The organism is Sphingobacterium sp. NGMCC 1.201703 (genome assembly GCF_047784615.1).
Taxonomy (GTDB): Bacteria; Bacteroidota; Bacteroidia; order Sphingobacteriales; family Sphingobacteriaceae; genus Sphingobacterium.
The window spans coordinates 1-115,343 of the sequence record NZ_JBLOHD010000001.1 but is presented as its reverse complement, the minus strand read 5'-3'; the positions used below and the strand labels follow the sequence as shown (position 1 = coordinate 115,343).

Genomic DNA, 115,343 nt, shown 5'->3' with positions numbered 1-115,343 from the left:
AATAGATGGACAGGCTTACCTACAAAAACAAATATGAGCGTGGAAATTAATATAAAAGCAATAATAATCCAATTTTCATTTTTAGCAATCTGTGTATTGAATGTTTTTATAAAGGAGACGGAGGTATACGCCGAACCGATAATCGAGGTAATCGAAGCCGCGAACATCACTAGGCCAAACAGGCGATAGCCAAAATTGCCCGCGGCAAGCTGGAAAACTGATGCCGTCGGATTAGCGTCGTCGATCATTAAGCCCTGGCTCAGCACACCAAGCGCAGCCAAAAATAGACAGCCCCTAACCAGCGAAGCAACAGAGATCCCCATGACAGCACTTCTATTCACGGTAGGCAGCGCATCAAATCCTTTTACTCCAGCATCAATCAGACGATGTCCGCCGGCAAAAGTGATGTACCCCCCAACCGTACCACCTACCAATGTTATGATCGATACAAAATCAATCTTTACTGGGGCGACCGTCCGCAGCGCGGCCTCCCCCATTGGTGGCGAAGAGGTCCATGTAATGTAGATAAATGCTAAAATCATGATTGCTCCCATGAGTTGCGTAAAACGGTCCATGGCTTTACCGATCTGTCTGTTTATAAAAACAGCAATGGCGATTAAAGCTGAAATACAAGCCCCAGTCACAACATTCATCCCAAAGAGTGCCTCCAACCCCAGTCCTGCTCCAGCGACATTACCGATATTGAACGCCAGACCGCCGAGAATAATAAGTAGCGAGATAAAACCGCCTAGACCGGGCAACAGTTTATTGGCAATATCCTGCGCCCTCATTTCGGAGACAGCGATCACGCGCCAGATATTTAACTGCACACCTATATCAATCAGGATGGATACGAGAATAACGAATCCAAAGCTAGCTCCCAGCGACTTTGTAAAAAATGTTGTTTGAGTCAGGAAGCCTGGGCCAATTGCCGATGTGGCCATTAACAAGGCCGCGCCAAACAGGGCTGATGTATTTTTTTGTTTCATCGGATCAGTATATCGTGATCTTTTAATATTTGATGGATTGTCCTCGCAAACTGTACAGCTTCGGGATTATCTCCATGTAGACAAACGCTATCGGCTTGGATGTCCACTTCCGCACCTTGCAGGGAAATCACTTTTCCGGTTTTGATCATATGTAAGACCTGTTTGGCAGCCTGTTCAGCGTTATGGATATGTGCATTTTTATCCGACCTTGCTGTCAATGTGCCATCCTGTTGGTAAGTGCGGTCGGCAAAGACCTCACTATATACCTTCAACCCCTTATTCCTACCTGCTTTGATCAGTTCGCTTCCCGAAAGACCATATAGGATGAGGTTTGGATCGATCGCGTAGACCGCTGCCGCGATGGCATCGGCCAATTCAGGTTTGCGCGCCGCCATATTATAGAGCGCTCCATGCGGCTTCACATGTTGCAATCTTGTCTGTTGTACCTGGGCACATGCTGCAAGTGCACCAACCTGATAGACGACCAGTTCATAAACTTCCCGAGCTGTAGCCTGAATCTCCCGTCTTCCAAAACCTGCCAGATCCTGAAAACCGGGATGAGCGCCTATTTTGACATTATATTTTAGAGCTAGCTGAATGGTTTTCATCATTGTCGAAGGATCTCCGGCGTGAAAACCACAGGCAATATTGACAGCGGAAACATGAGGCATTATCGCCTCATCATTGCCCATTGTCCAAGCGCCAAAGCTCTCGCCCATATCACAATTTAAATCTATCGTCAGTTGCTTATTCATATTTCAATGCGATTGCTCTTTTTAGTTTAATTAATTGTATGTATCGCTGTTTCAATAAGTTTTGGGCTTCATCCAGTTCGATCCGTTCAAAACGGATGCTTTCCTCGGGTCCCTTTTGCGCCAAGAGCGGAAGGTCTACGGTAGCCACCTGTGCAATGACGGGATACCCGCCTGTCGTCGGATGGTCGGCCATTAGGATAATCGGGTTGCCATCGGGAGGTACCTGTATACTACCAAAGGTGACGGCCGTTGACAACAATTCTTTTCGTTTGCTTAGCTGCAGTGGCCTTAACTGTAAGCGATATCCCATGCGGTCCGAGTTTTTGCTAATGGTAAATACATCCGCAAAGAAACTTTGCAATGAGTCGCTTTCAAACTGATCCCACTGTGGGCCATTCATCACCCGGATAACTTTTGTGGACAGATCGGGATACAAGCTCGGATCCATGCTCCAGAAGAACGCCTCTGCTCCCCCGTTATAGTCGTGGTTGAAAGCAATCCGATCCTGTTCTTTGAGCGGGCGACCTTGCCAGCCACCTATCTGTCCTTTGCTATAAGTCGATCTGCTGCCCAGTACTTCGGGGATATCAAGCCCGCCGCGGAAACAGATATAAGCCCGACAGCCCGAATTTGGTCGCCCGAAGGAGAGCAAGGAGCCAGCCTCAATCAGGACAGGTTTCCACATCGGTAAGGGCTGACCGTCAAGCTTGGGCGACAGGTCTGCTCCCGTCACTGCGATAAGCTGTGCCTGCTCGAAATAAATTGTTGGGCCAAGGAATGTACATTCTATTGCGGCTTCGTTGTCTGCATTTCCCAGGATACTATTGCCCAGAAGCAAAGCATAGCTATCCATGGCTCCACTGACTGCCATACCGTAACGCTGTAGACCGTAACGTCCTAAGTCCTGTATCGTGCTCAACAAACCCGTCTTGATGATTTTAATACCCATTGGCTTCTGTTTTTAGTTGCATAAACTCCTCATAACCAATAGGCGCAAAGCATACAAGATCCCCTACATCGAGTAATGAGGGATTTTCACGGTTGAGGTTAAACAATTGTAGTGGTGTATGACCAATAATCTGCCAGCCTCCTGGGGTTGACATGGGATATACCCCAGTCTGCTGACCAGCAATCCCCACCGCACCGGCTTCGATCCTCAAACGAGGAACTTCTTTACGTGGTGTCGCGATCCGGCTGTCCATACCGCCCAAATACGGAAATCCAGGGACAAAACCGATCATGTACACCCGATATTCCCGAGCACAATGTATGCGGATAACTTCCTCCTCAGTCAAACCATTGTATTGAGCGACATAAGCGAGGTCATCTCCATTGTAATAAACCGGGATTTCTTTTTTCGCACTTCTATAGTTAAAATCATCCGATATATCTTGTAAGGTTATTTGAAGAGCAGCTAATAGTTCCTGATAGGTAATCACTAGCGGATCATAATAAATCGTGATTGTCGTGTAGGCGGGGACATATTCGATTACACCGGCCTGCGACCAGTTTTCAAGACAGGTTATGACCTTGCGAATCTGTATATGAATAGCTTCGGAAATTACGTCACCAAAAGAAAGGACAATTGCCTGATCTCCCAGGGGATAGTGCCGTATGGAATTGGGCAAGTCTATACCTAAAAACTGCTTGTGGGAACCTCCCATAATTTGTATGTTATAATCTATACAAAGATTATAAATACCTAACGATAATCAAATAACAGAATTTAAAAAGCAAGTTCCCGTAATCGCTCAGTATTTTTTTGCAAAAACACGAAGAAAACTACGGGAAGCTTACACTTGCTCTAACCACTCTGTCTGCCTTAATCAGAGTAGAGAGAGTCAATCATTGTCCATAATAACCTGGACAATTCTATATATTAATAAGTCTCGAGTAAATTTACCCCTATCAATCGGAATTTGAAAGAAAAATAAATTGCTAATTTCAACTATAATGTTGCTATTTTCGATTCAAATGCACTAATTTTTCTGTAACAAAACATGCCGTAGTTGGTCCGCTATCAAATTAAATGGAGACCATTGATTAAAATATAGTGACGTATTGTCTACTACTAAAATAAAACAGGAAAGGTCAAGTGATAATCTTGACCTTTTCTGGCATTGATCTTAAATAGAATTACGACCTATTGACTTATCCAATTATCTAACTTTTAATATCAATGGGATTTGCCTTTATTTTAAATGACTTAACTATTTTAGTTCGAGAGGAGCCATTATTGGGCACCACATCAAAGCTTATCCGAAGAAAAAATCCAGTCATTAATTGTTCATTTGAATCCCAAGGACTCGGACTTGCAGGTTGGGGTATATATCCTCCATTTCCGTCCCAACCAATATTACCAACGGTAATTCTATAATGGCTCGAAAATTCATAATTAATCGGAAAAACATTAATTAAATTGCCATCTTTTTCTCGCTGAACAAGCTCTTGCTTTAGGTTCTCAACTCTTGCTCCATCAGGACTAGTATTTATTATATCTGGGTTAAACAGGATATTATAGGAATTCTGGACCAGTCTATAGTCTGACGGATTGTAAATAGAAAACCTCTCGTCACGGTCGCCTGGCATACCTCTTTCAGTATACCATTCTTCCTTCGCTGTTGCATTCACAATTGGCGTTTTATCTAAAGTGAAAACGCCGAGCACTTTGTTGTAAAGTGGCAAAATACCCAATGAGTTGCTGGAATTACTGGCACCTGGAGGAACTAACACTGGCGCAGCAATCAAATAGCTATCATTAACAGATCCCGAAAGCTTATAACTTGTTGTACTTTTCAAATTAATTACTTGGCTGGTTGTAGTGGACGAGCCTCCAAAAATTGCACTTAATACTTTCCCGGCGGCGGCGGCATAACCTCCAGAAGCAAGAGAAGAAGCAAAGTTGAGCAAATATTCTGATTTTATTAATTTATTTTCGTTTATCTCTTTGAGCATACTGTCTCCTAAATGTTTACCATACAACATAACAGTTCCTTTTAATGAGCTGTTTAAAATGTTCTCGGGCCCCGCAACGCTTTGTGTCATTGTTCCTTTAATTGTTCCTTCTGAAGTTCCATTAATGGTAATTTGCGAGATGTTAGTAGAGTTAACGTCCCATTGTAACAAACTACCTTGCGCGGGCATATTGCGAATTGCTGGTGTATAATTGATTTCAAATTCCGCAGCATACCAACAGCCTGTAGCACTAGTTCGATAGGGCTGAACCTGAGAAATTTCTTTTGCATTTTTAACTAATGAAGCTATCTCATCTGAGCCATAGTTTAAAACGGGTATGGATGCATTATCCTTCAATTTTAAACTATGTGTGACATAGGTACTAGGAATTGGGCTTATAGGATCTAGATAAAAAAAAGCCCTTAGTAAACCTCTAAATTTATTGTAAATTATAAAAAATTTAGGATTAACAGTTTCGGTAGTGCTAAAAGAATTGTAAACTAATTCCCAACCATTTGATTTAAACCTATCCTCAATAAAAAATGCAGGAAAGGCAATATTTGCTCCCGATGACCAGGGTGATAAAATTGTTGGGTGATTAATTGGAACCGGCATTCTCTCCACGTTTTCCCAGTTGAAAGTAGTAGAAGCCACTGCCATTGACTTCAATTTAATGTTTTTTTCTTCGTTTATAGTTTGTAACTCGTTTTTGTTGCAAGATACGAGAATCAAAGAAATTGAAGCAGTTAATAACGACAGTCTAAATATTTTCATAATTCATCTTATTTATTTATATAAAAATAATTTAAATAATCCAAAATAAAAACTAGCTCATATAAAATTAATAAAAATTTAAAATAGCGTTAATTAGCCTCTATTTTACATAAAAAATAAACCACGAGAAATATTCAATTCTTTTATAATTTAAATAATGAACGTAGATCGCTTGGGAAAAACAGCTATTCTTGTGTATTTTCAAATTCCCCATTCATATTTTCGATCACATTCACCTACTACACGCTTTGTTCTTGCTTTTCGTTGCTAATATGGTCGTCGATTTTCCTAAAGCATCTGCAATATTGCTCGTACTTTCAATTCGAAAAAAACGATTACCGTTCTAAACTATCCCTAAAATTCTTAATAGCTTTCTTGGTTAATCGTAAGCTATAAATCAAGAAACTATAGGAATTAAAAAAAAAAATGCGAAGTTCTTTTCGAGCTCCGCATTCCTATAACCTACACACTAGATGTGAAAGTGTTTTAATTGAAGATATAACGAATACCTAATTGCATTTGATATCTAGAATCTATACCTGTATTATTTCTAAATGTCTTCTCTTTAAGATTCTGGCTCACAGTATACGTAGGTTTATTATCAACTACACCTTGATATTGCATAAAGTTGGTAATATTAGGAGTTTTTGTATCCCCCATTTGCTACTCAATAGGTTACCAACGTTGGTAATATCAAAAGAAACTTGCAATCTGTGATTATCTTTTGTTTTCAATACTTTAGATAATTATATTGAATATAATTCAGGCCTTTATGGTACCGATCCTTACACATGGGCTGAAGGGTTGATGGCAATACACTAAAAACAAACAATTTACAGATCAACCCAGCAATTGGTTTAACACTTAAATCCATCAGAATCAAGGCAAGCTCTTCGCCAGGAGGCGGAGATGGTTACGGTTATTTTGTACCGTTAACAAACACTTTTCAATATAACGATTCTACAAGAGAGGGATTTATGATGGGTAATAGCGAAAACTTTAAAATTGGATTGGAACTAATTTTCAAAAGAAATGACGATCCGGATCCATCAAAAGATTTAATTTTCATGAAGGATTTCGAAACGGCGACTGACATTTATGTGGATTACATTTATTACAACTAGACATCGCTAATCGATTTTTGTTAAGTAATAAATCAAAAAGACCGTCCTAAAATTCAGGACGGTCTTTTTAAGATATATTCTTCAGATTAGTTGAAGATATAGCGAATACCAATTTGTGCAGACCATCTTGATGGAATATCCGAGACAAAATAAGGATTATTTTTGTTTAGGTCCCCTAATTTGTATTGAGGAATTTTAGTATCCTTAACAAAACTATCAAACGCTATTGCACGGAAGGAATTGTCCCAGAAACTTCCCCCTCCTGAATATTGTTCTCCCCATTTTTTATTTATTAAAGCACCAACATTCATAATATCCAATGAAATTTGAATTTTATTTTTTGTATTACCAATGTTGGTAAATACATCTTGTAATATTTTCAAATCGAATCTATGAGAGAACGGTGCTTTATCGCCATTTCTTTCAGCGTATTTACCTCTCCTATTTTTTAAATAAGGATTAGCTTCAATAAATTGATTAAAAGCATTCCATTGATCATCGGGTGTTTGATCCCCATTTTGAACAAATCGGATTTCGCTCTTATCACGAGGAATATACATCAATGAAAATTGATCACTAGCACTTCCCGCTGAGTACCTTCCTGGATCACCAGTAATTAAATATGAAAATCTCGCGCCGGATTGACCATTATAAACCAATGATAAAGTAGTTCCTAAGTGACCTAAATATTCTTTTGTGTAAGATGCAAAACCGATAATTCTACTTCCAGTACTAAATGGATTATGTCCTAAAGTGACACTATTTGACCCATTTACTGTCGCCGTTCTAAAGAAATTTGATTGATTTTGGGAAGAAGAGCCTGAAAACAAATCTTTCGATTCAGTATAAGTGTAGGCTAATGAACCGAAAAATCCGCTTGCAAATGATTTCGATAATTGGGCTGTTGCCGACCAAGAATATCCTTGATTAACATTATTAATATAAATAACCTGAGTATAATTTGGCAAAACACGTTTTTCTGCGTTTGTCGCCCCATACAACAATCTATTATCAGCACCTTCCAATTGGCCAATAGGATCTTTCATGTTCAAATCTGTAAATTTAAAAGAACTTAAATTTTTAGAATACATAAACTCAGCTGTTCCCTGAATATCCCAAGGTAGTCTATAATCAAATCCTAGGGAAGTTCTAGCAATTTGAGGTAACCTTAGGTTTTTATCTAATACGGATATATTTCCCGAAGGCTTAACTTCTTGATTACTTTTAGGTTGGGCATTTGGATCTGCAATAAACTTAATATTTGGCGCGTTTCCAGAACCAGCATTTAATTGGTTCCCTCCTAACAATGCACCACTTTGTGTATAAGCACCTGCTGACCAAACAAATGGGAATCTTGAAGTAAAGATACCAAGTCCCCCTCGTAGAATAGCAGATCTATCGCCTCTGATATCCCAATTAAAACCGAGTCGAGGAGACCACATGAATGTAGTTTGTGGCATTCTATTGGTCATAACGTCATAACGCTTTGCCAAGATTGAGTTGTTAAAGTCTGTATTCTCCATTGGATCTGTCAAATACATTGGAATATCTACTCGAATACCACCTGTTAATTTAAAATTAGTTGCTAGCTGGTAATCATCTTGAATATAAAAACCTAACTGCATTGCTTTAAAATCAGCCCCTTGTCTTGGATCATCTGTATTACTATAATTATACTGAAAACTACTTGCCAAACCACGGTCAAAGTTCTCGATAGCAGTATAAGATTTTCCAGTGGCTGGATTTATATCAGTCGCGGGAGAATTACTAAAAGTATAATTTCCAAAGGCACTTCCAATAAATCCGTTGTACATTTTGTAAAACTCATTATGAGTACCAAAAGTAAATCTATGATTACCCTTATATACAGTCAGATTATCGGTAAGTGTAAACACATCTTGATCCAATTGATTTACTGTTGAGAATGGTTCCGTGCCTAAATTTACATTTCTATCACCTAGCTGCAAAGTTACCCGAGGGAAAGGGTTACCAGGAGCCGACCTTGGTTCACTTACTTTTGTGTAGCCAATAACTAAATTATTAGATAATGTGTTAGAAAAACGGCTATTTAACTCCAATACTGCTGAATTTGTAGTACTTTCTCTTAAAATGGCACCATTCGAAAAAGTCAATGCCGTTTGCGAACGGCTTAAATCTGTTGCAGTTCCTTTAACGTAACTATATCGAGCCGATAGTTTGTGCTTTTCATTGATATTATAATCGAACCTAGTAAAGATTTTGTCAGATTTATTGCTACTTTCTTGATCTAAAAAACTACCAGCATCATATCCTAAAGCCTTAGCACGATTAGCTATTTGTTCTAGCTCAGCTACTGTAAATTTCGAACCATCAACACCCGGAGCAAATCCTAGAGGGGTATTATTCTCTGTTTTTTCATAGTTCAGGAAAAAAAACAATTTATCCTTAATAATTGGTCCTCCAACACGAACGCCATATTGCTTTTCGCTGAAATTATCTAACTTCTTTCTCTCTTGGTCTCCAGAAATCAAAGAATAAGGAGTTTTACCCGTAAGATTTTGGTTTCTGGTAAAATAATAAACTGAAGCTTGTGGTTTGTTAGTACCAGAACGCGTTACAGCTGAGATTCCTCCACCAGCAAAACCGCCAGCTCGAACATCAAATGGGGCAATCTGTACAGTCATCTCCTCTATTGCATCCAAAGAAATTGGAGAAACACCTGTACTCGCGCCATTAGTACCACCACTACTCAAACCGAAGACATCATTACTAACAGCTCCATCAATAGTTAATTGGTTAAATCTATTATTCATACCACCAATGGATAAAGCATCTCCTTTAATATCTGCCTGAGGAGTTAAGCGTGTAAAATCATTTAGTCCTCTTGAAATAGTCGGTAAAGTTTGCAATTGACGGTTTGAAATGCTTGTGGAAGCACCAGTTTTAAGGTTTTGTCCCTTTTTTGTTCTAGTGACTGTAACCTCATCAATAACAGTTGCACTTTCTCCAAATACTGGATTTAGTTCTAAATCGCGGCCCAATTGCAAATAAACATTCTCATAAACAACTGGATTCTGTCCAACATAAGTTACCTCAACTCGATAGGGCCCTCCTACACGCATACCTGGCAAACTGAACCTGCCGGCTTCATTTGACGAACTTGAATATACAGTCCCTGAAGGTACGTGCACTGCTTTAATAGTTGCACCAGTTGTTTTTATACCATTAGTTTGAGTTACTACCCCCGTCATGCTACTTGTCGTAACCTGAGCTTGTACAGCACCGTAACTGGCCATGACAAGAGCGAAAAAGAGTAAAGATCTTTTCATATAATGTGATTTGTTAAAAAATGTTAAGCAAAATTACTAAGAGATTTTAAATAACAAAGGACTTAATATAAACTTAACATACTACAGCACATTCACTTCCTATCCCACCCACCAAAATAACTATGTTAGAACACAATTTTTTTTATAATAAAACGTTATAACATCTTTTAAACCACCATTCCCAGTAAACTCTTTATATACAAAATAGTTTTCCACAGTCAACAGATTCAATGGATTTGTAACAACATTCTTCCATTCCGATCTTAAACTTTTTAAAAAAAATTCATTAACTTTCTTCCAACCGAGCGTTTTATTAATCAACTCGTTTCTGTAGCCATTGCGCTACGCGCCTTATATTTATTTAAAAACTGTAAACTATTGTCTTTGCGAACTGGTTTTCTTTAAAAATCTGCTTTTAAAAACGGAGAACTTTTTAGAAATTCGCACACCTTTATAACTCATTTTTCATGGAAGTCGGTATTCAAAATTCTTCTTTTCAGGAGCCCGAAGACATTAAATTGTCTCCAGCAGGGCTTTCTTTCTTAGCTTCAGCTGCTAAATGGGCCAATTTTTTGGCTATTATCTGTTTTATTTTTATCGGACTGTCGGCTATAACCATGATCAGCCTGATCTTTGGAGCAAGTGCCTTATCCTTAGGTCAGGGCGAATATGTTTCAGCAGGTACCATATCAACCTTCGGTATACTTTACCTGCTAATGATGGCTTTCGCCTGTCTCCCGATCTATTTCCTCTATAATTTTGGATCAAAAGCAAAAAAAGCTATCGAAAACCGCGATAGCATCCAGCTTGAACTCTGCCTCGAAGCCCTAAAAAAACATTATAAGTTTATCGGAATAATAGTCATTATTACCATCGGATTTAATTTTATGGGTCTGCTCATAGGAATTGTATTAGGTATTCACGACGCGTTTGCTGCTGTATAAGCCAGACACGCTGAAAATCCCTTAGTCAACACATCCAAAGACTGCAACGGAGTAGCACTGCTATTCCGTTGCCTATCGATATCCTCCTCTTCTCTCTCCTTTCTACACAAACCCTAACATTTCGGTCCCAGAAACAATCACTTTTGAAGTATTATGTACTGAAATACGCCCTAATTCCACTTCTTGATCAAGTAATTATTTTGAAAAACAATAAAAACAAACCGCAAATAATTAAACAGCAGAAAACTAAACTTCCAACAACAAATATATTTTTCATTTAATTTAATTTTTTCCAAACAATATCCTGCTTAAATCGTTATAGCAATAGTGAAAGGAAAAATAAGATCGACAGTTTTTTCGCTTTCACTTGAAAACAACCGATTTGTATAATCTAAAACCTAACCTTTATGCAAAAACAAAGAATTCATTGACTGTTGTTCCTGGCTCCTGCAAGAAGACCATGAGGGAAATAGGTAGTCAGGGCGATACCGAAAATCTGAATAGGGAGAAATAACCAAATTATTTAAAAACCAACTTAAACCATTTATTTTTTAGGGCAACTCCTGTATTGGGGGCTCCTTGTCTTTAAAAAGGAAGAATTGATAAATCATGCCTACTCTTCCCAAAGTAAATCAACCAATTAATTTATCTAATTACCTATCAATTATGCAAAAACGAAAAGAAAAACTGTTTCTTTTCCTATTGCTCTTTACCTTACCCATGCTGTCTTTTGCGCAAAAGCAGCTAACAGGTATTGTGAAAGACGCATCAAATGGAGAGAAAATTGAAGGCGTTACCATCCTCAAAAATAGGGTTCCGGTAACGAAGTCCGATGCTAATGGAGAGTTTCAGCTCTCCGGCGTTCTAGGCGACAGCCTGCTCTTTAAATTTGTTGGAAAGAAAGATGAAACGCGTGTCATCGGTCCACAAAACATTATTGAAGTATTAATGTATGACGATGGAAAGAGCCTGGATGAAGTTACTGTAGTCGCTTTCGGAACACAGAAAAAGGCAACCGTAGTCGGCGCTATCACCACCGTAAAAGCCTCGGACCTAAAAATTCCGGCTACCAACCTGACCAGTGCCTTTGCGGGACGTATACCTGGTGTAATTTCCTTTCAGAACTCAGGCGAACCTGGTGCCGACAATGCCCAGTTCTTCGTCCGCGGCGTGACAACATTCGGCTATCAGGCTTCCCCACTGATACTGATTGACGGTTTTGAATCCACCACAGACAACCTTGCCCGGATACAGCCCGACGATATCGAAAGCTTTTCGATATTAAAAGATGCCTCAGCAACCGTGCTCTACGGTGCGCGCGGCGCCAATGGTATTATCATGGTCACCACCAAAGCGGGACGAGAAGGTCCCGTTGCATTGAATGCCCGTGTGGATGTCAATACCGCATCTCCAACCCGAATAATCAAAATGGTCGATGGCATTGAATATATGAAACTCTATAATGAGGCCCGTATGACCAGGTTTCCTATTCTCGGCCCTTATTATTCCCAGCAGAAAATACAGTCGACAATGGATAACGAAAATCCGATGATCTTCCCAAATATTGACTGGTATAACACCCTGCTCAAAAACTATACGGTCAATACAAAAGCCAATGTCAACCTGAGTGGCGGTGGACAGGTGGCAACATACTATGTATCGGGCGGTTTTGACAAAGAGTCTGGTCTACTGAAAGTAGATGACCGAAACAATTTCAATAACAACATCAATATCAACCGCTTTTTCATTCGCTCAAATGTCATCTTTAAGCTGACAAAAACAACCACCTTAGACACCCGGATCCAAGGTCGGTTTGAACGTTATAACGGGCCATTCAAATCGGCAAGCGATATCTTCCGGATGGTGATGAACAGCAATCCTGTTGATTTTCCGGCAGTATTTTCTCCTGACGCCAAAAACGAATTCACCCAGCATACCTTATTTGGAAATACCTTTGTCACAGGGTCGCTAAAAGATAATCCCTACGCGGAGATGGTGCGCGGCTATGAAGACCGCAATGAAAATACCATCACCGCACAGGCCACTTTGATGCAAGATCTGGATTTTCTGACACCGGGCTTGAAAGTTCAGGGTCGGGCTTCGGTAACAACCTGGAGCAAATATGCCGGCGTCAGGAGCTATGATCCATTTTACTACGATTTGGAGAATTACAATCAGATTACAGGCGAGTACAGTCTGTACGCGCTCAACCCGACAACAGGTCGGGCTACGCTCGGCGATGTGGATCCAAAAAGGGATGCCAGCTCCAATTATTATTTCGAAGCCAGGTTTAACTGGAACCGTAGTTTCGGCAGCCACAACTTAGGCGCTATGACCGTGGGGATGATTGAGGAAAAATTACTGACATCCGGAAATAGCAACTCCATCTACGAAACCCTACCCGAACGAAATATGGGCAACTCGGGACGCCTGACCTATGATTTCGACAATAAATACTTTGCAGAATTTGCCTATGGTTTAAATGGTTCAGAAAAATTCATGGGGCAAAAACGGTTTGGTTTCTTCCCCTCTTTGGGTGGGGGCTGGATGATTTCGAGTGAACGCTTTTTCGAACCTCTTAAATCCGTTGTCAGTACATTAAAACTGCGCGGTACCTGGGGACGTGTCGGAAATGACGCTATTGCCGAACGAAGAGATCGCTTCTTTTACCTATCGGATATTTCAAGAGGTAGTGAGGCGATGTATCGTTGGGGAACCGATTTTATGAATGCTTATAATGGATTTAATGTAAACCGCTACGCTAATCCAGATATCACCTGGGAAGAGTCCGAAAAATGGAATGTTGGTGTGGAAGCGAATTTCTTTAATGAGTCGCTTAAATTGCAGGGTGACTTTTTTAAAGATGTGCGGAGCAAAATCTATATGCGACGGGAAAACTTCCCCGCCTCTGCTGGATTGGAGGCCGCCATCAGTGGTAATGTGGGCAAAGTCAGTTCACAGGGATTTGATGGCTCATTGACCTATCAAAAATTCTTCGAAACAGATCTCTGGCTTTCGGCCCGTGCCAATTTCACCTATGCGACCAATAAATATCTTGCACTGGACGAGAAAAACTATTCAGATACCTACCTCAAAAAACTTGGACATAATTTGAGGCAAGAATGGGGATTGCTTGCCGAACGGCTATTTGTCGATCAGTATGAAATTGATAATTCACCAAAGCAGGATTTCGGGGAATATATGGCTGGCGATATCAAATATAAGGATATCAATGGTGATGGCATTATCAATGATAACGACAGGATCCCAATGGGCTATCCTACTGTTCCGGAGATCCAATATGGTTTTGGTATGTCTGCTGGTTATAAAGCTTTTGATTTTTCCTTCTTCTTTCAGGGGAATAAAAATGTCTCTTTCTTTATTAACTCTACTGCTGAATCCAACCCAAATACCGGATCTTATGGAATAGCTCCCTTCGCTAACCGAAGAAACGCTTTGGCTATTATTGCTGAAGATTATTGGAGCGAGACCAATCCAAATACGCACGCATTCTGGCCACGACTTTCCACAGACCCCATTAATAATAATATACAACAATCTTCCTGGTGGTTGCGCGATGGTTCCTTTATCCGGTTAAAATCACTTGAAATCGGTTACAGCCCGCGGAATTTAGAACGTTTTGGCTTTGGCAAAGGCAGCCGCATCTATATCAGTGGTGAAAACCTGGCTGTATTCAGCCCTTTTAAACTCTGGGATCCCGAAACAGGACGAAATGGACTTGGTTATCCGCCAAACCGCCGGTTTAATGTCGGTATTCAATTATCATTTTAACACATAACGGACTTATACATGAAAACAATAAAATATATCGCAATTGCAACAGCTTTCTTTTTGGGTTCCTGCTCCAAGTACCTTGATGTGGTACCCGATAATACCCTAAAATTGGAGGATATATTCAACATCAAAGTTGAGGCTTACAATGCACTGGCAAAAGTATACAGTTACCTGCCCAATGATGATCAAACGCATGCAACCTCCTGGTCGCTGGGGGACGAATGGCTCGGCCGGTTAGATCTAAACCCCAATACGGGCAATCTGCGGGCAATCCGTATTATGCGGGGTTTACAATCGCAGACCTCGCCACAACTCGGACTTTGGTCTGGCACCGAAGGTGGTAAGCCGCTCTATCAGGGTATACGTCAATGTGAGGTTTTTCTCGCTAATATTGATAAAGTACGTGACATGACCGAAGGAGAGAAAGCAGAGTGGAAAGCGCAAGTCAAATTTCTAAAAGGTTATTTTGCTTTTCTCCTGATTCAGCGTTATGGTCCCATCGTCCTACCTACAGGTCTTGCATCGCCAACATCCACACCGGAGGAATTGTTTTTGAGCCGTTCTAAAGTAGAGGACTGCTTTAATTATGTATTAAACCTCATGAACGAGGCTATTCCAAACCTGACTGAACGTGTATCATCAAACAACCTCGGACAGATTGACCAAGTGGCGGCCAAAGCAATCAAAGCAAGGGTACTACTGTTCAGAGCAAGCCCATTTTTCAACGGCAACCGAGAATATTTTGGCGATTTTATGGACAGCGACGGGCAGCCTTTCTTTCCGCAGGCGGAGGATAAAGAGAAATGGAAGGCAGCCATTGATGCCCTTAACGAATCAATTGCATTGTGTGAGGCAAATGGGTTGGGTCTCTATCATTTTGCCAAAGAACCTTTTATTTACGATCGTCCTGCGTTCACGGCCAATCCCGAAAGGATGCAAACACTATATGACCTACGAATGCTTATCGTGGATCCATGGAATAAAGAACTGGTTTGGGGCAATTCAAACCTCAATTACTATAACCAAGGTGAATTGGCTCATTCCTCCAATATACGCTTGCCTGAAGGCTATGGCGACGGGGTTGTGAACGAACCTTCGTATTCTTGGCAATGGATGGGTGCTACTTACCAAATGGCTGAACGTTACTACACCGAAAATGGATTGCCTATTGATGAGGATCTGACCTATGATTTCACCAACAAATATGAAATCATCAAGACACCAGCGTCCAGTGAAAGCAGCTATACACACTGGAATGGTTACATGCAGCCCAATACCGAAACTATTAAATTATACATGAACCGAGAACCTCGATTCTATGCCAACTTGGGTATTACAGCAGGTTATTGGCGGGCACATACCGTTCGTATCAATACCATGTTTTATGGAAATTCACATGGAGGCTATAACTCCTCGCAGCATACCACAGACTTTTTTGCGACAGGTATCGGCACACAGAAAATGGTTCACCCGGAGTCACAGTCCGGCGCCTGGCAGCGTACGATAAAATTCCCTTATCCCATTATCCGAATGGCTGATCTGTACCTGATGAAAGCGGAAGCTTTAAATGAATATTCGGGGCCATCAGCGGAAGTTTATGCCCTCCTGGACCGTGTTCGTGACCGTGCCGGAATCCCTTCTGTGGAAAAAGCCTGGTCTGATGCTTCTCTTGCCAAGACCGTCAATAAGCACAGGACAAAAGAAGGCTTACGTGATATTATTCTACAGGAACGCAGTATTGAGTTTGCATTTGAAGGCATCCACTTTTGGGATATGATGCGTCACAAACGAGCGACATCGGCATTTTCAATGCCCATATGGGGCTGGAATCATACCGGTACTTCAGGCTCTTCATTCTTTGTGCTTGATGTCAAACAGGAACGACGCTTCACCATCCGGGACTGCTTGTGGCCAATTGATCTCAATGAGATGAATACAAATGGTAAACTTATCCAGAATCCAGGCTGGTAATGCTAAATTCTTATGATAACAATTAATAAAAGAATAACATGATCAAATTAAATTTCAAATATATCTATATCGCATTTAGTCTCCTGTTGCTTTTTATTGCCTGTAAAGAGATTGAGCGATTTTCTCCGGCTGCGGACGATAGTACGCCCCCCGGAAAGGTAGAACTGCGCCGCTATACGCCGCTATATGGTGGAGCACGTTTTTTTTACAATATACCAAAAGATGAAGACCTCATGAGTATCGATGCCGTTTATACCAATCCCAATGGCAAGTCCTTTACCTTCTCCGCATCCTATTTTGTGGATTCCCTGGATGTGTATGGATTACCCAGCACAGATGAATATACCATAAAACTATATGCTGTGGACCGTACAGGCAACAGATCCGAACCACTGGATGTCAAGGTGCAGTCATTGGAACCTGCTTTTACCCGGGTGGCCAGCTCCATTCAGGTCAAACCCGGTTTCAGCTCCTTCTTCCTTGATTGGGAGAATGAACTCAAACAGGACGTTAATGTGTATGTCGACTTTACTTTTAACCAAAATGGCACCAGCCGTAGCCTCACCTCGGTCTTTTCCTCCAATCTGCCGACCGACCGCAGGTTTATCAATGATCTCGTGCTCCCTCCGACAGAAAAAGTAAGTGTAAAAGTCCGCGTCGAGGATAGCTACGGAAATACCACAGCGACTATCGACAAAGGAAATATATCCCTGCTCGAAGACACGAAAATATCCAAAAAGGACTGGGTGTTACCCAAAGCAGCCGATTCTATTGGTGGTATACCCATGGCCTTTGGCGACGGACTAGAGGGGCGATCACGTTATGTAATAGACGATATCATCGACCGCGGCGACAACCTCAACTTTATGCATACGCACGGAAGAGGACGGACGGGAAAAACAGCAGATGGCAATATGCCGTGGAACTTTATCATTGACCTGGGTGCTTATTATGAGCTGAGCCGGATTATTACCGTACAACGGCACTCGGGAGGATTAGCCAATATTTCTAGAGGGCAATACTATCGCAGCGAAAATGTCGGAAGGTTCAAAATGTATATCTGGGATGATGATAAACGGGATTGGGAACCTGTTTCAGAGCACTTTATTCCGGTACCTTTTGGGATCAGTGAACTGGAATATGTAAAAAAAGGGGAAGCTGGCGATATGGCTTATATGTATCCCGATAATCCGAAGTATACCAAAAAGACAAGATGGTTTAGGTATGAAGCTTTAAAGGGTTTCACATCTGATTACACGTTAGAGGATGCGAACTGTCTTTCCGAAATCACGCTTTACGGACGCAAAAGCAATTAAACTGGAACAATAAAGACATAAAGTATGAAAACGAAAAATAAGTTCAGAAAAATAGCTGGTTTTTTAGTTGTCTTGACATTAATTGCTTTTAGCTTTTCCTGCAAGAAAATGTACGATAATATAAAACCTTACGCGGAGGAAACCGTGTATCCCCAACGCTATGACACTATTGCTGCCAAAATCGGTTATGAACGGGTGGAAATTGATCTGATAAAGGCCGGACGGATTCCCTCCAGTCAGATCCGGATGGGAAAATCCAAAAAAACGATTGTTGAATATGACAATCAGAAAATTGTCATTGATTCATTGGTTTCCTGGTTGAATATCAAAGGCCTCAAGCAGTCCAAACTGTACCGGTTCAAAGTCTATACCATAGACGAATTTGAAAATAAATCGGTGCCACAGCAAATCGCTGTCATCCCATTTACCGAAAGTGACGTGAAAAATCTGGTCATCGCTTCCCCTCGGATTATGGCCTCGCCCAATGCGATGGTTATTGACTGGACGAGCTCGTTATCTTCGATCCTATTGACTTATAAAAGTCTTTCTTTTGAATATAAAGATAAGACCGGAAAAGTAATTACAGGCACCCGAGGGGCCTCACCGCGTATTTTTGCAGCAAATCTCAACCCCGGATCAACCGTAGCAATGAAACTAGCCTATAACGTCGTCCCCAAAATAGGTGGACAGGAAATAGCTGACTCCATTACTTATACACAGACGCTCGACATTACGCTGCCAACCGGAGAGACAACCTTCAATCCGACAGAACGGGATATTCTCGTCGCTAACGGAATTACCACCTTCAATGCGAATGTCGCTGCGGGGATTAAGAAATTGACCTTTCCAATTCACACCAACAGTTTACAGGATTTATTCTATTTTTCCAATGTAACCGAGTTGGATCTGACCGGCGGTGAGCTGTTTAATCTTAAAACCCTTGATTACAACAGAAATGGTGTAGTCAAAACGATCGGTGGTGGCAAGTTTCAACCTTTTATACGTCATGTGTCAGCCATATCAAATGCGAATGCACAAGCGATGTTAGATCTTCTGGATCTGGGGATAATCAAAAAAATTAAATATATCCCCAATTCACTAGGAATAGATGAGTTACTGAAACGCTATGAGGACAAAAACATTGTCGAATGGGTAACACCTCCAGATGAAAGTTTAATTCCGATGAATTTCTTCCTAGACGGAAAGATTCAGGACAATGCCTGGGCAACGGATATTGTCAATCCGGCGACCGACTATCCGGCAGGAGCAAATATTTTAAATCCTCTAAAAGTCACGCTAAAAGCCTCAAGTGCTTCCTTTGTATTTACGCTTCCGAAGGAATACCGATTTAACATCGCAACCTACAAGTATCTTAAATTTAAAGTCTATGCGCCCGACAAATCTAAATTTACCGGCAGTTATAGCGCATTTCAAAAATTGTGGCCTAGATTTATGAACTATATGTGGGCATTTTCCAGTGAAAGTACTTTTGGTCAGGAATACTGGGATCTGGACAGAAATGCTACCCCGATTCCAGACAGCGATCTAATGAAATGGAAGGATGTGACCATTGATTTGTCTTCGGCAAAAGATAAACACAATAGAGTAATTGTTATTAACATCGGTGGCGAACCCGGTGGAACTTTCAGTCCTCCGGCAGATATCGTATACTACTTTGCTAATTTCAGATTTTCGAAATAATGCAAAGAAATATTCCCTCAAAAAGCCTCCTTGCTCGGAATAATTGAAAGAGGCGTTAAAAAAATGAAATAAAAACGGGAGTGTCCAAAGGTGGACACTCCCGTTTTTGTTCGATATGAGCATATAAGCTATGCTTGTATTTTTTTGCTATTTTTTATAATACCGCATCGCATTCGGAATCTGCTTCTCGATATCAGCAATACGTCTTGCATCACTTGGGTGGGTACTCAAGAATTCTGGTTGCCCTTTTTGACTGCCTGAGGCCATACGTTTCCAAAAACCAATGGCTTCGTTTGGATCATAGCCAGCCAATGCCATAATGATCAATCCAGCCGCATCTGCCGAGGATTCATCGCTGCGCGAGAATTTCAACTGCGCCAAACTACCACCTAAGCCATACAGGTTGTTAAAAATCCCTAGGGAAGTACTCCCTGTCATACCTGCTGCTGAGCCCAATATCTGTCCCCCCATTTGTAGGGCCATCTGATTGGAAGCCTGTGCCACCGAATGCTCCTCGATAGCGTGGGCAATTTCATGGCCCATTACTGTTGCCATACCAGCTTCTGTACGTGTTACCGGTAGGATTCCTGTATATACAGCGACCTTACCACCAGGCATACACCAAGCGTTCACATCATCACTCTTGACAAGGTTAAATTCCCAGTTGAAATTATATTTATTGGCTATCCCCTTGCTCTGCAGGTACTGGTTGACCGCTGTCGCCAATCGGTTACCCACACGTTTCACCATCGCCGCATCTGCCGTACCGGTAATTACTTTTGCACTATTTTTAGACAAAAAATCCTTATAAGCTAATGCTGCTTGCTGGTTGACCTGGTCTGCACTAACCAGCTTCAAATATTTTTTCCCGGTAACAGCTGAAGTCGCACAACCTGACAACCCCGATGCCAGTGCAACACAGGCCATTACCATTGCCGAATACTTAAACATCCCTTTCATATGTATTTTATTATTCATCTGTGTTAATTTCAATTGCATTTACGAGCGCGTCGGCCCATTTATTTTTTTAATGGTGATATGCAACATCCAGATTATCCTCAGCAGGGTGCCTGCTTCAGAATGGATATTTTAACATAATCTATTAAATACTTTGTTAAGATGCAATTATTGTGCCTATTCCTTTGCCTTCGCTTTTTTCTTGAATAGATAAATCTTGGATTCATGTCCTTTCAGCAAACGCTCAATATTTTTTTGATGGGTAATTAACAACAGCGCACAGATGGCAATGCCATAAAGTAATACCGAGGGAATCGTGGTTTTAAAAATAAATGCCAAGCTAAATGGAAAGGCAAATCCAGCAGATATCGAACTTAAAGACACGTAGTGAGTAGTCAATAGGATAATCACAAATACAGATACACAGACCAATGCTGCGGGTGTATGTATGGCTAGGATCATCCCGCACAGGGTTGCCACCCCTTTTCCACCCCGGAAGCCCGCAAAAACAGGGAATAGGTGTCCAATTACGGCAATCACCCCCAAAGCTAACTGAAAATTAACAAACTGAACGTCACTCGTATTCTGTCCCAATTCGATCAGATAGGCGAGATTTGTCGCGGTCCAGCCCTTGAAAATATCCACAAACATCACAATGGAACCCGCCCGCGGTCCTAATACGCGAAAAGTGTTAGTCGCTCCAGCATTACCACTCCCATACTCCCGAACATCTACGCCATAAAATGCCTGACCCAACCAAACTGCCGTAGGTATTGAACCAAACAAATAAGCTAGTAATACTGCAATTACTAAATAAATCGATATCATTAAATTAAATCAGTTCTTATAATAATTTGGCTTTCAGACTAAGATCCAAACTCTTGACACTGTGTGTCAAAGCGCCCACCGAGATATAGTCTACTCCAGCCTCTGCGTAGGCCCGAATGGTTTCAAATGTTATTCCCCCAGAGGCTTCTGTCTTAAATCGATGATCGATAATTTGAACAGCTTTGGCCACCTCCGCAGGTGAAAAATTATCCAACATGATTCGGTCCACTTCGCCAAAGTTAAGAACTTCGTCAAGTTCCGCAAAATTTCGGACCTCAATTTCTATTTCTATTGGTTTATTTAATTTCTTTCGATAGTCGTTTGCGCGAGTCAAGGCCGGTATAATGCCACCGCTATAATCCACATGATTGTCCTTAATCAAAATCATGTCGAACAATCCAAAACGATGATTGCTGCCCCCACCGATTTTAACGGCTTCCTTTTCCAACACACGTAGTAAAGGCGTTGTTTTACGGGTATCCAATATCTTTGTATCCGTACCTTTTAATAATTCCACATATTTTCGGGTTGTCGTCGCTATGCCACTCATACGTTGCATCACATTCAACACCAAACGCTCTGCCAATAGGATACTCTGGATATTTCCGCGAACGTAAAAAGCAATATCACCAACTTTTACCTGACTCCCATCTTGGATAAACACCTCACAGGTCAAGGTTTCGTCAACGTAACTCATAATCGCCTGGGCAACTTCTACACCGGCCAAAATGCCATCGTCCTTCACAATTAGTTTCGCCTCTCCCTGCGCCCCTGTCGCTATCGTGGACAACGAAGTATGATCGCCATCGCCAAGATCCTCTGCAACAGATTGTTTTACAAATTGCGCCAAATAATCCTTGATTTCCTTCTCCATAAATACAATTTATTGGGCTAAGATGTGGAATAATTTTTTAATCGAAAAATAGAATGATAAAAAAGTACGGACTGGCCTAACTTTTATCGATCCGGAGTTCTTCTATTGTCTGGTTATTGGATCCGGCTCCGATCTTGATAAATACACGATAATTAGCCTGTTCGCTAGCTAATGAAAAGGTGAAATATTGATAACCATTGTTCGCATTGCTGGCCTGGGTCAGCTTGACGGTCTTGGGCTTATGCTGGTTAAAAAAAGAACCCAGCATAATCTCAGACTGATATTTGGTATACACGCCGTTTTCACCCAAGAGGGATAAGGTCAGATTGGAACCAAAATATTTGGCTATATTCTTTGCATTCCCTTCCCGTAGATAGGTTTTAAGTTCTTCGGAAATACTTCCCAAGGACATGATCTCAACCTGTATACCAGGTTGTGATGATTCGCTTAAATCTTTTGAAATATGCCCCGCGGCGTTAGTATGTATAAAAAGACTACAAACAAATACAAGTACGCAATAGCTTAAAAGTTTCATATAGCTCAATATAAGATAGAACAGTTTCCACAATAGATGTATCAATCATTAGGTAGCATAGTTTACACCAAACATAAACTATGCCACAAACCTATAAAATTATTGCGGATAAACAAGGGAAGATTTTAAAGATACATTGATAGATTCTAAAATTAAGGTTATCTTTGTTATACGATGAATAAGAAAAAAGTTGCACTCCTTATCCTGGACGGACTAGGATATGGAAAACATGATAAATCAAATGCAGTTGAAGCTGCAAATACCCCATTTTTAGATCACTTATTGGACACATACCCAAATTCAACGCTGGAAGCTTCGGGCGAAGCTGTAGGCCTTCCAGAGGGACAGATGGGAAATTCTGAAGTTGGTCACATGAATCTTGGTGCCGGAAGAATTGTCTATCAAGAATTAGGACGTATTCACAAAGCTGTAAATGACGGTGTATTCAATACAGATATCGTTATCCAGGATGCCTTTAAATATGCACTTGAAAACCATAAAAAAGTACACTTTATCGGCTTACTTTCCGATGGTGGCGTACATGCACATACCAAACACCTGAAAGGCCTTTGTGATGCCGCAAAACATGCCGGGTTAAACAGTGACCAGGTATTTATCCATGCCTTCCTAGACGGTCGTGATACAGACCCCAATTCAGGCATCGGCTATGTCAAAGATCTACAGGAATATCTAAAAACTACCTCAGGCACCTTCGCTTCGGCCATCGGCAGATATTATGCAATGGACCGGGACAACAGATGGGAACGCGTTAAGTTAGCTTACGACCTATTGGTGAAAGCCGAAGGTGAAAAATCCAGTGACCTCGTTGCTGCTATCCAGAAATCATACGATGAGGGCGTGACGGACGAATTTGTTAAACCAATTGCATTAGTTGATGCTGAGGGTAAAGCTGTAGCGACCATTCAGGACGGTGATGTTGTGTTCTGCTATAATTTCAGGACGGACCGTGGCCGTGAAATTACCATTGCACTGACTCAAAAAGCTTTCCCTGAGTATGATCTTGCTCCATTAAATCTATACTATGTCACCATGACAGCGTATGATGAAACCTTCAAAAATGTACGTGTTGTTTTCCAAAAAGATAATCTAACAAATACACTCGGTGAAGTTTTGGAAGCAAATCATAAAACGCAGACCCGTATTGCCGAAACAGAAAAGTATCCGCACGTGACATTCTTCTTTTCAGGTGGCCGTGAGCAACAATTCGAAGGTGAAAACCGACTTTTGGTGCCTTCACCAAAGGTAGCAACTTACGATCTTCAACCAGAGATGTCGGCCAACGGAATTACCGAAGCGATCGTCAATGATATGGAAACGCTGCAACCTGACTTTATCTGTCTCAATTTCGCCAATCCAGATATGGTAGGCCATACCGGTGTATTTGAGGCTGTCGTAAAAGCAGTAGAGACAGTGGATCAATGCACAAAAACTGTAGTGGAAACAGGATTGAAAAATGGCTACTCCTTTATCATTTTGGCCGATCACGGTAATTCAGAATTTATGATCAACGAGGATGGCTCACCAAATACAGCACATACAACAAATTTGGTTCCCTGCATCTTGATTGATGAGCAGTACAAAAAAATAGCAGATGGTAAATTGGGAGATATTGCCCCAACCGTCCTCAAACTTTTGGGCGTAGATATCCCCGTTGAAATGACAGGAAATGTATTGGTATCAGAATAAGAATTTATATAAAACATTAGGCAGCGCACTTCCCCTATTAGTGGGTGGTGCGCTACTTTTTTGGAGCTGCAGTTCCCCCTCAGGCCCAAAAAAAGCTAAAAAGACGACGGATATCTTTTCGGTAGACTCTTTTTTCAGCGCCGAAGCACAACGCCTGCAGCAGATCAACCCCTTGGTGTTAAAATCTGTCAACAAAGACGGCGAAAAGGAACAACGTGAACTCAAGATCGAAAACTGGCAAAATGAACTTTCGGCTTTCCAGTCCGCGGATATCAGCAAGAATTTTGATCCCACGCTTTATGAGGTCAAAGCCATAGATTGCGTAACGGAATTTACCGCCAAAAAGAAAGAATTGCAGATACAGAAACTCCGCATCGAGTTTGATCGTAAAAATGAGCGCGTGAAACATATACATATCGATAAAAAAATAGCGAACTCCCTTTATGATAGCAATGAAAAACTGGATTATTATATCGATTCATTGTACAGTATCATAAAACTCCAAGACGTACAAGGGCTTGACGCCAATCAATATGAAATTATTGGACGATTTGTACAGTCCAAAAAATAATACTGAAACCAAAAAAGTTTCAATAAAAAAGGACCAATCCCAAAATGCTGTCCCTAAAACCGTCTAGCTTTTTGGGGCTGCTACAGCACGGCTTTTGGTTCTTTTTTTAATAATAGATGCAACATGATTGCTTTATTTATAATTTTCCTTATATTTGCGGTATTGATTGTCTGCAGAGACATCGTATAAGAAGAATAAGGTGCGCGGTATTCCATTGAACAAATTAGCAGCGTTTACGCTTTTGATGGCCTTTTTAATCGGTCAGTTCATTGTCTATACCCATTCCCACGAGCCGATAGCCTTGAGTACGGTGGACTGTAGCGCGAAAAAACATCATGCAGACCATCCAAAATGTTCCATTTGTGATCAGAATGCACACCCACAGTTGCTCTTTCAGTTTAGCCAAAATGAAATTCTGCTTCCCGAACTGGAAATAGCATTTGGCTTCTTTGTACCAAACGACCAGATGATCAACGCGCTGCTATCTGGTAATCGCGGCCCTCCTCATTGTTAAATTTCATCCAATATGCTACGACAAAGTTATCCATGAAAACTTTGTTCACTATGATTACAATACACTTCAAGCCAGACTTTCTAGCAATTGCTGCGGACGTAATCATAATGGATTTCCCTTAATTTAACAATCAGCGATTCATTTGATGAATCCATCCCTATTGACAGCTATTTTCATAACTGATGGAAATACAGATCCAATAAGGTCGGTTATCAGGTGAATAGGCGCCATCTACTGATGGTATAAACTAGTTACAGATGAAACTCAAAATCAAAGGCAGCATATGTTTGCTTGTCTTCTATTTCTTGCTATTTTCTGTTCAGGCCGCGACCATTTCGGGCAAAGTGACGGATTCAAAAACAAATCAACCAATAGCGGGGGCAACCATATCTTTGCTCCAGCTGCGCTCAAGTACCTCTTCGGACCAACAGGGTCATTACACATTCAAATCACTTCCTTCACGCGGACGTTATCTCGTTGAAGTGCGTTTTATTGGTTACCAATCACTGATCAAAACAATAGAGCTGACATCGGAGGACGTCTCAGTAGACTTTTCGTTGACTGAAAGTATTATCGAGACAAACGAAGTGGTAGTAACGGGCACACTCGTTACAGCGCAAAGCCGTCGAAATAGCACTTCGGTTTCCGTTGTATCCAAAGAAGAACTACAAGGTGCTGGGACAAATCTCATTGACGCACTAGCTCGCCAGGTTCCTGGACTGAGCCAGGTAACAACGGGACAGGGCATTTCCAAACCAGTCATCCGCGGCCTTGGCTACAACCGGGTTGTCACTGTCAACGATGGGGTAAAACAAATGGGCCAGCAATGGGGAGACGAACATGGTATTGAGATCGACCAAAATCAACCCGACCGAGTAGAAGTTCTGCGGGGAGCAGCTTCACTGATGTATGGCTCAGATGCCATCGGTGGTGTCATCAATATCCTCGAACCAAGTGTCCCTACTGCGGGGGAAATAAAAGGAGAACTGCTGTCCAGCTATTCGACCAACAATGGCCTGACCAATACTTCATTGATGCTTACAGGAAACGAAAATGGCTTCGTATGGCGGGGACGTGGATCTTATCAGAATGCCCATGCCTACAATACACCTGCTGGACACTATATCAATAGTGGTTTTAATAACACCAACCTTAGTGGAATGCTGGGGTTAAATAAACAATGGGGATATTCACATCTAAATTTCTCTTACCTCAAAAATAACATCGGTTTTTATGATGCCGAGCCTGGAGATCCTCTATACAACAACTCCAAAAGCCGTACCCTGGATTTTCCGAAACAGGATATCCGTCATTATAAACTCGCACTCAATAATAATTTTGTGATCGGCTCGGGAAATTTAAAACTGGATTTGGGCTTCCAAAAAAATCAGCGTCGCGAACTTGAAAGCGCAAGTCCTTCCTTATTTTTTGATTTAAACACCTACTCGCTTGATGCGAAGTATCACCTGGCTGAAAGGAATGGCTGGCAGCATGTCTTTGGTATCAGTGCTAGTCAGGAACATAGCATCAACAAGGGAGTCGAATTTTTGATCCCTGCTTATGATCAGATCGAGCTAGGAGCTTTTGCTTACGCCAAGAAAACCTGGGGAGAGAATACCTTCAACATGGGACTTCGTTATGATTACGTCAATAGCAAGGGCAAACAGCTTTTTGTTGAAGATGAGGAGCAATTTCCAGGATTTAAAAACAGGTTCAGCAATCTTAGCGGTGCCCTTGGGTATACACATAGCTTCAGTGAAGATTTCAATTTCAAAGCCAATGCAGGGTCAGCCTTTAGGGCACCTAATCCTGCGGAACTTGGCTCAAACGGTGTGCACGAAGGAACTTCCCGCTACGAAATCGGGAACGAGAACCTGAAAGCGGAGCGTAGTTTTCAGGCAGACGCAACCCTTGAATTTGGACATAGTATAGTAACGGGCAGCATCGGTATTTATGAAAATTATATTCATAATTTTATCTATGCCTCAGCAAAAAAAGGCGATACGAAAACAATCCTCGATGAGGATAATAATGAACAGACCTATGATGTCTATCGTTATGGCCAAGTAAATGCCAATCTTTTTGGTTTCGAAGGGAGCCTAAACTTCCATCCGCTCAACTGGGTACATCTAGATAACACATTTACCTATACCCATGCGCAAAACAAGACCTTCGACAGGCCGCTGGCATTGATTCCTGCAGGTGTCTTACATAATACCCTGCGCCTCGAACCCAAGATAAATGGCCTACATGCGTTTTACGTATCCGTAGGTTTAGACAATTATTTTAAACAAAACCGTATTGACGAAACTTTCGAAACGGCTGCAGATTCATATTCATTGATCAATGCCGGAATAGGTACTACCTTACATTTAGGAAAACAACCAGTGAAGGTATATGCAACTGCATCTAACCTTACCAACAAACGCTATTATGACGCCCTGAGCAGGTTACGCCCAGGAAGGTTATCGCAGGAGGACCCAAGCTACGGGGTTTACAATATGGGAAGGAATATTACTTTCGGCGTCTACCTCCCACTCAGCATAAAAAAATAAAACGCCCTATAAAAAATCAGGGATCCAAAAGGATCCCTGATTTCTTTTGAGGCCTATCCCCGTCCATTCAAATGATCCAAGAGTAGGCTACTTGACATTATTTGGGGTCATCGGCCGTTGCCTCACGGGCCAAAGGCACATCGTCGGGCATCCGCTCTAAGGACGAATCCAATGCAAAAAGCGACTCATCCGAAGCCCGGTCCCCGCCCGCTATCTTCAATTTATCAATTAATTCAAGAGCAAGTTTTTCCTCTTCGATCTGTTCTTTGACAAACCATTGGGCAAAGTTCCATGTCGCCCAGTCTTTCTGTTCCATAGCGAGATTGACAATACGATAAATAGCTTCGGTGTTGTCCACCTCGTGTTTAAATACCCGTTGGAAACATTCAGTTAGGCTTTGGGGATCAGCCGGTGGGGCAGCAATGGCCTGAATTCGGGGACGCCCGCCGCGCTCGAGGATGTAACCCATAATTTTTGTCATATGATTGCGTTCCTCCTGCGCATGCCGATATAGAAAATTGGCAATTCCACCGTAGCCCTGATCATCGGCCCATACACCCAACGCCAAATAAATTTGCGCTGCTTCAGCTTCTTTTGTCATCTGACTGATTAAAATGTCCTGCATTTCTGCTGACAATCGATTCGTTTCCATATACTAAATTCCTGTTGATTCAAGTATAGAACAGAATTTCCCTACTTTTCGTTTGTAAATTTATCAAATGCAACATACAGCAGCTGGATCAGATCGAAGATACAGAGGGCAGAATTGACTGCGAGAATAACTGGGAAATATCTGAGTCAATTGAGCAAATAAAAAGGGGAACTCAATGAGCTCCCCTTTTTATGCTATAGATTGATAAGCTTATTTCAAGTTATCTCTATACACTTTTGCTTTTTTGACTTCTGTTTGGATATCTTTTTTAGAAGAATCAAAACTCAATACTTTTTCGTAATCCTTGATCGCATTATTATAAGCATCGGTCGCCATTGCTTTGTTGTAATTAGGTGTACCCGCTGTTCCAATCAAAATACCCAAATCGCGGTTTGCGATCGCTCTATTTTGATAGAATTTGGAATCCGTAGGGGTGATTTGAATTGCTTTTGAATAATCTTCAATTGCTACGCGTAATAACTGCTCTTTGTTAGCTGCAGACACTTTGTTTGACTGAACAGCAAGAGTGTTGTTCGCTTTCGCTTTGAAGTACAATGCATTTGCATTTTTAGGACTCAATGCAACAACCTTTCCGAAAGTTTCAGCTGACTTTTTATAATCACCATTTTGAAATTGGGAGTAACCCAACATATACAAGACATCCGGATCTTTGCCCTCCTGAGGTAAAGCTTTTGTCAAGTATGACTCTGCATTTTTGAAGTCACCATCCAAAAGAGCTTTTTGCCCCATTCTCACATTGGCATTGCTATGCTCAGCTTGTTTTTGTTGTGCATTGGCACTAAGTGCGACCAAAGCAAAAACTCCTGTGAACAAACCTAATTTAAGTGATTTTAAGTTCATATCTAAATAGTTACGTTGTTTCTATGTACGTTATTAATGATCATTACTGACCGTTTATTATCCTAAGAAAAAATAGCCCTATTGCTTTATCTCTTGCAAGAATCTGCCATCGTCTATTCTTTCACATTCCAATATTACAATTATTATGCCTATTTATCCAACAAATGGCAGATAAATTTTATTTAACCTGCCTTTTTTGCATATTCTAGAAAATAGATTTGTAATTTTGCTACCTTTTAGCAATTGGCACTTCCCTTGCAATATAGGGGAAACAACATTTGAAGTTTAAAATTTGAACGTCGATTGACAACATGTCAGCGACTGCCAAATACACAAAATAAACACTATGAGCAAATTCGAAACTTTTGATTTCAGTCAGGCTATTCCAATCGTAACGGAAGATACAGAATTCTTCCCCCTTTTGACACAGCAGGATGAAGACGATATGGCAAATGCTGAAATTCCAGAAGCATTATCTATTTTGCCTTTGCGCAATACCGTTTTATTTCCCGGTGTTGTCATTCCGATTACTGTAGGGCGGGATAAATCTATCAAATTGGTAAAAGAAGCCTATAAAGGGAACAAAACAATTGGTGTAGTCTCGCAAAAGGATATGACCGTCGAGGACCCTGGCTTTGAAGAACTGAATAAAGTGGGTACGGTTGCTCACATTATCAAAGTGCTCCAGATGCCGGACGGAAACACGACGGTTATCATTCAGGGAAAGCAACGTTTTAACCTGGTAGAGATTGTAGAAACCGAACCTTACCTAAAGGCACGCGTCGAAAAATTCAATGAGGCAAAACCAAAGATGACCAAACATTTTAAGGCGACAATCTCCACCTTGAAAGAAATGGCATTGCAGATCATTCAGCTTTCACCGAATCTTCCCAGCGAAGCCGGTATAGCGATCAAAAATATCGAAAGCCCCTCTTTTCTGATCAACTTTATTTCGTCCAACATCAATGTCGAAATGATCAAAAAACAAGAGCTACTTCAAATCCCAAAAGTTGAAAACCGTGCAAAACTTTTGTTGGAACTGTTGACCACCGAAATCCAGATGCTGGAACTGAAACATCAGATCCAGAATAAGGTTCGTGTAGACCTGGACAAGCAACAACGGGATTATTTCCTCAACCAACAATTGAAAACCATTCAAGAGGAACTCGGTGGAAATACACCTGATCTTGAACTCGAAGAACTCAAAAAACGCGGTAAGACAAAAAAATGGAGTCTCGATGTCGAAAAGCATTTCAACAAGGAGCTCGAAAAGCTTTCACGTATCAATCCGGCGGCAGCAGATTATTCTGTGCAACTAAATTATCTTGAACTGCTTCTTGATTTGCCTTGGAATGAAACAACCAAAGACAATTTTGACTTGAATAAAGCACAAAAAGTGCTGGACAAGGATCACTATGGATTGGAAAAAGTCAAAAAACGTATCATTGAGTACCTTGCTGTATTAAAATTAAAAAATGATATGAAAGCCCCGATCCTCTGTTTGATAGGCCCTCCTGGAGTCGGGAAAACCTCTTTAGGACGATCTATCGCTAAAGCATTGGGACGTAAATATACCCGCATGGCGCTGGGTGGTGTACGTGACGAAGCTGAAATCAGAGGCCACCGTAAAACGTACATCGGTGCAATGCCAGGCCGTATTATCCAATCGCTGAAAAAAGCAGGTGCTGCCAATCCGGTCTTTATCCTGGATGAGATCGATAAAATGAGTGCAGATTTCAAAGGTGATCCTTCTTCTGCCCTACTTGAGGTATTGGATCCGGAGCAAAACACACATTTCTACGATCATTATGTGGAAATGGAGTTTGACCTGTCCAAAGTGATGTTTATTGCAACCGCCAATTCGCTAAGTGCCATCCAGCCCGCTTTACTGGACCGTATGGAGATTATCGAAGTCAACGGATATACCATTGAGGAAAAGATTGAGATTGCGAAAAAACACCTGCTTCCGAAACAACGTGAAATGCACGGTATGGCATCCAAAGACGTTGCCCTGAAAGGTAAAATCATTGAAAAAATCATCGAAGACTATACCCGCGAATCAGGCGTACGTGGACTGGAGAAGAAAATTGGTTCTATCGTCCGTGGTATTGCGACACGTATTGTCATGGAAAAGGATTATAATCCAAGTATCAACGATCAGGATGTTGTGGATATCCTAGGCGCTCCGATCTTTGATAAAGATATCTACGAAAACAACAATGTTGCCGGTGTAGTGACAGGCCTGGCCTGGACTTCCGTAGGCGGTGATATTCTGTTTATCGAATCATCCCTAAGCCCCGGTAAAGGGCGCTTGAGCCTGACAGGTAATCTTGGTGATGTCATGAAAGAATCTGCCTCTATTGCATTGGCCTACTTAAAAGCTCATGCGGCTGATTTCGGTATTGACTATCGAGTATTCGACCATTGGGATATTCATATCCACGTTCCTGCAGGTGCCATTCCTAAGGATGGTCCATCCGCCGGAGTAACGATGTTAACGGCACTGACTTCTTTATTTACACAACATAAGGTCAAAGAGAAACTGGCTATGACCGGGGAAATTACGCTGCGCGGAAAAGTATTACCGGTAGGTGGTATCAAAGAAAAGATCCTTGCGGCCAAACGTGCAAATATCAAAGAGATTATCCTTTGCAAATCCAACGAAAAAGATATCCTTGAAATCAAGGAAGACTATATTAAAGATATGCAGTTCCATTATGTCACCGAGATGGCACAAGTAATCAAACTTGCACTTCTTAAAGAAAAAGTAGCTGGTGCTTTGGATCTAACCCAAGGTATTGAAAACCCGAAAAAAGAAGCTTAATTTCTTATTGAGGGATCAGACAAAATTATTCAGAAAACGGGGCGTCCAAAAAGCATTGGCGCCCCGTTTTTTTATGCTATTTGTATCCTGTACTGTTTTTAGGTTAACCTTTCCATTATCCTCACTATCTTGCTTCAACTCGTCAATGCAAAAACAGCTCTGATCTTTCGTTTTGAACTAACCATTCCTGTAAAAACAGGTACCATTGGGTAGAATGATCAAGCTAACCTCCGTGTTCATCTGAGGCAGTATCAGCCAAGTTTCTCCTGGAGCACTTCCTCGTCCAAGCTATTTTCGTATTTGGAAATCACGAGTGTTGCAGCCGAATTGCCAATCAGATTGGTGATGGCGCGCGCTTCACTCATAAACCGGTCCACTCCAAATACCAATGCCACAGACTCCACAGGCACATGCCCGACAACTGGTAAGGTCAGCGCCAAAGTCACAAAACCACTTCCTGTGACACCCGCAGCCCCCTTGGAAGTTAGCAATAGGACCAACAACAGGGTAATTTCCTGCTGTAAGCTCAGGTGCATATTCAGTGCCTGCGAAATAAACACCGCTGCCATCGTTAGGTAGATACTCGTTCCGTCGAGATTAAAAGAATACCCGGTTGGGATCACCAATCCAACGACAGACTTCGCACAACCCGCATCCTCCATTTTTTGCATAATGCCCGGCAATGCGGACTCCGAAGAAGATGTTCCCAATACAATCAGAATCTCGTCTTTGATGTATTTCAGAAATTTGAAAATATTAACCTTAAGATAGAAATATAATACCGCGCCGATGACAATGACAATAAAGATAAAACAGGTCAGATAGAAACTTAACATTAACATACCCAGTTTGGTCAAAGCCTGAATTCCAAACTTACCTATGGTAAATCCCATCGCTCCCATGGCCCCCAATGGCGCCAGGTACATCACCATTTTAATAATGGAGAAAAGTACCTTTAGAAAAGACTGCAACACATTGATAACGGGTTCAGCGGCTTTGTGGCCGATCTTGGTCATCCCTATGCCAAAGAGCACCGCAAAAACCAATACCTGCAATATATTGTCTGACGCAACTGATGCAATAACATTCTCCGGAATAATATCCATGATAAAATCCATGAAACTATGGGGTTTCTTGGACTCGGCGATATAATGTGATACAGAAGAGATATCTAGACTTGCCAGATCAGCATTCATACCCTTACCGGGCTGAATTACATTCACAAAAACCAAACCGATGATCAAGGCAATGGTAGTCATCACTTCAAAATAGATTATCGACGTCAGTCCGATCTTGCCTACTTTTTTCACGTCCTGCATCCCGGCGATACCAATCACGATAGAACTAAAGATCAGTGGCGCTATCACCATCTTGATCAACTTGATAAAGACATCACCCAGCGGCTTTAGCTTAACGGCAAAGTCCGGGAAATAGACCCCACAGAAAATACCGATCAATATACCGACAATAACCTGAAAATAGAGACTCTTAAAAATATGCTTCATTGTGCTAACGATTAACGGCAATACCCTCTGCTTTCAACATCGTTTTAAATTTGGGGTTTCGGATGTATTTATTAAAATCATGGCTTTTCATACCTGTAAAATCCGTATACTTCATAATCGGATAATATTTTACCAATTCATCGCATACATTGGATTTATAGCCTAGATCAGTCGCTCTTAGTTTATTTGACAAAAATCCAACAAATTTCTTTAACATCACATCTGTATTATTGACCGTGATATGGATCCGCTTGACCTGTTTGCTTAGGCTGCAGAATGAATCTGTTCCTGTCGTGAGATCCTTGATCTTAAAATCATCAAGGCCTATGGCTGGCGCAAGCATTATACAGGTAATCTCATTCCCGTTTTCAGCTAGCTTTTTTGCTGCATCAACGTCTACATTATGGTTCACTAAGGTTCCTTTGGCAAAACTTTCACTAAAGGTCGCATTGCTCAATGCACTTAGTACAACCGATGCTCCACGACTATGTGAAATGAGGAAAATCTTTTTGTTGCTGATGCTGTTCAACAGGTTACGCAACCCAAACTCACCCGCCATCTGGCTAAAAGAGGTCGCCGAAAACCAAACCTTCGCCCCGCCAAAGGGATTGGTCGTATGCAAACCATCCCAGTAGAATTTAACAACCTCATCTTTATTGGTATTGAGTTTTAGTAATTTGCGCATATACTCATAACTCTCGTTGACCTCATTTGATGGTGCATTGAAACCATGTACAAATATAAATACACGATCTTTTGCCTTTACTTTACTGCTTATTGCCAACATCCGGGTCTTCTCAAAACCTTTCAACTGGTTTTCTATCCCCTTCTCAGTTGCGATTTTCATTAGCGAATAGGCATTGATATCACCGCTCTTGGGTGGCTCACCATAAGTCTTTCGCCAATTGTCGGGATAAAAGTTCCCATTCTGATCCACAAATGAATTCACAATATTCGGTTTGTCAAACGAATTGGGATAAGGCCCCTTGGGCACATTATGGCTTATCCCACAGGAAACCATCGAAAAAAGAAGAAAAAGATAGTAAAGTTGTCCTCTCATGGAGCTATTTATTTACACTGTTAAAAACCACAATTTCGTTAAGGTAAAAGGTCGACTGAATCATCAAAGTATATATTGGCAAAATACAGCAATTAAATTCTGATGCACTGCATCTTAATAATCAATTCGTATTACGAATATATAAAAAAAAGAAACTGTACAAAATGCAAAAGCAATCTCAGGGATGTGAATACTAAAAAAGAGGTTGAAAAGAATACGAGATATCCAAAAATAAATAGGGAGCCCATTGGCCTTGAAGGTAAAAAAGACTTCGTGCTTAAATAAAATAAGATGGAAGAAAAAAAGGGGGCATTCTATATATAGAACGCCCCCTTCTCTTGATATCTTTAAACTTAGCTACTGAAGTATGCACGTACATTTTTACCTTCAATCCAGTTCATATAGGCTTTATTAACAACCTTGTTCCCACCTGGAGTAGGATAATTACCAGAGAAGTACCAATCTCCGCTATGAGCCGGACATGCTTTATGTAGGTTGTCCAATGTCTGATACACCACCTCTAGCTCAGCTTTCAAATGATGCGGTCTGACGATACGGCCAATTTCTTCAGAAATCTCCTCGTCTGTAAATGGCGCATAAATGGCTTTCACATGGTTTTCGATTTCATTGACATCTTGGGTCATCGACAAGAGACATTTTTGATACACCTCATCAATAATATGTGCCATACCACGTTGCTTCAACAGATTGATCGCTGCTTCGAATGCAACGAATTCACCCATACGCGACATATCGATACCGTAACAATCCGGATAACGGATTTGAGGCGCCGAGGAAACGATCACAATTTTCTTCGGATTCAAACGATCCAAGATCGTGAGGATACTTTGCTTCAACGTTGTTCCCCGTACAATGGAGTCATCGATTGCAACGATGGTATCTTCATGATCCTTAACAATACCATAAGTGGTATCATACACATGTTGTACCATATCTGTACGATCCGCATCTTGCGTAATGAAAGTACGCAATTTGGCATCTTTTACGTTCAGCTTTTCAAAGCGTGGTTTGATGCTTAGGATTTCGTCCAACTCCTCGTCAGAAATTTTATCAGCCCGTTTTAATAAGGTCTCTTTCTGGAAATCCCTAACGTAGGTATTGATACCATCCATCAAACCGTAGTACGATACTTCGGCTGTATTAGGGATAAAGGAAAATACCGTATTCTTAATATTACTTTTGACAGATTCCAATACCTGCGGTACCAATAATCTACCCAGTTCTTTACGTTCTTTATAGATATCAGCATCCGATCCACGGGAGAAATAGATACGTTCAAAAGAGCAAGAACGTTGTTCAACAGGTTGTCTAAACATCTCCTGCGATACAGTTCCGTCTTTTTTCGCGATCAAGGCATGTCCCGGTTTAATTTCTTTAACGGCACCAATAGGCACATTGAAAGCAGTTTGGATAACAGGCCTTTCCGAAGCTACAACCAAAATTTCTTCATCTTGGTAATAGAATGCCGGACGGATACCTGCAGGGTCACGCATCACGAATGCATCCCCGTGCCCAAAGATACCGGCAATGGTATAACCACCGTCCCAGGTCTTAGCGGAACGCTTAAGGATCTTGGAAACATCAATATTTTTGGCAATCAATGAACTGATCTCAACGTTGGAATATCCTTCTTTTTTGAACTGATCGAAAAGATCCTGGTTTTCATCATCTAAGAAATGTCCAATTTTTTCCAAAACGGTTACAGTATCCGCTTTTTCCTTTGGATGTTGTCCCAACTCATACAGTTGTTGCAAGAGTTCATCCACATTGGTCATGTTGAAGTTACCCGCAACAACAAGATTGCGTGACATCCAATTGTTTTGTCTTAAAAATGGGTGACAGCTTTCGATACTGTTCTTTCCATGCGTTCCATAACGCAAATGTCCTAAAAGTACTTCTCCTGTAAAACTGACATTATCTTTTAACCATTGGGTATCCTTTGATTCATCCGGAAATGCCTTCTGAACAGAAGCAAATTTTTTCTGTACATATTCGAATATATCTGCCACAGCAGAGGAGCCCATAGCTCTGTAACGCGAAATGTAACGATTTCCAGGTTTAACATCAAATTTAATGGTTGCAATTCCAGCCCCGTCTTGTCCACGGTTGTGCTGTTTTTCCATTAATAGGTACAATTTGTTGATGCCATAGAATGGCGTACCATATTTTTCCTGATAATAAGATAAGGGTTTTAACAGGCGAATTAGTGCGATTCCGCACTCGTGTTTAATAGCGTCGCTCATATCTTGATTTGATGACGCAAAAATAAGAATTATTTAGAACTTACCGATCCCTCCCCACACTTTTTCCATAATAAAATTACAGTGAATCGACACTGTCTCTTCGGGATAGGTTTCTATGCCCTATTGTGCGATAAAAACCGGAACTTTCACAGCATGGCGCAACTTGTTTACTGTCTCTCCAAACACAAAATCTTTGACGCCGGTGTGACCGTGGCTTCCCACAACCAAGAGATCTGCATGGTATTTTTCACAAACTTCGGCAATACTTTTGATCCGGTTGTTGTAACCAAGTTCATATTCCGTCTGATGTCCTTTGGACAATAAAAAGTCTGCATATAGCTTCAGCCGTTCCATATCTTGTCGCGACTCAAAATCATCGGTAGACTCTCCTGTATATTTAACAGAGGCACTTTCGACAATATGGACAACGACAAAACTGGTATCAGCATGCGACAGCTGCAAAGCATACTGAATCACTTTCTGATCTGAGCTGGAGAAATCCAACGCGACCACCACCTTCTTGAAAGAACCCCTGTCCTCAAAATGTAAGGCCTCAAATGGTGGATGAATTTCCAATTCAATCGGTTTTGATTTACGCATAATAGGAATTAATACCGTCATAATCAGCAAAAATAACAGCCCAAGGGCTCCTAGAACAAGTAACACTGTGACCAAAGGATTGTTTGCTTCAATGATCCAGCCGCTGACCTCATCGTACACCAGCTTAAAATTCAACACCGCAATCACTGCAGCAATCAGCCATGCAAATGTTTTAGTCAATGGTTTAATGGCGAAAATGCCCATCTTGGCTTTATCACTGACAAAATGAATCAAGGGAATGACCGCAAAGGCCAGCTGCATACTCAGGATGACCTGACTGAAGATCAACAACTGTCCTACCCGCCCTTCGCCAGAGATCAAGATCACCAAAACAGCAGGTATAATTGCCAAAAGCCGTGTAATAATGCGACGAAGTGTTGGACTGATACGCAGTCTTAGATAGCCTTCCATTACAATCTGACCAGCCAAGGTACCGGTTACCGTGGAACTCTGTCCGGCCAGAATCAATGCCACAGCAAATAACTTCGATGCCCATTCAGTGCCAAGTAAATTGCCCAATAGATGATAAGCGTCTTCAAGTTCGGCGACATCGTGCATACCGTTCTTATGAAAGACCGATGCTGCAAGAATAAGAATTGCAGCATTAACCAGAAATGCCAGATTTAAGGCAATGGCACTATCCCAAAAATTATACTTTAGCGATTTTTGTATGGAGACTTCATTACGGTCAATCTTTCGGGTCTGTACCAGAGCGGAATGCAGATAGAGATTGTGTGGCATGACAGTAGCACCGATAATACCAATTGCAATATAGAGCGCAGCGCTATTGGGAATACTCGGGATAAAACCTGTGGCCACCTCCGCAAAATCAGGTTTGGCCAGAAACATCTCCACCAAAAAACACATACCGATCAGGGAAATTAAGCCGATAATGAACAGTTCCATCTTGCGCATTCCGAGCTTCTGCAAGTAGAGCAACAGAAAGGTATCGGCAAAACTGATCAATACCCCCCAGAGCAAATCAATACCAAACAAGAGGTTAAGACCAATAGCCATTCCCAATACTTCGGCCAGATCACAGGCGGCTATGGCAATTTCAGCCAAAATATATAGCACAAAATTCATCCGCTTGGGGTAGGTCTCGCGATTACATTGCGCCAGATCCTTACCCCGCACAATCCCCAAACGGGCACAAAGATTTTGAAGCAATAAGGCCATAATATTACTCATCAGTAAGACCCAGATCAGCGCATAGCCAAACTGACTTCCTCCAGCGAGGTCCGTCGCCCAGTTGCCCGGGTCCATATAGCCTACACTGATCAGATAGGCGGGACCAAAAAAACTGAGTATCTTTTTGAACTTGGATTTTCCTTTATTGACATCGACACTTTCGTGGATATCGGATAATGATTTATGATGGGAGTCGTCGTGATGCATAGCTTACATGAGGACAATATATTTTATTGCTAGGGCTAAAGATAAAAAGCTTTACAATATTAGGCAATTAAACAGCCATATAATTAGAATTTAATTGTAAGTTGGCCCGAGCTTTCTTTCGATTGATTTCCGAATTTAACAAAATCAACAGGCTCGTACTGCCCCATATCGGGATTGAAGCGGCGGATATGCACTCCGGCACACATAAAACTCAGATCAACCGAACGTAGTAGTTTTTTTGCGATTTCCAGTCGCTCCGGTTCCAGCCTACGCCCGATAGATATATGAGGTTCATCACTGATCTCGATCAGATCAAACGAGCTTAAAGTATTTACAACTTTTCGGGCTCGATCCTTGAGGTAACTTCGCGCATGTACTGTTGGGGCAATATAAAAGGCCCCATCTGCAAAAGAAGAAAAATGATCAAAATAAACATATTGACTACGTTCATATAACAGCGCCTGCTGCAGAACTTCAGTAGCCCGTATCAACGTATCCTCATTTCCTGTAAAAGCACAAATAGTCACATGAGCTTTGGAATTACAACTATGGTACCAGCCCTTTTCTTTGTCTGGAAATTCCGCCGCCAATGCTGCTCTCAACTGCTGCTTTAATCCATCGACCAATACCAAACCCGCCTCATCAGGCTGAAAAACAAACGAATATTTATTGACACTACCCTCCATAACAAAAAGTCACCTTTTGATCAGTAGGTAAGATACCAAATCCGATGGAGATAACAAAACGATGCGACGCTAATGCTACCATCCAATTCCATAATCCTCCCCATTGTTACTGCTGCCGCCCCAGAGTGTACCATGCTGTTGATCAAAGTAGATCGCGTTGATCGGGCCACTGTTACGTTCACCGAACTGGATATTATAGCCCATTTTCTGCAATTTTTCGGCAACTTCCTTCGGAGTGCGTTTATCGAGCAGTAAACTTCCGGCACGAGGTTTTCGGTCTTCGATTTTGGTCCCGCCCAAAGATAACCACAACTGATTACTATTGATATTTGGAGCCTCGCTGGCCTGCTGCGGCGTCATGCCAAACTCTACTGTATTCAGAAAGAATTGTAACAGGTTCTGATCTTGTGTGTCACCACCTTGTACTGCAAAAGAAAGATAGGGTTTCCCTTCTTTTAGCGCCAAAGCTGGAGTAAGCGTCACACGCGGTCTTTTGCCCGGGGCCACCACGTTAAAAGGATTGATCAGGGAGTCGAGAACAAAACTTTGTAAACGTTGACTCATCCCTACCCCTGTATTTCCAGCGATACAGGCGGGCAACCAACCCCCACTTGGTGTGATAGAAACAACCCAGCCTTCCGCATCCGCGGCCTCCACACTGGTAGTTCCTCGTAATAAGCGATCCATATACGGACTATCTGTAGTCACTGAGGCTAAAAAGGTGCTGTCCGCAAGCGATAACAAGGAAGAAGTCGAACTCACATCGTGCTTGGGAACAAAGTCTTTTTTTGACTCGCTGTCTGGAGTAAACTGCTTTTTACGCTGTTGAAGTAGCTTTGTAAAAGGATTCTGCTTCCCTTCATACGGATAAGGATCACCGGGAAGAACCTGTGGATCGTTACGCAACGGATCAATGCTGGCGGCGCGTGCCTTGGCATAAGCTTCACTTAATAGACCTTGAATAGGTGCCTTAGGCAGGAAGTAGGGATCGCCATAATAGAAGTCCCGGTCTGCAAAGGACAGGTTCATGGCCTGATATATCGTGTGTATATATGGAGCAGAGTTGTAGCCCATTGCTTTGAGATCGAAGTTTTTCAGTAGCTGTAAACTCTGCAGCATGGCGGGTCCCTGCGTCCACTCCTGTAGTTTGTAGACATCAATCCCTTTATAATTGATGTGTAAAGGTTCTTCTTCAATGGGTCTCCAGTTGGCCAGATCCTCTTTCGTGATCAAGCCGCCCTGCTCTTTGCTTCCCCGTACAAATTCATCAGCGATATCACCTTTATAGAAGCGGTCGAAGGCAGCCATGATGGCTTCTTTTCGATCCTTGCCGGCTGCAAGGGCTTTCTTTTCCGCTTCAACAAGTTTGGTTAAGGTCTGCTGCAGATCCTGCTGTACAAAAATTTCCCCAGCTTCCGGTGCTTCTCTTTCTTGGCCTTCATGGACAAGGAAAACCTTTTTGCTATAAGGCCATTCTTTGATGCGAGCTTTACCCCGTTCGATACTATTGGCCGTCTGCGAGTCGATGGGATAACCAGCCGCCATTTCAAGCGCCGGAGCAAGTACCTCTGCAAGGCTTTTGGTACCGTACTGAGCCAACATATAACATAATCCACCCGGTGTACCCGGTGTGACTGCAGCGAGAGGTCCGTATTCTGGTGGAAATTCATAGCCCTTTGAGCGAAAGAAATCAACCGTTGCCCCTGTCGGTGCCACACCGAGGGCATTGATAGCGATCACTTTTTTTAGTTTCGGATGATAGATCAACGCCTGTGTTTCTCCACCCCAGCTGAGCACATCCCACATGGTACAGGTGGCAGCAAGCATGGCACAGGCTGCATCCACCGCATTACCGCCTTGATGAAATAACTGTGCCCCGGCCGTTGCTGCCAAAGGTTTTCCGGTAATTGCCATCCAATGTTTGCCGTGCAAAGGTGGCTTCTCCGTACGTTGTGTCTGTCCTTGAGCTGGCGCAAATGTTGTCATCATTCCAACAAAAGCAGTGAATAGCATATATCTTCTTTTCATCCTTATTATTGTTTTAGTGCCCAAAGTCCGCCCCTTTCGGTTTCCTCTTCTTTGGCTCCCTCTTTTTGCTGAACAGGGATATCGGCCGGCTTAGCGCATCGCAGTACATGTATTTTTTATGGAAGACAAGATAGCAAATTTTTAAAAATCCATCAGATCCAGGGTACAAATCCAGTGGTTAAACTGGAGATACAACCTATTTAAAGGGAAATAGAGCTCGCAAAAACAACGTGCCCATACCAACCGGAGTTGCTATGGGCACGCTATTGGATCTGCTTGATGATCGGATTACCAATAAATGGAATATAATGCTGTCACTAATAAAGCAACAATCAATGTACCGATCAAGAATGCTTTATGTGGTTTAAACATGGTTGTATCTACTTCCAGGCCGGCTGGTACTACCCCACGTTTGTTGTCAATCAAACTGATAATGATCATACCGATGATACAGATTGCAAAGACAAAACCCATCCGGTCCAAAAACGGAATTTCGTAAATTCCCGTTGTCGGATTCGGGATAGAGAAACCGGTCGAAGCCAAGAAAGAAAGATCTGCCCAATCCGGTAATTTTTTGAAGATAATGGATAGAATAAATCCACCTATCGTCGCAAATAATGCCGCATTTGATGTTGTTTTTTTCCAGAAAAATCCCAAGATAAACATGGCAAAAATACCCGGCGATACAAATCCGGTATACTCCTGGATGTATTGAAATCCACCCTTTTTGTCGATTCCCAAATGTGGCGCGATGATCACGGCCAAAATCATGGCAACAACAACCGTCACCTTACCTATATTAACCAACTTCTTGTCGGAAGCATCCGTATTAAATACCTTTTTGTAAATATCCAATGAGAAGATCGTGGCAATACTATTTGCTTTACCTGCCAATGAGGCAACTACCGCAGCAGTCAGCGCCGCAAATGAAAGTCCTTTTAGACCCGCTGGTAATAGATTCAATAAGACTGGGTAAGCATGATCCGGATTGACCTCGCCATGTTGCATCATTTCATTTTGAAATAAACCATCTTTCCACATAACATACGCGGCAATACCAGGCAATACGACGATAATCGGCATCAACAGTTTCAAGAATGCGGCAAACAAAATCCCGTTACGTGCAGTCTTCAAATCAGCGCCCAATGCCCGCTGTGTGATATATTGGTTACAGCCCCAGTAGTTCAGATTGACAATCCACATACCACCGATCAGAACAGTCAGTCCCGGTAAGTCAAGGTAATTCTCGTTTTTACGGTCCAGAACCATATGGAAGTGGTCGGAAGCCTTTTCGGTCATCAATTGATAGCCCTGCAAGATACCTGAACCACCATAGTGTTCGGAAACAAGGTTTAATGCCAGATAGGTTGTTGCCAAACCACCCAATACCAAAAAGAATACTTGAATAATATCCGTATATCCGATCACCTTCATACCTCCCAATGTGATGATAACAGCAAAAATGGCAATAGCATACATACAAGCTTCCAGACTTATTCCGGAAATGCTGCTCACCGCAATAGCGCCCAAGTAAAGAATCGAAGTCAGATTGACAACCACATACAATAGTAACCAAAAGACTGCCATAATCATGGCTACAGTACCATTATACCGCTTGTGCAGAAACTGCGGCATTGTAAAGATCTTATTCTTGAGGTATACCGGTATAAAAAACACCGCTACAACAATCAGGGTAATTGCTGCCATCCACTCGTACGTGGCAATGGCAAGTCCCATTTTGAAGCCCGACCCACTCATGCCGATAAATTGTTCCGCAGAAATATTGGATGCAATCAGGGAGGCTCCAATCGCCCACCAGGTCAACGATCCTTCGGCAAGGAAATAATCCTTGGAGCCTACAGATTCAGACTTTTTGCGATAATACACCCATAATCCGTAACCTGCAACAATGACAAAGTATATCAGGAAAACGATGTAATCTTTTGTACTTAAATAATTATTCATGTATTGGTAATTGGTTTAATTTGATCGCCTAATATATAAATATTTTGATTAACTATATATATCTATTGATCAAATTTTCTAAATACTCTTGCCTTCCGCTGATCGTTTGTGGTTCACCAGATTCTACCGCTAAATCTCTCAAATATTCCAGTGTCAGCTTACCCTGCTCAAAAGAAGCCCCATGACCACTATCGAAGGATGCATAACGGTCGGTTCTTATTTTACGGTATTCACCATCTTGCAAGATACGTTCTGCCGTAAGCAAAGCCCGTGCGAAAAGATCCATTCCGCCGATATGTGCGTAGAATAAATCCTGAGGATCAGTCGAGTTGCGACGAATTTTGGCATCAAAATTAACACCACCGCCCTGGAAGCCCCCCCCTTCTAAAATGATCAACATCGATTCGGTCAGTTCATTGATATCATTGGGAAATTGGTCAGTATCCCAGCCATTTTGATAATCACCGCGATTGGCGTCAATGGATCCCAGTTTTCCGGCATCAATAGCAACCTGCAATTCGTGTTGGAAGGTATGCCCTGCTAAGGTTGCATGATTCACTTCAAGATTGAGTTTGAAATCGTCCAATAGGTCATACTGTCTCAAAAATCCCAATACGGTGGCCGCATCATAGTCATATTGATGTTTGGTCGGTTCACATGGTTTGGGCTCGATAAAGAAAGTGCCTTTGAACCCATTTTTACGCGCATAATCCTTGGCTAAATGTAGAAACTGGGCAAGATGTTCCTGTTCCCGCTTCATATTGGTATTCAACAGGCTCATATAACCTTCCCTTCCACCCCAGAACACGTAGTTTTCACCACCGAGCGCAATGGTGGCATCCAACGCTGCTTTCACCTGTGCAGCACCATGCGTCAATACCTGGAAATCCGGATTCGTCGCAGCGCCATTCATATAACGTCTGTGGCTAAAGAGGTTGGCTGTGCCCCAGAGAAGCTTGATACCACTCGCCTGCTGTTTTTCTTTCGCATAGTCCACGATCGTTGCCAGTCTTTTTTCGTTTTCCAGCACATTATCCGTGTAATCCACCAAATCCACATCATGAAAACAGTAGTAGGGAATATTCATTTTGCTGATAAACTCAAAAGCAGCATCCATCTTATCTTTTGCACGTGTAATCGGGTCACTGCTTTCATCCCAGGGAAATCTGTGGGTTGGCCCGCCGAACGGATCAGATCCATCACCATTGAAAGAATGCCAATACGAACAGGCAAACTTAAAATATTCTTCCATGGTCTTACCTGCAACCACTTGTTTTGGATTGTAATAACGAAAAGCAAATGGATTTTTGCTTTCCTGTCCTTCAAATTCGATCTGTCCAATCCCTTTAAAAAACTCCTTTTGTTCTTTGATAATGTTCATTTTATTTAGTATTGATTTTTGTTTCTAAAATTTCTCTCCACTGTTGATAATTTTCTTCATACTGATCAACCCCCTTAGGTTCCACAGTATAAACCGGTTTTAAGCTGTCAAAAGCCTCTACGAAACTGGCATAATAGCCACTACCGATTCCAGCACCTATAGCAGCGCCCACACTGCCATCATGATCATATACTTCCACAGGGACATTAGTCGCACCCACAAACGAGTCACGAAATACAGGGCTCAAAAATAGATTGGCATTGCCGGCACGGATCATCTGTGGAAATAATCCATTTTCGCGCATAATATCCAGTCCATAGCGAAAAGCAAAAGCGATTCCTTCCTGAATCGCTCGCAGAATATCAGCAGATTCATGTCTATTGAAGTCAATTGATGTTATCGATGCCCCCACCAATTGATTATTTAACATACGCTCCGCACCATTTCCAAAAGGGATAACCTGTAAACCTTTACTACCGATGGGCGAAGTCGCGGCCATACTATTTATCTGATCGTAGGACAAATCCTTTCCCAGAAGCTTCCGACCCCAACTGTTCATAATACCAGTACCGTTAATGCAGAGCAATACACCCGTACGGATCTCATCCGGCCCATAGTTGACATGGGCGAATGTATTGACACGAGACTCACGATCCGCTATCAACTGGTCACTCACACCATAGATAACACCCGAAGTGCCCGCCGTGGCAGCGACTTCACCCGGTTGGAGTACATTTAGGGAAAGCGCATTATTCGGCTGATCTCCGGCCTTATAGTTGATTGTTACTTTCGGTGATAGTCCCAATTCATCGGCTACGGTTGGCTTAATCTGACCGTGTTCCGCAAAAACGGGCAATATGGACGGTATTAAATCCGCATCGAAACCATAATAGTCCATCAGTGCCGTAGACAGTTCATTGCGCTGAAAATCCCAGAATACCCCCTCCGATAAAGCCGAGATAGAGGTGCTGATAGTTCCTGAAAGTTTCATGGCTATAAAATCCCCGGGAAGCATGATCTTATCGATTTTCTGATAGATTTCCGGTTCATTGGCTTTGACCCACGCCAATTTGGAAGCGGTAAAATTGCCCGGTGAATTGAGGTGATGTTTTAAATTGAATTCCTTCCCAATCTCCTCAAAAGCTTTGTTTCCCAATGCGACAGCCCGGCTATCACACCAAATAATCGCATTGCGCAATACCTGTTGCTCCTGATCGACAACAACAAGCCCATGCATTTGATAGGCTATACCGATTGCCGTAATCTGCTTGGGATCATAAAGCCCCGAAGCGTTTGCCTGGGATAAAGCCCGTTTGAAATAGGTCCACCAGTTCTGGGGATCCTGCTCCGCCCAATTGGGCTGCGGCGAAATAATAAGAGCCTCTTCAGCGGGATATTGCGCCGAATAGACCTTACGTTGGGAGGATGCTTCAACAATGGAAACCTTGACCGAAGAAGTACCAATATCTATACCTAAAAAATACATGCCTAATCGTATAACTGGTTATTTAAATTATATCCGGCAACAAAATTGCAACCGGTTGCATAAAAGTAGGATATGTTTCCGAATTTTCCAAAATATTCAATAAAATTATTTACTTTGGGGTGTGAAAAGAAAAACAACGATTTATGATATTGCGCGGGCGCTTGGAATCACGGTTTCAACGGTTTCACGTGCCCTGAATAATATACCCACCATTAGTGAGGCTACACGGCAGTTGGTCCTGGACAAAGCAAAAGAACTCAATTACAGTGTCAATAAAATTGCATCCTCACTCTCTTCGGGCCGGTCCAATACCATTGGGGTTATCGTACCAACGATGCAAATCCATTTTTTTGCAGAAGCAGTTCACAGCATTGAAAAAGAATTAAAAAAGCACAACTATAGCTTACTGCTTTATCAATCGAATGAATCCTATTTGGATGAAGTAAACGGAGTCAAAACTTTGTTGGAAGCACAGGTGGACGGCATCATAGCCTCACTTTCCTTGGAAACCCAGCAAATAGCACATTTCCAGGAAGTCATCAAGCAAGGCAAAAGTCTGATTATCTTTGACCGTACCCACCAGGACATTGCAGCACCTGTAGTTAAATTGAATGATTTTGAAGCGGGCTACCTTGCAACCACACATCTGATCGAACAAGGATATAAAAAAATTGGTTTTATCACCACGAATAAAGAAATTGCTATCTTTCAGGATCGTTTTAGCGGTTTTGAAGCAGCCTTAAAAGAAGCAGGTCTTCCACAGCTGGATGAACTTATAGTCCGCGGGGAACTCTCTATTGAAGCAGGGATCAAAGGCACCGAGCAGATCCTGCAATCTTCCGTTCAACCGGATGCGATCATTGGAGGTGACGACTTTACCGCTGTGGGCATTATCCAGGCGCTCAAAGCTGCTCAGATTGACATTCCAGCAACAGGCGTTATTGGCTTTGCGAACCAGACGTTCTCTTCGTTTATTACACCGACTTTATCGAGTATCGATCAACAGGCCAACAAAATGGGCGAGGAATGTGCTAAACTCTTTATGAAGATGGTTAAACAAAAGGATCCTTATGAAGATATCGAACAAGTTGTTCTCGATCCAATACTGGTAAAAAGAAAATCCACCTGTAGAACAGACAACTAATTGATAACATGATGAGGATATCCAACAGTTTATACGCGATTCAATCCTGATAAAAAGAAAATCTACCTGTGGAATAGACAAATAATTGATAACTTTGCCGAAATTTGAAATCAATGCAAGCCAGGCAGAAGTTTAGAATTTTAAGTATTTGCTTATTATTTGTTATCCAGGCGCTCTTTTTAGTCGCCATTTTTGTTGAAAATACCAACTCATATATTGTACTGTCATTCATCGGATTACTTTCCTTATTTATCTTATATAGCTACCTCAAATCGCCGATACACCACCACATCCATGAATATGAGTCAATCAAAATAGCGGCATGGGTGCCAGTAGGTGCCATCATCTCCTATTACTTCAATCAGATCTTTGGGCTCGGACCTGTCATGGGCGCTGCACTGACTGGTACATTAGCTTCATTTATCCCCAATATCAATAAGAATTCAAGTTACCTCCCTCATCTTCCTGCAGCCATCTATTGTGGTGCGTTTGTGGGTATGTCAAGTTCCCAGGTCGCTCATGGTTTTTATTTTATATTGACAGCGGGTGTCTTTACCGCAGTCTTTCTGGTGATTTCAAAAAGCTTACTGAATGGTGTCGGTGGCAAATTGGGCACACTGGCTTTCCTCGGTGTTTCGTTGACCTATTTACTACTTTATCTTTTCAAATAACATGGAAACATTCATTCTATATCTTGTCGGAATTATCGGAAGTACAGCGACATATTATGTAAACACAAAATACAGACAGGGCGCTGTACGCTCCTCTGCATTGCTAACATTGATCGTATCCGCTTTCCTATATTTCTTCCCCCATCTACTCTCCACCTATCTCACTCAGTATATTCCGGCCGTATTTATCGGCGCTTCTTTTATCGGTATGGTATCCAAGACACAGCTGTCTACTTATTTTGGACTTTCCTTGGCAGGTGTTATATTCACCACCATCCTGCTCAATACCAGTAAGTTTTTCAATGGATATGGTGGCGCATTGGGGACATCGGCCTGTATATCCTTGCTCGTCATATTGAGTATCCCTTATTTTAAATCGCCAAGAAAAATGACAGTTGGCTTGCTCCTGTTGAGGAAAACGATAATGAAAAAAGGACGTAAAGCATCCCGCAGAAGTGTAGATTTGTCTAAATAATATGCGTAGATTTACCGTAACAATGCGAATGGATTTACAGCAAAAAATACAATTGAATTTAACGTAAATAGATCTACTGCAATTATATTACTGCATTTAGTGCAAATGAATTTACCACAGTAATACGAACAGATCTCCCGCAACAATACATTTAAGTTTAACGTCATTATACACTGAATTTATTGCAATAACTAGTACAACCACATGAAACCACTATTTTTTTTCTTTCTCGTCCAGGTCTTTCTTATCGAAAGTCTATCTGCACAAAAAAACACAATTAAGCTGTTGAATCAAGAACGCAATAGCAGTTATCGGGGACTAAGTGTTGTCGATGATCAGACACTATGGGTCAGCGGAAACAACGGTACAGTGGGTTTGAGTACCGATGCTGGAAAAAATTGGCAGTGGGTCAATCCCATCGGTTACGAAAAGATAGACTTTAGGGATATCGAGGCTTTCGATGAAAATCAGGCCCTGATTATTTCAGCAGGTTCCCCGGCCTTAATATTACTAACCAATGATGCGGGCAGAAGCTGGAAAGAGGTTTTTAAAGATACACGTCCCGAAATATTTTATGATGGTTTTGCTTTTACACCAAAAGGTGTGGGTATCGCTTTCGGCGATGCTATCCAAGGACAGATGCCCCTCTTAAAAACAACAGATTTTGGGCAGACCTGGAAAGATATATCCTCCAACCTTAGCTATACCATTGCCGAAGGTGAGGCCGGTTTTGCAGCCAGTGGTACCTCCATCTTTAGTCTTGCCACGGGCGACTTTTGGATCGCAACCGGCGGAACGGTTTCCAATATCTACACGAGCAAAGATCAGGGAGATACCTGGCAGCGTTACAGCTGTCCCATTACGCAGGGGCAAAATAGCACTGGCCCTTTTTCCATTGCATTCAGTTCGCCTAAATCGGGGATTGTCGTTGGTGGGGATTACAGAAATGATAAAAATAAGGATAAAGCCTGCTTTTTGAGCAATGATGGTGGTAAAACTTGGCAAGCTTCCCATCAGCCAGTATCGGGTTTTAAATCGGCTGTCATCTATCTCTCGAACAAACAACTTATCTGTACCGGAACATCAGGAACAGATCTGTCAGCGGACAAAGGAAAAACATGGTATAATATCTCGCCGGATAGCTACAATGCCGTGCAGAAGGCGAAAAAGGGTAAAGCTGTTTTCTTAGCTGGTGATAAAGGAAAAATAGCCAGGTTGGTCCAATAGGTTAACCCGGCTATTTTTGAATCTCTAGGGCTCAGCCCACCTTATTTGCGTGTCAGGCGCGACTCTTCTAAGTCCAATGAATATTCTAAATCTTTGATGACGTCACTGTCGTACTCTTTGCTCTCCTTCATTTTCGCTAATCCCTCCCGACGTACCGCCAGAATTTCGAGCATAATTTTATTATATAATCCCCTGACAGCCGATAACTGCGCCCGGGTGTCCTCTTCTTTGGCTCGTTCAGATGCATTTATGCTTCGGATAAGCTGTTCTTTTACCCTTGCAATTGTTTCGTATTCCATCATCTCCTTGGCATAATGCTTATCGAGATAAGCAATAGAGTCCTTACCTAGCCGAACACGGATTTCATCAATTTGCTCTTCCATCGGCACTTGCTCATCAACCTCCTCGATCTTGATCAATTTTATCAGCAGGGGCAGTGTAAGTCCCTGAAACACCAGAGTCACCAGAATAACGACAAAAGTGATAAACAAAATAAGATTACGATGCGGGAAAGCTGTTCCGTCATATAATGTCATCGGGATAGCCAAGGCTGAGGCAAGCGAAACAACGCCCCGCATACCAGCCCAGCCGACGATCAATGGCAGCTTCCAACCCGGGCCTTTTTCTTTGACACGAACTCTTTTAAACAATAAACGTGGAACATAGGCAGAAAGATAAACCGCAACCAAGCGCAATACAATGACAATAACACAGATGGCCAGAGAAAAATCAATTGCTTCTTCCATCGAATATTCCCCCAGCCCATTGATGATCACTGGCAGTTCAAGTCCAATCAAGATAAAAACAAAACCATTCAATAAAAATCCAATTGTTGCCCAAACTTCCTTGGTTTGTATCCGGGTATGATAGTTCAGATAATCACCCGCCCGGAAAGAAAGGAACAAACCGCCACTGACCACAGCCAGAACACCTGACCATTCAAAATGTTCGGCAACGATATACATCAGGTAAGGAGCGATCAACGTAATTGGCGTCGATATACTGGAGGATTTAGCCACATAACGCAAGAAGAAATACAAGATATGGCCGATCACAAGTCCGACAACAACACCCATTACGGAGAGTACAAGAAATTGTGTTGTTGCAGTACCCATCGCAAACTGCCCCGTTAGGATAGCGATGGAAGCAAACCGAAATACAGTCAAAGAAGCCGCATCGTTGACGAGACTCTCCCCTTCCAAGATCGTGATACCCCGTTTAGGTATACTCACGCCTTTTAATACCGAACTGGCAGCAACTGCGTCCGGAGGAGAAATAATCCCGCCCAGCAAAAAGCCCAAAGCCAAGGTGAACCCTGGAATAATACTCACCGAAAAATATGCGATTGCCAAGGAAGTAAAAAAGACCAGCCCAAAACCCATGATGAAAATAGATCGCCGCCATTTCAAAAAATTGTTCCAGTTGGTATACCAGGCCGCTTCAAACAGCAAGGGTGGTAAAAATACCAAAAAGACAATATCCGGATCTATACTAATCACTGGCGCTCCGGGAATAAGGGAAATCCCTAGACCACCTATAACCAATAAGATGGGATAGGATATTTTTAGTCGTTGACTCAGCACAAACAGCATGGCCATAAAGAAAAACAGCACCATGACCAGCAACAGGTTATTATGCACATTGTGTCCCAGCTTTCCACCAATGGCCGACTTGACCTCCTGATAAGGCGTAAGCATGGACAGGTTATATTGCCTGATCTTCCAATCATTATCGATCTTGCTCAAGACACCAGTACCCCGAAAATACTTGGTATTAATCTTAAAAGTCTCATCAAACCAAGCCGTTGTACTATCGGTATTAAAATGGATATATCTGTTTTGATAAGTATAGTTCCAAGCATATTGGGCGTTAAAATATTGCTCAGAGAATGTACTACTATGGTTTTTATCCCAGCGTTCCTGCCGGTCGGCTCCCAAGATAACGGCATCTGCTGCCAGCGCGTTTAGAAAAGGCCCAAATTTGACTTCGCCCGAAGATTTATGCCAGGTATCCAAAGTCGCATTGACTGCATCAACAGGCTTCTGAGCCATCAGCGGAACTGCATATAAAAATAGACTCAAAAAACAATAAATCGCTATAATGGTCTTCTTCATCATAAATTATGCTTACGTATTTTATTTGTGGAAATATATTGCCGTGTAGATCATAAAACAAAAAGCTGCGGATGCAGCTTTTTGTTTTTATTTAATTATTTCTTCGATCTCGCGAATGATTTTTTGCGCGATCTGCTCCGCGGCCTCCGGTGTTGGCCCTTCGGAGTAGATCCGAATGATAGGCTCCGTATTGGATTTACGCAAATGCACCCACTCATTTTCAAAGTCTATTTTCAGTCCATCGATGGTACTGTGTTCTTCATTTTTATACTTTTCTTCCATTTTCGCCAAAAGATTGTCGATATCCAGTTCTGGTGTCAACGTGATCTTATTCTTGGACATAAAATATTGTGGCAGTGAAGCGCGGTACTCCGAAGCTTTCTTACCCAACTTAGCCAAATGCGTCAGGAAAATAGCCACACCTACCAAAGCATCACGACCATAGTGTGAGGCTGGATAGATTACCCCACCATTACCTTCGCCACCGATCACAGCATCTACTTCTTTCATTTTGGTGACCACATTAACTTCGCCTACAGCAGCAGCATAATATTCACCACCGTGAGCTTTGGTTACATCACGTAGGGCACGTGTCGACGATAAATTGGAGACTGTATTCCCTTTTTTGTGCTGCAAAAGATAATCTGCAACAGCAACAAGTGTATACTCCTCACCAAATAACTCCCCGTCTTCCATCATGAATACCAAACGGTCCACGTCAGGATCGACAGCAATTCCCAAGTCAGCTTTATTTTCGATCACGGCAGCAGATAAATCTGTGAGATGTTCCTTTAGAGGCTCGGGGTTATGCGGGAAATTGCCATTCGGCTCACAGTGAATTTTATAAATTGTCTGTACACCCAGCGCATCCAGTAAGGCAGGAATAAATGTTCCACCCGTACTATTCACCGCATCCAAAGCAACTTTAAAGTTCGCCGCTTTGATCGCTTCCTTATCTACATATTCCAATGCCAATACAGCATCAACATGTTTTTGTAGATAAGAATAATCTTTGTGTACCGAACCTAATTGCTCGACAGCAGAAAAATCAAAATCCAGGGATTCACCAAGGGCTAAAACTTCCTGACCTTCCGCGTCGGATATAAATTCGCCTTTTGCATTCAACAGTTTTAGCGCATTCCATTGTCCCGGATTATGCGAAGCTGTCAGGATAATCCCTCCGGCCGCTTTTTCCATGGGAACAGCAATCTCCACTGTAGGCGTTGTCGATAATCCCAAATCAATGACGTCAACACCGATACTTTGCAGGGTTCCGATAACAAGGTTACTGACCATTTCGCCAGAAACACGGGCATCTCTTCCAACTACAATTTTCTTTATTCCGCTTTGCTTTACAATAATAGTTCCGTAAGCAGCTGTAAATTTAACAATATCTATTGGCGTAAGTCCTTCTCCTGCACGACCGCCTATCGTACCGCGTATTCCTGAGATTGATTTAATTAAAGTCATTTCCTTTGAATTGATTAACGTGTAAATTTAGCATTATGGCAATAAAATATCGAATTAAAATTATAATTATTGAATATTTAACGTATCTTTGTTGCAACAAAGTTGTTTTTAAAAGAAACAATCGTTTGCAATGAAATTATTTTTACTTTTGAAAAGCGAGTTTTTAAAAGTTTGGGAATTTCATTGTAATCAACAACATTTATGATTCAACAATTAGTACACATCGACCAGGAAATTTTTCTTGCCATCAATCAAGGTTTAAGTAACCCTGTATTTGACTGGCTGTTGCCTATTTTACGTAATCCATACACATGGGCTCCACTGTATCTATTTCTGGTTATTTTTTTCATAAAAACTTATGGAAAAATGGGTATACTGATTGTGGCAATGACATTGGTTACTTTTGGTATTTCTGATGGGATCTCATCGCATTTGATCAAAAAGACTGTCAAAAGAATCAGGCCCTGCAATGATGTGGAGTTTAAGGAAAATGTCAATATTCGGGTACGCTGTGGCTCCGGATTTAGCTTTACCTCCTCCCATGCGGCCAATCACTTTTCCCTGGCCTTCTTCTGGATTGTGCTTTTCCGACGAAGATGGAAATATGTGCTTTGGCTTTGTATTGCCTGGGCATTCCTGATTTCGGTCTCTCAAATCTATGTTGGTGTTCATTACCCCTTTGATATACTCTGTGGCTCCGCACTTGGAATCCTGGTCGGATTGGCTACAGGCTATCTATTTAAGCGGTTTGTACCTAGCTTTTTTAAAACTGAACAAGTATAATGAATTCAATTTTATTGATTTTAATTTTATTCGTACCTGCATTTGCAAGTGGTATCGCTGTTTTTTTCGTCCAGAAAAAAGGAACAAATTTTCTAAAATTGATCCTTTCTTTTAGTGGGGCTTATCTATTCTCCATTACTGTACTGCATTTAATTCCACATGTATACCAGTCGACGAATACCTCACCCGAAATATTGGGCATCTATGTACTCGGTGGCTTTTTATTCCAGTTGTTTCTTGAGCAATTTTCTCAGGGAATTGAACACGGACATATCCATACCGAAAATGGGCATGGCCATCACAGCCACAGCTTTCCAATCGGTATCATGTTTAGCTTATGTCTACACGCCTTCCTTGAGGGAATGCCATTGGCAGCGACACATCAGACCGAGCTAGCCTTGGGGATCTCGATCCACCATATTCCTGCGGCATTCGCCTTAGGTAGCATACTTATCAGCACACACCTGAAAAAAAACACGATTATCATTACACTGGCACTATTCGCGGCCATGACCCCTTTCGGCTTCCTATTGAGTAAAGCGATTAGCGCTGGCGAGGTTGGTCATATTCAACAATATTTTGATAAGATCATGGCCGTGGTAATTGGTATATTTCTACATATATCGACAACCATATTGTTCGAGTCCGGATCTATAGACCATCATAAATTTAACAAAAAGAAAATGATTGCGGTAATCGCCGGAGTGGCCATTGCCTTAGCAAGTTTTGCTTTCGCTGGCGAGCATGATCATGCTCACGACCACGGACAGGGCAAGCAAGAAGAGCTGCATGATCATGATCATCATGACCATGACCATGCACATTAATTAGCCTCTCAGCTTGTCCAATAAAGCGCTGAGCTGGGTTGCTTCTTTGGGAGTAATCCTATCGGACAAAATATCTTTCATTAACATTGGTTCCTCCAGGTTCTTAAGGATCTCCAGCCCCTTATCGGTGATAACCAGATCAACTGCCCGCTTATCACCGCCGGATTGACAACGGGAAACAAGTCCTTTCGTTACCATTCTATCTATCATTCTGGAGATATCAGGTGTCGTACTTAACATCCTTGATTTGATCAGGCTATTGGTTGCAGGTTTTGGGTATTGTCCCCGGAGAATGCGTAAGACATTAAATTGTTTCAAAGTGATCCGCTCTTTGGCTGCCCTTTGCTCAAGTTCGTTGTTAAGCCAATTGTACGTGTATAGGATATTTACGGTACAACGATGCCATTCATTACTGAATTTACTTACTTTGATTTCGTCCTCGATTTTCATTTTGGTTGATAATTAATCCCTTTTTACCCGTAAAGATAGCTGTTTTTTGCGCTAAATACATAACTATGACATTAGAATCATTCTAAATGGTAGAAAATCTGTATATTTGGAGGATACAAAAAAACAGGTAGATGCGTAATAAAACTAGCTTAGACAAGCTAAAAAAAGGGGAAAAAGCGGTAATTATTGATTTTGATTCGCACGATATTCCAGCTAAATTTTTCGAATTGGGTTTTGTACCCGGTACAGAAGTAGAAGTGAAACATATCGCACCTTTAAATGGTCCTATATGTTTAAATATTATTGCTAATAACGCCTTGATTGCCATTCGCAAATCAGAAGCTAAAGTCATCCTTATTGATCAAAAATAATGAATAACCCGATTATTGCACTTTTGGGTAATCCAAATGTGGGTAAAACCTCTTTGTTTAACCGGATTACAAAATTAAATCAGAAAGTAGGAAACTATCCTGGTATCACGGTAGAGAAACGTGAGGGACAAGTTAAAGCCAACAACAAGACCTATCGTGTCATCGATCTTCCCGGAACCTATACATTGTTCCCAAGCTCAATGGATGAAGAAGTCGTCTTTAATACACTGGTCAACAAAGAAAACAGTTTTAGGCCCAATCTCGTTGTTGTCGTTGCCGAACCGACAAACCTAAAAAGGTCTGTCATCCTCTATCAACAAGCGCGCGAACTCGGTCTTCCGGCCATCTTCGTCATCAATATGATCGATGAGGCCAAAGAAAAAGGAATCAGTATAGATATCGCAAAACTCGAACAGCTACTCAATACAAAAGTATACGAAACAAATGCACGCACAGGGCAGGGCATAGATCAGCTGATCAAAAACTTCGATGCAGTACCCCCGATGTATATCAGCAAGTTCCAATTGCCAGCCATAGCAAATGAAGCATTGGAAGAGACCAAAAGACTGTTCCCTTTGGATACCGAATACCATACCTGGCAATATTTGGCCAAAGGTGAAGTATCTTTTTTATCCAAAGAAAAAAATCAGGCGATTCAACAAATCCGCGAAAAGCATCAATTAAAAGCGGAGAAATTGCAAAAAGAAGAAGCCATCCTGCGGAGCAAATCCTTAGATGGCAACTTAGCTGAAATCTATACCAAGGACGATGCGTCCAACAAAAATAAGACAAACGCGATCGACAAGGTATTGCTCCATCCGATCTTTGGCTATCTGATCTTTTTTGGTATTCTTTTCCTGATTTTCCAGGCCATATATACCTGGTCAGGTCCTGCTATGGACTTTATAGATGGCCTTTTTGGCGATTTCGCAGCCTACATTCAAGCAACCCTACCTGCGGGTCCATTAACAGATCTGTTGAGCAATGGTATTATCAAAGGTATCGGAGGTATCGTCATCTTTATTCCACAGATCGTTATTTTATACATTTTTATTTCGATTATGGAAGAGACCGGCTATATGAGCCGTGTGGTTTTCCTGATGGACCGTTGGCTCAGACCTTTTGGCTTAAATGGAAAATCGGTGATCCCACTGATCTCTGGCGTGGCATGTGCGGTACCTGCCGTTATGTCTGCACGTAATATTGAAAATGCAAAGGAAAGATTAGTCACCATATTGGTTACGCCATTCATGACCTGTTCTGCACGTCTCCCTATCTACATCGTACTGATCGGATTGGTGATCCCCAATACCAAATACGCCGGATTTCAACTGCAGGGGATGGTTTTGTTTGTCATGTATATCCTCGGGATATTTGCCGCATTATTTTCAGCCATTCTTCTGACAAAAATCATTAAGTCCAAACACAAGTCTTTCCTCATCTTTGAGCTTCCGACTTATAAGTCTCCGGACTGGAAAAATGTCGCTCTAAATGTGTGGGAGAAAACATCAAGTTTTGTCTTCGGTGCTGGTAAGATTATCTTGGCAATCTCGGTCATCCTTTGGGCCTTGGGCAGCTTTGGACCTAACGACAAATTCAGTAATGCAAAAGAATATGTGATACAAAACAATCCTAATCTCTCGGGCGAAGACCTAGACCATGAGATCTCTTCTTATCGTCTGGAACATTCTTTCCTCGGTTATCTTGGCATGGCAATTGAACCGGTTGTAGAGCCGCTGGGTTATGACTGGAAGATGGGAATTGGTCTGATCTCTTCTTTTGCTGCAAGAGAGGTTTTCGTCGGAACCATGGCGACGGTATACAGTCTAGGCGACGAGGTTGATATTGAAGATGAAGCAACGAAAACAACGGTATTAAGCAAAATGCGGACGGAGATCAACCGTAACACAGGCTTACCAGCCTACAATTTTGCTTCGGGAATATCGCTTCTCTTATTTTATGCGTTTGCCATGCAATGTATGAGTACCATAGCGGCGGTTAAAAGAGAAACAGGTTCGTGGAAATGGACATTAATTCAGGTTGGTTTTATGACAGGTCTGGCGTATTTCAGTGCCTTGATTGCTTACCAGCTTTTAAAATAGATTAACGTGTTGTGCGAGTTCGCTCAGTAGCGACTTTTACAGCCCTTAAAAATAATAGGTCATGGATAATATAACAGTACAATATCTCATCGTTGGAGTTTTGGTATTAGCGGCTGTATGGTATGTCGTTAGAAATGTCCGTAAATCACTCAAAGGTAAATCAGCTTGTTCCAAAGGTTGTGGATGTAGTTGCGGAACAGCGGAAAAACCACAAAAAGCAAATTAATTTATCTTTTATTGTATCATTTACAAACAAAATTTCGTTCTAAGGTGGAGTGGCCAAAAATCACACTAGCTACGAACAAAAGAAACGCTACCATTCTCATGGTAGCGTTTTCCATTAAAAAGCTGTCTTTCAGCAGCATTAATCAAGATTACTTTCCGGTTCAGCAAAAAGCGAAGCCCAAGTTGTATAAAATACCTAAGTGTTTTACTAACTTTATGCGCTTAGGTAAACATGCTGTAGTAGCAAATTAAATAATTTGTAGTACTTTGCAGATAAACCGATTTCATCTCAATCCTACGTTGGAAAAGAGACGAGTAGAATATTCAGGATCAAGACTGATCGACATTAAATAAGTAACCGTATTAACCATACAAATGGAGAAACAGAATAACAAGGATTCGAAACAATTAAAAAGAGGACTTCAAAATAGACATATTCAGCTGATCGCACTTGGTGGCGCCATCGGAACCGGATTGTTTCTTGGGATAGGAAAAGCTGCCACACTAGCGGGACCGGCAGTGATACTTGGTTATGCCTTTGCAGGGATAATTGCATTTTTTATTATGCGTCAATTGGGGGAAATGGTGGTTGAGGAACCCGTATCTGGTAGCTTTAGTTACTTCGCCAATAAATATTGGGGTTCTTTTGCCGGCTATGCCTCTGGCTGGAACTACTGGGTGCTCTATATTTTAGTGAGCATGGCCGAACTAACAGCTATTGGAGTATATGTCCAATTCTGGTGGCCGGAAATCCCACTCTGGGGATCCAGCTTATTTTTCTTCTTCGCTATCAATGCCCTGAATCTTGCTTCGGTAAAAATTTATGGCGAGACAGAATTTTGGTTTTCAATCATTAAGGTTGTCGCTATTATTGCCATGATTGTCTTTGGTGTCTATCTCCTTGTTAGTGGTACCGGAGGTGAACAGGCGAGCCTGGGCAACCTCACTTCGCATGGGGGGTTCTTTCCAAAAGGCTGGTTTAACCAGACTGGAGATGGCAGCTATGAAGGTCTGCTATCCGCCATGGCACTGATCATGTTTTCTTTTGGTGGACTCGAATTGGTGGGTATTACTGCTGCCGAAGCCGAGCATCCTGAGAAAAATATACCAAAAGCCACCAATCAGGTTATCTACCGCATACTAATCTTTTATGTGGGTGCTCTGATTATCTTGTTTTCCCTTACTCCCTGGACAAATATCACCGCTGATACGAGTCCATTTGTGTTGGTCTTTGACAAGCTCAATGGTTTTGAATTTACCCTGTTCGGAAAGACCATCTATTTCACAAAAATTATCGCAAACGCACTCAACCTGATCGTGCTCACCGCGGCCTTATCTGTATACAATAGCAGTGTTTACAGTAATAGCAGAATGCTCTTTGGGCTCGCTGAACAAGGTAATGCACCCAAGTTTTTGTCCAAGCTTAACAAAAATCATGCGCCTATAAATGCTATTCTGGTTTCAGCAGTGTTTGCCGCGATTTGTGTCTTTATCAATTATGTTGCACCAAAAAATGCATTGGAGATCCTGATGTCGCTGGTTGTTTCTTCATTGATCATCAACTGGCTAATGATTTCAATCACGCATTTATACTTTAGAAAAAACAAAATCGATGCGCATGTAAAAACGAAATTTCCTTCGTTTCTCTATCCATTGAGCAATTATATCTGTCTGATCTTTCTGATTGCTGTGCTGGGTATCATGTGGGTAACTGGCATGAAATTACCGGTTGAATTGATTCCGGTGTGGTTATTACTATTATATATCAGTTACGTATTGATCAATAGAAAAAAATAAGAATTTGAGCATCAATTTATGACTCCGTGCTTTCGGAAGCCATATTCTGCTCAGAACAAAGGCCAGACTCTCAAATGAATCTGGCCTTTGTTGTATTAAAATAATTCCAGTTGCACACCCGCATCCGGCAAGCGGAAAAGATCCCTTCTAAGGGGCGGAAGCACCCCATTATTCATATATTTCTTCACAGAAAGTTTAAATAAATGCTGCAGGCTCTCTGCCATATTGCCATCCCCTTTTTTACGCCGTCCGAAATCAGTATCATTAATTTTTCCGCCATGACAAGCCTCGATCCAATGCAATACCTTTTCGGCGCGATCGGGATAATTCTGATACAACCAATCTTTAAATATACCACCGATCTGCCCGTTAAGTCTAACAATGGTATAAGAGGCGGTAATTGCGCCCGCATCTGCTCCCGAACGGATCAAATCTGAAATCTCGTCGCTGTTGATCCCGGGAACAATGGGCGCCATCATTAGCATCACAGGCACACCTATCCCCGCCAATCCCTCAATGAGTTTTAAACGGGCCGAGGCAGTAGCCGTCCTGGGCTCCATCTTTTGCCGTACCTCCTCCCTTAGGGAATTAATGGTCACGGCAACGGATACCAGATTCAGTGCTGCAAGCTCACGCAAGAGGTCAAAATCCCTTCGCATCAATACATTCTTGCTGATGATGGAAACTGGATTTCGATATTTTAGCATCAATTCTAAAAGCGATCGTGTGATCCCCAATTTCCGTTCGATAGGTTGGTAGCAATCGGTATTGCCTGAGAGCATAATCAAATCAGGCTGGTAACTGGACTTGCGGAATTCATGCTCCAGAAGTTGAGCAGCATTGTGTTTGACCAGGATTTTGCGCTCGAAGTCTAATCCGGCACTAAAGCCCCAGTATTCATGTGAATTGCGGGCATAGCAGTAAATACAGCCATGCTCACAGCCCTGATAGGGATTGATTGATCGTTCAAATCGCAGGTCTGGGCTATTGGATTTGGAGATAATGGACTTCGGATGTGTCGGAATAAATTGCGTTTTTTCGGCCCCAAGAAATTCCTCATCCAAGCCTTCAATATGCTCCTGCACATACTGGTTGGAAAAAAATTTGTTATTGGGGTTGATCTGTGCCCCTCTGCCCTTAAAATATTCTGACTGATTCATAAGTTAAAATTACTAAAATTATTAGTAATTTTAACAAGGATATGTCATCTTATTTTCCCTTTTGAATGAAGTTCATAAAATGGTAAATGCATTAGAAGAATCAGTACATAAAACCAAAAAGCCAGACAGGTATCACATTACTAAAACCAATTTCTATTCCATCTTTGGCAAGATAAGCATCAGAAATACCTGTGATTTGCTTTTTCTTTTTGCTTTTCCCTCCGACTTCGAAAGTATAACGTTTATCAACTAAAAAATCAGCTACAGGAGAAAGATTGATTTCATGAAGGCCCATAAACTGATTTAAGAAAAATGTTTCCCGCACATTGCCCACATTCGTATTTTCTTTAGCGAGCGCATACATCAGATTACTATTATTAAGATATAGTTTTTCAGGTTTAGTTAATACTCCGATTCCTGAATTATCTTTATACAGTTCATTAACAAGTCCTGCACGCCCCAATATTTTGATGCCATGCACTAAAATATTACGAGAGACTCCCACAATTTCGCTGAGCTTGGTGATATTTGGAGTAAACGGGGCGCTTGTTGCTATACTAATAAGGAGTTTTTTTAATTTAGTGAGCGTCTCATAGTTTAAGTCTTCTACAGCATTGATATCTATCTCTATGATCAGGTTGATTGTGTTTTGCAGTTTCTGATAGTAAGCTTTTTCATTTTCTTTATAATATGGATAAGCTCCATACTTAAGGTAATTTTCGAACAGCGGTAATGGCTTTATCTCTTTTAGGATATCTGCCGCTAATTTGTCATGATTTTCGATAATATCTATCAATGAATAGCTCGAGAACATTTTACCCGTTTCAAACATCAGAAATTCTCGAAAAGAAAGCTCTTTCAAATAATATGTTATTGCTCTCCTGCTCAAATCTGATTCTGACTTATATATCTCAAGCATGGATGATGAAGTAAAAATAACATTCAGGTCTGGAAAGTTATCATAGATCAACTTGATCTCCCTAGACCAGTTGGGATATTTATGCACTTCATCCAGCAATAAATGAGTACCGCCAAATTGAACAAATTCTTTGGCTAGCGAATAAAGTTTGTTATCAAAAAAATAAATATGATCCAGGCTGATATACAGTGTGGATTGCAAGGGCATATGCAGCTTGGCCAATTGCAACAGTAGAGTAGTTTTTCCCGAACCTCTTGCCCCCTTGATAGCCACTAATCGATTCTTCAGATCAATTTCTTCTAATAGATAACGTTGTATTTCCAACGGAACACCAAGCATCCTAGCTTGAAACTCTAACAACAGCTCTTCCATAATTGCTCAAAATAAAAGCAAATTTACCTATAAATTGCTCAAATAAAAAGCAATTTATAGCAATTATTGCTTTTTATTTGAGCAATCTAACAAATTAAAACTAACGCTATCAACATCTTACCAGAACTCAACTAGCTAAAGAACGATTATGGATACAATCTCGGCCACCTATCCATGTTCCAGATATAGATAAGATGAGCTGCTTCAATTACTCGTTGTAGATGTGTATGAAACTTGTTCAGATAATCATCGCCCCTGCTATCATCTGCACAGGTATAGTCCATACTCACCACCAGCCACCAATAAAGTGCATCGCGTACATGTGGCAGATTATATGTTTCCCATAACTCATAAAATACCTTTCGCGGCGTATTACGTTCTTCTTTATTAAGGTAAGTTAGATTATATGCTTCCCACTGAAATTGTTTTGGATTATGAGAATTATTAAAATATCCTATAGCATTGTTCATCTCATCCTGATCAGGCATAAAGGTTTTTCCATGCATCTTATAATGATGTCGAAGCTCGGAATCTGGCATCCAATAGCTTTTATCCAATCGACAAATCATAAAGATACCTTCAATCAAAATCTCTATAAATTCGTAACGAATGAACGTTCTTAACGTCTGCTCATTATTCATTCTATAAGATGGTCTGATTGCAGCCTCCTTCCACTCATCAAGGTGTTCTCTCCAAGCCGGGAAATTCTCCCAACCAAAGAAAAGATTAATTACATTAAATGGATTACCGATCTCCTGCGGATGCAATCTCCGCGGGAAATAGTCATAAGGCGTAGGGTTTGCAAATGGCATAGTTAAACAATTATTTTCCTCCAAATAGAATGCTATTCATAAACTCTCTATTCAATGCATATAGGATCTCCATAAGTTTGTTTATACTAGATTCGAGCTTTTCAAAACGCTCAATATTGTAATATAGGTTCTTAGTTTGAAGCGCGTAAAACAAAGCATCTTCCAATGTCATTCTTTGATAATGAAACCAACTATTAGCTTTGTAGAAATTATGAAGTGATTTTCTAGGATTACATTGTTCTTCTCTGCTCAAAAAAGTCAATACTTCCTCCTTGATATTTACTTTTGTCATGTCAAAATCCGAGTCCATCCGAGCCGGATCTAGCCAATGTTCCGGCATATCTTTGGTGTAAAGAATGAGCCAACCAATCTCAAGAAGTTGGCCGATATCTTTATACAAACCTAAAAGCGTTGCCGGCTCATCATTTTTATAGACTTCTGTCTGGATTTTAGCACAATACATCCAATATGAAAAACTATTTTTTAATTCCGAAAGTTCATATTCTGTAAACAAATATGCCAATAGAAGAAACGGATTATACCCGTTGAACGTTTCAGAATAACAATTTAACATCATATAGTCAATACGAAACAACTCAGAATTCGGAGGATAAAATCTTGGACAAAACACAAAATCATCCATTAGATAACAGGCCTCAAACAGGCGTTGTAGATGACGAGAAGTTTCGTTTGGAGTATAATCATAGCATTCACTTATAAGCCCTTTCCCTCTCACGGAAAATTCCGCCCATTTATCCATTAACTTCAACCAATTTATAACATCCAGTTGGTTGAAAAAATCATCAAACACCAGAAAGAAATCCCGACATTCGTATTCATTTATCATCGTTATTTTATTTTGAAACTGTCTTTTGAAAGAAGTGCGATATTGATGATCTTCTGATATATTTTTCTTTTTTAAGGCATAAGGATTCTGTTTCCATTCTATCCCAAGATACTCATGCTTGAACTCCATTCTATTCCTTTTTTGCAATACACACCACGCTTCTTCAATAATCTTTTTAATCTCAGAGACGAACGGTAAAAAGTCTTGTTCAACTAGATGACTCTCACAATAATTATTGGAAACCACTTGGGCTAGTTCCTCAATCCCTTTTTTCCATTCAACTAAGCTATGCTGCCGATATAACCTACGCAAATAGCAAAACAAATAATCAATTTTATCTCTTTCGTCTTCAAAAGAATCAGGCAAAAAATTAAAATCTGTATTCATAATAATTCATATTAAATTTATAATCAAAATCTTAAGATAATTACAAGACTAAAGCCTTACGTTTAGACAAAGCGATGGTTGCAGATACCAAAACAGCATCTGTTGCCAGAATTTCTTGCGTATGGTTTAGGATTAGTTTTTAATTGATCATTGGATCCACTATTGGTTCTTTGGCATGGGACTCCATAGATTGAACGGCCTCCTTGCACAGATGAACAAAAAACTCAACGAGTTCTTTCGCTTTTCTAAGTACAGCCTGTCTGGCCTCAGGGCTAAAATTCTTGGCTACTCCCATCCAGCAAATCCTCTGAGGAACCATTGCAAGAATAAACACCTTCTTTTCCAATGTGTTCCAAGTAGACAGATAATCGATAACCTGCGTATCAGCAATAGTACACCAATCAATCAAAGTACACAAAGCTACCCCCTCCGGAATAAAGCCGACCACACATTTCAGATAAGTCCTAACCGATATATCAATTAACTGATGTAGCATAAGCAAGGAGGTATCATACATTAAAATCGGAGCATCCCTCATCAACATCAATAAATTTCTCATAGAAGCCTCTGCGTTACAGACTAACGTATCCACTCGATTAGCCTTTGCCTTCCAGGATTTCCACAGGCGCTACAAATGTATCAAACGTACTTTTCTTCCGTACCAACCAACCATTTTTCCATACAGCATTCACAAAGCGACTTCCTTATTTCAATGCTTTTTCTACATAGGATACATTTAAAAACACCGTGGTGGCAAAAACTACTCCGTTCCGTACTTCACGGAACCGAAATAGTCCTCTATTCTTCATCAACACCACCAAGTGCATTTCAAGTTCCTCACGAGGCATTTGTTCGGATGACTCTTCTTGAAACGGATTCCCTTTACTTAATCCAGCTGTCCGATAATTGACCAACAAAATCTGCTCCGGCCTATGCTTCGAATAAATGTCGTCCAACTACCTATTGGCATTATCCTTATACTGCTGAGGCCATGGAAAATCGGAAAAATCTTCACAAACCACCAGTTGAGATTCATGCAACTTTTCTTTCTGCTTCACAACTTCGACAGCCGATTTCTTTCCTTCCTCCGGCTTATCTTCAGGTAACATAGCATGGTAAGCTGCCACCTCTGTCGCCATACGTTCTACCATCGCATCAAGTATCTCTACCAGATAGATACACTGCGTACTAATAAAATCATATTGTTCCACAGCAATTTCCAAAGTCCCTCCTTTGACACAGGCTCTGTAAGCTTGATCAAGCAATCTATACGTCTCCACATCCTCTGTGTTGTAAGCAAAGACAGATAAAAGCTCTGGCACAATTCCTCGCACATTCTTGATAATATTCTCTAGGTTATGGTTCTTACCCAACTGTCTTCCCAATAGCGTATAAAACGAACGAATCCGAACCTCTGCGGATTGATGCAACATATACAATGACTGATCGAAACGCTCCTCTATTGCAAAACCCACAGCAGCATCTAAATACTCCCCTGAAAACTGCTTAGCCTTCTCATAGTCCGAACGATTCAATTCCATAAGCGAGCTAACTACTTTTTTATTCAACAAACGATCGATCTCTTTGGCCCGCCCATAAAATAGTCGATGCTTCGGCAACGAAGCAAAACTGTGGTACAACGACCCATTACGTAGTTGGCTTAACCAGTCCCCTTCCAATACTACGTGAAAAGATATTTCGGGCATGTCTGCCATGCAAAGTTTGACAATAGGCGTTATGGTAGAAGGCGAGACACCCTTTACCGGGGTAATCACCACCATCAAATGCGCTTTGATTTCATCTCCAATACAGTAATCGTATAGAAATACCCCTTGTAAGTCCAATTTTGAGGACAATCGCTCAATTAATAGATTCTTGCTCAATTCCATAACCTAAATTACTATACATTATTTATTATATTTTATCTATACAAAAATAAAGTATTTACAAACAAATAAAAATAAATTGTAAATATTTTCTATACACATAGAAATAACTATAATACATACGTATACTAAACCGTTCAAAAAAAATGTCCTTAAAAAACGAAAAACAGAAAACGCATTGTATATTTACAAGAGATCAGGTTTATCTCATTTCACCCACAGGGAACAAACATAACAGACGAACATCCTAAACCACCTTATTCCGGGCTGAGTCCGTGTTCACTCCGTGTTGACACCGAGTTTACCTCGCACGCAAACTGATATAATCTCAGAAGCACCTCCCACACAATACCTTTCTTAATCGGATGTAAAAGCTATCTTAGCTAAGTCAGTAGCGAACCATAGTGCTATCTGTTAGCAATTTCATTATCTTGAAGTACCACTAATTTCAAAATTCGTAAAGCCCCTTACTTCACGATTTTAAATTTCGCAAAAGTTACGATAAATTACCTAAAAGAAATTTAAAAGCGTATCTTTAGGTATGGCTATAATTGAAAATGGATATCTGAGAGGTCAAATTAGAAATTTGGTCAATCGTAAAGTTGGAGACAAAAATGTCGTGCAGTCCAAGTCATTGGACAAAATACGCCAAACAAGGTGGACTGAAGCTGCTGCTTCCGATTTCGGAACCGCGAGCGCAGCGGGTGCAACAATCCGCCGGGCTTTCAATGCTGTGCATCAAAACATACATGACAGCGGCATGCACAACAGACTGGTTAGACGTATGCAACGTGTACTGCTTGGTAATGGAAAATACGACCCCGGAGAACAAAGAATCGCTCGAGGAAATATCCAGCGACTGGTCGGCTTTCAATTCAATAAGAATTGCCACATCTATGATTATCTTTATTTCGATACCAACGTGACTTTTGCTGCTACGGGAACCACCTCAGTACAACTGCCCGAATTGAACACACAACAAAATTTCTATTGGCCTAAGGCATGTAACCTTATCATCCTAAAAATTGAAATTGTAGCCTTATCTTTTGATCAAAAATATGCGCTAACAATTGGCTCCCACGAAATCGAATTAACACGATATGATAATCAAAAGCATGAGGCCACAACACTCACCTTTGATTCACCTGATAAAAATTACGATACCATCTTGGTATCGCTTTCGACTCTCTATCTTGAAAAAAGAAGTAGTTATGCCCTACTTCTCAATTCGGTTGACTTAAATCCTGCCGGCATAATAGCAGCACACAACCTTAGAAATCCCGAATAAAAATAGAATAGCAAGAACGTTACACCCCTTATAAAATAAAAATCCCTATACTGTATTTACAGTATAGGGATTAGAATTCTTATGCTGAATTTCAGATCAGCTTTTATTATTTCATCAAGAAACCACCGCCTAAGAGATCATTTCCTTCGTAGAATACGGCTGATTGTCCCGGCGCGATACCTTTTACATTATGCACAAAGTCTATACGTACCTTATCACCCTCTTGCGAAATGGTAGACAAAGCACCCGAATCTTTATAACGTACTTTTGAAATTGCCTCCATTGGCTGGTCAAGACCCGCATATTTGACAAAATTCACATTACGCACATAGGCATGTGATTTTTCAAGCTCATGCTCCTCCCCCAATACCACCGTATTGCTTTCAGGGAGAATTTCGATCACAAACATGGGTTTACCCAAAGCAATGCCTAAACCTTTACGTTGGCCGATGGTAAAATACGGGTACCCAATATGTTTACCGACAACTGTTCCGTCTGAAAGGATAAAATTACCCGGACCGATCTGCTGATCTAATGTAGGTACTTTATGTCTCAAAAATGCACGGTAGTCATTGTCTGGCACAAAACAGATTTCGTAGCTTTCCGATTTATTGGCAAGCTCCTTCTGTCCCATGTCGAGCGCCATTTGACGGATCTCCTTTTTCGTGAAAGATCCTAATGGAAACTGTGTACGAGCTAGGTTCTCCTGCGATACGCCCCATAAGACGTAAGACTGATCTTTATTTTCATCCTTACCCTTTGATATGACATAACGGCCATTGTCGTGCATACGGATATTGGCGTAGTGTCCCGTAGCGATAAATTCACAATCCAATTTATCAGCACGTTTCATCAACGCTTCCCATTTGATGTGGGTATTACAAAGAACACATGGATTGGGTGTACGCCCAGCAATATATTCCTCAACAAAATTATCTATTACAAAGTCTCCAAACTCATCGCGTATATCTAATATATAATGCGGGAAACCATAGTTTACGGCTAATGTACGAGCATCATTGATACTGTCGAGGCTACAACATCCCGTCTCCTTGGATGAACCACCTGCAGATGCATAATCCCAGGTCTTCATCGTGATACCTATGACCTCATATCCTTGTTCGTGGAGCATGACAGAAGCAACGGAGCTATCGACCCCTCCACTCATTGCAACTAAAACTCTTCCTCTTTTACTCATCGCTATTTATTGAAATGCAAAGATACAGCTTATTCCTTTTCCTCTATGTTAGTTTCTTGTAATTTTATCTCGATCAAAATCAACACTTTCGAAAAAAGAGCGAAAATAATCTCCATAAAAATTTTAGAATTCAAATTATCACACTATATTTGCATCGCAATAGGGGAACAAACCCATAGCAAAAAAGCGGTGCCATAGCTCAGCTGGTAGAGCAAAGGACTGAAAATCCTTGTGTCCCTGGTTCGAACCCAGGTGGCACCACGCTTCAATCTGATGATCACAGATTTAAATAAAAGGTCAACTGGTGCCATAGCTCAGCTGGTAGAGCAAAGGACTGAAAATCCTTGTGTCCCTGGTTCGAACCCAGGTGGCACCACGCTTCAATCTGATGATCACAGATTTAAATAAAAGGTCAACTGGTGCCATAGCTCAGCTGGTAGAGCAAAGGACTGAAAATCCTTGTGTCCCTGGTTCGAACCCAGGTGGCACCACAAAAAAAGCCTGTTCTTCTGAACAGGCTTTTTTTGTTTAATTACCCCCTCCTTAATTAAGTTGACACCTAATAAGACTTATAAACGAAAACATCTAAAACACCCAAATAGGTGCCCCCAACGGAACGACCTATTCATTCGCCTGTCCCGTCCTGACATAAATTAACCGCAAATAAAAACCATCAATAAAAAATCCTTGTCCGCGTACCGAACAAGGACTATTTAAGCTTAAATTCTTTTCCAATGACTCCCTTCTCCTGGTAAGCATTCTTTTTAGCTATTGCGAAATACTACCTTTTTCCAGCAGAATTTTAACGACAAGTGGACAGATAAAGATCGATTATTGCTCATTGATGATCGAACGGTCCAAATGCACATAACCGCCGTCGACGTGGATCAATTGGCCCGTTGTATGGCTTGACTTGTCAGACAATAAGAATACGGTTGTATTTGCTATTTCTTCCGCTGTCGTCATTCGATGCTCGAATGGAATGCGGTCCGTAATTTTCTTCAATGTTTCCTCCGGATTCGGCAAAGTCTGGATCCAGGTATCGTATTGTGGTGTAGCGCATTCAGCAACAATAATCGCGTTGACACGAATTGAATAAGGCAATAGTTCTACCGCCCATTCGCGTGTCAATGCATTTCGTCCGCCATTGGAAGCAGCATAGGCAGATGTATTACCTTGCCCTGTTTCCCCTGTTTTGGAAGATATATTGACAATACTTCCTTTAGATGTTTTCAATGCATCCAATGCATGATGCGCCATTAAATAATAATGGATCAGATTTTTATGCAATGAGGCCACAAATTTTTCGTAATTGCCCGAAGCTAGGCCTACTCCATCGTTTTGCCCGGCATTGTTTACCAAACCATCTATACGGCCATAAACCTCGAGTGTCTTTTGTACTGCTCTAGCACAATCTTCCGGTTTGGACAATTCAGCTTCGATACACAAAGCATCAATACCAAACTGTTTCACTTCTTCCCTGACTTTCTCATTGTCGGCCTGCTTACGTCCCACAATAACAGGAATAGCCTGTTCCTTGGCCAAGGCATGCACTACAGCGCGCCCTATCCCTTTTGCACCACCTGTAACAATAACTACTTTATCTTTTAAATGAAGATCCATAATAATTTTATTGAATTGTATGATTCATTGATGAGCGTCTGTTTTCTACATCAACGAACTTGTTTCACTGGTTATTGATTAAAGCTTATTCCAATGGCAGCGAGCTGATTAGACTCAATTTATCTGCCATGAAAAGACTTCAGTATACATTCCTTCCCTTTCATGCATACTGAAGTCTTTTTTATAGATTATATACACGTATGGCATTCTCAGCCCAAAACGCATTTTTTTCCTTTTCTGTAAACTCGCCCAACTTGTCTTCAACGATAGCGATACTTTCCTCATAGGAGGCCGCTAACAGGCATACAGGCCAGTCCGATCCAAACATAATCCTTTGTTTTCCAAAACGTAGGAAAATATGGTCAAGATATTGTTTGAAGTCATCCAACTTCCAACCCGACCAATCTGCCTCTGTTGCCAATCCCGAAACTTTACACACCACATTTGAAAAGGTCGCAAGTTTATCGATAAACGCAGCCCACTCATCAAACTCCCTTGATTTAATCGGAGGTTTGGCAATATGGTCCAGCACAAATTGAAGATTTGGATTTTGCTGAACACATTGTAATGTAGCCTCATAATGACGCGGACGGATCAGTAAATCGTAGGTATAACCAAATTTGGCCAATGCTTTTAACCCATTCAACACTGCGGGGCGAATCAGAAAATCCGGATCCAATTCTCCCTCAACAATGTGTCGGAAGCCTTTGATCACCGGTAGTTCTTTGTAACTTTTCAACTGCTGTTCAATATCTTCGGCCTGGAGGTCAATCCATCCGACCACACCTTTGATAAAGGGGTGGCTTTTGGACAGCTGAACCAAATAATTCGTTTCCGCGTCAGATTGATCAGCCTGAACGGCCACACTACCTGCAAATCCATTTCGTTCCAATACAAACTGAATATCCAATGGCGTGAAATCCCGTTTGATAACGCTCATTTCGTCTGTAATCCAATTGTCTCTCACAGGATCGAATTGCCAAAAATGCTGATGGGTATCTATGCGCATAATAAAACCTAAAATAGGAGATAAATTAATTTTTTGAATAAGCAACCACCGTCTGACGTGATTCGCCAAGTCCATCTGCGCCCAATTCAATCACATCACCAGGTTTTAAGTAAATAGGAGGATTAAATCCAAGACCTACACCCGCAGGAGTTCCTGTTGAAATCACATCTCCCGGTAATAGGGTCATAAATCTAGAAACATAGGAAACAACATGCGCAATTGAAAATATTAAATCTTTGGTATTTCCGTCCTGATAAGTTTTACCATTAACTTTCAACCAGATACGTACATTGTTAATATCCTTGATTTCCTCTTTCGTGGCCATGAATGGTCCCATAGGCGCAAATGTATCACAGCCTTTTCCTTTATCCCAGGTTCCGCCGCGTTCCAGTTGATACTCACGTTCAGATACGTCATTGTGAAGTACATACCCTGCAACATAATCCAAAGCCTCATTTTCTTCTACATAAGAGGCTTTTTTACCAATTACAATACAAAATTCCACTTCCCAATCCGTCTTTACAGAGTCTTTAGGAATCATCACATTATCGTATGGTCCTATTAATGAAGTAGTGGATTTCATAAAAATAATAGGCTCAGCAGGAATCGGTGCATTTGTTTCCTTGGCATGATCCATATAATTCAGTCCGATACAAACTATTTTAGATGGACGGGCAAAAGGTGCCCCGATACGCTCACCTTGTGGGATTTCAGTCAGTTTACCTGTATTGGCCTTGACAAATTCCTCTAAACGAGCCAAGCCATCTTCCGCAAAAAATTGCTCATTGTAATCACCACCAAATGCACTTACATCGTAGTTTACTCCGTCAACCTGAACTCCAATCTTCTCTTTGCCAAAGGCTCCAAAACGTATTAATTTCATATTTTTTTATATTTGAGATATGAGAATCTAATGCCTCAAATCTAACACTTAGTTATTCAATTTAATAAAACCACCGTCAATAGGATAGTCATTCCCTGTAATAAATCCTGCGTCGTCGCTACAAAGGAAAAGTGCCAATTTCGCAATTTCCTCGGGTTGTGCCATACGCCCTATTGGTTGACTTGCAGACAACTTTTCAAACATTTCAGCCTCTTGACCGGGATAGTTCTTTGCGATAAAACCATCCACAAAAGGGGTATGTACACGCGCTGGAGAGATGCTGTTGCAACGGATACCAAAAGCCATGTAATCACGCGCTACCGACAAAGACATCGCATAGATCGCACCTTTACTCATGGAATAGGCAAAACGATCCGTAATTCCTACCCAAGCTGCAATCGAAGCGAGATTAAGAATAGCTCCTGAACCTTGTGCTTTCATGATCGGCACGATAGCATATAACGCATTGTAGGCACCTTTCACATTCACATTAAACACGCGTTCAAAGTCTTCGGATTTACAATTTTCCAAATTGCCGACATGAGCAATTCCAGCATTATTCACTAAAATATCAATTTTCCCGATATGTTGAGCGATGCCGATAATTTCCTCTTGGTCGGTTACGTTACAACGATTGAACACTGCCTGCCCACCTAGAGCCAAAATTTCTGCTACTACAGCATTCCCACCTTCTTCATTTAAATCCAGAATGTGGACTTTCGCTCCCTCTGTAGCAAATTGCACACTGATAGCACGACCAATCCCACTACCACCGCCTGTAACAACAGCTACTTTCTGTTCTAATTTTCCCATTGTTATTTAATTGTTAGTGTTAAAACTAGATTTGCCTCTTCAGTCGCTGCCGGCAAATCCAGTCGTAAACTATTTTCTTTATTACTAAATTTAATATCCTTATTTCCGATAAATGTCTTTACTTTTTTCACCTGATAAGGAAGCTTGGCAATATACAATTCCTTCTTTCCAGGTTTAAGGATATGCAGGTACACCTGATTTCCTTTTCGCGTCAACGCGTAATCGTCCGTAGGTGGTACCCCTCCGGCTTCAGTTCCATAGATAGTCTCACCATAAACAGCCAGCCATTTACCTAGATCTTTTAGGCGATCTTGTTGATAATCCTGAATCTCCCCGTTAGGCATCGGTCCTACATTGAGTAACAGGTTTGAACCATGGCCTGCAGCTTTAACCAAGTAAGTCAATACCTCTCTGAACGATTTACGGGTCCGGTCTTTCAATTCAAAACCCCAAGATCCAGCGATGGTACCACAAACCTCTTTGGGCAATTTACCCACATCATGTGCGCTTGTTCCAAATCCTGTGGTATTTTCTCCGGGTAGATCGCGTTCAAACATCTGAAAGTCCTCGCCCTCAAAAGGAGCTAAATGATGATTATTGCCCACCAAACATTGCGGCTGCAACTTATGGATCAACTCATAGATTTCTTTAAAATGCCAATCTTCTTTAGGTTTGTCCCAATGACCATCAAACCAAATTCCATCAACTTGACCATAACTTGTAAGAAGCTCAGTCAACTGACTCTTCATAAATTGGACATAATGATTCCAATCACCTTTTGTAGAATCACGCCCAGCGATGCCTCCTCCCGTTTTACCTGCAGGTAGATAATCATCGCGCTTCCAGTCAAGCAATGAATAATAAAACATGACTTTTATCCCCTCTGCATGACATGCTGCAACCAACTCTTTTACGATATCGCGTTTGAATGGCGATTTTTTCACGATATTATAATCCGAAGTTTGGCTATTCCACATGGCGAAACCATCGTGGTGCCTTGTCGTGAATGTAATATATTTTGCCCCAGCTTGTTTAAATAATTTAGCCCATTCTTTTGCATCAAAAGAAATGGGATTAAAAAATTTGGGCAAGAGTGCATACTCATCCAGGCTGATGTTCTGATTATTCATGACCCACTCACCATCCCCCAACACACTATAGACACCCCAATGGATAAAGACCCCGAATCGAGATTGTTCAAACCATTCCCTATTTTTTAAATTTTCAGGACTTGGCTGGTACTGTTGTTGACTATAACCAGAGGAGAGTGATCCGATGAGCAAAGCCAAGCTGCAGATGACATGTTTTAATTTCATTATGTTCGATTTATTGGTTTTTTACAAAGAAACGCCCCTTCGCCAAGGAATAAAATCATCCTGTCCCAACAGTACTGCTTTAGGCTTAACCTCGCCTGAAGCAACTTCAATTACATAATCAAGGATACGATGCGCCGCCTGTTCAATGGTCTCTGTACCTTCGATAATGGTACCACAATTAAGATCGATGATATCAGGCATTTTTTCAAAAGTCTTCGTATTCGTCGATAGTTTTACAACGGGCGTAATCGGATTTCCCGTAGGCGTCCCTAAACCAGTCGTAAATAAGACAATATTAGCACCTGCGGCAACCTCTGCTGTGGTACTCTCCACGTCATTACCCGGCGTGCACAGCAAATTCAAACCTGGCCCATTGGCCAATTCCGGATAGTCAATTACCGCAGCCACAGGTGATGTCCCACCCTTTTTTGCCGCTCCTGCCGATTTAATCGCATCCGTAATAAGACCATCACGGATATTACCCGGTGATGGGTTCATATAGAAACCCGATCCATCTGCTTCTGCTTTCGCATTATAGGTACGCATCAAGCTCATAAATTTCTCGGCAGTAGGCTCATCGACACAACGGTCACTGAGTTCTTGTTCCACCCCACATAGCTCCGGAAATTCAGCTAAAATGACAGAACCACCCAAAGTCACTAGAATATCGGAAACAAAACCAAGTGCCGGATTGGCCGAAATACCCGAAAAACCATCTGATCCACCACACTCTAAGCCGATACATAGCTTATCTAGCGTGGCTGGTTTACGTTCATTTTGGTCAGCTTGCATCATGCCTGCAAAGGTTGCTTTGATAGCCTTTTGCATCAATTCTTTTTCGGTCCCCTCCTTTTGCTGCTCAAAAATATATAAAGGACGGTCAAACCCGGGATCCCTTTTCTCAATTTCCGCTTTTAAAATGGAGGCTTGGGCATGTTGACAGCCTAAGCTCAATACCGTCGCACCGGCCACATTTGGATGTGTGATATACCCCGCCAGCAAACCGCATAGCGCATCAGAGTCCATACGTGTACCACCACAGCCCATTTCGTGGTTTAGGAATTTGATGCCATCCACGTTTTTAAACAAACGTTCCTGCTCGTTTGAAGCCGAATTAGCCAATAAATCCTGTCCCAAAATTTGGTTTACATCCGCACCGGATTTATATAATCCGATCAAGTCTTCTACTTCGGAGATGTAATTATTGGCTTTGACCTTATAACCGAGTTTCTCCTCAAAAGCAGCTTTTAATGTCAATACATTCCGGTTCTCGCAAAATACCAGCGGAATAACCAGCCAGTAGTTGGCCGTTCCGACCGTACCGTTCGAACGGTGGAAACCATTGAATGTTTTATCTTTAAATGCAGCAACATCCGGTTTGATCCATGTGGTCTTGCGATCCCCCATCCTAAAATCTTCGGATGCATGACGTAGATTTTCTGTTGTAATCAACTCTCCAGCTTCCAAATCAACATTCAGCTTCCCAACCAAAACACCGTACATCAATATTTCGGCGTCTTGCTTCATGGGCTGAATCGTAAACTTATGTTTGGCCGCAACGGCTTGTTTCAAGGTAAACTCTTTATCCCCGAAAACAATTGTTGTTCCTTCAGCCAAGTCCTGTAATGCAACCAGGACATTATCCATTGGATGGATCTGTAAATAGCGTTGTATGGCCATAACTTATACTAATTCAAATATTTTATTCATCATTACCCACTTTTCACCTGGTTTGGACCCTGGAACAGCGGCCTGATATTTCCACATCAGCTGCTCCCATTCCTGAACTTTTTCATTGGCGGCATCCATAGCAGATTTGCGCTCAAATGAAAAATCTTCATCAACCTCCATATTCATAAACAATCTATTCTCAAAACGATAGATCTCCATTTGAGTTACCCCAGCATCCAGAATCGATTGTTTAATTTCTGGCCATACCGCACGGTGGTAATCCTCATATTCTTTGATCAATTGTGGATCATTGACAAGATCCAGCGCCATGACATATTTTTTCATTGCAATCTATTAATGTGATTTAAGATTTTCTGTTTCGGCGATGCTCACGTTCCTATTCTGAAAGGCAAAAGCCAATACTACAATGAAACATACGAGCGGTACGAAATAGCCATATTGAAAGTGACCTGTTTCATCCGATATTAAACCCAAAAGTGGCGGCAAAAAAGCACCGCCGACGATTGACATTACAATCAGACTGGAAGCAGATTTGGTGTCCGCACCGATTCCCTGAACACCAAAGGCAAAAATAGTTGGAAACATAATGGACATAAAAAATGCGATTCCGATCAAGGCATATAATGTTTGTACACCTGTTCCAAAAATAACGAACAGTGATAATGCAATCGTCACAAATGAATATATGATCAACAGTTTAGATGCTGAAACAAAACGCATAAAGAAGGTTCCAATAAATCGGCCTAACATAAATGCTAATCCTGCAAAACCAGCATAGTCCGCACCATCTTTCCCTGATATCCCCGCTACTTCTGTCGCGTATAGCACCAGAAAGCTTAAGATACAGACCTGGGCACCAACATAAAAAAACTGGGCAATGACCGCCCATCTTACATTTTTATGTCTCAAGGCATGGAAAAAGCCCGCTTTACCCTCTTCCTCATCATCTTTGATGTCAGGCAGCTTGGTAAAGAAGAACAAAGCTGCAATCAACAGGATCAATACGCCCAAAACAAGGTAAGGCATTTTTACAGAAGCTGTTTCCGATTGGATGTAGGCCTGTTTTGCCTGTTCAGCCATTTGTGCAAGCTCTTCCTGTGATTTCGGTTCGTGTGACAAAATAAATTTACCACCAAATATAGGAGCCAAAAAAGCCGCCAGACCATTGAATGACTGCGCAAAATTAAGTCGTTGAGCAGATGTTGCAGGATCTCCCAATATCGCCACATATGGGTTAGCCGCCGTTTCCAGTATGGTCAAACCACATGCAACCACAAACAAAGCACCCAAAAAGAAAGCGTAACTGATGGTATTCGCTGCCGGAACAAACATAAAACAGCCCAGCGCAAAAAATAACAGCCCGATCAGAATACCGGCCTTATAGCCATAACGTTTCATAATAATTCCTGCAGGGATTGCCATCACGAAATAAGCGATAAATACCGCTGAATCGACCAAAGAAGCCTGGAAATGTGATAAACTAAAAGCATTCCGCAAATGTGGAATCAAGATCGGGTCAAGGTTATGGATAAATCCCCAGAAGAAGAACAAGGAGGTCACCAAAATCAAGGCAAATGTGTAACTCTTTTTGTTAGTCATATATTCAAATGGTTATAAAGTGTTATTTTATGTAAAATAAGCCTAAAAATCCTAGACAATATTCAAGTATATTATCAATTTATTAAGCTATATTACCATACCTTAACAAGAATACGTAACTTTAATGCATATATTTCATAGTTATGAAAGCACAGTTACTGCATTTAAACAACAATCACACACATTCATTCAATGCGCGAAGAGATAATACACCACAATACCACAACATTTGGCATTATCACGAAGAACTTGAGTTGATTTATTTTGCAGAAGGCTCGGGCACACAATTTATTGGCGACAGCGTTCGTCGTTTTGAATCTGGAGATATCACACTGGTAGGCTCCAACCTCCCCCACTATTGGCTGTTTGATGAAATCTACCTAAAAGAGGACAATCCACGGGCGGCAGATATACGGGTACTGCATTTTAAAGAAAATTTCTGGGGAAATGAATTCATCAATCTGCCCGAAAACAAACACATCAAAGACTTGATACGGATTTCGAAACGGGGTATCGCACTTTCCCGATCAATCCGGGCTGAGACCATAACACATATTGATGCAATACTTAATATGTCCGGTACAGCAAGAATCATCCATCTGCTGCAAATCTTAACTTGCATTGCAGCGGATGAGCACCCTGATCTATTAACCAGCACAGGCTTTACAATCCAGTCCCAGGATCAGGACGCAGATCGCATGCGCATAGCCATGCACTACATCGGTGAAAATTATCGGGATCAGATCCGCTTACAGGAACTAGCCTCATTGACAGGAATGACCCCCAATTCATTTTGCCGTTATTTTAAATCACAGATCGGTAAGACACTTTTTCAGTTTCTAATTGAGATGCGTGTAAAGACAGCCTGTAATTTATTACTCGAAAATAAACAAACGATCAAGCAGATCTGCTTTGAATCCGGATTCCAAAACTTCTCAAGCTTTCATAAATATTTCAAGAATATCACGGGAACGACGCCGCTTAACTATCAAAAATCAAAAACTTAATACAATCTTTCCCAACAGATTCGAATCCTCCATGAGTTGATGTGCCTTTGCGGCTTCATGATAAGGCAATACACGAAACAGCCTGGGTTTAAAATCACCTGAAATGATCTTAGGCCATACCTCATCCCAGATCTCATTACGTAATGTTTCTTTAAATTGACGATCTCTTGCTCTTAATGTACTTCCGGTAAGTATAATCCGCTTTTGCATCAATTTGAGCAGATTGATTTCTGCTTTAGCTCCTTCCATGGCGTTGATATAGACCAAGCGGCCATCGGGATTCAGGAGATTGATGTTTTTCTCGAAATAGGCACCACCGATACTATCTAAGATTACATCAACCCCCAGATCAGACAGTATATCCTGAAAATCTTGAGTCTTATAGTTTATTACTTTTGATGCGCCAAGTGATCGGCAAAAAAGTGCCTTTTCCTCCGAGCTAACGGTTGTATAAACCTCTGCTCCAAATAAGACCCCTAATTGAATCGCAGTACTACCAATTCCACCGGCCCCACCATGTACCAGAAAACGTTCGCCACGCTGCAGTTTCCCGCGACGAAAAACATTGTCCCAAACCGTGAAAACTGTCTCGGGAAGCGCCGCCGCTTCTTCAAAACTTATGCTGTTCGGAATCGGGAGGCACTGCCCCTGATAAACGGCAACATAGCTTGCATAGCCGCCACCGGCAATCAGCGCACATACACGGTCACCTATATTCCAGTCAACGGCCGACGGTCCTTTTTCCACAATAACACCAGCTACCTCCAGTCCCGGAATACGCGGATCAACCCCAGCAGGCGCAGGATAATTTCCTTTTCGCTGAAAAACATCGGGTCTATTCACACCCGCGGCCCTGACCTCGATCAACACATCCATGTCTCCAATCTTTGGACGTTCCAATTCCTCAACCCTGAGTACCTCAGGACCTCCTGCTCTGCTTATTACAACTGCTTTCATCTTTAAATAATTATTTCTCTCCTTTTAAGATCAATAGTAGATTGCATCCTACGATGCCAGCCCCAACTTATCCGATCAGCCCCATGCGCTCCAATATGTTATAGGGCATATTTAAAATTGATACCTTATTAATGGAGACCTCTTTAGGATTTCTTCGGATATTTCTGTAAACGGACATTGAGTGATAGCATAAAATAACGGGCCAGACGATTATTTTGAACGTCCAATATATCATTCCCGACAACAGCACGGGATATTCCCGTATTCTGGTTCATTAAATCAAAGCCCTGAAACCGCAACATGCCCAGATTATTCCGTCCGAAAGTATATTCCATGTAAGCATTGATGATCGTTGGACTAATATTACTCCATGAACTTGAATACCCCGCATTAAACTTTTGAGATAGCTCCAGCCCCATCGTAAAATGCTTTCCTAAATAAGCCTTGGAACCGAGTCCAACAATTCCCGAATGCGCTGTGATATTATCCCGGACTGGCCAGTCAAAAGTTGCCCGGTTCAACGAGTAATTACCATTTAATTCCGCTTCAAAAATATCATTCCAGGCATAACGAAATTGAATGGCCTGTGTAATTAGAATGTGTCCACCAAAGCTCTTCTTATCATTCATAAAGGAGATATTATTATAATAGTCCCCATTTCCATTGAGACTCATCTGCAAATTATCCGAGAACAGGGAAGCCGTAAAAAGGTAATAGCTTTTGATATCAAAATAACCGTCCGTATTCCGATATGTTGTTTTTTGTATGGTTGAATTAGGCTCTATGGTACGGTCAGCAACAATTTTATCGTTGACCAGATTATAGGCAAAACTCGCTTCAAAGTACTGGCCTTTGCCCGTCATTGACTTGCGGTATTTTGAAACAATTGTATTCGCAAACTCTGATCTTAAATCTTTATTACCAATAATAATATTTTGCGTATTTGTATTATCGACCACCGGTTGTATCTGGTAGAAACTAGGTTGGTTATTACGGCCATAATAATCTATCGAGAGATCTTCCTCCTTGGTAAATCTCCATTTCAATCCAGCTGAGGGTACAAAATTCACATTCGGATAGGAGGCTGGATTGGCCTGACCTGCTAGCTCTCCCTTCAACTCTGAGGCTTGAACGGCAAAGCCAAAATTCACCTTAATGTTTTTACCCATATCCTGCCGATAAACCATCCCAACCTTATTGCTGGCAAAAGAATAATTATATTTCAGGCTGAGCGAATCGATCAATATAGGTTCTTTATCAGGATCTTTGCGGTCAAAAGTTGAGCGACTGGCATCTATTTTCGTGTAATCCAGGTCATAGTTGATCTCCAATACACCGCCCAGATCCACCGGTTCGACAAGGGATAGCCGGCTCTGAATATTTTTGCTTTCGTTATCCGTTCGGGTCGTTTGATTCACAAAGGTCTCGGTGATCTTAGGTGGTGCCATTGTACTGTCTATGCCCCTATTGTTATCACGCAGTACTTCGTCCTTATCCAACGCATTGAAATCGCTATGAAAAGTATACAATATCTTTCGGCCCGGCTTATCAAAACTCCTCGTATAGAAAAGGTCAAGAGCTGCTGCCGGACTTTCCGTACTATTCGCGGCCTCATAATTACCGGTACTGCTTAATCTATTGTTCTTTATCCGTCGATCTTTTAATGTTCGACTTGTCGAATTGGTCCAGGAAAGTTTGGGAGAGAGCTTCAATTGATCTTTAGGCGATAGTTTCATATCAAAATCCCAGTCCATCTTATGTGTCCGGTCAACAGATTTTATCCGGTAATCCTCATAATTACTGATCGAAGTATTCACGCCTTTTCCAGATCCGTAAATAGATTGTAAGAACGAATTTCCTACCGTATAATTGTTGCGCTGTGTGAAAGAATATTTTCCACTCGCATTGATATTCTTTGATAATGGACTAGAAAAACTGGCGCCAATAGAACCTATTTTATTGACACCGTCTGTAGGATCGGCAAAATCTGCCAGCTCGCCCATTTCCCGCTCCCGCTCGCCCCCATTGGGAGAACCAAAAGAAAACAGATTGGTATTGGTATTATTTATGGAGGATACAATAGAATATTCCTTCCCATTATCAAATCTATTTATGCCGACACTTCCAAGGTAGCGGTCAGCAGTACCTCCGCCCAATGTTGCCTGTCCAAAAGTGATTTTTTTCTTATCCTCCCGAAGTACAATATTCAATATCTTTTCGGATTCGGTGCTTTTGATCCCTTTGGCTGTGGCTTCGTCGCCATAAAAATCAATAACCTGCACACTTTTCACAAAATCGGCAGGTAAATTTCGTGTAGCCGTCAGGACATCTCCACCAAAAAAACGCTTTCCATCAACTTTTACAGAAGAAATAGCCTTTCCGAAAGCGTAAACAGATCCATCCCGAGATACCTGTACATTTGGCAAGGCTTTAAGCGCCTCTTCCAAAAGAGCACGTCTATCAAATTGAAAGGCATCTAAGTTAAACTGTACAGTATCTTGCTTATAGACAATAGGTTTATATTTTTGAATAACAATCTCCTTTAACAAAGAAACATGTGGAAACATGGTCAATTTTCCCACATCCAGTTTAGCCGTACTGCTATTGTAAAGTGGATAGCTACGCTCTAGGATACTCAGGCCTATCTGACTGCAGCTTATCCGGATATCGTTACCTAAAACCCGTGCAAAATGAAAATATCCGGTCTCTGAAGTGGATGAAAACAACGTATCCCGGGAACTTGTTAAATGCACATTGACACCTTTGAGAGGCTTGCCAGCTGTATCTATAACAATTCCATAAACTTCTTTTTTTGTCGCCTGACCAAACGAATTACTTGGCAGAAAAAACAAGCTTATAATAGATAACAAAAGTATAAACCGGATGATATTCCCGCCCCTTAGTTTCATCAAACAGACTTTGCAATAATACAATTCAATATAAGAATTCTTAAGCTATTAACGTAAAAACTTGTGATTTTGTATAAAAAAAAACGAGCTGTCAGGAAAACAACTCGTTTTTTCAACTAATTTTTTTATAATTTGTTACTCGCCTGCGAAGCTAACCTTAACAAGATGCTTGTCAATTTCCCAACGGCCAGTACCATCTTCACCAATTACATCAAATAATTCCAGGATACGTCTTGCAACAAATTCTTCCTCTACTTGCTCTTCCAAGAACCATTGTACAAAGTTAAATGTCACATAATCTTTAGCTTTTGCACATTTGTCTGCAATATTATTGAATTGCTCTGTTACAAACATTTCTTGCTCCAACGTTTGCTCAAATACGCCACGGAAGGATTCGAAATCCTGTGGAATTCCCGTAATTTCCGGAGAGATTGCACGGCCGCCACGATTATTGATATAGTTGAACAGTTTCAACATATGCTCACGTTCTTCATTGGACTGTTTTGCAAAAAAATCAGCAGCATTTTCCAAACCTTGGTCATCACACCATGAAGACATTGCTAAATATAATGCTGAAGAATGTGCTTCAACTTTAATCTGTGCATTCAGTATATTTTCGATCTCTTCTTTCAAAGAAGATTTTAATTTCAATAAATCTTTCATATTTACCTTAAGTTTAATTTCTAAAACAAGATCAGGTGATACACCTTATCATCTGATTACATTACAAAGATACATCGCATTTCGAAAATCTGTATACATTATATGCAATACAAATTCAGTCTAAATTAGACAATTAAACCACAACTTGTTTAGAATCAATACAATTACAAATACCAATCATCGACACTTTCAATAACCCATAAATTTAAATTATAGGCGCATAATTAGGTCTAGCAAATACTGAATCACAATAAATACACAAATGGCACCCTAGCGTACTTATTTAATTTTAATTTAAATAAGTACTTGGCATAATAGAAAAAGCGGTGTATATCTACTAGGATATACACCGCTTTTTCGAAAATAGGATATTAAGAACTCCTCCTTACGCTGACACAGCAAAGGGCGAGACCTGTAAACAGGTTCTGATAACCGAATTTAATTCCATCATAAATTTAGCCCCATCCAGCAATTCGCGAAGCTGAAGCACATCTTCTACAGCAAGAATAAAACATCTTTCCGTACGAAAAGGCATAATAATTTCAAAATCAGACGAACGTGTAGTATCATGAATCATACGTTCAATATCGATCATATCCACACGTTTCTTGAATTTCAAAAAGTCTGAAACCGAAAATGATGTAGTCTCATTGTTATATTCTAACCAGAAGCAATTTTTACGACTACATTGATAAACTTTACCCGCTGCAGTGGCAAACACTTCTTCAACATGCGCTAATGGACAAACCAATTCTGACATCTTTATTACCCTTATCTTTTAAACTGCTCAAAAATAAATATTATTTATAATCAATCCAAGTAAAACAAGTGATTATTTTGATTTAATATAAATAAGCAGTTTTAGTGCTTATACTAGCGAACAAACTGCCCCTTGCCATATGATTAATTGCTAAAAGTTAGCGATCGCCCTGACCGGCTAAACAGCGCTATAAAAATAAACCGAATTATCAACGCATAAAAATCTATAGCAATTCATACGGCAAGACACCTTCAAAAAAAAGGAGGTCAATTTAGATTGACCTCCTCCGTTACAATGTATATATTATATCTTAATCGTATTCTTCCTCTTCTTCTTCCTCTACAGCAAGTACTTCTTTGCGGTTGCTAACGATTGTATTTTTTGTCTTTGTTTTATGTTTGTTAATCTGTCTACGCAAGGACTCCACCGCGATATCCGTCGCCTCCTCAAAACTCTTCGCCTGCCCTTTTGCGAAAAGCTGGCTCCCCGGAATATTCAGTTTGATTTCTGAAATCTTATTTGCCTCGTCATCGACATTTTCCAATCGCAGGTAGCATTCACCACCGATGATTGAATCCAAAAACTGCTCTAATTTTCCCGTTTTCTTTTTAATGAATTCGATAAGCTTTTGATCTGCATTAAATCGAATGGATTGCACAGTAATGTTCATTTTTCCTCCTTTTTTTAAGCTTTTGGATGAGCTTGTTTATAAATAGACTTCAATCGTTCTGCTGAGTTATGCGTGTACACTTGCGTTGCGGCAAGCCCGGCATGTCCCAACAGTTCTTTAATTGCATTTAAATCCGCACCATTATCCAATAGAGCGGTGGCGTATGTATGCCTCAGAATATGAGGACTGCGCTTACCTTGTGTGGAAATCAGGGTCAGATGCCGATGCACAATATCATAGATAAGCTTGGCATAAGCTGGTTTACCCTCTTTTGTAACAATCAGTAAGCTGTTATTAGTATCAACAAATTGCGCCGCTTTTTGTTGCAAATAGTTTTTCAATTCTTTTACCAAAAGATCATTTATCGGAACAAGGCGTTCCTTGCTCCTTTTACCTAATATAAGAATATTTTTATTAAAAAAATCAATATCCTGCTCCTTAATTTTCAACAATTCAGCCAAGCGAATACCTGTCCCAAAAAGCAATTCCATCACCAGGTAATTCCGACAGGATTCAAAGCCTTCTTGCTCTTGTCCCAGATGATCCAGCAACTGAACCAATTTTTCCTTCTCCACAACAACAGGTAGCTTTTTCGCAGTTTTCAACGCCTTAATCAGTGCCATCGGATTCTTATCAAGACATCCTTCACGTTGTAGAAATTTAAAATAGGTACGCAACGAAGACATGCTTCGATTGACCGAACTTGCATTTTTACCTGATTCCATCATCTGAGCAAAGTAATGGCGTAGATCCCGATAAACAACATCCGGTACCGCCAAGCCTTCTACGGTCAAAAAGGATTGAAACATTTCCAGTTCATGCCGATACGCAATAACCGTATGTTCTGAATATCTCTTTTCAATCTGCAAATACCGGATAAATTCCTTTTCCAACATAAATTCCCTCGCTATACTATCCTTAAATTACAAACTTAAAAGCACAAAAAAAAGGGAAAAGCAATGCTTTTCCCTTTATATTTTTAAATTCTCAACGAATCAATTAGTTAGCCACATCTTGATTCAAAGATTGTTTGTAAATCGCTTTTTTCACTTGAATGCGACGAGTTACAGATCTCTTTTCATAAGCTTGACGTGAACGCAGCTCTCTTAAAACACCAGTTTTCTCGAATTTCTTCTTGAAACGTTTCAATGCTCTATCTAAAGATTCTCCTTCTTTTACATTTACGATAATCATGCGTTGTATATACCTCCTTTCGTCGCTTTTAAAATTTAAAGTGGGACAAAGGTACAATATTTCCACGAATATGAAAAGAAAAATAATTTTTATAGTAATCCGAACTCCTCCAGTATCAATTGCAATGGTTTTTCCTTGGTACACAGCGCTGTATGCCAGCCCAATTGTTTTGCGGTAGCCAAATGCTGGGGACTATCGTCAACAAACAACGTCTCCTCTGGCTTCAACTGCTGCTCCGCCATCAGCAGTTCGAAAATCTCCGCGTCAGGCTTACGCATGCCAACCAAATGCGAATAATAGGTTTTTTCAAAAAATCCCGAATTGTCAGCAACAGCATATTTTTCTTGAATAGCTTTCATACAATAAGCATAATGGATCGCATTATTATTACTCAACAAAAAAGTGCGATACTTATCTTTCAATGACAATAATAACTCATGGTACCCTTCAGGAACCCCGATCAGCAAACTGTTCCAGGCCGTATCAATCTGCGTATCGGTCAAGGCATGGTTTTTAGTGATTTCCCGAATTCCATCCCGAAATTGCCTAGCATCAATTTTTCCCTTATCAAAATCATCAAAAAGCGCACTTTGACCATGATGCCCAAAAACTTCGTCAACATTCGCTATACCTAACTGAGTAAAAGCACCTTTCAACTTTATAAAGTCGATCATGAAGATTACATTCCCATAATCAAGAACAATATTTTTAATTTTTTCCATCGAATTATTTTGAAATACCGATGCAAATATCGATAATTGCATCGTCAAAACAGTATTAACAAAACTAAAATTGACAATACAAACGACCTGCTCCTATAGCTCAGTCGGTTAGAGTAGAAGACTCATAATCTTTTGGTCCCTGGTTCGAGCCCAGGTGGGAGCACAAAAAAAATCGCTTATCTGAACAAGAAAGCGATTTTTTTGTTTCTACGCATCAGTTTTCATTGATGAAAAGTATTTTTATCCACTTGATTTTTTATTTATATCCTGCCAGCCATAATAGCCAGAAAATTTCACATTGCTATTTGTTTATCATAATAGCTACCAAGTCTCCTAAATATATTCTTACATCGAGATCCCGATATAATGTTATTTATACTTGTACGTTGTTTTTGTTACCAACTCACTTGACCCAAAATATCCGCGTTGTATCAATGATAGCGGATAACCATAGTCATCGTAAACATATTCATTCTTAAAAATAGATAGTATTGCGCCAGTTTTAGTGTCTATACTTGTAATTTTTCTCGAATTGTGACGTGGAAGGTTATTGAACACAATATATGGATGGTTCATGGACAAGGGCAAAATATTAATTTTATTGTCGTATTCTTTATAATAAGTCTCACGCCATGGTACAAAGTTCTTCGAGCCCGGATGCAAAATAGCAGCCATGACCACTGTAAGATTTCCGTTTTGATCATAATTATAAGAGTTTTTAATAAAAGTTCCCTCATTGTCTCCCAAATGTAGACGGTCTATAATCTCTTTCAAAAATCCTTTCATATCATAATGATAAGAGTGCGTAACCACAACACGCCCTTTGTGGTCAAATTCTTCGGTATGTTCAATCACACCCGGGCTTTCATAATAAAACTTCAATTTATAGACCTCATTACTATTTATTTCTGAAATAAAATTATCATCATTATATTTAATTGTAACAAGGGATTTAGAAGTATTTTCCGGCAAAGTGACTGTAGTTGTATAACCGACCAGTCTATCATTCCTATCATAGGTTAACATAATCTTACTTTCCGAACTACTTGTTTTACTGTTGATTTCAGAAAGTACCTTTTTACCATACTGACCAACAACAACTTCATTATATTTTCTGCAACCGCTTAAGACAATCAGCAAAAAAAAACCACTAATAATTCCTATATTCATTGCATTTTCAATTATTTATCAATAAATAAAAGTCATTTCTATCTTCTAAAATATGAGCTACAACAATCTCAACGAAATTAGAAAAATCAATTGTGGCTTCTATCACATGCTCATGTGATTTTTAATACCCGTATTCCTCCTTTCATAAAACGGCTAGCGAATCTAGATTACTACTGTTAAGGCATGATTATTAAATTAACAATAACCTTTTTGTATCTAGCTATTAAATTCAATCTCATTCACCATAAACTTTGTAACATGACCATATTTGATAATTGAAAAATATTTTAATGATTTGCTTTTGCAAGACAGAACCAACATTCTAGCATCTAGTAATGTGGTACCGATAAAAAAACTCATAATCTTTTGCTCCCTGGTTCGAGCCCAGGTGGGAGCACAAAAGCAAAAATCATTTTTTTAGTTTATTCGCTTTGGGATAAACCCAGTAGAGTTGCCGGTTTATGCTACACAAAAGAGTATCCTTGTTGTTTTTAGGAAAATACAAGGGCGAAGGAAAAGCATCTGTCTTATTCTTGTACCTAAAGTTGAAATACCTGTCTCCAAATTTAACACGAAAGTATTCGATCTCATGTTGTCTGAAAGAAATATTGAGGTAATGCGAATGGATGAAATTGCTTTCTATGGTTGGTTTCGCCGCCATTTCATAAGGTCGAACGCCATACTCAATAATTTTAGGCCTTATACTTTCATTATAACCTACCCTTGTCTTTCCGACAGTATATAATTTTCCTTTTGCATCGGTATAGAATTCTGTTTCCGTCTCATTTCCGGCCCATATTTTGGTTACAGGATAAAGTGTGCGGTAAAAATCGATCTCCTTTGTTTTTTCTTTTATATAGGCAGCATCTAGCCTTTCTTTTTCTTCATCAGTCGGATTGCTCGTTTGAGGATAATTTTTCCTTTTCAAAAATTCCGACTGTGTCTCCTCCAGGATAAAATCCGCTGGAACCAGGTCTTCCTCTTTATGATAATCAGAAAAACGGATACCTATCAATTGCTTTTTAAAGAGTGTATCGTTTTTAAAAATCTCTTTAGAAAAGATAAATCGCTGATTCAGTGAATCGATATAAAAATCCTTTGTTTTGGCAATTTCCCTTATCTTCCTGCCTTTTTCAGTGGCTAAAGTCGCTTGAATAACATCATCAATTTTTACTAATAGAATATCATTTTTTGAATTGTCCACCTGAAACACCCTATCCGCTTCCATGCCCGTTTTTTCGATTTCAAAAAATGAATCATTATTTTGGGGCATAAAAATCCAATCCCGGTGTTTAGACCATTCCGGAATCCGATATCCCATAGAAAACGCAATTGCGGCCGCAATAACAATTGCAATGATCAAAAGATAGATTTTCTTATTTCTCATATTTTCATCTTTCCAAACATTTGCATAAAATAGATGCTACCGGATTATATTATCCTAAGTACATGCCCAAACACCCCGATAAAGACCGCAGCCAGCAAAATAAAACATTCAACTATTGAATGCTCCATAGACCGTCTTGGCCCTTCTCTTTTCTTCCAATAGATTGTAGATAACCTCGACCGTATAGTGTTGATCAAAATAAAACACCATCATCCTCTTTTTAAAATGAACCGGAAAAAAAAGAAGCACCGGACCGATAGCTGTATCGTATTCTATTTCAAATCTTCTTACCTCCGACAACAGAAACCGTTTGTATCTGGGAAAAATATATAACCTATAAATTACATCCAATGCATTACCCGTAGATTCGGCGTATGACAGATCCATATCGATACAGCGAAAGCCATCTTGATCAATCTCAAGCAATACTGCTTTCCTTCTATTTATAAAAATACGCACTGCAAACAAAAAAGCAATACCACCAAAAAGTAAAAAGAAAATAGGGGCCAGTTCAAAACGATTAAAATCAACCAGCTGAAGACCAATAAAGGAAATTAGAACACCTACAAACCCCAAAGCAAACAAAATCATAGTTGACTTTTCCTTCGGTGCATAGAAAACGATTTTATCCGTTACGATACTATTTTTGGGAGTAAGGGAGCCCATATCCGATCCCCTACCTATCGGCGTATCCGGATAATATTCGGGAGCCGGATTTCCTAGCTGCTCACCAAGGGGCTTTCCGCTTAGCTCAAAAAATGCTGCTATACCCTCATATTCGGTCTTCATCGCTTTTGCAAATCCAAATGAAGATAAGAGCGCCGCAATTCCACCTGCCGCATATTGACCGATACCGATTGCCATACAAATGACAAGTAAAGCACTCATACCGCCACTAAATTTGATAAATGTATGCAACCTAAGTCCATCGTAAATACCAATACAGGCTAAATATGGTAAAAAGATCATCACATTGAGAATGAATAATATTGCTCCGCCTGCCAAGAGGCTACTTGAAGTAATATATGTAGTGAATACGGTTTCAAAGACTACCAAACTCATCATCAATGAGGCAAATATTAAAAAAAAGACCAAAAGCCTGATCGAGAAAATCTTGAATAAAATAGATTTAAATGGAGTCGAATCAACTCGTTTTACAGTGATTAGTTTTTCTTGAGACCATAAAAATAAAAACAATAGCAACGAAATAAAGCAAACAATACCATACAGAAAATTTTTGTCCGCTTGGATACGTTCCTCCCCATACAGCTCATGCATTGGCACAAGTGCTTCATTTACCTCAAACAATTTGTTGTACTTAAATTGGAAAACTGCCTCGACAATCGAATCCACAGTAAATAGAAGTGAAGTGATAATTACCAGGACAAGTATGCGATATATATTTTTAGCCATTTGATTATATTTCACTGTTGGACAGCTTTAAACAAATAAACCTCTTATTATCCATATCCTCAGAACACGTTTACAATCTGTTATGATTATTTTACAATTCGTCAATACAATGAGCGAGACCATAATACTTAGCAGGAGTACAAAAAAAGGTTGAATAGCTCACAAATCAAGATATGTAAGCTATTCAACCAGAAAAAAGGACCTTCGTATTGCTATGCTTTCATTGCCCTGGCCGCACTAAATATCTTTTCTATTATCATCCGAGTCTATGTCAATCAGTTTGTTGTATGGGTCGATACCGACCTGAATGGGCTGCCGATCGACGATCAGCGTCAGCTTATTATTAATCTGGTCAATACGATGTTTCTTCAGATAAAGCTCCTGCGGTTTCCCGTTTTTCTTATCTGTTGACTTGGAAAAAACTCCCACCTCGATATAATCCCTAAGGGGTAGAGATTTCAATGTCACCCGGTCGGATTTTTTAAACACTATCGGTTGTCCCCCCTGATCATGATAGCTCTTTTTCCCATTGGCATCTACACGATATTTGGCGACTTCAAATTGGATATCGACCTGGTATTTTCCATTATTCAGTTTTTTAGTACGCACCTGCTCCACCCTATTATTATATAAGGTAATCGTTTCAAACATATCTTTGATCAGATAACGCAATGAATCTGGCGTGGCACTACGAAATGCATCCACAAACTCCACGGATGTTGTATAAGGTGGATTTTGGAAAGCGGTATTTTTCAAATATGTTTTCGCCGTATGGTTGAAAACCGCTTCTCCCAGATAATCGCTCAGTGCGTACAAAACCAATGAACCTTTCTGATAATGTATGTATGTCTGATTTTCATTGTACATCAATGGCCTTTCACCAAATGACTCTGCCCCTCTTCCTTTTAAATACTCATCCAGCGCATCTTTGAGAAACTTGCGCATCTGCCCTTTTCCATAACGCTTTTCCAGTACTTTCAAAGAGGAATATTCAGACATACTTTCTGACATCAATGTAGCTCCCTGCGTATTGGCGCCTACCACCTGATGTGCCCACCACTGGTGCGCTATTTCATGCGCAGTGACAGCATAGGGATAATCCACCGCGTCATCTTTTTTTTCGTCCACATCGGCAATAAAACCTATAGCCTCAGAAAATGGAATAGTATTGGCAAAGGATTGTGCAAAAGTTCCGGCTGTTCGGGGAAATTCAACAATACGCAACTGTCGATGTTGATAAGGACTATACTCGCTAGTATAATAGGCTAACGAAGCCTTACTCGAAGCCATCATCCGGTCCAGATTGTAGGTATGTCCTTTGTGGTAATATATCTCTAAGTTGACTCCATTCCATTTGTCCTTTTTAATTTCATATCGAGCGGAGTTAAAAGCGAAGAAATTCAATATAGCAGCATCCATTTTATACTGATAGTATTTCCGCCCATCTTTCTCCCATTGTTTGGTCAGATATCCCGGCGCAATGGCCAGCTGGTCTGGATCCGTGCTCACAGTGGCCTCAAAGCGGATCCAGTCTGCATCATTGGAAATGTAATTATCCTTTCGCGCATTGGAATCACTGGGTGGAGCCATACGGTCCCGATGGGGCAAGCCATATTTTTTTCGGATATCATTATCCACCAGCTCCCCCCGATCCAGGTAGCCGATATTCGGAAACAGCATATTGTTAATAAAAGTTCCATTGCCTTTAACGGGTGATTTCTCGTTCACCCAAGTGTTAGCCGGACTAAGTGTACTGAAATTTAAGATAATGGAATCCCCTGGAGCCATCGGTTTGGCCAACTTATAGATATTGAAATTGTAAATATCATCAGCCGAGATTAGCTTATGGGGAACATTGAAAGAAAAGGTATAGTCGTAATCATTATAATTGACAAATATGGAATCTATGGCAACTGCAGTTTTATTCTTCAATATATAAGATGCCTGAGCTTTAAAGCTGCGTGTGGAAGGATAGATATCCATATTGAACTTGATATCAACAACACGTGGTTGGGGCCGAAGCTCGTATTTTTTATACTTCTTCTCCCATTCCACAGACTGTTTTTCATGATCAAGACTGGTGTAATAAGGGTTTTTAATATGGTTTTCATAATATATACCCGCACCAATGCCCACAAAACCAAGAAAACTGACCAGAAGCACAGTTATACTCGTCGGACTTGAGTTTGTCTTTAATATTGCCCAGCGTTCCTTCGTTCCGGAGAAGCCGCCTCTACGCCATAACAAGAGAGCTACCGTAAGAAAAAACACCGCGAACAACAGCCAATATACCCGATAGGTTAAAAAAGGTATGATATAGCCAAAACCATCCATATCTGAATACTCGAGATCTGGCCCCTGGTTAAATTGATAAATCGTCTGCTCCACGCCTACCAAGGATAAAAATGGCAATCCGATAAACAGGGTTAGCAGAATAAAAAAACCGGCCAGATAATTCTTAAAGAGCGTATGCACAAAAATGGATACAAATAGCCATACGATATTTCCCAACATACCATATAGCATGAGATGCATAACGTACTGCCCTATTTCGAAATTATAGTAACGATGGTAAACCTGAAATGCCATACAGGTGAGCATGACCACCGTAAGCAAGGTTAATTGCATTAAGATAATTGCGATTATTTTGGACCCCATAAGCGTCCAATTTGGGACGGGTGTTGCATCCAATAAACCACCCATGCGTGTAATCGTACCACGATGGACCAGTAAACCTGTAAAAAGAAAAGTCAGGATCAACAAAAAGAATTTAAAGGTCGTTCCCGGTATCATCAGCATCTTCCAGGTAACCGGATAAGTCGACGTACCAAAAATTGCACCGATTGTACTGGCCATTAATATAATAAACAAAACACCGACAAGCGTTAAAATCAAAAAGACCGGATTTTTAACAATATACCGATAGTCATATCGCGCCAATGTCCAGGTCGTTTTCAAATAATGAACAAACGAAAAGTCGTAGCTAACTATAGGTAGGTTAAGCCGAAAAACACTATCGAAGTTATTTTTTGTCAATCTTTTCCCCCTCTTACCTGTTTTGACTGAAATGGACTCCTGGGAGAAAGAAAATAAAAGGTAAAATCCACCAATAAATAATGCCGCTACTGCGAGCCATATCAGACGATTATAAATAATCGCTCCTAGAAAAGGAAGATTATTTGTATTCTTTTCTTCAGGCGACCAGTACTGGGTGTAATAAGAAATAGCACTATCACCAAAGGGATCGATCAATGCCCCAAGATAACGCTGATCAGCATTTGTGGTCAGATTTTGGACAAGCACCTGTAGAATAATAAGTACCAGTACCGCAACAAAACCGACATATACATTACGCGTAAAAGTGACCAACACAAAAATAATAGCACTAAGGATAATCAGGTTGGGGATGACCTGAATGAGATAGGTCTGGAAATAAGCTAAAACATGTACCGGCCCCAACAAATCTGGATTAATCCCTGGGACAAACTGTGCAACAACAATACCCAAGGTCGACGCCAGTACGATAACGAGTACCACTGCGATCGATCCGAAAAACTTACCCAGCAGATAGTCAGTTTTGGTAAAAGGATAACTAAAGAGAATGGTATGTACATTATATTGAAAATCCCGATAAACACTGGCACCCACAATCGAAGGAATTAAGAAATAGATAATCGAAGACATCCCGTTTATCATCTCATTAATGGCCCAGGGCGAATTTCTGACCGTATTGGACGAAGTCGTTGCCGTAACGCCATCAAATATCCCCAGTGAGGACAACATGATGAATAACGACAGGACAAAGAATAAAGCCATATAAATATAGACGGCGACACTCTTAAACCAGCGCGTAAATTCAAAATTAAAAATCGGACTAAACATGGCGCTGGTCATTTTTTAGTGCGACAAAATAAACGTCTTCCAGTTGGCCCTGTGCATTGACAAAGGATTCATCTGGTCGTACATCACTATAAACCCGGATGTTGAGTGTGTTGTCCTGATTGTAGTTGGTGGAAATAACATTATACGTTTGTGTATACTGATCCAATTGATCACGGCTAATGATACGTACCCAGATCTTGCCTTCCAATTTTTCTATAGTCTCTTTTGGTGTGCCACGCAATAATATTTTACCGCCATTGAGGATAGCCAGTTCATGACATAATTCGCGGACATCATCCACAATATGTGTCGAAAAAATTACGGTATGATTGGTTCCGATCTCCCGTAGTACATTTAAAAAACGATGTCTTTCGGCTGGATCCAATCCGGCCGTAGGTTCATCAACAATAATTAGTTTAGGATCGTTAAGCAATAGTTGGGCTATGCCAAAGCGTTGCTTCATCCCGCCTGAATAGCCACTAACACTTTTGTTGCGTACATCCCAAAGGTTGGTTACTTCAAGAACACGCTTGATAATGGCCTGCCGGTCAGCTCCTGTCTTAATCCCCTTGAGTTTTGCGAAATACTGTAATAAATCTGTCGCTGAAAGGTTCGGATAAACGCCGAATTCCTGTGGCAAATAGCCTAAAACTTTACGCAGCTCCATCTGCTTACCAAGGACATCGATATCCCCAAAAGTAATGCGGCCATGATCAGGCTTCTGAAGTGTTGCTATGGTTCGCATCAAGGAGGATTTTCCCGCGCCATTTGGCCCTAGAAGACCAAACATACCCGGTTTTATTTCAAGATTTACTTCGTCAAGGGCTTTTACACCATTCGGATAGGTTTTACTGAGACTTTCAATTGATAAATTCATAAATAAGTTTAACTGTTAATAATTCGTTAGTATACCCAAACGACAATTTGTTACAACAATATAACAAAATTTCGCAAAAAACAGGCAGATCTACCTATTTTTCAGGGCAATATCAACAAAAAAACAGTTATTGATTACACGGCTTCCACATCTCGAAAAAACGATATAAACAAATTGGCTTGATTAAAGCGCTCAAAGTTTTATCTCAAACAAACTTACGGTAGCATTGTCATAATGTGCCGGTAAGCCTGCTGTATTACGAAGCTTCTTTAAGCCAAAAAAATCAAAACCACATTTCGTGTAGTGATCAATCAATCCTCTATTCTCACCTACTGTATCCAATCGAACAAACTTCTTATTATTTGCAATCGCATATTCAATCGACCAATTCACAATATTGCTAACAAGATTCTTGCCTCTAAAATTAGGATTCGTTGCGATGCGATGGATGTAAACTGCCGGATCGTCATTTCTCTCCTCCCAAATATCAGGGTCATCGAATGTTGTCGCCCAGACACAGGCGATATCCTGATCCGCAATCATTTTCCATTGCCTATTCTCCTCCAGCTCCTGTTCGATAAGCTTTCGATTAAACTCAGGCCAGGAAACCATGGACTTCGCTTTTTGAAAATCTGTTGCAAGCTTATAAAATTTAAAAATTGTTTCGATGTCGTTAAGGCTGCTATTCGTTATCTGTAGTTCCATGCGCGTTACTAAACTAAATTACCACTGATTAAAGTGTGCCCGAAGCACACACGAAGTTACACTTCATCAGAAAGTAATTAAGGGTACAGATCAAAGCTCGCACATGGTACCAGAAATGGTGAGACAATAATAATTCGCTTCCTACTGTAATGGATCTGGATTAAAATCATTCATTTAAGATCGCCTTACTAACGGTTGCGTGCTACAACGGAATGAGCCACCAAAACTTCTGCTAATCTGGAAATCAACATATTCTACATGAATCCCGTATAGAGCTAGCTTATCGCCCACGGATTTGAATACGGGATCGGTAACATATACATTCGGATTGATCGGCAGACCATTGGTCGCCACTGATTTTGTCCCAACTAGACAAAAAATAAGTGTAAAAACGTTATTGTATGCCCAATATCCACCTTACATCGAATATATCGGTCACCTCTATCAGCGGGTCCGTCTCGTTGTTTCCTTGTACAGCATGTCGTCCAGATGTCAATTTGGAAACAAGCTCACCACGATCAATCACATTTGTACAAGACAAAAATACCGAAAGATAATTGCCAATTTTTCGCCCATCATCGTGTACCAGATCCGAACCATAGATAACCACATTTGGGGAAATAAGTGAAGCACTTACAATAGGTAGCTCTGCATATCCATTTATCTTTTTATCCAGTATATCAAACTCCAAACTTCCCCCAAAACATGACTGATAAAACGTAAGTGCCTTTCTACAATTTCCCGAAAATGTGATAAAAACTCCACTTCTTAACCCTTCCATATCCCAAACAAATTGAATTAAACTATGCGTCTGGTATGACAGGCTCCACAAGTTTTTTCATTTTTTCCAGAGATTCCTGCCATCCCAGGTAACACATTTCTGCAGGAATAACCTCAGGAATGCCTGTTTGTTCAATTTTAAGTTCGGTACCGCAGCTGACTGCACGTAAGGAAACCGTCGTCGTCATCTCTCCGGGTAAGTTGGGATCATCAAAGCGGTCGACATACTTGATAAATTCATTGTTCGTAATTTCGAGATACTCGCCACCAAAAGAATGTCCATTACCTGTACCGAAATTGATAAACGTCATCTTGAATTGACCGCCTACCTTAAAATCCATCTGCTGTACGGTACAGACAAAACCATAAGGAGGTAGCCAGGTAGCATGCGCTACAGGATCTGCGAAAGCGCGGAAGACTTTTTCAGGACTTGCCTGAATAACCCGATGTAAAGAAACTGAATTTGTTTTCATCTTGATTGATTGTTTATAATGTAAATAGATAATACTATATTTTTGTTCTGTCTAATAAATTTTCAATAAACCTATCCTTTCGGACGGGAACACTGTCATACCACTAATATTAAGATAGCGCCGATGCGCCAGTATACTCATTTTGATGCGAGGCAGGATTTACACCAGCTAGCTTTGAACGATAGACATAAGATAACATCAGAATAGCCAGTACGATAAGTGGCAATAACATGTAGGTTATATTTTTGTCCACACAAGCATGACTGATAAAGGCAAATAACAAACTGAATGTTAATCCTGCATAAGCCCATTCTTTTAATTTAGCCGGAACCTGTGGAATGGCAATGGCAATGACGCCAAGAACTTTACAGATAATAAGTGCATAGGCAAAATAATCCGGGTAGCCCAAAGGTTTTGTCCCCGCATTGATATATTGCGGTGCAAATAGTAGTGTACCTAATGGCATAATGCCTTCCCAGATAACAATAAATACTGTTGCGATCCAGAAAATAATTCGATTCTTTTTCATGGTGTTGATATTTTATGCTGATTAATTTGTTGATTCAACATGTTTTACAAAGTTGTTCAGAATGGATTGCCAACCTTGCTTCTGAAATTCAGGATCATTCATCTGCTCCGCATCAAATGTGGTGATCATGACTGTTTCTCCATCCGTCTCAGAAAATAGTGTACTCACTGTCCGACCGTCGACCATGGTATAGGCAATTTCCTGATATAACTCGACCTTATCGTACGTTCCCTCAAAATCGAACCCAAAACTTCCATCCTTGGCTTCCATGCGATTCTTGAATGTGCCATTTACACGCAGATCATTTTCGCTGCTTGGACAATGCCAGCTTGGATCCGCAGCATTCCACTGCATAATATCTGCTGGTGTATTCCATTGCTGCCATACTTTTGCCACTGGAGCTTTTACAGTTGCTTCTACCTTGATTTTTGTTTGTGTTTTCATGATTTATTTTTATTTGTTTATAATGATATAGCAAAGATGCAAAGGATTTTAAAGGTCGGCACATTGTAAAACCGACAACTTTAGGGGTGGATTACGACAAAAACAATTTGTACCTTTATCACATAAACCCAAAAGATATGCAGATCTCTGTTTTTGTTCCCCAATATGGTACAATTGAAGGTATCACACCGGCATTTAGGACCTTCCACACAGCCAATGAATTTCTATCAACATTTGGAAAGAAACCGATATTCGAGGTTGAGTATGTCGGTCTTAGTGAATATGTACCGGCCAATAGCGGTGAGTATACGATAAAAACAAATCGCTTACTGCAAGATGTCGATCGTACCGATCTACTGATTATACCGCCGACTTTTGGTGATATTGACACCGGAATAAGGGACAACGCCGAAGCAATACCTTATTTTAGAAAACTTCACTTAAGGGGTACCCGTTTGGCTAGCTTATGCGTCGGTGCTTTTCTATTGGCTGAAACTGGGTTGTTAAATGGTAAGAAATGCTCTACTCACTGGGCCTATATCAGCGAATTTCAGGAAAAATACCCCGAGATAGAAGTCGAAGATGGCGCCGTTATCACCGAAAACGATAATATCTACAGTAGCGGTGGGGCCAGCAGCCTATGGAATTTAATTCTGTACCTCGTCGAAAAATTTTCTGATCGCGAAACAGCTGTTATGATCGCTAAATATTTTGCACTGGATATCAGTAGGGACAGTCAGTCTCAGTTTGCAATATTCCGGGGACAGCGAAATCACGATGACGTTGATATCCAAAAAGCACAAGACTACATTGAGCTGAAATACGAGGAAAAAATTACGGTAGAAGATTTAGCCAATTTTGTTAATATTGGCCGTCGAACTTTCGAACGCAGATTCAAAGAAGCAACAAATAATACGCCCGTGGAATATATCCAGCGTGTACGCATTGAGGCCGCAAAGAAATTTTTTGAGGCATCAAGGAAAAATGTCTCCCAGGTAATGTATGATGTAGGCTACACGGACACCAAAGCATTTCGGGATATCTTCAAAAAAATAACAGGCCTGACCCCAATAGAGTATCGGAACAGGTTTGCTAAAGTCGCTTAAAAGAGAAAACTTAACCGCTATAACGTCTCAATCAAGCTTGTTACAAAAATAAAAAGCCACCCGGTGTGTGTACTGCCCCAAATAGTGTATAACTTTTTTGGGGCAGTGCATGTCAGGTGGCTTTCCAATACGGTTTCTTATACCTATTTTTTCAGCATCATTTCCCGGATATATTTTACGGGCGAATTGCCACAACTTAAAAATTTCTCATTGAAGTTTTTGAGCTTAAATTTGGCACCTTCCTCTTTTTTCACAGCTTCTCTTAAATCATAGATTTCTTTATATCCTGTAAAATAAGAAGTCAGCTGCACGCTGCTTACGGATACCCTTTTCCATTTCCCAGCGGCTTCTGCCTGTTGTTGAAATGCTTCGTCAACCAAGAGATGCATAGCATCCTTTTCACTCATATTCTTTACGTGTACGCTATAATCCAGGATCGCATTACATACGGTACGTAAATGCCATTTGTACCACATCAACCACATTTCAGGTGCATTGTCACCATAGCCATTTTCAAGCATCATCTGCTCCGTATATACAGCCCATCCTTCGATCATGGCCCCATTTCCTAAAATGCTCTTGATTAAGCTCGGGGACTGATTGGCATATACCAATTGCGTATAATGGCCTGGGATAGCTTCGTGAATATTCAGAATCTGCAAAATATAGTGATTATACTCCCGTAGATAGCTTTCTGAAGCCTCTTTTGTCCATCCTGCGAGACTACCAACGTTGTAATAGGTATTTCCGCCTTTATCATAGGGACCGGGCGCGCTGATAGAAGCACCGGCCACCCCGGCCATGTATGCAGGTTCTTTCCGTACAACGAGTGGTTTACTGTCATCAATGTATAAGAGATCTTTCTTTTTCACAAATTCAACCAGTTTTGGGATCTGTGCCTCAATAGCAGACTGAAAATCTTCCGCTTTGACGTGGTTAACAGATAAAGTATCGATCATCTTACGGATCAGCACCAAACTATCTGCGGGCTGCGCAGTCTTTCCAAAATATTTTGGCCATAGCTCCTTACTGATTTTATACATTTCCGCATGCAGATAGCGCTTACGTGCTATGGCGGCATCGTAGATCTCCGCCGCAGTAGATCCTGACTGGATGTCATACTTAAACTTTTGATCGTATAGTTCCTGCCCCAGTCTAAAGCTCCGCGGTGATGGGTTCGGATTAGTTTTTAAAAATGCTACAAATCCATTTATTGCTTTTATGGCCTGATCGGCTTTAACTTGAATAGCTGCTTTTTCAGCTGCCGGAAGATTAGATTTTTTTAAAGAATCACGTAGATCCGTTTCAAATACCGATAACCCACCTAAATTCTGTTGTATCGCCAGATCCGTCAATACGATTGCTGGATTTTTAATTTGTGCTTTAGCGGCTTCGTAATAGGCAGGGATTTTCGCCATACGCTGTTCAATAGCGTGAAGACGGTCGTGCAGTGGGGCGTAGTTCTCGGCCAGCATAAAGGCAATGGTACCGCTCACATTATAGGCAGAGGGATTCCATTCGTAAGCTTTTTCCTTTTCGATCGACCATACATTGGATTCCAGGTAATTCTGGATTAGGTGATAATCTGTCTGCTGTGAGAGGTTCAGATCGTCCAGGTCAAAGCTTTTTAACTGATTGAGATGCTGTTTCGAAAATTCCAAACGTAAAGACCTGCTTTTGGCGTCAGGGATCGTTAGCAATGAGTCGTATCGATGAAAACCTACCTGTGTGGCCCATTCAGGATTTTCTTTCCAAAGCTGTTCGATGAACCGATCTTCGTAAGCTTTAAAGCTTGCATTGGAGGCAGTATCCGCAAGAGCCTTTTTTGTATTGGATCCCGACCCGCAGGATGCCAGGATGCCAAATCCCAGTATTGTAAACGTATATGTTATTAATTTCATTGGAGTAATTTGATTAAAATTAACAATTGTTGTCAACTTTTAATCACATTACGCCAAGGATGTTACAATTCAACCGCTGCATTATTCCGATCTAAAGCTAATACACATAGCTCATTCATCCTTTCTGCAAAGGTCAATCGTTGTTCTCAAAATGACGGAAATAATTATAAAAAATGATTTGAATTTCATATTCGAAAATCAAATTAAAGCGCTAAAAATCAAAAACTTAAAAAGAAATAAAAAAATATTACAGGCCTTATGTCCAATTTCTTTAACTTCAATCATTATTGTAGTGTAAAACAGTTACACTTAAAACAATAATAAAATGAAACAACGAATCAATTTTTTCGCAAAAGGCCAAAATGCTATGAAAGCAATGTTTGGATTGGGTGCTTATTTAGGTAAATGTACGATTGAACAAGAGCTTTTACATCTCATTTATTTTAGAGTGTCACAGATCAACGGCTGTGCCTATTGTCTGGATATGCATTCTAAAGATCTACTAGCAACCGGTGAAAATCCACAACGCCTGTTTTTATTGGACGCTTGGCGTGAAGCACCACTATACAGTGCACGTGAACGCGCGGCCTTGGCCTGGGCAGAAGCAGTAACGAAGATAACCAATGGGGATGTACCGGACGAAGTGTACGCCATAGCGAATCAGGAATTTTCTGAGGAAGAGCTGATTGACCTGACGCTTGCTATAACCACGATCAATGCATACAACCGTTTTAACATTTCTTTCCGTACTGAAGCCGGAGGGTACAAAGTCGGTCAGCATAAAGTGCAGACAGCATAGCATAAACTAAAACGAGATACATCAATTTATTTAACAAATTAAACGCTAAGCATGAAGGATTTCATCTTATTATTTCGGCAGGCAGGCAATGAGCAGCCTCTTTTGAATGATGAAGAAATTGCCAAGATAAATAAAAAATGGCATGATTGGATCGCTGGTATTGAAGCGCAGGGAAAACTTTCCGACCATGGGTCACGACTTGAAAAAAGTGGAAAAGTGTTAAAACCCGGCGGAGTCATCACCGATGGCCCATTTGTGGAGATCCGAGAAAGTCTTGGCGGGTTTATTGTCATCTCAGCAGAGAATCTTGAGGAAGCGACAACTTTGGCCCATGGTTGTCCTATTTTGGAATCCAATGGTAGTGTTGAGATCAGGGCACTATTAGTTTAAAAAGCTTTAGGGGCAATTGTAAAATATGCAATTGCCCTATTCTATATGATGGAATCTAATTTTCTTAAACAGCTCTTTCAACAGGAATTCAGTAAGATTGTCGCAGTAATTTCAAAAGGTTTCGGTCTACAGTATATTGAAATTGCAGAAGATATCGTCAGTGAGACATTTTTGCTGGCTACGGAATCGTGGCAGACAAAAGGCTTGCCTCCAAATCCAACGGCATGGCTTTACACGGTAGCCAAGCAGAAAACCTTAAGTCACTTTAGACGGAATAAGATTTTCGAAAGCAAGGTAATGCCAGAAATACATCAAAAACAAGTCCTTGTGGAAGATACTGATGAATTTAGCTTTACGCAGGAGAATATCAAGGATAGCCAGTTAAAGATGCTATTCGCCATCTGTACACCTGCAATTGCCAGTGAGGCCCAGATCGGACTCGCTTTGCGGATTCTATGCGGTTTTGGTATTGAAGAAATTGCCGAAGCCTTTCTCTCCAATAAGGAAACCATCAACAAGCGCTTGTTCCGGGCAAAAGAAAAGCTCCGCACAGAGAAGATCCAACTTGAGTTGCCCTCCGAAAAGGAAATCGTCCAAAGACTGGACAACGTACTACATATTATCTACCTCTTATTCAATGAAGGATATTATTCCAAAACACAGAACCAGATTCTAAGAAAAGAACTGTGCATAGAAGCTTTACGTCTCGCGTTAATGTTAGCTACTTATGAGAAGACCAATGTTCCAAAAACAAATGCACTCATCGCCTTAATCTGTTTTCATGCTTCACGTTTCGAAGCCCGGCACAGTACCGATGGTGAATTTATCCTATATGAGCAACAGAACGAGAAACTTTGGAATCAAGAGTTAATCAATCAGGGAATTTATTTTCTGAATCAATCCACCAATGGTGATCAACTGACATCTTATCATATTGAAGCAAAAATCGCACAATGGCATTGCACAAAAGCAGATACTGCAGAAAAGTGGGGCGAAATCCTTGAGCTTTACGACCGTTTACTAATGGTCAATTATTCACCTGGCGCAGTACTCAATAGAACATTTGCTTTATATAAGGCAAAAGGAGCAAAAATGGCATTAATTGAAGCAAAAAAACTAAATTTATCAGACAATCACTTTTATTTTGCACTCTTAGGAGAGCTCTACAAGGATATAGATAGACAGAAAGCAATCGCGAACTTTCAGCGTGCGCAAGCATTGGCAAAAACCTCCCTGGAGCAGGAGACTATTCAACGCAAGATCGATATGCTATAAAGTTCGCGATCCGTTATACAGTGTTAACGTATGAGCGCTTATTCATGTACGCTGCTAATTACTGTCCTTTACTGTATCCCCGACTCTGTTTTTCGAATGCTGCCAATAACTCATAAATAATTCGTAAAGTTCGGTCGATTCGATGGCTATCACCGAAGCAGAATACATGATATTTAATTCTTGTGTAGCTTCATAATAAGCCATTTTCCATAACATTGATGGAAGTCGGTCTTTATAATTGGAAGCATTGCGCAAAGTGACAGTCACCAAGGTATCACCACCTACTTTTTGCAGGTTAATGGCTGTGACATCTTCCCAATTCCCTATCCCAAAAGCCTTTGCCAATGGGGTTGTTTTCCCCGAGAAATGGTTTTTATTCAATACAATCTGAGCTGACTTGTCCCGAAGGCTTAATAAACTGCTCAACAACAGCATCAGCATCACCAGCAATACAGCACTCGAAAATACAGCAGGTTTGACTTTTAACTCACCATCAAAGAGTCCAATACAGTACAAAAAGATCAACAAAAGGATGAAGCAAATCCCGCCTGACATCGCGAGAAGCTTAACGGTTTTGCTTCTATTTCTGTATAAGTTAGTTTCCCGATCCATCTTAGTTACCCCAGTTCACATTAAGATTGTGTTTTTCTGCATAGGCCTTTCCTAAAGCATATACTTCATCAAATACTTTGTCGATCTCGGGCATATGATCTTTTTGAATCTTTTCAAGCAATTTCTGTTTCTCTTCAGCGGATCCCTTTGTATCGCAAAGTTTGGCATAGGCGGTATACTCGTTTTTATAAACCGGAAGTACCTTCTCAAATAAGCTGATAGACTTTTCCTTTAATGCCTTTGCATCCTCATCCGAAACATGGAGCTCATTGATATCTTTCAATGCTTTTTCAACAGTTTGAATTTTTATCTCTACGGATTTTTGGGCTTCATCACCCGCTTTCTTACTGGAGGGAATATCGGCAAATTCGACAGTTTCCTGTTCTAAACGTTTACCAAAACGCTCAGGAGCGAAATCAGCGATAAGGTTTGTATTTAAAACAACTTTCCCGAAAAAATTTTCCGGACTTGGAGATTGGCAAGCCGTGAAAAATAAACTTGCCGACATGAAAATAATAAATAGTAAGTGCTTCATATAAATTTTATTTTGCTCCAAAGTACCTAATATTACTTAAAACCACAAACCAGCAGATATCCTACCTCTTTCGATCCGAAATAGTCAGCAAATCGTTATATTGAATTCGGCAAAAAATGATCTTTTGTATAATACTTGTCCAACACGTTAATTTTTAATATTTTAGTAAATAAAAAACAACAGATAAAAAACCGCTGATTATGGGCTTTGACATTAGTTACCATCCAATTTCTGAAGAGCAGATTAATACCTGGTATTTTGAGGTGATTACAAATCCGGAAAAAATCGAGTCCTTGGCTTCCGAGCACCAAATTGATGATTTCTATAAAACAAAATACCAGGATACTATAAATGCAGGTCGGGAAACAGATCAAAATGACTATTTCGACAAGACACATGGTTTCTTCATCGCCGTTGTTCAAGGATTTTTTGAAACCTATTTCTATGTCCGCGGCGGTGGATTATCCTTTTCAGAAAATACGCTGTTAGATTCCTACTATAAAAAATGGGAGGAATTTATCCCCAAGGAGTTACTGACGAAAAAAGTTGAAAATAGGCTTATTGAAAATTATTGCTCGGGTGTATATATTTCTGCGGATCAGGTCGTACGTTTATTAGACGATTATCACCATAATCTGGAGATTAAATCGGAATTGGATCAACTATTTTCAGATGGGCGCATTAGCATTTTCCTAAAGGCTTTGAATTTTGCCAAAGAGCGCGGATTGGGTCTCTTGGAGGCCACAGAAGTTGTAGAGCCACAGCCCCTTGATTTGAATGAATCCAAAAGTTACTCCAACCTATTTAACTGTGATAAAGAAGGTCCACTGCTCTATCAAGCTGTGGCATTCGAACAGATCAAAGACATCGAACAAAGCAATGGTCTCCCTGAAAATGAGATCCTGCACAATGTCAAAGTGGAGACCGTGCATGTAGAGCCAACAAATACAACAGCCGGAACAGAGAAAACCAATGCCCCTGCCCAAAAGAAAGGTTTCTGGAAGCGACTATTTGGTTAATATATGCACAATTGAGACAAATGGCCAAATCCTCTTTCATACGTTCAACGGACAACGAAATCGTCAGTTCGAGAATCCTAAATGCCACAATAGCACAAGTCTTTGAGGCTTGCGCCAATCCTTCACATTTAAAAAATTGGTGGGGGCCTGCTGGGTTTACCAATACATTCGAAGAATTTGACTTTAGACCCGGAGGACGATGGAAGTTTATCATGCATGGTCCAGATAAAGGTAATTATCAAAATGAATGCATTTTTTCCGAAATAATTTACCCCAAATTAATTACCTGGGACAGACTGTCCAAACCACTTTTCCGAATGGAGCTATCGCTGACGGATATTGCTCCCGGCAAAACAAAATTCGGTTTTCGGATGATATTTAGTACAGCTGAGGAATGCAACAAAATCAAAAGCGTTGTCATGGATAAAAATGAAGAAAACTTTGATCGCCTTGAACATGAATTAGAAACAATGATTTGATTACATTCGCTTAATAATTTTATTTGAAGCCATGGACATCGTACTTATTGTAATCGTCACTTTATTTGCTGGATTAATATATCTGTTACGTTCTGCAATTAAAAGACAGAATAAAAAGATTTCATCTATTGAATATGCTGTTATTATTGGCTACATCCTATCCTTAGCCATCTCCGGAGTTGGTCTGTTGACTCATTCCAGTCAGTATCATGAGGCTGTCGATCCTGTTGACGGCGCCTGTTACTTACCTTTTGGTGGGAAACATGCCCTTTCATTGTTTCTTTATTTTATTGCTTTCAACTGTGCTGTAATGGCTATTTGGATAAAAGGCCGAAAAATACCACCTATCCCCCTTGTCCTCGCCCTCATTATTTTGATGCTGGGGTCTTTAATCAGCCTCTTTGTGCTGACACAGGTAAGCTATCACGATACATCGACCCTTAGTATCTACGTTGGTAATGAAGGAACATTTTACTTTATTTTCACCCCTATTTTCTGCTTTTGTTTTGGCGTAGGTTTTATCTGGAAGGTCATCCAGGAGGAGCGGGAAACATCATTCCTCAGAACTTATCGTAATCCGACACTGAATAGGATCAATAAACTGCTTTCCTCCAAATTTGATTACCCGGTATGGGCACTCATCTTGCTTGTTCCTTTTTTTCTGGTGATGACCGCGGTTCTTATTCTGTTTGGTCAGGATAGCGATTCAATGGCCAAAGTATTTACAGAGACCAGCACTTGGGCTTTCTCCCAAAAAATGCACCCACCTATTTTAGACCACAAGGGACATTATCTTTGTACGGTAGCAGCCAAAGGAGACCCGGCAGTCGTGAAACCACTACGGTTAGGTAAACGGCATGGAAATACGATCATTGTTAACCGTCAACTACTGATAGCCAACGCTTTTGAGGAAACCTTAAGTGATCTATCTCCGATCATTCATCGCTATATACGATCCTTTTATGACAGGTACGGATATAATATCTCCGTCAAAATTAACACAGTCAGCGCATCGAATCTGACCTACAGGATAATGAAACCGCTGGAGTATATTTTTCTTTTCTTCCTGTATTTATTTTATGTGGAACCAGAAAAGAAAATCGCCAGGCAATACACATAACTATTTTAATCTTTACACGATCTTCTCCTTCAAATAGATACGCTTGAAGTATATTGGAGAAGCATTGCATTTTTTTTCATATGGATCAGACAACTTATTTTATTATCCTCACCGGCGGCCCCGGTGTAGGTAAAACCACATTACTAAAAAAACTACAGCAACAGGGCTATCGAACTGTGCCGGAAGATGCACGGAGAATTATTCAGGAACAATTGGTAAACAATGGCAATGGTTTGCCCTGGAAGGATAAGCAATATTATGCCACATTGATGTTGGTTGCATCCAATGCCAGTTTCCTTGATGAAGTAAAAGAGAACTCCACACATCCGGGCTATGTATTTTTTGACCGTGGCATTCCAGATACACTCGCCTACATCGAAATGGAAAATTTAACTATCGGAGAGTCCCTGCTTGAAAAAGCCAAAGCAAACCGTTATCACAAAAAGGTATTTATCCTACCCCCATGGCAGGATATTTATGAAACCGATCATGAACGCAAACAGACCTGGGAGGAAGCCGAGGCCACATTCCATTGGATGAAAGATGTCTACCAGCGGCTTGGCTATGAAGTCATCGAAGTGCCAAAAACAACAGTCGAAGGACGTTATCAATTTATACTTGAGGCGCTCGGATTAGCCAGCCATTAAGGCTTTGTCAACCATCCGCTCATATGCTGTGCGAATTGACCCCATAATTTTACCGTAAAGAGCCGCTCTAGCGTAATCCTGTTATCCAGAATCAGTTACACGGCATCGAGCAGCACCTGCAGTTCCTGTAAAATTGAAAAACCTACAAGTGATCCCCACCGGGAAGTTCTAAGTCTTTCATATTTCTTGAACTACATCAATGGAATTGAATCAAATGGACTTTAATTTTGTTGTATCAGAATTAAAGGAACAAAGCGTATGAAATATATTTTAGAACATCCTGTCAGTGGCCATATTGGTCAGCAAAAATATAAAACAACCATCTTATGGCGTAATGGTGAATTTATTACTGATGAACCGCAAAAATTAGGTGGAGAAGATTTAGGTCCTGACCCCTATACCCTACTGGTATCTTCTCTTGTTTCCTGTACATTGGCCACCCTACGGATGTATATTGACAAAAAGGAACTTCATATCGATGAGATTCAGGTCACAGCCAATATGTATTTACGTATTGAGAAAGAACAAGTGGTCACCTATCTTGATCGAGAAATTTCATTCGGACAAGCTGTTGCAGAAGACCTTGTGGTACGACTCCAGCAAATTGCAGATGAATGTCCGATTTCTAAAATATTGAAAGGGAATGCTATCGTCAATACAATTATGAAAACCAACCTGTAAATGAAAAACTTAGTCATTATTGTATTCGGAAAAAACGAGGAAATTCTCCATACGTTAAAGCGAATCATAGAAAGTACCCAGGGCTGGCAGGCCATCATTCAGCAGGATCTTTCCACTTGCAAGACCTATTTGTCTGCTAATCCTGGCGACATCCTATTGCTGAGTTCCGGTCTATCGACGCAGGAAGAGACTGAAATCACAGACCATTTATTGCGTTTAAACCACACTATAGGTTTAATAAAACATTACGGTGGAGGAAGCGGTCTGCTAAAAAATGAAATTTACAGCTTATTCCCCGATTTGATTCCCGGAAATTAAGGAATGTGCTTTAGCGAATTTTTCGAACGTAAACAATCTCCACACTCGAGCTTTTATGTCAATTTTCTGAAAGCTACAATTTTGATTACAAAGCTTTTATTAAACTAGTTCAATGCAAATTAATTTTCGGCAGATTAATTTTGGATATATAAATACAAAGATCATGAATAAACAGAATTTTATAAAAAAAGGACTTTTGGGTTCCGGAATATTCACAGCAAATGCTGTTTCAGCAGGTATTATGAAGAATGACATAGACGAAATAGAACCTTTGGAAGCACTGGATGCCGATGCCGTCCATTATGATTTGGCTCAATTGGAAAATCATAGTGTACTCCATAAGTCAACAAGCCGAGGTCATGCAAACCATGGTTGGTTGCAGAGTAATCATACTTTTAGCTTTGCAAATTACCATAATCCCGAACGGATGCACTTTGGTGTACTCCGTGTACTTAATGATGATATCGTTGCCGCAGGGAGAGGGTTTGGGTTACATCCGCACGATAATATGGAAATCATCAGCATACCTTTAGAAGGAGATCTCGAACATGAAGACAGTATGGGCAATAAGGCCATTATCCGAAAAGGAGATATTCAGGTAATGAGCGCAGGAACCGGGATCATGCATAGTGAATACAATAAAAATAACGATCGGGAAGTGAAGTTTTTACAGATCTGGGTCTATCCGAATCAACGCAATGTGGCACCTCGGTACGATCAGATTACACTGGATAGATCACAAAGGCACAATAAGTTTCAACAAATCCTTTCACCCGATCCCGCTGACGAGGGTGTATGGATACATCAAGATGCCTGGTTTCACCTGGGGCATTTCGACGCTGGTATCACAGAAAACTATAAAGTCAAACAAGCTGGAAATGGTGTCTATATTTTCGTCATCAGCGGAACTGCCAATGTAGAAGGGCAAGAATTGGAGACAAGAGATGGCTTTGGAATCTGGGATATTTCGGAAATTAAGATCACAGCGACTTCGGCAGATACCGAAATTCTTCTGATGGATCTCAACATGATACTAAACTAAGAAAGTATGATAGCGACAAGATTGCTGTTTATGTTCTAAGCGTAAGATCGCTTTATAGCACGACCGCTGTATTCCTATTCGAATCAAAACTGTATAAAAAAGGGGAACTTTAACATTCCCCTTTCTCTTTCGACTATTATTATAAAATTACTAAAAACTGATTGAATTGAGTTTTTTATCAACTAGAATACCGTCTATGGCTTTTAAATTGAAGTTAACGTTACGTTTGGCCTTCAATTTGATTTTAAATAATATTTCAGAACCATTCAGCGTCTCCTTGTTGCCCAGATTCACAAAAGTAGGGTATAGTGCTTTGCTACCGTTTGTATGAAGACGGTCATTGGTATAGTTGTTCATTTCCTTCAAATGAAGCGGTTCGATTCCCACAAATTCAAAGTCGCCCTGATTATACGGTAAGGCAAAACTTAGTGCATTGACTGCTTTAAGATTTTCGCCACTTACGGCAATTTCAACAATATCACCAGATTTCAAGGCCGCTTTGGATGCTGTCAATTTAAGCTTACCAGCGACTTTTTCTTCTTTGTTTGGTTTGGCTCCCCCTTCAATCGACACGGCAACATTTGAAATATCATAGGCATCGATCAGATTATTTTTGTTGACATCACCATTACTTACATAGCCTTCGAAATCACCATCCCCCATTCTTAAACCGGTATAGTTAATATAAGAAGTCAAATCATTCTGATCGATCAAGCGGTCATTATTGATATCTCCTGGCAAATAGCTCGCTGATCCCGGTACTTTGAAGACATAGAGCTCACGACCGGAGCCGAATCCGCCAACAGCTTCCGAAACTGAGATCTTAACAAAACGTGCGACAGGATGCTGACCAAAACTAAAGCCTTTCTTTTCACCATCACGTTTCCAGTCAAAGCTTCCAGCCCCAGACCAAGTCTCTTTATCGTTGCTATAAAATACTTTACCCTTCAAAATGATGCCATTTCCGCCATCTGTCCGCGGAAGATACTCAAACTTATCCAGTTGATTGACCGATTTTAGATCCAACGTGACATCAAATGGAACGGCAGTTTGTCCCCACTTGGTATGCCACATATCCCCCTCGTCATAGTTGAACAGTTTATTGATACCATTGCCTCCCTGATTGTCTACAGAGGTTTCTGCTTTAATACCTTCAATCGCAAACTCCAACGGATTGGCTTTTGTTTTTGCACTAAATGTACTCCAATTAGAAGCACCAGCTTTATTCACAGATCTAATCTTAAAACTATAATCAGTCTCGGCTTCCAGACCTTCGAAGAGTAATTGATTGTCTTTAATGGTTGAGTAGGTCAGATCATTGAAAGCAATCTCATAATAGTCCGCATTGGCAACTTTCTCCCATGTCGGTGTTAATGTATAAGCCTGCGTATTACTATCCGTTATCTGGGCGGTAGGAGCTGTCAGGGAACCCGTCTGTACCAAATACGAATCATTTGGCGCAAACTTGAACCCATCAACTTGAATTTCAACTGCTGATGAAGATACATCCTGCTTCCCGATACGTATCAATACCATCGGATTTTTGATCAGGCTAACCTTTTCAAATGCTGACCCCTTTGTTGCAAACTGATTCAAATTGGACTGGGCATCGTAGAAGTAGGCATTTTCCAAATTCTTAAATTCTGCTATTGAATGTGCCGCCTGAAGTTTAATTCCTTTTTTGTTCACTTTAACAGTCACCTTCTTTGGAGCAGCAGTCACATTGAAACGGACCTCCGTTGTTTTCTCTTTTTCGAAGCCTTCAAATTCACCTGTTGACGGCGCTATTGTGAACAGCACTTTATCGCCCTTCTGTATGGAAGAAATCTTTGTATTGACGCCTTTGCCATAACGATATGCTTCTGTTTTTCCGTCATCATCATATTCCGTGAATTCTGAGTTCCCGAATGGATATACTTCGTAAATGCGTTGATCTTTTTTGATTTCCTGCACATTATTATTCGGGTTAGTTACTGGAATAATGGCTCCATTCTTTACAAAAACCGGTAGCTTCCAAATTGGCACATCAAAATTATTGAGGATACGGCCACCTTTATATTTTTCGCCAGTAAAGTAATCTATCCACTCTCCATCAGGCAAATAGATACCGTTACGGATGTCATTACCCCTTTCATCTGCACGTGTTTCCTGATAGATGGGTGCCACCAAAAAGTTCGGGCCGTACAAATATTGGTATTGTGTTGCCTTCCCAAGAGTAAACTGATTTGCCTGCTCCAAAAACATCGCACGAATTATGGGCAGACCATCGACTGCCTGTTTAGCGATACTATAGCTATAAGGAACTAATTGAGATTTCAGCTTCAGGTAAAGACGGTTGATAGAAGTAGCGGGTTCGCCCAAAGCATGCGGATACTTTTCATTGGATCCCCAACCATCCATATTGAGTTCCATCGGTGTCCAGGTCTTCCATTGAAAGTCCCTGATATTAACCTTGAAGTTTTTACCACCAAAGATTCCATCCATATCCGAGGTAATATTTGGCTGTCCGGAAAGACCTGAACCGATATATGTCGGAATATGGAACCGAATATATTCCCAAACCCCACCCGTCTGATCGCCCGACCAAATACCAGCATAGCGTTGCGTTCCTGCCCAGCCGTCCAATGAAATAATAAACGGTCGCGCATTATTGCCATAATAAGGCATGATGTGTCCCACATCAGCAACACCGTTTAAGCCAAAGGAATATCCCGGACCTACCCAGGCAACATCCGTCTTTAGTACCCTGACACCAGCGTCACGTACTTCCTTCACAATATCCCTTTGCAATAATGCACTGATGCTGTCTTTGGGATGTAGGTCAGACTGCGTCCATAGGCCAATTTCGACACCATTTTTACGGGCATAATCACCAAATTCCTTAAGGTTATTGATATTACCATCCAAAGTTTCGGTCTGACCATACCCAGCGCCGTAACCATCGTTTGGTAGTATCCAGCCCAACGGCATATCATGTTTTTTATAACGGTCTATAACAGCACGGGCGGAAAATTGATAATTCTCTTTTTCACCATTAAGTGATTCTTTGGTGCCGCCATTTTCCTTTTGACTTTCTTTGTAGCGTTTTCCGTCTTCAAACAAAATCCCCTTTTCATCTTCTTTCCAAAAATCCCTATTGTATGCATTTAGGTGCCCCTCGTACAAGCCGAATTTTGGCAGAAGAATAGGATTACCGGTCAACTGGTAAAAGTCATTCAACAAAGGTACCGTACCATCATTGATCATAAAAAAGACATCCAGATAATCGGTATCGTGCGATAACTTCACGGTACCTTTTGTCTTTGCCCCAAAGGCGTAACTCCCTTTCTTGAATGTATGCCACAAAAAGCCATAGCCATTCGTCGACCAAAAATAAGGTGTAGGCGATGCAACTCCCCCGTCGGTCCAGCTATTTTGATTTTCAATCGCAATGATTTTCCCCTTATGAGAGAACCGACCATTTTGTACACCACCACCGAAAAAGTACTCATCCTTATTTTCTTTTAATTCCAAGGACACTTGTTTAGATTCAAAAGCGATGGGTTTTAAACTCTCGACAACAACTTTATTTGTGATACGGTTTAGGATACTAAATTGAGAAGTCTGTTTATCTATGGAGAATACAATATCTTTTGTTGTGATCGTAGCTTTACTGCCATCGTCTTTTACTTCCAGCTCATTCACCGCCTTACGTGGTTGTTCGACAAGGATCTTCGCTTCGGGTTTTGCCTCTGGATCACGGATGATACCGCCCTGTATGTCCTGAAACATTCTGAAAATATGATTTCCGTAAAAATCCAATGTCAGTCTTTGGTTGTTTTCATATACAATCTCCACCGTCGTTGGATTAATTTTCTGTATGGCAATGATCTTGCTAACAGTTGCAGTTTGTTCGATCTTATAATCAGCTGTCAGATGAGCCATCGCACTGACCCTATTCGTTTCAAAAATAAATGGAGAAGCCAATCCCACCAATAAACTAACTTGCGCTTTTGTACTCCAAAAAGAAATCTTCATGTGTAGAATTTATAATGTTAAATCGCCTTGCTATGTTTCTATCCTTGTGATAGCAGCGAACGCTGTTAAATTAACATAACAATAATACAATAGTAAATCCAAGTAAAAAAGAGCTTGCGAAATGCAAACGATTGTCTAATAATAATGTTGCAGAAATAATGTAACTATGGGGGACGTCCCATCCAGCCCGGCTGGCCGTCTGCAGAAAAGAGGAGAAGAGAAAACTCCCGAGGGACTGCTGTTGCTGATGCGACTGCTGATGTCCTTGCTGTTACGCTTGCTGCTAAACTATTGCTGCTACAGCTATTACTGCTACGGTTTTGTAGGTTTTACGGCTGCTGTTACGCTTGCTGCTAAACTATTGTCCAATAAAATCCTGTTGCAGGAATAAAGGGACTGTACGGAACTTCCCATCCAGCCCTGTTGGCTGCCCCCAGAAAAGCAGGAGAAGAGTAAAGTATACAAACGAAAGAAGCCCTTGACTGTTTCCAGCAAGGGCTTCCGTGTAAAAAAAGGC

The 115,343-nt window shown here is 40.8% G+C and carries 96 protein-coding genes and 4 tRNA genes (1 of these 100 running past the window's edge); 37 read left to right on the top strand and 63 right to left on the bottom strand.

The window, feature by feature from the left end; translation table 11 throughout:
• From ACK8HY_RS00500 to ACK8HY_RS00475, 6 genes are all read right to left on the bottom strand, one after another.
• Positions 1-989, bottom strand: partial view of an NRAMP family divalent metal transporter gene (locus ACK8HY_RS00500; protein WP_416132342.1) — the 5' portion only. 181 nt of this gene lie to the left of the window's left edge; only the first 989 of its 1,170 coding nucleotides appear in the window; it begins with the start codon at positions 987-989; the stop codon falls past the left edge of the window.
• The gene (locus ACK8HY_RS00495) at positions 986-1,744 is read right to left on the bottom strand and encodes a LamB/YcsF family protein (RefSeq protein ID WP_416132341.1); all 759 of its coding nucleotides are present in this window, start codon (positions 1,742-1,744) and stop codon (positions 986-988) included. Before ACK8HY_RS00495 ends, ACK8HY_RS00500 begins: the two co-directional genes overlap by 4 nt.
• Positions 1,737-2,693, bottom strand: a complete 957-nt coding sequence (locus tag ACK8HY_RS00490; protein WP_416132340.1) for a biotin-dependent carboxyltransferase family protein — start codon at positions 2,691-2,693, stop codon at positions 1,737-1,739. Before ACK8HY_RS00490 ends, ACK8HY_RS00495 begins: the two co-directional genes overlap by 8 nt.
• Complete coding sequence (pxpB, locus tag ACK8HY_RS00485) at positions 2,683-3,408, bottom strand: 5-oxoprolinase subunit PxpB (protein WP_416132339.1); 726 nt, start codon at positions 3,406-3,408, stop codon at positions 2,683-2,685. Before pxpB ends, ACK8HY_RS00490 begins: the two co-directional genes overlap by 11 nt.
• A gap of 499 nt (positions 3,409-3,907) precedes the next feature.
• Positions 3,908-5,473, bottom strand: coding sequence for a hypothetical protein (locus tag ACK8HY_RS00480; RefSeq protein WP_416132338.1), 1,566 nt, complete (start codon positions 5,471-5,473; stop codon positions 3,908-3,910).
• A gap of 1,210 nt (positions 5,474-6,683) precedes the next feature.
• Entirely contained in the window at positions 6,684-9,905 is a 3,222-nt protein-coding gene (locus tag ACK8HY_RS00475; RefSeq protein ID WP_077436117.1) for a TonB-dependent receptor, read from the bottom strand.
• A 467-nt stretch (positions 9,906-10,372) separates the two neighbouring features.
• Between ACK8HY_RS00475 and ACK8HY_RS00470 the strand changes: the two genes are divergently transcribed.
• The 5 genes from ACK8HY_RS00470 to ACK8HY_RS00450 all read left to right on the top strand — a co-directional run bounded on the left by ACK8HY_RS00470 (position 10,373) and on the right by ACK8HY_RS00450 (position 19,632).
• Positions 10,373-10,849: a hypothetical protein gene (locus ACK8HY_RS00470; protein ID WP_077436115.1), complete on the top strand. Its 477-nt coding sequence runs from the start codon at positions 10,373-10,375 to the stop codon at positions 10,847-10,849.
• A gap of 666 nt (positions 10,850-11,515) precedes the next feature.
• Positions 11,516-14,641 carry a SusC/RagA family TonB-linked outer membrane protein gene (locus ACK8HY_RS00465; protein ID WP_416132337.1) on the top strand — a complete coding sequence of 1,042 codons (3,126 nt, stop codon included), beginning with the start codon at positions 11,516-11,518 and terminating at the stop codon, positions 14,639-14,641.
• Positions 14,642-14,659: 18 nt separating this feature from the next.
• Positions 14,660-16,615, top strand: a complete 1,956-nt coding sequence (locus ACK8HY_RS00460; protein ID WP_416132336.1) for a RagB/SusD family nutrient uptake outer membrane protein — start codon at positions 14,660-14,662, stop codon at positions 16,613-16,615.
• 38 nt (positions 16,616-16,653) lie between these two features.
• Positions 16,654-17,931 carry a DUF4959 domain-containing protein gene (locus tag ACK8HY_RS00455; RefSeq protein ID WP_217700056.1) on the top strand — a complete coding sequence of 426 codons (1,278 nt, stop codon included), beginning with the start codon at positions 16,654-16,656 and terminating at the stop codon, positions 17,929-17,931.
• 24 nt (positions 17,932-17,955) lie between these two features.
• Positions 17,956-19,632, top strand: coding sequence for a DUF4998 domain-containing protein (locus tag ACK8HY_RS00450; RefSeq protein WP_217700055.1), 1,677 nt, complete (start codon positions 17,956-17,958; stop codon positions 19,630-19,632).
• A gap of 147 nt (positions 19,633-19,779) precedes the next feature.
• Here the strand turns inward: ACK8HY_RS00450 and ACK8HY_RS00445 are convergent, their stop codons facing one another.
• The 4 genes from ACK8HY_RS00445 to ACK8HY_RS00430 all read right to left on the bottom strand — a co-directional run bounded on the left by ACK8HY_RS00445 (position 19,780) and on the right by ACK8HY_RS00430 (position 22,826).
• Positions 19,780-20,610 (bottom strand): M48 family metallopeptidase, encoded by an 831-nt coding sequence (locus ACK8HY_RS00445; protein WP_254846216.1) that lies wholly within the window; start codon positions 20,608-20,610, stop codon positions 19,780-19,782.
• Between the two features lie 156 nt (positions 20,611-20,766).
• Positions 20,767-21,417 (bottom strand): glycerol-3-phosphate 1-O-acyltransferase PlsY, encoded by a 651-nt coding sequence (gene plsY, locus ACK8HY_RS00440; protein ID WP_077436109.1) that lies wholly within the window; start codon positions 21,415-21,417, stop codon positions 20,767-20,769.
• A 16-nt stretch (positions 21,418-21,433) separates the two neighbouring features.
• Positions 21,434-22,291, bottom strand: coding sequence for a carboxylating nicotinate-nucleotide diphosphorylase (gene nadC, locus ACK8HY_RS00435; protein ID WP_416132335.1), 858 nt, complete (start codon positions 22,289-22,291; stop codon positions 21,434-21,436).
• A gap of 76 nt (positions 22,292-22,367) precedes the next feature.
• Complete coding sequence (locus ACK8HY_RS00430; RefSeq protein WP_077436105.1) at positions 22,368-22,826, bottom strand: DUF4783 domain-containing protein; 459 nt, start codon at positions 22,824-22,826, stop codon at positions 22,368-22,370.
• Positions 22,827-23,000: 174 nt separating this feature from the next.
• Here ACK8HY_RS00430 and gpmI point away from each other — a divergent pair, with 174 nt between their 5' ends.
• The 4 genes from gpmI to ACK8HY_RS00410 all read left to right on the top strand — a co-directional run bounded on the left by gpmI (position 23,001) and on the right by ACK8HY_RS00410 (position 28,173).
• A complete protein-coding gene (gene gpmI, locus ACK8HY_RS00425) occupies positions 23,001-24,533 on the top strand; it encodes a 2,3-bisphosphoglycerate-independent phosphoglycerate mutase (RefSeq protein ID WP_077436103.1) in 1,533 nt (510 codons plus the stop codon).
• On the top strand, positions 24,514-25,104 hold the full coding sequence (locus tag ACK8HY_RS00420) for a hypothetical protein (protein ID WP_077436101.1): 591 nt from the start codon (positions 24,514-24,516) through the stop codon (positions 25,102-25,104). Before gpmI ends, ACK8HY_RS00420 begins: the two co-directional genes overlap by 20 nt.
• Before the next feature lie 166 nt (positions 25,105-25,270).
• Positions 25,271-25,618: a hypothetical protein gene (locus ACK8HY_RS00415; protein ID WP_139351116.1), complete on the top strand. Its 348-nt coding sequence runs from the start codon at positions 25,271-25,273 to the stop codon at positions 25,616-25,618.
• A 257-nt stretch (positions 25,619-25,875) separates the two neighbouring features.
• Positions 25,876-28,173, top strand: coding sequence for a TonB-dependent receptor (locus tag ACK8HY_RS00410; RefSeq protein WP_077436097.1), 2,298 nt, complete (start codon positions 25,876-25,878; stop codon positions 28,171-28,173).
• Between the two features lie 97 nt (positions 28,174-28,270).
• Here ACK8HY_RS00410 and ACK8HY_RS00405 read toward each other — a convergent pair whose 3' ends face one another.
• A complete protein-coding gene (locus ACK8HY_RS00405; RefSeq protein ID WP_343561104.1) occupies positions 28,271-28,825 on the bottom strand; it encodes a ferritin in 555 nt (184 codons plus the stop codon).
• 210 nt (positions 28,826-29,035) lie between these two features.
• Entirely contained in the window at positions 29,036-29,686 is a 651-nt protein-coding gene (locus tag ACK8HY_RS00400; RefSeq protein WP_077436093.1) for a tetratricopeptide repeat protein, read from the bottom strand.
• A gap of 346 nt (positions 29,687-30,032) precedes the next feature.
• Here ACK8HY_RS00400 and lon point away from each other — a divergent pair, with 346 nt between their 5' ends.
• A complete protein-coding gene (gene lon, locus ACK8HY_RS00395; RefSeq protein ID WP_416132334.1) occupies positions 30,033-32,510 on the top strand; it encodes an endopeptidase La in 2,478 nt (825 codons plus the stop codon).
• Between the two features lie 251 nt (positions 32,511-32,761).
• Here lon and dctA read toward each other — a convergent pair whose 3' ends face one another.
• From dctA to ACK8HY_RS00350, 9 genes are all read right to left on the bottom strand, one after another.
• A complete protein-coding gene (gene dctA / locus ACK8HY_RS00390) occupies positions 32,762-34,015 on the bottom strand; it encodes a C4-dicarboxylate transporter DctA (RefSeq protein WP_077436089.1) in 1,254 nt (417 codons plus the stop codon).
• A 4-nt stretch (positions 34,016-34,019) separates the two neighbouring features.
• Positions 34,020-35,075, bottom strand: a complete 1,056-nt coding sequence (locus ACK8HY_RS00385) for an alpha/beta hydrolase (protein ID WP_077436087.1) — start codon at positions 35,073-35,075, stop codon at positions 34,020-34,022.
• Positions 35,076-35,428: 353 nt separating this feature from the next.
• Entirely contained in the window at positions 35,429-37,339 is a 1,911-nt protein-coding gene (locus ACK8HY_RS00380; protein WP_077436085.1) for a class II glutamine amidotransferase, read from the bottom strand.
• A gap of 120 nt (positions 37,340-37,459) precedes the next feature.
• Positions 37,460-39,337 carry an Nramp family divalent metal transporter gene (locus ACK8HY_RS00375; protein WP_416132333.1) on the bottom strand — a complete coding sequence of 626 codons (1,878 nt, stop codon included), beginning with the start codon at positions 39,335-39,337 and terminating at the stop codon, positions 37,460-37,462.
• Positions 39,338-39,420: 83 nt separating this feature from the next.
• Positions 39,421-40,023 (bottom strand): 2'-5' RNA ligase family protein, encoded by a 603-nt coding sequence (locus ACK8HY_RS00370; RefSeq protein ID WP_416132332.1) that lies wholly within the window; start codon positions 40,021-40,023, stop codon positions 39,421-39,423.
• Between the two features lie 75 nt (positions 40,024-40,098).
• Complete coding sequence (locus ACK8HY_RS00365) at positions 40,099-42,051, bottom strand: gamma-glutamyltransferase family protein (protein WP_416132331.1); 1,953 nt, start codon at positions 42,049-42,051, stop codon at positions 40,099-40,101.
• A gap of 288 nt (positions 42,052-42,339) precedes the next feature.
• The gene (locus tag ACK8HY_RS00360) at positions 42,340-44,016 is read right to left on the bottom strand and encodes a sodium/sugar symporter (protein WP_077436077.1); all 1,677 of its coding nucleotides are present in this window, start codon (positions 44,014-44,016) and stop codon (positions 42,340-42,342) included.
• A gap of 52 nt (positions 44,017-44,068) precedes the next feature.
• Positions 44,069-45,397 (bottom strand): xylose isomerase, encoded by a 1,329-nt coding sequence (gene xylA / locus ACK8HY_RS00355; RefSeq protein ID WP_077436075.1) that lies wholly within the window; start codon positions 45,395-45,397, stop codon positions 44,069-44,071.
• A 1-nt stretch (position 45,398) separates the two neighbouring features.
• Entirely contained in the window at positions 45,399-46,883 is a 1,485-nt protein-coding gene (locus ACK8HY_RS00350; RefSeq protein ID WP_416132330.1) for a xylulokinase, read from the bottom strand.
• A 121-nt stretch (positions 46,884-47,004) separates the two neighbouring features.
• Here ACK8HY_RS00350 and ACK8HY_RS00345 point away from each other — a divergent pair, with 121 nt between their 5' ends.
• From ACK8HY_RS00345 to ACK8HY_RS00330, 4 genes are all read left to right on the top strand, one after another.
• A complete protein-coding gene (locus ACK8HY_RS00345) occupies positions 47,005-48,027 on the top strand; it encodes a LacI family DNA-binding transcriptional regulator (protein WP_416132329.1) in 1,023 nt (340 codons plus the stop codon).
• Positions 48,028-48,140: 113 nt separating this feature from the next.
• Positions 48,141-48,698 (top strand): hypothetical protein, encoded by a 558-nt coding sequence (locus ACK8HY_RS00340; RefSeq protein WP_416132328.1) that lies wholly within the window; start codon positions 48,141-48,143, stop codon positions 48,696-48,698.
• Between the two features lies 1 nt (position 48,699).
• Positions 48,700-49,173, top strand: coding sequence for a hypothetical protein (locus tag ACK8HY_RS00335; RefSeq protein WP_077436067.1), 474 nt, complete (start codon positions 48,700-48,702; stop codon positions 49,171-49,173).
• A 204-nt stretch (positions 49,174-49,377) separates the two neighbouring features.
• Entirely contained in the window at positions 49,378-50,400 is a 1,023-nt protein-coding gene (locus ACK8HY_RS00330; RefSeq protein WP_416132327.1) for a WD40/YVTN/BNR-like repeat-containing protein, read from the top strand.
• 41 nt (positions 50,401-50,441) lie between these two features.
• Here the strand turns inward: ACK8HY_RS00330 and ACK8HY_RS00325 are convergent, their stop codons facing one another.
• Together ACK8HY_RS00325 and glmM are read right to left on the bottom strand one after the other, a co-directional pair.
• A complete protein-coding gene (locus ACK8HY_RS00325; RefSeq protein ID WP_416132326.1) occupies positions 50,442-52,517 on the bottom strand; it encodes a Na+/H+ antiporter in 2,076 nt (691 codons plus the stop codon).
• Between the two features lie 84 nt (positions 52,518-52,601).
• The gene (gene glmM / locus ACK8HY_RS00320; RefSeq protein ID WP_416132325.1) at positions 52,602-53,984 is read right to left on the bottom strand and encodes a phosphoglucosamine mutase; all 1,383 of its coding nucleotides are present in this window, start codon (positions 53,982-53,984) and stop codon (positions 52,602-52,604) included.
• A gap of 201 nt (positions 53,985-54,185) precedes the next feature.
• Between glmM and ACK8HY_RS00315 the strand changes: the two genes are divergently transcribed.
• Positions 54,186-54,767, top strand: a complete 582-nt coding sequence (locus tag ACK8HY_RS00315) for a phosphatase PAP2 family protein (protein WP_077436059.1) — start codon at positions 54,186-54,188, stop codon at positions 54,765-54,767.
• Entirely contained in the window at positions 54,767-55,594 is an 828-nt protein-coding gene (locus tag ACK8HY_RS00310) for a ZIP family metal transporter (RefSeq protein ID WP_077436057.1), read from the top strand. Before ACK8HY_RS00315 ends, ACK8HY_RS00310 begins: the two co-directional genes overlap by 1 nt.
• Here the strand turns inward: ACK8HY_RS00310 and ACK8HY_RS00305 are convergent, their stop codons facing one another.
• Entirely contained in the window at positions 55,595-56,044 is a 450-nt protein-coding gene (locus ACK8HY_RS00305; RefSeq protein ID WP_077436055.1) for a MarR family winged helix-turn-helix transcriptional regulator, read from the bottom strand.
• A 131-nt stretch (positions 56,045-56,175) separates the two neighbouring features.
• Here ACK8HY_RS00305 and ACK8HY_RS00300 point away from each other — a divergent pair, with 131 nt between their 5' ends.
• From ACK8HY_RS00300 to ACK8HY_RS00285, 4 genes are all read left to right on the top strand, one after another.
• Positions 56,176-56,415, top strand: a complete 240-nt coding sequence (locus ACK8HY_RS00300) for a FeoA family protein (protein WP_077436053.1) — start codon at positions 56,176-56,178, stop codon at positions 56,413-56,415.
• Positions 56,415-58,517: a ferrous iron transport protein B gene (gene feoB / locus ACK8HY_RS00295; RefSeq protein WP_416132324.1), complete on the top strand. Its 2,103-nt coding sequence runs from the start codon at positions 56,415-56,417 to the stop codon at positions 58,515-58,517. Before ACK8HY_RS00300 ends, feoB begins: the two co-directional genes overlap by 1 nt.
• A 61-nt stretch (positions 58,518-58,578) precedes the next feature.
• A complete protein-coding gene (locus tag ACK8HY_RS00290) occupies positions 58,579-58,743 on the top strand; it encodes a FeoB-associated Cys-rich membrane protein (RefSeq protein ID WP_077436049.1) in 165 nt (54 codons plus the stop codon).
• A gap of 374 nt (positions 58,744-59,117) precedes the next feature.
• Positions 59,118-60,539, top strand: coding sequence for an amino acid permease (locus ACK8HY_RS00285; RefSeq protein ID WP_416132323.1), 1,422 nt, complete (start codon positions 59,118-59,120; stop codon positions 60,537-60,539).
• 95 nt (positions 60,540-60,634) lie between these two features.
• Here the strand turns inward: ACK8HY_RS00285 and ACK8HY_RS00280 are convergent, their stop codons facing one another.
• From ACK8HY_RS00280 to ACK8HY_RS00250, 7 genes are all read right to left on the bottom strand, one after another.
• A complete protein-coding gene (locus ACK8HY_RS00280; protein WP_416132322.1) occupies positions 60,635-61,699 on the bottom strand; it encodes a PA0069 family radical SAM protein in 1,065 nt (354 codons plus the stop codon).
• 100 nt (positions 61,700-61,799) lie between these two features.
• The gene (locus tag ACK8HY_RS00275) at positions 61,800-62,990 is read right to left on the bottom strand and encodes an ATP-binding protein (RefSeq protein WP_416132321.1); all 1,191 of its coding nucleotides are present in this window, start codon (positions 62,988-62,990) and stop codon (positions 61,800-61,802) included.
• A gap of 146 nt (positions 62,991-63,136) precedes the next feature.
• Positions 63,137-63,802 carry a hypothetical protein gene (locus ACK8HY_RS00270; protein WP_416132320.1) on the bottom strand — a complete coding sequence of 222 codons (666 nt, stop codon included), beginning with the start codon at positions 63,800-63,802 and terminating at the stop codon, positions 63,137-63,139.
• 10 nt (positions 63,803-63,812) lie between these two features.
• Complete coding sequence (locus ACK8HY_RS00265; protein ID WP_416132319.1) at positions 63,813-65,036, bottom strand: hypothetical protein; 1,224 nt, start codon at positions 65,034-65,036, stop codon at positions 63,813-63,815.
• 139 nt (positions 65,037-65,175) lie between these two features.
• Positions 65,176-65,532: a hypothetical protein gene (locus ACK8HY_RS00260; protein ID WP_416132318.1), complete on the bottom strand. Its 357-nt coding sequence runs from the start codon at positions 65,530-65,532 to the stop codon at positions 65,176-65,178.
• A 208-nt stretch (positions 65,533-65,740) separates the two neighbouring features.
• Complete coding sequence (locus tag ACK8HY_RS00255; protein WP_416132317.1) at positions 65,741-65,992, bottom strand: hypothetical protein; 252 nt, start codon at positions 65,990-65,992, stop codon at positions 65,741-65,743.
• Complete coding sequence (locus ACK8HY_RS00250) at positions 65,993-66,925, bottom strand: HEPN domain-containing protein (protein WP_416132316.1); 933 nt, start codon at positions 66,923-66,925, stop codon at positions 65,993-65,995.
• 538 nt (positions 66,926-67,463) lie between these two features.
• On the opposite strand from ACK8HY_RS00250, the gene ACK8HY_RS00245 reads away from it, so the two are divergent.
• Positions 67,464-68,210, top strand: coding sequence for a hypothetical protein (locus tag ACK8HY_RS00245; protein WP_416132315.1), 747 nt, complete (start codon positions 67,464-67,466; stop codon positions 68,208-68,210).
• A 106-nt stretch (positions 68,211-68,316) separates the two neighbouring features.
• Here ACK8HY_RS00245 and mnmA read toward each other — a convergent pair whose 3' ends face one another.
• Complete coding sequence (gene mnmA / locus ACK8HY_RS00240) at positions 68,317-69,408, bottom strand: tRNA 2-thiouridine(34) synthase MnmA (protein ID WP_046672147.1); 1,092 nt, start codon at positions 69,406-69,408, stop codon at positions 68,317-68,319.
• Positions 69,409-69,596: 188 nt separating this feature from the next.
• Here mnmA and ACK8HY_RS00235 point away from each other — a divergent pair.
• The 3 genes from ACK8HY_RS00235 to ACK8HY_RS00225 all read left to right on the top strand — a co-directional run bounded on the left by ACK8HY_RS00235 (position 69,597) and on the right by ACK8HY_RS00225 (position 69,899).
• Positions 69,597-69,669, top strand: a tRNA-Phe gene (locus ACK8HY_RS00235).
• 42 nt (positions 69,670-69,711) lie between these two features.
• Positions 69,712-69,784, top strand: a tRNA-Phe gene (locus ACK8HY_RS00230).
• 42 nt (positions 69,785-69,826) lie between these two features.
• Positions 69,827-69,899 (top strand) — tRNA-Phe (locus ACK8HY_RS00225).
• Positions 69,900-70,239: 340 nt separating this feature from the next.
• On the opposite strand, the gene ACK8HY_RS00220 is transcribed toward ACK8HY_RS00225, so the two are convergent.
• From ACK8HY_RS00220 to fucP, 8 genes are all read right to left on the bottom strand, one after another.
• Positions 70,240-71,031 carry an SDR family oxidoreductase gene (locus ACK8HY_RS00220; RefSeq protein WP_077436035.1) on the bottom strand — a complete coding sequence of 264 codons (792 nt, stop codon included), beginning with the start codon at positions 71,029-71,031 and terminating at the stop codon, positions 70,240-70,242.
• A gap of 181 nt (positions 71,032-71,212) precedes the next feature.
• On the bottom strand, positions 71,213-72,040 hold the full coding sequence (locus ACK8HY_RS00215; protein ID WP_416132314.1) for an amidohydrolase family protein: 828 nt from the start codon (positions 72,038-72,040) through the stop codon (positions 71,213-71,215).
• A 25-nt stretch (positions 72,041-72,065) separates the two neighbouring features.
• The gene (locus ACK8HY_RS00210; protein WP_416132313.1) at positions 72,066-72,923 is read right to left on the bottom strand and encodes a fumarylacetoacetate hydrolase family protein; all 858 of its coding nucleotides are present in this window, start codon (positions 72,921-72,923) and stop codon (positions 72,066-72,068) included.
• Positions 72,924-72,971: 48 nt separating this feature from the next.
• Positions 72,972-73,736 (bottom strand): SDR family NAD(P)-dependent oxidoreductase, encoded by a 765-nt coding sequence (locus tag ACK8HY_RS00205; protein ID WP_077436029.1) that lies wholly within the window; start codon positions 73,734-73,736, stop codon positions 72,972-72,974.
• A gap of 2 nt (positions 73,737-73,738) precedes the next feature.
• A complete protein-coding gene (locus tag ACK8HY_RS00200; protein WP_416132312.1) occupies positions 73,739-75,052 on the bottom strand; it encodes an alpha-L-fucosidase in 1,314 nt (437 codons plus the stop codon).
• A 21-nt stretch (positions 75,053-75,073) separates the two neighbouring features.
• On the bottom strand, positions 75,074-76,732 hold the full coding sequence (locus tag ACK8HY_RS00195; protein WP_416132311.1) for a UxaA family hydrolase: 1,659 nt from the start codon (positions 76,730-76,732) through the stop codon (positions 75,074-75,076).
• 3 nt (positions 76,733-76,735) lie between these two features.
• Positions 76,736-77,068, bottom strand: coding sequence for an L-rhamnose mutarotase (locus ACK8HY_RS00190; RefSeq protein WP_416132310.1), 333 nt, complete (start codon positions 77,066-77,068; stop codon positions 76,736-76,738).
• 9 nt (positions 77,069-77,077) lie between these two features.
• On the bottom strand, positions 77,078-78,343 hold the full coding sequence (gene fucP / locus ACK8HY_RS00185; RefSeq protein WP_077436021.1) for an L-fucose:H+ symporter permease: 1,266 nt from the start codon (positions 78,341-78,343) through the stop codon (positions 77,078-77,080).
• Between the two features lie 143 nt (positions 78,344-78,486).
• Between fucP and ACK8HY_RS00180 the strand changes: the two genes are divergently transcribed.
• Positions 78,487-79,350: an AraC family transcriptional regulator gene (locus tag ACK8HY_RS00180; RefSeq protein ID WP_416132309.1), complete on the top strand. Its 864-nt coding sequence runs from the start codon at positions 78,487-78,489 to the stop codon at positions 79,348-79,350.
• Here ACK8HY_RS00180 and ACK8HY_RS00175 read toward each other — a convergent pair.
• The 8 genes from ACK8HY_RS00175 to ACK8HY_RS00140 form a co-directional block, all read right to left on the bottom strand.
• Positions 79,339-80,307 carry an NAD(P)H-quinone oxidoreductase gene (locus ACK8HY_RS00175; protein WP_416132308.1) on the bottom strand — a complete coding sequence of 323 codons (969 nt, stop codon included), beginning with the start codon at positions 80,305-80,307 and terminating at the stop codon, positions 79,339-79,341. The genes ACK8HY_RS00180 and ACK8HY_RS00175 overlap by 12 nt on opposite strands.
• 143 nt (positions 80,308-80,450) lie before the next feature.
• Positions 80,451-83,216 carry an outer membrane beta-barrel protein gene (locus ACK8HY_RS00170; protein ID WP_416132307.1) on the bottom strand — a complete coding sequence of 922 codons (2,766 nt, stop codon included), beginning with the start codon at positions 83,214-83,216 and terminating at the stop codon, positions 80,451-80,453.
• 135 nt (positions 83,217-83,351) lie between these two features.
• On the bottom strand, positions 83,352-83,879 hold the full coding sequence (locus ACK8HY_RS00165; RefSeq protein WP_077436013.1) for a ferritin: 528 nt from the start codon (positions 83,877-83,879) through the stop codon (positions 83,352-83,354).
• A 385-nt stretch (positions 83,880-84,264) separates the two neighbouring features.
• On the bottom strand, positions 84,265-84,639 hold the full coding sequence (locus ACK8HY_RS00160) for a DUF6686 family protein (RefSeq protein ID WP_077436011.1): 375 nt from the start codon (positions 84,637-84,639) through the stop codon (positions 84,265-84,267).
• A 310-nt stretch (positions 84,640-84,949) separates the two neighbouring features.
• On the bottom strand, positions 84,950-85,309 hold the full coding sequence (gene hpf / locus ACK8HY_RS00155; protein ID WP_077436009.1) for a ribosome hibernation-promoting factor, HPF/YfiA family: 360 nt from the start codon (positions 85,307-85,309) through the stop codon (positions 84,950-84,952).
• Positions 85,310-85,323: 14 nt separating this feature from the next.
• Positions 85,324-86,205 (bottom strand): tyrosine-type recombinase/integrase, encoded by an 882-nt coding sequence (locus tag ACK8HY_RS00150; protein ID WP_416132306.1) that lies wholly within the window; start codon positions 86,203-86,205, stop codon positions 85,324-85,326.
• 103 nt (positions 86,206-86,308) lie between these two features.
• A complete protein-coding gene (gene rpsU / locus ACK8HY_RS00145) occupies positions 86,309-86,503 on the bottom strand; it encodes a 30S ribosomal protein S21 (RefSeq protein ID WP_046672133.1) in 195 nt (64 codons plus the stop codon).
• An 89-nt stretch (positions 86,504-86,592) separates the two neighbouring features.
• Complete coding sequence (locus tag ACK8HY_RS00140) at positions 86,593-87,225, bottom strand: HAD family hydrolase (protein WP_416132305.1); 633 nt, start codon at positions 87,223-87,225, stop codon at positions 86,593-86,595.
• Positions 87,226-87,314: 89 nt separating this feature from the next.
• On the opposite strand from ACK8HY_RS00140, the gene ACK8HY_RS00135 reads away from it, so the two are divergent.
• Positions 87,315-87,388 (top strand) — tRNA-Ile (locus ACK8HY_RS00135).
• Between the two features lie 206 nt (positions 87,389-87,594).
• On the opposite strand, the gene ACK8HY_RS00130 is transcribed toward ACK8HY_RS00135, so the two are convergent.
• From ACK8HY_RS00130 to ACK8HY_RS00085, 10 genes are all read right to left on the bottom strand, one after another.
• Positions 87,595-88,395, bottom strand: coding sequence for a hypothetical protein (locus tag ACK8HY_RS00130; protein WP_077436003.1), 801 nt, complete (start codon positions 88,393-88,395; stop codon positions 87,595-87,597).
• Positions 88,396-88,804: 409 nt separating this feature from the next.
• Positions 88,805-89,782, bottom strand: coding sequence for a hypothetical protein (locus ACK8HY_RS00125; RefSeq protein ID WP_416132304.1), 978 nt, complete (start codon positions 89,780-89,782; stop codon positions 88,805-88,807).
• A gap of 108 nt (positions 89,783-89,890) precedes the next feature.
• Positions 89,891-91,195 carry a hypothetical protein gene (locus ACK8HY_RS00120; protein ID WP_416132303.1) on the bottom strand — a complete coding sequence of 435 codons (1,305 nt, stop codon included), beginning with the start codon at positions 91,193-91,195 and terminating at the stop codon, positions 89,891-89,893.
• A 237-nt stretch (positions 91,196-91,432) separates the two neighbouring features.
• Complete coding sequence (locus ACK8HY_RS00115; protein WP_416132302.1) at positions 91,433-95,077, bottom strand: M1 family aminopeptidase; 3,645 nt, start codon at positions 95,075-95,077, stop codon at positions 91,433-91,435.
• Positions 95,070-95,954 carry an ABC transporter ATP-binding protein gene (locus ACK8HY_RS00110; RefSeq protein WP_077435995.1) on the bottom strand — a complete coding sequence of 295 codons (885 nt, stop codon included), beginning with the start codon at positions 95,952-95,954 and terminating at the stop codon, positions 95,070-95,072. Before ACK8HY_RS00110 ends, ACK8HY_RS00115 begins: the two co-directional genes overlap by 8 nt.
• Before the next feature lie 192 nt (positions 95,955-96,146).
• Positions 96,147-96,659, bottom strand: coding sequence for a GNAT family N-acetyltransferase (locus ACK8HY_RS00105; RefSeq protein ID WP_416132301.1), 513 nt, complete (start codon positions 96,657-96,659; stop codon positions 96,147-96,149).
• A gap of 394 nt (positions 96,660-97,053) precedes the next feature.
• Entirely contained in the window at positions 97,054-97,440 is a 387-nt protein-coding gene (locus ACK8HY_RS00100) for a glyoxalase (RefSeq protein ID WP_077435991.1), read from the bottom strand.
• 22 nt (positions 97,441-97,462) lie between these two features.
• On the bottom strand, positions 97,463-97,912 hold the full coding sequence (locus ACK8HY_RS00095; RefSeq protein ID WP_077435989.1) for an SRPBCC family protein: 450 nt from the start codon (positions 97,910-97,912) through the stop codon (positions 97,463-97,465).
• Positions 97,913-98,021: 109 nt separating this feature from the next.
• Positions 98,022-98,441 (bottom strand): DoxX family protein, encoded by a 420-nt coding sequence (locus tag ACK8HY_RS00090; protein WP_416132300.1) that lies wholly within the window; start codon positions 98,439-98,441, stop codon positions 98,022-98,024.
• Positions 98,442-98,462: 21 nt separating this feature from the next.
• A complete protein-coding gene (locus ACK8HY_RS00085; RefSeq protein WP_416132299.1) occupies positions 98,463-98,885 on the bottom strand; it encodes an SRPBCC family protein in 423 nt (140 codons plus the stop codon).
• Between the two features lie 137 nt (positions 98,886-99,022).
• Here ACK8HY_RS00085 and ACK8HY_RS00080 point away from each other — a divergent pair, with 137 nt between their 5' ends.
• Positions 99,023-99,991, top strand: coding sequence for a GlxA family transcriptional regulator (locus tag ACK8HY_RS00080; protein WP_416132298.1), 969 nt, complete (start codon positions 99,023-99,025; stop codon positions 99,989-99,991).
• 143 nt (positions 99,992-100,134) lie between these two features.
• On the opposite strand, the gene ACK8HY_RS00075 is transcribed toward ACK8HY_RS00080, so the two are convergent.
• The gene (locus tag ACK8HY_RS00075; RefSeq protein WP_416132297.1) at positions 100,135-101,892 is read right to left on the bottom strand and encodes a DUF885 domain-containing protein; all 1,758 of its coding nucleotides are present in this window, start codon (positions 101,890-101,892) and stop codon (positions 100,135-100,137) included.
• Positions 101,893-102,217: 325 nt separating this feature from the next.
• Between ACK8HY_RS00075 and ACK8HY_RS00070 the strand changes: the two genes are divergently transcribed.
• The 3 genes from ACK8HY_RS00070 to ACK8HY_RS00060 are packed head-to-tail and all read left to right on the top strand — an operon-like array spanning position 102,218 to position 104,356.
• Positions 102,218-102,691, top strand: coding sequence for a carboxymuconolactone decarboxylase family protein (locus ACK8HY_RS00070; protein WP_343560990.1), 474 nt, complete (start codon positions 102,218-102,220; stop codon positions 102,689-102,691).
• A gap of 51 nt (positions 102,692-102,742) precedes the next feature.
• On the top strand, positions 102,743-103,081 hold the full coding sequence (locus tag ACK8HY_RS00065; RefSeq protein ID WP_077435977.1) for a YciI family protein: 339 nt from the start codon (positions 102,743-102,745) through the stop codon (positions 103,079-103,081).
• Between the two features lie 45 nt (positions 103,082-103,126).
• Positions 103,127-104,356, top strand: coding sequence for an RNA polymerase sigma factor (locus ACK8HY_RS00060; RefSeq protein WP_416132296.1), 1,230 nt, complete (start codon positions 103,127-103,129; stop codon positions 104,354-104,356).
• Positions 104,357-104,410: 54 nt separating this feature from the next.
• Here ACK8HY_RS00060 and ACK8HY_RS00055 read toward each other — a convergent pair whose 3' ends face one another.
• Both ACK8HY_RS00055 and ACK8HY_RS00050 read right to left on the bottom strand, forming a co-directional pair.
• Positions 104,411-104,968: an STM3941 family protein gene (locus ACK8HY_RS00055; protein ID WP_416132295.1), complete on the bottom strand. Its 558-nt coding sequence runs from the start codon at positions 104,966-104,968 to the stop codon at positions 104,411-104,413.
• Position 104,969: 1 nt separating this feature from the next.
• Complete coding sequence (locus tag ACK8HY_RS00050) at positions 104,970-105,503, bottom strand: hypothetical protein (RefSeq protein ID WP_416132294.1); 534 nt, start codon at positions 105,501-105,503, stop codon at positions 104,970-104,972.
• 200 nt (positions 105,504-105,703) lie between these two features.
• Between ACK8HY_RS00050 and ACK8HY_RS00045 the strand changes: the two genes are divergently transcribed.
• The 7 genes from ACK8HY_RS00045 (at position 105,704) to ACK8HY_RS00015 (ending at position 110,809) form a co-directional block, all read left to right on the top strand.
• A complete protein-coding gene (locus ACK8HY_RS00045; protein WP_416132293.1) occupies positions 105,704-106,522 on the top strand; it encodes a hypothetical protein in 819 nt (272 codons plus the stop codon).
• A 20-nt stretch (positions 106,523-106,542) separates the two neighbouring features.
• Positions 106,543-107,001: an SRPBCC family protein gene (locus tag ACK8HY_RS00040; protein WP_077435971.1), complete on the top strand. Its 459-nt coding sequence runs from the start codon at positions 106,543-106,545 to the stop codon at positions 106,999-107,001.
• A 31-nt stretch (positions 107,002-107,032) separates the two neighbouring features.
• On the top strand, positions 107,033-108,121 hold the full coding sequence (locus ACK8HY_RS00035) for a DUF6688 family protein (protein WP_416132292.1): 1,089 nt from the start codon (positions 107,033-107,035) through the stop codon (positions 108,119-108,121).
• Between the two features lie 80 nt (positions 108,122-108,201).
• Positions 108,202-108,768, top strand: coding sequence for an AAA family ATPase (locus tag ACK8HY_RS00030; RefSeq protein ID WP_077435967.1), 567 nt, complete (start codon positions 108,202-108,204; stop codon positions 108,766-108,768).
• Between the two features lie 258 nt (positions 108,769-109,026).
• A complete protein-coding gene (locus ACK8HY_RS00025) occupies positions 109,027-109,449 on the top strand; it encodes an OsmC family protein (protein WP_416132291.1) in 423 nt (140 codons plus the stop codon).
• Positions 109,450-109,767 (top strand): hypothetical protein, encoded by a 318-nt coding sequence (locus ACK8HY_RS00020; RefSeq protein WP_077435963.1) that lies wholly within the window; start codon positions 109,450-109,452, stop codon positions 109,765-109,767.
• 163 nt (positions 109,768-109,930) lie between these two features.
• Entirely contained in the window at positions 109,931-110,809 is an 879-nt protein-coding gene (locus ACK8HY_RS00015; protein WP_416132290.1) for a pirin family protein, read from the top strand.
• Between the two features lie 150 nt (positions 110,810-110,959).
• Here the strand turns inward: ACK8HY_RS00015 and ACK8HY_RS00010 are convergent, their stop codons facing one another.
• Positions 110,960-114,826, bottom strand: a complete 3,867-nt coding sequence (locus ACK8HY_RS00010; protein ID WP_416132289.1) for a TIM-barrel domain-containing protein — start codon at positions 114,824-114,826, stop codon at positions 110,960-110,962.
• Between the two features lie 312 nt (positions 114,827-115,138).
• On the bottom strand, positions 115,139-115,343 hold a 205-nt coding region (locus ACK8HY_RS00005; RefSeq protein WP_416132288.1), incomplete at its 5' end, for a hypothetical protein.

Coding starts and splice junctions, on each gene's coding strand:
- ACK8HY_RS00385 (WP_077436087.1), bottom strand. CDS start 35,075: ATGAGAGGACAACTTTACTATCTTTTTCTTCTTTTTTCGATGGTTTCC.
- ACK8HY_RS00495 (WP_416132341.1), bottom strand. CDS start 1,744: ATGAATAAGCAACTGACGATAGATTTAAATTGTGATATGGGCGAGAGC.
- ACK8HY_RS00405 (WP_343561104.1), bottom strand. CDS start 28,825: ATGGAAACGAATCGATTGTCAGCAGAAATGCAGGACATTTTAATCAGT.
- ACK8HY_RS00310 (WP_077436057.1), top strand. CDS start 54,767: ATGAATTCAATTTTATTGATTTTAATTTTATTCGTACCTGCATTTGCA.
- hpf (WP_077436009.1), bottom strand. CDS start 85,309: ATGAACATTACTGTGCAATCCATTCGATTTAATGCAGATCAAAAGCTT.
- ACK8HY_RS00280 (WP_416132322.1), bottom strand. CDS start 61,699: ATGAATCAGTCAGAATATTTTAAGGGCAGAGGGGCACAGATCAACCCC.
- ACK8HY_RS00370 (WP_416132332.1), bottom strand. CDS start 40,023: ATGGAGGGTAGTGTCAATAAATATTCGTTTGTTTTTCAGCCTGATGAG.
- ACK8HY_RS00315 (WP_077436059.1), top strand. CDS start 54,186: ATGATTCAACAATTAGTACACATCGACCAGGAAATTTTTCTTGCCATC.
- ACK8HY_RS00160 (WP_077436011.1), bottom strand. CDS start 84,639: ATGTCAGAATTGGTTTGTCCATTAGCGCATGTTGAAGAAGTGTTTGCC.
- ACK8HY_RS00380 (WP_077436085.1), bottom strand. CDS start 37,339: ATGAGCGACGCTATTAAACACGAGTGCGGAATCGCACTAATTCGCCTG.
- ACK8HY_RS00350 (WP_416132330.1), bottom strand. CDS start 46,883: ATGTATTTTTTAGGTATAGATATTGGTACTTCTTCGGTCAAGGTTTCC.
- rpsU (WP_046672133.1), bottom strand. CDS start 86,503: ATGATTATCGTAAATGTAAAAGAAGGAGAATCTTTAGATAGAGCATTG.
- ACK8HY_RS00460 (WP_416132336.1), top strand. CDS start 14,660: ATGAAAACAATAAAATATATCGCAATTGCAACAGCTTTCTTTTTGGGT.
- ACK8HY_RS00365 (WP_416132331.1), bottom strand. CDS start 42,051: ATGAAAAGAAGATATATGCTATTCACTGCTTTTGTTGGAATGATGACA.
- ACK8HY_RS00340 (WP_416132328.1), top strand. CDS start 48,141: ATGCAAGCCAGGCAGAAGTTTAGAATTTTAAGTATTTGCTTATTATTT.
- pxpB (WP_416132339.1), bottom strand. CDS start 3,408: ATGGGAGGTTCCCACAAGCAGTTTTTAGGTATAGACTTGCCCAATTCC.
- ACK8HY_RS00020 (WP_077435963.1), top strand. CDS start 109,450: ATGAAAAACTTAGTCATTATTGTATTCGGAAAAAACGAGGAAATTCTC.
- lon (WP_416132334.1), top strand. CDS start 30,033: ATGAGCAAATTCGAAACTTTTGATTTCAGTCAGGCTATTCCAATCGTA.
- ACK8HY_RS00065 (WP_077435977.1), top strand. CDS start 102,743: ATGAAGGATTTCATCTTATTATTTCGGCAGGCAGGCAATGAGCAGCCT.
- ACK8HY_RS00030 (WP_077435967.1), top strand. CDS start 108,202: ATGGATCAGACAACTTATTTTATTATCCTCACCGGCGGCCCCGGTGTA.
- ACK8HY_RS00260 (WP_416132318.1), bottom strand. CDS start 65,532: ATGCTACATCAGTTAATTGATATATCGGTTAGGACTTATCTGAAATGT.
- ACK8HY_RS00245 (WP_416132315.1), top strand. CDS start 67,464: ATGGCTATAATTGAAAATGGATATCTGAGAGGTCAAATTAGAAATTTG.
- ACK8HY_RS00195 (WP_416132311.1), bottom strand. CDS start 76,732: ATGGCCATACAACGCTATTTACAGATCCATCCAATGGATAATGTCCTG.
- ACK8HY_RS00290 (WP_077436049.1), top strand. CDS start 58,579: ATGGATAATATAACAGTACAATATCTCATCGTTGGAGTTTTGGTATTA.
- ACK8HY_RS00325 (WP_416132326.1), bottom strand. CDS start 52,517: ATGATGAAGAAGACCATTATAGCGATTTATTGTTTTTTGAGTCTATTT.
- ACK8HY_RS00400 (WP_077436093.1), bottom strand. CDS start 29,686: ATGAACTTAAAATCACTTAAATTAGGTTTGTTCACAGGAGTTTTTGCT.
- ACK8HY_RS00105 (WP_416132301.1), bottom strand. CDS start 96,659: ATGGAACTACAGATAACGAATAGCAGCCTTAACGACATCGAAACAATT.
- ACK8HY_RS00170 (WP_416132307.1), bottom strand. CDS start 83,216: ATGAAACTAAGGGGCGGGAATATCATCCGGTTTATACTTTTGTTATCT.
- ACK8HY_RS00025 (WP_416132291.1), top strand. CDS start 109,027: ATGAAATATATTTTAGAACATCCTGTCAGTGGCCATATTGGTCAGCAA.
- ACK8HY_RS00205 (WP_077436029.1), bottom strand. CDS start 73,736: ATGGGAAAATTAGAACAGAAAGTAGCTGTTGTTACAGGCGGTGGTAGT.
- ACK8HY_RS00360 (WP_077436077.1), bottom strand. CDS start 44,016: ATGAATAATTATTTAAGTACAAAAGATTACATCGTTTTCCTGATATAC.
- ACK8HY_RS00445 (WP_254846216.1), bottom strand. CDS start 20,610: ATGAATAATAAAATACATATGAAAGGGATGTTTAAGTATTCGGCAATG.
- ACK8HY_RS00450 (WP_217700055.1), top strand. CDS start 17,956: ATGAAAACGAAAAATAAGTTCAGAAAAATAGCTGGTTTTTTAGTTGTC.
- ACK8HY_RS00070 (WP_343560990.1), top strand. CDS start 102,218: ATGAAACAACGAATCAATTTTTTCGCAAAAGGCCAAAATGCTATGAAA.
- ACK8HY_RS00010 (WP_416132289.1), bottom strand. CDS start 114,826: ATGAAGATTTCTTTTTGGAGTACAAAAGCGCAAGTTAGTTTATTGGTG.
- dctA (WP_077436089.1), bottom strand. CDS start 34,015: ATGAAGCATATTTTTAAGAGTCTCTATTTTCAGGTTATTGTCGGTATA.
- ACK8HY_RS00490 (WP_416132340.1), bottom strand. CDS start 2,693: ATGGGTATTAAAATCATCAAGACGGGTTTGTTGAGCACGATACAGGAC.
- ACK8HY_RS00085 (WP_416132299.1), bottom strand. CDS start 98,885: ATGAAAACACAAACAAAAATCAAGGTAGAAGCAACTGTAAAAGCTCCA.
- ACK8HY_RS00330 (WP_416132327.1), top strand. CDS start 49,378: ATGAAACCACTATTTTTTTTCTTTCTCGTCCAGGTCTTTCTTATCGAA.
- ACK8HY_RS00300 (WP_077436053.1), top strand. CDS start 56,176: ATGCGTAATAAAACTAGCTTAGACAAGCTAAAAAAAGGGGAAAAAGCG.
- ACK8HY_RS00140 (WP_416132305.1), bottom strand. CDS start 87,225: ATGGAAAAAATTAAAAATATTGTTCTTGATTATGGGAATGTAATCTTC.
- ACK8HY_RS00100 (WP_077435991.1), bottom strand. CDS start 97,440: ATGGAAGGGTTAAGAAGTGGAGTTTTTATCACATTTTCGGGAAATTGT.
- ACK8HY_RS00250 (WP_416132316.1), bottom strand. CDS start 66,925: ATGGAATTGAGCAAGAATCTATTAATTGAGCGATTGTCCTCAAAATTG.
- ACK8HY_RS00470 (WP_077436115.1), top strand. CDS start 10,373: ATGGAAGTCGGTATTCAAAATTCTTCTTTTCAGGAGCCCGAAGACATT.
- ACK8HY_RS00050 (WP_416132294.1), bottom strand. CDS start 105,503: ATGAAGCACTTACTATTTATTATTTTCATGTCGGCAAGTTTATTTTTC.
- feoB (WP_416132324.1), top strand. CDS start 56,415: ATGAATAACCCGATTATTGCACTTTTGGGTAATCCAAATGTGGGTAAA.
- ACK8HY_RS00420 (WP_077436101.1), top strand. CDS start 24,514: ATGTATTGGTATCAGAATAAGAATTTATATAAAACATTAGGCAGCGCA.
- ACK8HY_RS00410 (WP_077436097.1), top strand. CDS start 25,876: ATGAAACTCAAAATCAAAGGCAGCATATGTTTGCTTGTCTTCTATTTC.
- ACK8HY_RS00200 (WP_416132312.1), bottom strand. CDS start 75,052: ATGAAATTAAAACATGTCATCTGCAGCTTGGCTTTGCTCATCGGATCA.
- ACK8HY_RS00110 (WP_077435995.1), bottom strand. CDS start 95,954: ATGAATTTATCAATTGAAAGTCTCAGTAAAACCTATCCGAATGGTGTA.
- ACK8HY_RS00220 (WP_077436035.1), bottom strand. CDS start 71,031: ATGGATCTTCATTTAAAAGATAAAGTAGTTATTGTTACAGGTGGTGCA.
- ACK8HY_RS00305 (WP_077436055.1), bottom strand. CDS start 56,044: ATGAAAATCGAGGACGAAATCAAAGTAAGTAAATTCAGTAATGAATGG.
- xylA (WP_077436075.1), bottom strand. CDS start 45,397: ATGAACATTATCAAAGAACAAAAGGAGTTTTTTAAAGGGATTGGACAG.
- ACK8HY_RS00335 (WP_077436067.1), top strand. CDS start 48,700: ATGGAAACATTCATTCTATATCTTGTCGGAATTATCGGAAGTACAGCG.
- ACK8HY_RS00040 (WP_077435971.1), top strand. CDS start 106,543: ATGGCCAAATCCTCTTTCATACGTTCAACGGACAACGAAATCGTCAGT.
- mnmA (WP_046672147.1), bottom strand. CDS start 69,408: ATGAGTAAAAGAGGAAGAGTTTTAGTTGCAATGAGTGGAGGGGTCGAT.
- ACK8HY_RS00465 (WP_416132337.1), top strand. CDS start 11,516: ATGCAAAAACGAAAAGAAAAACTGTTTCTTTTCCTATTGCTCTTTACC.
- ACK8HY_RS00475 (WP_077436117.1), bottom strand. CDS start 9,905: ATGAAAAGATCTTTACTCTTTTTCGCTCTTGTCATGGCCAGTTACGGT.
- ACK8HY_RS00265 (WP_416132319.1), bottom strand. CDS start 65,036: ATGAATACAGATTTTAATTTTTTGCCTGATTCTTTTGAAGACGAAAGA.
- ACK8HY_RS00015 (WP_416132290.1), top strand. CDS start 109,931: ATGAATAAACAGAATTTTATAAAAAAAGGACTTTTGGGTTCCGGAATA.
- ACK8HY_RS00090 (WP_416132300.1), bottom strand. CDS start 98,441: ATGAAAAAGAATCGAATTATTTTCTGGATCGCAACAGTATTTATTGTT.
- ACK8HY_RS00455 (WP_217700056.1), top strand. CDS start 16,654: ATGATCAAATTAAATTTCAAATATATCTATATCGCATTTAGTCTCCTG.
- ACK8HY_RS00180 (WP_416132309.1), top strand. CDS start 78,487: ATGAAAGCACAGTTACTGCATTTAAACAACAATCACACACATTCATTC.
- ACK8HY_RS00095 (WP_077435989.1), bottom strand. CDS start 97,912: ATGAAAACAAATTCAGTTTCTTTACATCGGGTTATTCAGGCAAGTCCT.
- ACK8HY_RS00210 (WP_416132313.1), bottom strand. CDS start 72,923: ATGAAATTAATACGTTTTGGAGCCTTTGGCAAAGAGAAGATTGGAGTT.
- ACK8HY_RS00080 (WP_416132298.1), top strand. CDS start 99,023: ATGCAGATCTCTGTTTTTGTTCCCCAATATGGTACAATTGAAGGTATC.
- ACK8HY_RS00060 (WP_416132296.1), top strand. CDS start 103,127: ATGATGGAATCTAATTTTCTTAAACAGCTCTTTCAACAGGAATTCAGT.
- ACK8HY_RS00190 (WP_416132310.1), bottom strand. CDS start 77,068: ATGAAAAAATATGTCATGGCGCTGGATCTTGTCAATGATCCACAATTG.
- ACK8HY_RS00285 (WP_416132323.1), top strand. CDS start 59,118: ATGGAGAAACAGAATAACAAGGATTCGAAACAATTAAAAAGAGGACTT.
- plsY (WP_077436109.1), bottom strand. CDS start 21,417: ATGATATCGATTTATTTAGTAATTGCAGTATTACTAGCTTATTTGTTT.
- ACK8HY_RS00270 (WP_416132320.1), bottom strand. CDS start 63,802: ATGCCATTTGCAAACCCTACGCCTTATGACTATTTCCCGCGGAGATTG.
- ACK8HY_RS00115 (WP_416132302.1), bottom strand. CDS start 95,077: ATGTTTAGTCCGATTTTTAATTTTGAATTTACGCGCTGGTTTAAGAGT.
- fucP (WP_077436021.1), bottom strand. CDS start 78,343: ATGACTAACAAAAAGAGTTACACATTTGCCTTGATTTTGGTGACCTCC.
- ACK8HY_RS00480 (WP_416132338.1), bottom strand. CDS start 5,473: ATGAAAATATTTAGACTGTCGTTATTAACTGCTTCAATTTCTTTGATT.
- ACK8HY_RS00150 (WP_416132306.1), bottom strand. CDS start 86,205: ATGTTGGAAAAGGAATTTATCCGGTATTTGCAGATTGAAAAGAGATAT.
- ACK8HY_RS00035 (WP_416132292.1), top strand. CDS start 107,033: ATGGACATCGTACTTATTGTAATCGTCACTTTATTTGCTGGATTAATA.
- ACK8HY_RS00125 (WP_416132304.1), bottom strand. CDS start 89,782: ATGAGAAATAAGAAAATCTATCTTTTGATCATTGCAATTGTTATTGCG.
- glmM (WP_416132325.1), bottom strand. CDS start 53,984: ATGACTTTAATTAAATCAATCTCAGGAATACGCGGTACGATAGGCGGT.
- ACK8HY_RS00215 (WP_416132314.1), bottom strand. CDS start 72,040: ATGCGCATAGATACCCATCAGCATTTTTGGCAATTCGATCCTGTGAGA.
- ACK8HY_RS00430 (WP_077436105.1), bottom strand. CDS start 22,826: ATGAAACTTTTAAGCTATTGCGTACTTGTATTTGTTTGTAGTCTTTTT.
- gpmI (WP_077436103.1), top strand. CDS start 23,001: ATGAATAAGAAAAAAGTTGCACTCCTTATCCTGGACGGACTAGGATAT.
- ACK8HY_RS00055 (WP_416132295.1), bottom strand. CDS start 104,968: ATGGATCGGGAAACTAACTTATACAGAAATAGAAGCAAAACCGTTAAG.
- ACK8HY_RS00275 (WP_416132321.1), bottom strand. CDS start 62,990: ATGGAAGAGCTGTTGTTAGAGTTTCAAGCTAGGATGCTTGGTGTTCCG.
- ACK8HY_RS00130 (WP_077436003.1), bottom strand. CDS start 88,395: ATGAATATAGGAATTATTAGTGGTTTTTTTTTGCTGATTGTCTTAAGC.
- nadC (WP_416132335.1), bottom strand. CDS start 22,291: ATGGAGAAGGAAATCAAGGATTATTTGGCGCAATTTGTAAAACAATCT.
- ACK8HY_RS00045 (WP_416132293.1), top strand. CDS start 105,704: ATGGGCTTTGACATTAGTTACCATCCAATTTCTGAAGAGCAGATTAAT.
- ACK8HY_RS00075 (WP_416132297.1), bottom strand. CDS start 101,892: ATGAAATTAATAACATATACGTTTACAATACTGGGATTTGGCATCCTG.
- ACK8HY_RS00375 (WP_416132333.1), bottom strand. CDS start 39,337: ATGCATCACGACGACTCCCATCATAAATCATTATCCGATATCCACGAA.
- ACK8HY_RS00165 (WP_077436013.1), bottom strand. CDS start 83,879: ATGAAAGATTTATTGAAATTAAAATCTTCTTTGAAAGAAGAGATCGAA.
- ACK8HY_RS00120 (WP_416132303.1), bottom strand. CDS start 91,195: ATGGCTAAAAATATATATCGCATACTTGTCCTGGTAATTATCACTTCA.
- ACK8HY_RS00175 (WP_416132308.1), bottom strand. CDS start 80,307: ATGAAAGCAGTTGTAATAAGCAGAGCAGGAGGTCCTGAGGTACTCAGG.